Source organism: Paraplanobispora takensis (assembly GCF_016863195.1).
Taxonomy (GTDB): Bacteria; Actinomycetota; Actinomycetes; order Streptosporangiales; family Streptosporangiaceae; genus Planobispora; species Planobispora takensis.
Window position 1 is genome coordinate 1 of record NZ_BOOK01000016.1, and the last position, 114699, is coordinate 114699.

Genomic DNA, 114699 nt, shown 5'->3' on the forward strand with positions numbered 1-114699 from the left:
TCGTGGGGCATGTGTGCGGATACGGCCGTTCGGGGACGTGCTGTCGCCACTGCGCCTCGGCCAGACTGCGGATGAGCATGCCGCAGATGTGCTCGGCCGAGCGCCGAGGGTCGGTCTGCCACAGGATGACGGCCTGGTCGGCGCCGGCACCGGCCAGCGTGCGGCCGTCCGGACTGAAGGCGATGGCCTGTACCGGCTGAGTGTGGCCGCTCAGGCGGGCCAGGAGCCGCCGGCCCCGCAGGTCCCACAGGGTGACGGTGTGGTCGCCGCTGGTGAAGGCGAGGGTGCGTCCGTCCGGGCTGAAGGCCACCCCGGTGGTGATGGCGTCGGCGTGGTCGGACAAGGTGGCCAGCCGGGTGCGCCGAGCCACATCCCACAGCATGACGGTGCGGTCGGCGCCGGCGGTGGCGAGCGTGCGGCCGTCCGGGCTGAAGGCGACGGTGCGCACCCAGCCGTTATGGCCTGCCAGCGGAGCGGCCAGCGGTTTGCGTGTGGCCACATCCCACAGCATGACGGCGGGGTCGTGCCCCGCGCTGGCCAGGATGCGGCCGTCCGGGCTGAAGGCCAGTCCGTTGACGGCCAGGCTGTGGCCGGTGAGCGTGGCCAGGCGTGTACCGCGGGCGGCATCCCACAAGATGACGGTGTGGTCGACGCCGCCGGTGGCCAGCAGCCGGCCGTCCGGGCTGAAGGCGGCATCGAGCACCGGGCCGGTGTGGCCGTCGAGCCGGGCGGCGACGCGTCCGTCGCGCCACAGGGTCACCGCGCTGCCGGCGATCACGGAGGGCAGTCCGACGGTGCCGCCGGCGGTGGCGAGCGTGCGCCCGTCCGGGCTGAACGCCAGGGCGTTGACCTGCGGTGAGGGATCGTCATAGACGGCCGCCAAGGTGCGGTCGGCGCTGTGCCACAGCATGGTGCGCCGGCCGCTCGCGCTGGCCAGGGTGCGGCCGTCCGGGCTGAAGGCGATATCGGCGACCGCGGTGGCGTGGCCCGCCAGGCTCGCCTGGGTCAGGTCCCACAGCAGGATCGTGCCGTCCTCACCGGCACTGGCCAGCGTGGGCGAGGACGGATCGAAGGCGATCGTGTAGACGCTGGCCTGGTGACCGAGGAGCCGGCCCCGCAGCGTCCGATGTGCCACGTCCCACAGCAGCACCGCCGGGTCGTGTCCGGAGCCGGCCAGGGTGCGTCCGTCCGGGCTGAAGGCGAGTGCGATGATCTGCCCGCCCCCGCCCCCGCCCCCGCCCCCGCCGGAGCCGGGGCCGAGCCGGGCCAGCCGGGTGCGCCGCGCCACATCCCACAGCTGGACGCTGGCCTGCCCGCCGGCACTGGCCAGGAGCCGGCCGTCCGGGCTGAAGGCCACGGCGGCGGCCGTCTCGGGGTGTTCGCCCAGCGGCACCGGTGGGACCTGCCGGGCCAGGTCCCACAACAGCACGGCCCGGTCGTCGCCGGCGGTGGCCAGGGTGCGGCCGTCCGGGCTGAAGGCCACTCCGCGCACCGCGGCCCGGTGACCGGTGAGGGTACGCAACCGCACGCGCCGGTCCGCATCCCACACCACCACGTTGTGATCGTCGCCGGCGGTGGCCAGGGTGCGGCCGTCCGAGCTGAAGGCGATCTCCCGGATCTGCCGGTCGTGCCCGGGCAGCGCGGCGATGCGGGCACGGCCGGGCACATCCCACAGCACCAGGACACCGTCCTCGCCGCCGGTGGCCAGGGTGCGCCCGTCCGGGCTGAGCGCCGCGGCCTTCAGCCAGGTGTCGTGGCCCATCAGGCGGGCCAGCAGGGTGCCGCTGCGGACGTCCCACAGCCGCACGCTCCTGTCGCGGCCGGCACTGATGAGAGTGCGGCCGTCGGGAGTGATCAGCACCTGGGAGACCGCGCCCGCGTGGCCGGTGAGCGTGCCACGGCGCGCCAGGTGCGGCGTCATGCTGAGCAGGGCGCTGCGGGCCTCGGCGGTCGGCGCCAGGGCGTGTGCCTCGACCGCGAGCGGCATGGCCGCATCGGGCTGGGAGTCGGCCAAGTACAGCGCCTGCGTGGCGAGCTGGCGCGACAGCGCCACCCGGTGTGCCTGGGTGGCCTCGCGCCACTTCACGGTCGCGAACACTCCCGTGGCCGTGGAGACGACCAGCAGCAGCGCCAATCCGACGGCGAGCACGCGCAGCTGGCGTCTGCGGCGCACCGCCTTGGTGTGCTCGGTGTCCTCCTGCGCGATGGAGGCGTCCAAAAAGGCCCGTTCCAGCGTGTTGAGCACGCTGCGACGCGCACCGGCGCCCTGACCGCGCTGGCCGTCGGCCTCCCGGCGATTCACCCATTCTCGGGCGATCACCAGCCGGGCGCCCCGGTACAGCGCCCCGGGATCGCGCCCGAGCTCCGTCCACGCCTGGGCCGCCTGGGTGAGCTCGCGATGCACGCACAAGTCCTCCCGGTCGGTGGTCAGCCACTGATGCAACCGGGGCCAGGCTCTGATCAGCGCCTCGTGTGCGATCTGCACCGTGTCCGCGCCGAGCGTGATCAGGCGGACCCGGGTGAAGTGGTCCAGGACGGTACGGATGTCGGCGTCGAGGGGGTCCAGCTCGGCGGGGGAGATCGGGCGGCCGGTGTCGCCCGTGCCCTCGCCGAATGCGGTCAGCCGTACGAACACCTCGCGGGCGCGGGCCTGCTGGGCCGGGGTGAGGGCGGCGTACACCGTCTCGGCGGTCTTGGCCAGGGCGCCGTGGATGCCGCCCGCCGCCTGATAACCGGCCAGGGTCAGGGTGTTGCCGCGGCGGCGGCGCCAGGTCTCGGCCAACGCGTGCGAGATGAGCGGCAGTGCACCGATCTGACCGGTCGAATCGGCCATGATCGCAGCCAGCAGGGAACCCTCGACGACGCAGCCGGCCTCCTGGGCGGGCCGGGTGACGGCCTGCCGGAGTTCCTCGGTGGTCATCGGCCCGACCGGCACCTGGGCACCGGTCAGCGCCGCGGCCAGTTCGGGATGGTCGGTGCAGTGGGCGTAGAAGTCGGCCCGCACCCCCAGAACGACACGCCCCGCGCCGGCCCCGTCGGCCAAGGCGGGCAGCGCCGCGATGAAGGCCGCCCGCTCCCGCCGGTCCCGGCAGAGGGTGAAGACCTCCTCGAACTGATCCACGATCAGCAGCAGCCCGGGCACCGCTGCGAGCCCCGCCGGATCATCTCGCAGCGCGGCATGGAGCTCGTCCGCCGAGGCGCCGCTCGCCTCGGCCAGGCCCTGCGCGCACGCCAGCAGCGGGTGCGCACCCGGGGTCATCAGCACCGGGCGCCACCCCCGCGCGCACGCGCGGGGCAGCAGACCCGCACGCAGCAGCGATGACTTGCCCGTTCCGGAGGCGCCGCACACCGCCAGCAGGCGTCGCCGGCTCAAGCGCTCCATCAGGTCGTCGATCAGGCCCTCCCGGCCGTGGAAGCGGGCGGCGTCCTCGGGTTGGTAGGCCGCCAGGCCGACATACGGCGCCCGGTCGTCGCGGCGGTCGCCGGCCGGTGCGGCGGCGCCGGCCTCCTCGGCCACGCATCGCCAGCGCTTCTCCCAGTGCCCGGCATCCCCGTCGCAGGCCCGGACATAGGCCAGCACCACCGCCAGGCTGGGCAGCGTCTCTCCGCGTGCCGCCTGGGCCAACGTGGTCGGCGCGTAGTGGGCCCGCCGTGACAGCTCCCGATAGCCCGGATTGCCGGCCTGCCGCCGCAGTTCGCGCAGCTCCCATGCGAATCGCTGGATGATCCCAGCCTCCGGATCGACCGGACGCTCGGGACGCGGCATCTCCCACCTCCGGGGCTACCAAGGCGACTCGCGCGGCTGTGCAGTTGTGCGGTGTTGATTGTGCACTGGCTACCCCGAAACCGCACAACCCGACAAGCACTACACATATCGCTACACGGGCAAGTCGGGCGGAAGATCACGCTTGCCCGGAAGGTAACACGGCCACCACACCTCTGCAGGGAGGGCTCTTTTGAGCATCGGACGAAAGCTCTGCGCAACCGGCCTCGCCATGGTGAGCGCCGCTGTTCTACTGGCGGTGGGCACGGCGAGTCCGGCCTCCGCAGCTTCCAGCGAGTGCACTGTTCCTTGGGGCTGGACCACTTGCACCACAGGCGAGGTCGCGGCCGATCCGAACGGTAACTTCCTGGAGATCAGCACCTGGGAATCCCCGAAACCGCTCAACAATCCCATCTGCAGCGAAAGCGAGATCAGGTGGAAGATCGTGGACGTGAAAAACAGTCACGTCATCCGTCGTGGGTCGGGCAAGGTCACCGACCTGAGGATCGAGAACGTCTACAGCCGGTACGTCGCCCGGCTCGACAACTGCCCCCGCATGACCGTGCAGCTGTCCGGCTGATCGAAGAAGCCTGCTGCCCGGTTCACCCGGCCGGGCAGCAGGGCACCGTACCGGCCGCCCATAGAACTCAGAGCGTTCATCGAAATCGCGCCGGGTCGGCCAGGCAGGGCACACGGCCTGAAAGCGTTCCCGCAGACGGGCCTCTCTGATCGCGGTGCATGTCGTCGCCGACCCGCCCGAGGCATTCGGTGGCTCCATGTCTCAGGGCCTGACGGCGTCGCTATCTCAAAATCGTCGTGGGCGGATCCTCGCGGTGCCGGTTAAGGGTGCTCGTTGTCGATCCAGCCGAAGGCTGAGGATCCGCAGTTGAACAGCTCCAGCCGGTAGTAGCCGAAGAGGCCGGGGATGGATCCGCTGGCGTGCCGGAATGCCCCTATCCGTCCTGACCCGACGACTACCCTGGTGTTGACGTCGAGAACACGCCAGCTGCAGCCGTACCCCGAGACGCTGGAATCGAGATGCCAGTCGATGAAGTGCCGGGGAGCCGCGATGATATTCGTTTCGCAGTGGTTGGTGGCGACGACGCACCTGGCCGACGCGGCGGCCGCCGGCGACGCCGCGGCCACACCTGCCCCTGATATCAGGGCGAGGGCGGCTGCGGTGCCGGCCATCCTCTTCAACGGTCTGCTCATGTGGTTCCTCCTGAACGTTCTGATCTCTGATTTCTCAGAGGTTTTCCGAACGGCGGGACTCCGCCGGCATGGGACTGCCTGGATCGGGCGATAGTTCCCAGTGCCGCCTGGTAACGGCCCGTGCATGAGCCTTTGTAGCTTCTTGCGGGGTTGTGCGGCTTCGGTGCGATTGATGCACAAACAACCCCGCATAACTCATGAGCATGTCCTGGAGCCCTCGGGCGGAGCAGGAGGCGGTCGGGGACGGCCTCCGGGTGCCGGCGTGTGGCGGCGGGGTCAGCTCTTTCCGGTGAGGGCGAGCAGCCTGTCCACCAGCGTCAACGTGTGATCGGTGCCGGCCGGGCGGCCGAAGAAGATGGCGTGGAAGTACAGCGGGGCCTGCACGATCTCCATCAGTTCCAGCAGGGTGGGGGGATTCTCGCCGCGGTCGCGGGCCCGGTCGAGCATGGCCTGCAGTTGCACGGCCCGTTCGAGGAGATAGATCTGGCGGGGCGTCGTCTCCTCTCCGTCGCGCGTGCCGATCATGGCGGCGCGCACGAAGACGGGGCCCAGGGGGCCGGAGACGTCGTCGGCGACCTGGAGCGCGTAGGCCTCGAGATCGCCCCGGAGCGTCCCGGTGTCGGGGACCGGTGACGAGCGCGTCAGCCGCTCGGTGACCACATCGTCGATCAACCCCGCGAGAGTGCCCCAGCGGCGGTAGATCGTCGTCTGGTGCACGCCGGACCGCTCGGCCACCAGTGCGACGTTCAGGTCGTCCCAGCCTTCCTCGTGCAGCAGGTCGATGACGGCCTGGTGCACCGCCGCGCGGACGCGGGCGGTACGGCCTCCGGGGCGGCGGGCGGGGTGTTCTGCTGTCACGGCCCACACACTAACGCAAAAAGTATTGCTTTAACTTCCGGGGCGCCCTACTCTCTCCTTGACGCAAGAAAACTTGCATTAAGGGATGGGCATGGATGCACTGATCTTCGACAGGGATGTCACCTTCTGGTACGAGACGTTGCGTTCCCTGGGCCACATCGCCTATGGGGGCGCGGACTTCGGCGAGGTCATGGCGACCGCGCAGCGGATCGTCGAAGGCGACTACGACAGCTGGCACGACGAGTGGCGGGCCACCGCCGACCGGGTCGCCGCCCACGCCGAGCGCAGCCTGGCGGCCGGCCACCGGGTCAGCGCCCGGGACGGGTTCCTGCGGGCGTGCACCTACTACCGCTCGGCGGAGTTCTTCCTGCACGCGAACCCGTCCGACCCGCGCGTCACCGACGCCTACCGGCGCGGCGTGCGGTGCTTCCGCACGGCGGCCGAGCTGTCGGAGAGTCGCATCGAGCCGGTGGCGATCCCGTACGGGGACACCGTCCTGCCGGGCTACTTCTACAGCGCGGGCGACGGCCGTACCCCGCGGCCGGTGGTCGTGATGCACAACGGCTTCGACGGCGGCGCCGAGGAGATGCACTTCTTCGGCGCGGCGGCTCTGGCCGAGCGGGGCTATCACGTCCTGACCTTCGACGGCCCCGGGCAGCCGGGGGCGATACACGGTCAGGGGCTGACGTTCCGGCCGGACTGGGAGAACGTGATCGGCCCGGTGCTCGACCACCTGCTCGCGATCCCGGGGATCGATCCGGAACGGGTGGCGCTGCTGGGCGCCAGCATGGGCGGGTTGCTGGCACCCCGGGCGGCGGCCTTCGAGCCCCGGATCAAGGCGCTCGTCGCCTTCGACGGCGTCTACGACATGGGAGCGGCCGTCGCCGGTCACTTCGGCGGTGACCGCGACGCGGCACGCGCCGCGCTGAGCGCCGAGTCGGCGCCCGAGATCGACGAGGTCCTCCGGGAGCTCATGGCGGGCGACCCCGTCATGCGGTGGGCCTTCACCCACGGCGCCTGGGTGACCGGGGCCCGGTCACCGCGGGAGTACGCGGCCAGGCTGCTCGACTATCACCTCCGCGACGGCATCGCCGAGCGGATCGCCTGCCCCACACTGGTCTGCTCGGCGGCCGAGGACTTCGCCTTCGCCGGACAGCCCGAGGCCCTCTACGCCCACCTCACCTGCCCGAAGACCTTCCTGGAGTTCACCGCCGGGGAGGGGGGCGGCGCCCACTGTCAGTCGGGCGCCCAGCGGCTGGCGATGGCCCGCATCGGCGACTGGCTGGACGAGACCTTCGGCGAGACCTGCACCGCCTCCGCAGACTCGGGGGCCTCGCCGGCCTTCACGGCCCTCGCGACCTCTTGACGCCGCCGGCCCTTTCCGCTCTTCCCTCATCCACGATCCTCAGGAGTACGAAATGAACCGCTCCGGCAACGACGGAATCATGTCAGTGGTGCTCTGGGACGTCGTTCCCGTGATCGGCACCTACTACGGCTGCCGCGCCCTGGGCGTGAGCGAATACCTCTCCCTGCTCGCGGCGTCGGGCGTCGGGTTCCTCCGCGTCGCCTACGTCGCACTCAGGCAGCGCCGGTTCGACGGCTTCGCCGCCTTCATGGGCCTGCTGTTCGGTGTGGGGCTCGGCCTGGCCTTCCTGACCGGGGACGAGAGGTTCCTGCTGGCCGTCAAGTCCGTCACCACCTCGATCGCCGGGCTGGTCTTCCTCGGCACCTGCCTGCTGGGCCGTCCCGCGGCGTTCGCCGTGGCCAAGCGGTTCGGCGCCGAGGACGCGGACACGGCACGGCGCTGGGACGCCCTGTACGCGGCGGAACCGGCGTTCCGCCGCGTCTACCTGGTGATGACCCTGGTGTGGGCCCTGGTTCTCCTGGCCGAGTCGGCCCTGCGCGTCCCGCTGGTCTATCTGCTGCCGACCGACGTCATGGCCGGTCTGTCGTCCCTTCTCCTCATCGGGACCATCGGGCTGCTGGCTCTGTGGAGCGGCTGGTACGGCAAGCGCGGTGAGCAGGCGGCCCTGCGTGCCCGCTCCGCCGCGGGGCCGGCCGGCGCCCTGTGAGACCAGGTCACGTGTGACGCGTTCGTGATCAAGGCGCGGCAGGATTTCCCTTCCCACATCGGGCTGAAAGGACATCACTGTGAAGCGAGTGATCGCGGGCGCCGTCGCGGCCGTGGCCATCACCTCCGTGGCGGCGGCACCTGCTCAGGCGGCTTCCGCGGATCCGGTCAAGGCGTTGAAGAGCCAGTTGATCGCGGGCAAGGGGGTGAAGTTCACCGACGTCACCACCCTCGTCGAGTTTCAGGACAAGAAGACGCCTTTCCTCCGGCGCACCGGCTCCTTCCAGTTCGGCAAGGGCACGATCGTCGCCTCCGAGGTCAGCACCAAGCGCACCGACGAGGCGACTCCCGATGAGTGGTTCAGCTATCTCCCGCAGCCTGAGGACAAGCCGGAACGGACGATCAAGATCGGCACCACCAGCTACTACTCCGGCGGTCGCTGGCGGCCGTCGAAGGGCAAGACCTGGCTCAAGCACCCCGATGGCATGAGCGCCGGACTCAGCGGCGAGTACAGCCAGCAGGTGAACGCGGCCGAACCGGCGACGCTGAAGGTCCTGATCACGAAGGGGAAGCGGACGGGGCGCACCTACTCCGGAAAGATCACCTTCGGTGCGTTGGACAAGGTCTCCCCGTGGGCGCGGAACAGCGGACAGTACGGACGCCTGAGGGGGGAGGCGTCCGAGGTGCTGCACTTCACCCTCACCCTGGGATCCGACCGGCTCCCCGAGCGGCTGGTCGTCCTCTATCCGTGGCCCGCCCGCGACAACGCGGCGGAGTGGGAGAAGAACAAGATCAGCGTCGAGACCCGTTATACCGGGTGGGGCAGCCGGGTGAGCGTCAAGGCGCCTCCGGCCGCCAAGACCATGAGCGCGATCGCGAAGCGGCGCTAGCCGGTCGCGGAGGGGGCCGGGCGGTGGACCTCGACGGTCCCCGCCCGGCCCTCGCCGTACCTGCCCGGCCTACGGCCGCCGCGGACGTCGGTGCCCGCGGCGGAAGACGGCCGGCAGAAGGCGGCCGTCAGAAGGCGGGCTGGATGTGGTGGACCCCGCCCCCGGTGCCGGTGTAGTCGGCTCCGGTGGACCAGACGCGGTCGTTGAGCAGCACCTTGTAGGCGAAGCGCTGCCCGCCGGGGATGCCGGTGACCGTGCACTCCCACAGGTCGGCGGCCCTGTTGACGCACGGCAGGCCGGAGTGCCAGCTCAGCGGCGGCACGTCACCGCGGATGGTGACCGCGTTGCCGAAGCCGGTGTCGTAGTGGACGAACACGGTGCTGTCGTCGGCGCACAGTTCCAGGTGGTCGACGTGGCCGTGCGGCCCGGCGTATCCGGAGCCGACGGTGGAGGTCCGGCCGGGCGCCAGGGACACGCAGGTCCCCCGCTCGCCGTCCCGGTAGACGACCCTGAAGGTCAGGCTCTCGGTGCAGCCGTTGGTGGCGGTGGTGTAGCGCCAGTCCTGCCCGTAGGCCAGGCAGGCGGGGGCGGGTGTGCCGGAGGCGGAGCGGGCACCGGCGGGACCGGCGGTGCCCAGCAGGGCGGTGAGGACGAGGGCGGCGACGGCCGCCATGGTGAAGCGTGATTTCATCTGCTGTCCCATCAATGGTCGGGCGCGGGCCGGTGATATTCGGGCCGCGCGATTCTTCGGAAACGACGGGGAAGCCTCCTGGCGGCGTTCGGGATTTCGGAGAACGCCTCCCGATCGGCTTGCGGGAACGGTGTCCGCCGGGCCTCCCGAGGCGGCGGCGGACGGGGACTCCCGGGGACGCCGTCGCTGCGGTGACGGGTCCCCGGGACGCGCGGAGCTCCTTGCGATCTTGGATTCTGCTGAGGTCACCGCCCTCTTGCAAGTCATTGTGGAAACTTTCTGAAAGCTTGCAAGGGACGGTTCGTCGCTATGGGAGTGCAGGGAGTGCGGGCGCGTCCTTGAAGTGCCTTTTCGCGCGAATCCCGAGCAGAACCTTTATCTGTGAGAAGACTCACACTGTCATTTTGCGGACACTCGCAATTCGGCGGTCATCGGCATTTCCGAATCGAGGTGGAATTGAATTCGGGAGGAGCGGGGAGGGGGATCCGGGTGGCCAATGTTCGGCAGAGTGGTGACAGCGGTGAGATATCGGCCTAACTTGATGGCGGGATGATCCGTCCGTCGAGGAGTGCCGATGCGCAATCAGGGGCTCGGCTCGTGGCCGGCACGCAGGGCGAGGATGACACCGGACCGGGTGGCGCTGAGCCACGGCGGCGGCCGGGCGACCTACCGGGAACTGCACGCGAGGGTGAACAGGCTCGCCTCGGCCCTGCGTGATCTGGGGGTACGGCGCGGCGACCGCGTCGCCTACCTCGGGGTGAACCATCCGGCGCTGGTGGAGACCTTCTTCGCCGCCGGGACGCTGGGCGCGATCTTCGTGCCGCTCAACACCCGCCTGGCCGCTCCCGAGCTCGACCGCATCCTGCGGGACGCCGGGCCCGCCGTACTGCTGGCCGGCGCCGAGCACGCCGAGCTCGCCGCGAGCCTGCCCGCCCGTCCGGCGGACCACGGGGAGCTGACGGCCGCGGGCGACCCCGCGCCGATCGACGAGCCCGTGGACCGGGACGAGGTGTGCCTGATCATGTACACCTCGGGCACCACGGGCACCCCCAAGGGCGCGATGCTCACCCACGCCAACCTGACGTGGAACACCTTCAACCTGCTGGTCGACGTCCCGCTGGCGCACGACGAGGTCACCCTGATCAGCGCCCCGCTCTTCCACATCGCCGCGCTGGCCCAGACGCTGGTCCCCACCGTGCTCAAGGGCGGCACGGCCGTACTGGAACCGGCGTTCGACGTGGAGCGGACCTTCGACCTGATCGAGGCCGAGCGGGTCACGGTCATGTTCGGCGTCCCGGCGATGTTCGCCTTCCTGTCCCGGTCGCCGCGCTGGCCGGAGGCGGACCTGTCCAGCCTGCGCTATCTGCTGTGCGGGGGAGCGCCGGTCCCCGAACCGCTGATCCGGGCCTACCAGGATCGCGGCCTGACGTTCCTGCAGGGGTACGGGATGACCGAGACGTCGCCGGGGGCGCTGTTCCTGGCGGCCGAGCACTCCGTCGCCAAAGCGGGTACGGCCGGCGTGCCGTGCTTCTTCTCCGACGTGCGGCTGGTGGGGCCCGACGGCGCGCCCGCGGCCCCGGGGGAGCCGGGGGAGGTCCACGTGCGGGGGCCGAACGTGACGCCGGGTTATTGGCGCCGCCCGGAGGAGACCGCGAAGGTGCTGTCGCAGGACGGCTGGTTCCGTTCGGGCGACATCGGCGTCGCCGACGAGGACGGATACGTCCGCATCTCCGACCGGATCAACGACATGATCATCTCAGGCGGGGAGAACGTCTATCCCGCCGAAGTGGAGAGCGCGCTGTACGGGCACCCCGATGTGGCGGAGTGCGCGGTGATCGGCGTCCCCGACGACCGGTGGGGCGAGGTGGGCAAGGCCCTGGTCGTCCTGCGGCCGGACGCGAAGGGCGGGGGCGCCGACCTGCTGGCCTACCTGGACGGCCGGCTGGCCCGCTTCAAAATCCCGAAATATGTGGAATTCGTCCCGCAGTTGCCCAGGAACGCCGCGGGCAAGGTGCTGAAGGCACAGCTCAGAACGTCGCACGGAGCGCCGTGACCGCTCCCGGCGCGCCCGCCGGGACCACGGCCGTCCAACGTGGGAGAAGTGATGCAGATGCGTACCCGACCCCCCTTCCGCGCCGATCACGTCGGCAGCCTGCTGCGCCCGGAGCGGCTGCTGCGGGCCCGCGACGACGCCGCCGCCGGGAACATCTCCGCCGGGCGGCTGCGCGAGATCGAGGACGAGGCGATCCGCGAGGTGGTGCGCAGGCAGGAGGAGATCGGCCTGCGGTCGGCCACCGACGGCGAGTTCCGCCGCGCGTCCTGGCACATGGACTTCATCTACCGGCTGGGCGGCGTCGCCCCCGACCCCGGCGAGCGCATCACCGTGAAGTTCGCCGGCGCGCAGGGGCGGATCGAGTTCACCTCCGCCGCGCTGCGGGTCCGCGACCGGATCCGGCTCGACGAGACGATCTTCGCCGACGACTTCGCCTTCCTGCGTGACACGGTCACCACCGCCACTCCCAAGCTGACCGTCCCCTCGCCCAGCATGGTCCACTACCGCGGCGGCCCCGCCTCGATCGACCCCGGCGTCTATCCCGACATCGAGGAGTTCTGGTCCGACCTCAGCGCCGCCTACGCCGAGCAGGTCCGCCGGATCGGCGAGCTGGGCTGCACCTACCTGCAGTTCGACGACACCAGCCTGGCCTACCTCAACGACCCCGCGCAGCGGGCCGAGATGGCCGCGCGCGGTGACGACGCCGAGCACCTGCACCTGCGTTACATCAAGCAGATCAACGCCGCGCTGGCCGCCAAGCCGGAGGGCATGACGGTCACCACCCACATGTGCCGGGGCAACTTCCGGTCCTCCTGGGCCGCGGCGGGCGGCTACGACTTCGTCGCCGAGGCGCTCTTCGGCGAGCTGGCCGTGGACGGCTTCTTCCTGGAGTACGACGACGAGCGGTCCGGCGGGTTCGAGCCGCTGCGCTTCGTCCCGCCCGGCAAGACGGTGGTGCTCGGCCTGGTCACCACCAAGAGCGGCGCGCTGGAGTCCAAGGACGCCCTCAAGCGCCGCATCGAGGAGGCGGCCAAGTTCGTCGACGGCGACCGGCTGTGCCTGTCGCCGCAGTGCGGCTTCTCCTCCACGGTGGAGGGCAACGCGCTCAGCGCGGAGGAGCAGTTCGCCAAGCTTGCCCTCATCGCCGAGACCGCCCGGGAGGTCTGGGGCTGACCGGGAGACCGCCCGCAGCCGCCGGCGGGCGGTCTCCCGCCGTCAGGAGGCCGTCCGCGCCGCCGCCGGGTCCTCACTGAGATCGGCCCGGTGGCTCTCCCGCGTCACGAGGACGGAGACCACCGTCACCAGGCAGCACGCGGCCATCACCGCGGAGATGAGCACGGTCGAGCCGCCCGACTCCAGGATCGCGGCGAAGACGAGCGGCGCGAACCCGGCCCCGGTGGCCGCGATCTGATAGCCGAGCGAGGCGCCGGTGTAGCGGGTCCTGGTGGCGAACATCTCGGCGTACAGCGCGGCCAGCGGGCCGTACATGGCCGGGTGCGCGAGCGACTGGCCGAGCACGACCGCGACCGTGAGCAGGGCGGCCGACCCGGTGCCGATCAGGGGGAAGAGCACGAAGCTCAGCCCGGCCATGGCGACCGCGCCGCCGAGCACCACCGGGCGCCGGCCGACGCGGTCGGACAGGGCGGCGAAGGCCAGGATGGCGACCACCGCCAGGGCGGAGGACAGGGTGAGGGCGTTCAGCACCGTCGGCCGGGCGAACCCCGCCTCCTCGACCGCGTACGAGATGACGAAGGTGGTGATGGTGGCCTGCGTGACGAATGCCGCGAAGCCCACGCCGACCGCGAGCGCGAGGTTGCCGGGCTGGCGGCGGAACACCTCCACCACCGGCATGCGCTCGACCCCGCTCTGCCGGGCGCGGGCGAACACCGGGGTCTCCTCGACCTTCAGTCGCACGAACAGGCCCAGCGCCAGCAGCAGGATGCTGAGCAGGAAGGGCACCCGCCAGCCCCAGGCCAGGAACTGCTGCTCGGTGGTGAGCGCGGCCATCAGGGCCAGGACCAGGGAGGAGACCACCATCCCACTGGGCGCCCCGGCGTTGGTGAACCCGGCCCACAGGCCGCGCCGCGAGGTGGCGTGCTCGGCCGAGATCAGCACCGCGCCGCCCCACTCGCCGCCGATCGCGATGCCCTGCACGATCCTCAGGAGCACCAGGAGGACCGGCGCCAGGAGACCGACCTGGGCGTGGGTCGGCAGCAGGCCGATGAGCGTGCTGGCCACGCCCATCATGGTCATGGTGATCACCAGCATCCGCTTGCGGCCCAGCCGGTCGCCGAAGTGCCCGAACAGGACGCCGCCGATCGGCCTGGCCAGATAGCCCGTGGTGAAGGTGCCCAGCGCGGCCACGGTCCCCACGCGCGGATCGAGGTTGGAGAAGAAGATCTGGCGGAAGAAGGTCGCCGCCGCGGTGGCGTACAGCAGGAAGTCGTAGAACTCGATCAGGCTGCCGAGATAGCTGGACAGTACGGCGCGCCTGAGCTGGGTGGCCGGCGGCCGGGGTGCGTGAGTGTCTGACATGGCGGGGCCCTGTCTGTCAGGTGGCCGATGCCGGGCGGCCACACGTACGGCGCACATCACAACGTTGCCCAGAAGTTAAACAAATCTGTGACTGCCGTCAATGCAATGCCTAATGTCAGGCATCGCCATCCGGAGAACGGGGAGGGGGATCGGGGCGGCCGCGGGCGAGGCGGGCCGGACGGTGCAGAAGGTTCACCACTGGGTGACGGTGCGCGAGCGTCACCGAGCGGTTACGCTTCCCGGGTGACTGTCCGGGTCGTCATCGCCGAAGACTCCCTCCTGGTCCGCGAGGGGGTGCAGCGGGTGCTCTCCCGCCACCCCGACATCGACGTGGTCGCCGAGTGCGCCGACCTGCCCCAGCTGACGGGAGCGGTGGACGAGCACGATCCGGACGTCGTGGTGACGGACGTGCGGATGCCGCCCACCTCGACGGACGAGGGCATCCAGGCGGCGACCCGGTTGCGGCGCAGCCATCCGCGCACCGGCGTGGTGGTCCTGTCCCAGTACGCCGAGCCCGCCTACGCCGCGCCGCTGCTCGCCGAGGGCAGCGCAGGCCGGGCCTACCTGCTCAAGGAGCGGGTGGGGGAGCCCGGCCAGCTGGTGGAGGCGGTGCTGGCGGTGGCCAGGGGCGGCTCGGTGATCGACCCGGTCGTGGTGGACGCCATCCTGGCCGACTCGCTGCGGCGCAGGTCCTCGCCGCTGACCGCGCTCACCCAGCGCGAGCTGGAGGTGCTGACCCAGATCGCGCAGGGCAAGAGCAACGCCGCCGTCGGCCGGACGCTGTTCCTCAGCGAGAAGTCGGTGGAGAAGCACATCAACGTGCTGTTCGCCAAGCTCGGCCTGGAGGCCGCCCCCGAGGTGAACCGCCGCGTCCTGGCGGTCCTGCTGTATCTGTCGGAACAGCGGGCGCAGTAGGGGACGGCAGGGGAGGAATAGGGATAACACCCCTGGCGGGCCGGCGGCCGCCGGGAGACCCTGAGGGCGTGGTCGAGGTGCTCATCGTCGATGACCAGGGCCCGTTCCGCGCGGCGGCCAGGATGCTGGTGGGCCTGGTCGCGGGCTGGAACGTCGCCGGTGAGGCGGTGTCGGGGGAGGAGGCGGTCGCCCGGGTCGCCGAGGTCCGGCCGGAGATGGTCCTGATGGACATCAACCTGCCCGGCATCAACGGCATCGAGGCGACCAGGAGGATCGTGGACGCGCATCCCGGGATCGCGGTCGTGCTGGTGTCCACCTACGCGGCCGAGGACCTACCGCCGGAGGCGCGCACCTGCGGCGCCGCCGGATACATCCGCAAGGACCACCTGACGCCGTCCCGGCTGCGCGAACTGCTCCCCGCCGCATAGGACCCGGGCTCCGCGAATCCGCTCGGGCCGGAGCGTCGCCCCGGCCGCGTGAACCGCTCCGGCCCGGAACGCCGTCCCGGCCGCGCGAACCTGCTCCCGCCGTTCGGGACTGCCGCCCGGATCGTTCTCACGCCCGCCGTACCGGCCCGGTCAAGGGGATCTCCCCGCGGACCCGGGTGCCGGAGCCGGGGCCCGACTCCACGGTGAGCCCGCCGCCGACGGCCCCCAGCCGGTCCCGCATGTTGACGAACCCGTGCCCGTGCTCCCGCACGGTGAACCCGGCGCCGTCGTCGGCCACCTCGAAGCGCAGCGCGGAGTCCCCGGCCGACACCTCCACGGTGACGGCGGCGCCGTCGCCGGCGTACTTGCCCGCGTTCTGCATGGCCTCCAGGCAGCAGAAGTACACCGCGGCCTCGATCTCCTCGGAGTACCGGTCCGGCAGGTCCACCTCGACCGCGCACGGCAGCGGCGAACGCCTGGCCGCCGAGTTCAGCGCCTGACCGAGGCCGTGGTTGCGCAGCAGCGGCGGGTAGACGCCGTGGGCCAGCTCCCGTACCGCGGTGATGGTCTGCTGCACGTCCTCCCGCAGCTCCGCGAGGAGAGGCTTGACCAGGTCCGGGTCCTCCCCGGCCAGCTCGGCGGCCAGTCCCAGCTTCACCGACAGCGCCACCAGGTGCTGCTGGGCGCCGTCGTGCAGGTCCCGCTCGATGGAGCGGCGGGCCGCGTCGGCCGCGGTCACGATCCGCAGCCGGGAGGCCTGGAGCTCCTCGTTGCGCCGCCGCAGCTCCTCCAGGGACTCCTGGAGCGCCGAGTCCAGCCGCATGTTGTGCAGCGCCAGCCCGACCTGGCGGGCCAGCTCGACCAGGACCCGGTCGTCCTCCTCGGTGTACGGCAGGCCGTCACCGGGCCTGCGCACCACGATCAGCCCCAGCAGCTCGCCCAGATGGGACACCGGCGCCACCCTGACCGGCGCCTGCTGCGGGTGCTCCACCGGCAGCGCGGGCAGCCAGACCGCCAGCCAGCCGGCACCGGCCACCCGGGTCCTGCCCACCACCACCCGCTCCCGCTCGTCGAGCTCCAGCCGCTGCTGGGGCCGGTCCGGCACGCTCACCGTGCGGGTCAGGACGCCGCCGGCGCCCACCCACACCTCGGCTCCGGCCTGCCCCAGCGTCGCCCGCAGCGACTCCGCGAGCTGGAGCAGCAGCTCGTCGAACGGCACGGCGCGGCTCATCCGGGCGCCGAAGGTGGCCAGCAGCTCCTCGGGCGGCACCTCGGTCCGCCCGATCAGGGACTGCGCGGTGGCGGTCATCCGGGCCCGGAACGGCAGCGCGAGCACCGCCACCACCCCCGCGGCGGCCATGCCGGCCAGCAGCACGTCCCGCTCGCCGGCGTCCGGGACGCGGCCCAGCCCGATCACCGTCACCAGGTACACCGCGGCGACCATGACGGTGAACCCGGAGATCACGACCGCCTCGGTGAGCGCCCGATCCCCGGCCCGCGCGGTGGCCGGAAGACGGCCCAGCAGCACTCCCGCCGGGATCAGCGTCAGCGTCCCCAGCACCCACGGCAGCGGGTCGGCGGGCAGGCCCATCAGCACCTTCAGGGCGAGCACGACCGCGGTGGCCGCGCCCGCCAGCAGCGCGCAGGCCGCGGTCCACTGCAGCGCCGCGCGCTCCCGGGCGGAGGCGCGCGTGCAGCGCAGCGCCACCGCCAGGCCGGCCACGGCCGCGCAGCCCGCGAACGCCAGGCCGAACCGGAGCCCCGAGCCGGAGTCGCCGTCCCGCAGCGACAGCGCCGTCCAGACGGCGCCGCCCAGCAGCGCCGTACCCGCCGTCAGCCGCCGCCACGGCGTGCCCAGCCGTCCGTCGGGCAGCGCGAGCGCCAGGCAGAACCAGCCCCCGATCGCCACCGGGACCGCGGCGGTCCACACCGCCGTGGTCGCCTGGGCCGCCGCGAGCAGCCCCGCACCTCGCGCCGGGGCACGGTCACCGGGCCGCGGCGCCAGGACCAGCGCGACGACCGCCCAGGCCACGGCCAGCACGGCGGCCACCGCCGAGGCGGCGCTCATCACTCCGCCCCCGCCGTGCGGCCGGTCCCCGGATTCACGGTGCCCATCACTCCGCCTCCGTCGTGCGGCCGGTCCGCGAACTCACGGCTCATCACTCCGTTCTCAGCACGTCGCCGACCCTGAGCCGGGCCGCCGTGCGGCCGGGCCAGGCGGCGAGCAGGTTGGCCGTCGCGATCGCGGCCGGACCCACCAGCAGCAGCGCCCAGAAGGCCACCGGCGGCTGGTAGAACAGCGGCGCGTTGTCGGCGACGGTCCGCCACAGGGTGCGGCCGAGGGCCAGGCCGAGCGGGACGCCGAAGATCAGGCCGGTCAGGGCGATGAGGGTGGCCTGGACGACGACGATCCGGCGGGCCTGGCGGCGGGTCAGGCCCAGGGCGCGCATGACGGCCAGTTCACGGCGGCGGCGCCGTACGGCGGTGGCCAGGGCGTGGCCGACCGCGCCGACGGCCAGTGACGTCAGGAACCCGGCCAGCAGCACCGGCAGCACCTCCATCTCCCGGGCCTCGGCGAGTTCCTTCGGAGGTCGCACCGCCTCGAACGCGATCGGGAGCCCGAGCCGCGCGGCCTCCGCCCGGAACCGCGCGGTCACCGCCTCGGGATCGGCGCCCGGCCGCAGCGCGACCTGCGCCATGTGGAATTTGAAGGTGTCGAACAGGCCCTCCCACGCCCGGGCGGTCACGTACGCGCCCTCGTCGTAGTCGTTGTGCGAGCCGATCGGCACGAAGCCGATCCCGGTGACGGTGAACACGCGGGCTCTGCCGTCCTGGCCGGTGAGCGGCACCGTGCCGCCGACCTCGGCCCCCAGCAGGCGGGCCGTGCTCACCGCGAGCAGTACCTCGTGGTCGGCGGCCGGCATCCGGCCCTCGGTGAGGACCGTGCGGATCGACCGCCCCACCGGGGCGTAGGAGTACATGCCGACCGCGGTCCTCCCGGACTGCGCCACCGCGCTGCGGCCGTCGTTGACCCCGACGACGTCCCGGTCACCGGCGATCCGGGGCAGCACCCGGTCCGCGTCGACACCCCGGCCGCCGAACCCCAGGTAGGCGTTGACCTGGTGGGTCTGGCCGTAACGGGCCGGGTTGCGCCCGGCGTCGGAGACGCCGGCGGAGAAGGTGAGGGCGGCCAGCACGCCCAGCACGCCGACGACCGCGCCGAGCAGGGCGGGGCGGACCGGGACGGCACCGTGCCCGCGTTCCAGGGCGAAGCGGGCGCCGACCACGACCGGCACCGGCAGGCCGGCCCGGGTCGCCGCCGACGCCACCGCCGACGGCCGCGCCGCCGGACGCGAGCCGCGCAGGGCGATCCAGGCCGAGCCCACGGCGGCCAGGACGGCCAGGGCGACCACCACGAGCCACCCGGACGCCAGCACCGGCCAGTCGGCGTCCGGGCCCGGATGGGGTTCGCCGAGGGCGGCCATGCCGATCGGCATCCAGTTCGAGGCCGCGAACGCGCCCGCCAGGCCCAGCCCGGCGCCCGCGGCCGCGGCGATGACCGGGGCCGTCGCCGCGGTCGTCACAGCCTGCCGGGGGGTGAGCCCGGCCGCGCGCAGCACCCGCAGCTCGGCGACCGCGGCGGCGCAGTAGCGGGCGATCGACTGGCCGATCAGGATCATCGCCGCCGCCAGCGCGGCCAGCGCGAACGCCAGCAGCGACAGCGCCTCGAAGCCCAGCACCTGGTCGACGTGCTCCAGCTCCCGGTCCATGTCCCATACGTCGATGTCGTTGCGGCCGGTCGCCCGGGCGAGCTCCCGCTTGAACGCCGGGATGCCGTCCGTGCCGTCGTGCAGCCGGACCAGCGCGTTGACGTTCACGCTCTCCTCGGACCCCATGATGTTGGCGCGATACTTGGCGAACATGCCGTACGAGCCGAGGACGAAGCCCTCACCGCCCACCTGGTCGGAGAACCACGGGGACCGGACGACCCCGGTGATCACAGCCGGGAACCGGGGTCCGGCGGGCCGGACGGTCGCCGGGTTCTGCATGGGGTCGTCCGACTGTTGCGGGCCGGGCATCAGGACCGTCACCGTGTCGCCCACCTCCAGGCCCCACCGCTGCAGGAAGCGGGGTGAGGCGGCCAGCTCGTCGGCGCGGTCCACGCCGGGCAGGCGGCCCTGGAGCACCAGCGGCTTCTCGATGCTGTACCAGCTCTGGTCGTCGGCGATGGCCGGCAGCCAGTCGGTCACCGACCCGCCGGGGATGCCCTCTATGTAGAAACCCGACAGCGCGAACGTGGCCACCGCCTCCACCGTCGGCAGGGCGCGGACACGATCCCAGTCGAAGCCCGGCTGGTTGGGCAGCACCACGGCGTCGCCCGGCAGGGTCTCGGCGAGCAGCCGGTCCATCGAGGTCGCCCCGCGGCGGGCCCCCGCGACCGCCGCGAGCACGGTGGTGGTGGCCAGGGCGACCAGCAGGGCGAGCACGACCAGCGAGCGCCGGCGGCGGCGCAGTTCGAGACGGAGCCAGATCGCGGTCATCTCCTCGCTCCTCCGCGGGTCGGTGACGCGCGGCCGGATCGGGGACCGGGGCGCGCGGGGATCACGGGGTGTCGATCCTGCCGTCGCGCATCCGCAGGATGCGGGAGGCCCCCGAGGCCACCTCGGCCGAGTGGGTGACCATGACGATGGTCTGCCCGTCGTCGTGCAGCCGCCGGAACAGCTCCAGCACCTCCAGGCCGCCCTCGCTGTCCAGGGCGCCGGTGGGCTCGTCGGCCAGCAGCAGTGTCGGCCGGTTGACCAGGGCGCGGGCGATGGCGAGCCGCTGGCGCTGGCCCCCGGACAGCACCGCGGGCACCTGGTTGACGCGGTCGCCCAGGCCGAGCAGGTCCAGCAGGTCACGGGCCCTGGACTCGGCGGCCCGGCGGCGCATCCCGCCCAGCACGCCCGGCATGACCAGGTTGTCCAGTGCGGAGACCCCGTCCAGCAGGTTGAAGAACTGGAACACGAAGCCGATGTGGTGGCGGCGGAAGCGGGCAAGCCAGTCCTCGTCCCGGCCGTCCACCCGCTCCCCGGCCACCTCGACCTCGCCCTCGTCCACCCGGTCCAGCCCGGCGATGACGTTGAGCAGCGTCGACTTGCCGCAGCCGGAGGGACCGGTCACCGCGATGAACTCGCCCGCGGCCACCTCCAGGTCGAGCCCGCGCAGCGCGCGCACCGGCGCCAGTTCGGCGGTGAAGGTGCGCCGGACGCCGCGGACGCGGACCGTGGGGCCGGGCTCGGCCGGCTCAGCCGTCATCAGGTCCGGCCGGGTCGGTTCGGTGGTCATCGGGGGTCTCCGGAAGGTAGTAGGCGGTGACGGGGGTGGTGCGGCCCTTGACGAGACGGGAGCCGAGCGGTTCCCACGGCGGGGCGTCCCCGGCCGCCCGCCCCGCGCCGCCCACTCCCGGTTCAGCTCGCGCTGGCGCAGGTGCATGCCGGCGGCGGCCCGTACGGCGCGCGGGCCGTGGTCCTCCAGCGGGGCGGGGGCGCCGAACACGGCCATCACCGCGTCCCCGACGTACTGCATGACCGTGCCGCCGCAGCCGAGGATGGCCGCGTTCATGGCCCGCCGGTGCGCGTTGAGCTGACCGGCCAGCACGGCCGGGTCGGTGCGTTCGGCGACGGCCGAGTAGCCGCGCACGTCCGACATGAGCACGGTGACGACCGGCCGCTCGGTGTGCTCGCCCAGGCCGCTGCGGAGCCGTTCGGCCACGCCGCTGGGCAGCAGCCGGGACAGCTTCTCCCCGTGCTCCTCGCGCCGCAGGATCGCGGTGTGCAGCATGCGCAGCCGGCGCAGCGCGCTCTGCCGGCCCACGCCGGCGTCCCTGGCCAGGCCGGGGAAGAGCCGCTCGATCGCCGTGTTGACCGCCTCCGGCGGCTCGCCGCGGGCGGCGGCGATGCCCTCGTCCTGGAAGGTGGACGGCATCCGGATGTCGGTGACCAGGACCTGCGGGTGCAGCTCCACGGCCCGGGAGACCAGCTCGTCGTAGCCGGCCGCCACGCCGACCACGTCCAGGGCCGGGTCCCTGGACAGCAGCGCGCGCACCCCTTCGCGGACGACCAGGTTGTCGTCCGCGAGCAGCACCGTGATGCGTTCCACGGTCTGAATGTCCTCCCTCCGACATACCCGGCCAAGAGGGTCAGGCCCTACGGGCGAGGGGTGCTGGCACCCCCTGATCCGATGGGCAGCGCCCTTCGAGCCGGCCGGGCCGCGGCCTACCGTCGAGGCGAACCGAGCCGGAAAGGAGGCCGCGATGCGTATCGAATCCCGTGCGACGTCCCTGTCCTGGATTCCGTCCGAAGCGGTGAAGGGTTACACCCGGACGATGTCCGCCGCAGGAATCTCCCACTATGACTCCCCGCCGCCCGACGTGCTCGGCGATCTGGAGGAGATGCGCGACGCCGACGCCTTCCGGTTCGCCAACCGGATCCGCTCTGGTCCGGCGCTCCCGTCCGGCAGGGCGTTCCCGTCCGGCCCGGTGCGCGGGTGACCTCCCGGCGTTTGGATCTTGCCGGCCGGGGCAGCGGTCGGTTACCTCGGGACGGACGCTGCGGGAGGTCACCATGAAGAAGGGGCGAGGGAAGGTCGGCACGGTCGCGGTCGTCGCCCACCGGAAGAAGTCGCTCGGCGGCGGCCTGGACGAGCTGCGCAGGCTCGTGGCCGACCAGGGCGTCGAGGACCTGCTCTGGTACGAGGTCCCCAAGAGCAAGAAGGCGCCCAAGCAGGTGAGGAAGGCGCTCAAGGAGGGTGCCGACCTGGTCCTGGTGTGGGGCGGGGACGGCATGGTGCAGCGGTGCGTGGACGTGCTGGCGGGCTCGGGGACGCCGGTGGGGATCATCCCCGCCGGTACGGCCAACATGTTCGCCAGGAACCTCGGCATCCCCGAGGACCTGCCGGAGGCCGTGCGGATCGCCTTCCACGGCGAGGACCGCAGGCTCGACCTCGGCAGGGTCAACGGCGAGCACTTCGCGGTGATGGCCGGGATCGGGTTCGACGCGGAGATGATCAAGGACGCGGACCGGGGGCTGAAGGACCGGATGGGCCGGGCGGCCTACTTCTGGACCGGGCTGCGGCACGTCCGCGGCGAGCTCGTCACGACGAAGATCAAGGTCGACGGGACACCCTGGTTCGAAGGCGAGGCCAGCTGCGTGCTGTTCGGCAACGTCGGCACGATCACCGGCGGCATCGAGGCCTTCGACGACGCCCGCCCCGACGACGGCTGGCTGGAGGTCGGCGTCACCACGGCCAGCGGTCCCATCCAGTGGGCCCGCACGCTCGGCCGGATGAGCGTGAGCCGCTCCGACTCCTCGCCGTTCGTGCGGATGACCCGCGCCAGGAAGGTCACCGTCAAGCTGGGCAGGCCCATGTCCTACGAGCTGGACGGCGGCGCGAAGGGCACCGTCAGCAAGCTGACCGCCGAGGTCGTCCCCGGCGGCCTCATCCTGCGCGCCCCCGAGCCGGTCGCCTCCGGGCGCGAGGGGGAACCGGCGGCGGAGGGAGAGACCGCGGCGAACGGCAGGCGTGCCGGCGACCGGTCCGCCGACGGGGTGCCCGCCGGAAAGAACCGGTGAGTAGGGTGATCTCCACAAGCTTCGCCTGACCCGGGAAGTGGTGGACGCCATGGGCACGGACCGCTGGAGCGAGGACGACGTCCCCGAGCAGAAGGGGAGGATCGCGGTGGTCACCGGTGCCAACTCCGGCATCGGCCTGGAGACCGCCCGGGTGCTCGCCGCCAGGGGCGCCACGGTGGTCATCGCCTGCCGCGACACGGCCAGGGCCGAGCGCGCGGCCGATCTCATCGGCTACCCGGTCGAGGTGCTCCGGCTCGACCTGGCCTCACTCGACTCGGTACGGCAGGCGGCGCAGGAGCTGCGCGACCGCCATGACCGCCTCGACCTGCTGATCAACAACGCCGGGGTGATGGTGCCGCCCCTGACCCGCACCGCGGACGGCTTCGAGCTGCAGTTCGGCACCAACCACCTGGGCCACTTCGCCTTCACCGGGCTGCTGCTCGACCTGCTGCTGCCGGTGCCGGGCTCCCGGGTCGTCACCGTCGCCAGCATGGCCCACCACCGGGGCCGCATCGACTTCGACGACCTGCACTCCGAGCGGTCCTACGACCGGGTCGCCGCCTACGGCCGCTCGAAGCTGGCCAACCTGCTGTTCACCTACGAGCTCCAGCGCCGCCTGTCCGCCGCCGGGGCGCAGACGGCCGCGCTGGCCGCCCACCCCGGGGTGGCCCCGACCGAGCTGGCCCGCCACCTGCCCGGGGTGCTGCGCTTCCTCAACGACACCGCGGGCAGGCTCGTGCTCCAGCGCCCCGAGATGGGCGCCCTGGCGACCCTGCGGGCGGCCACCGACCCGCGGGCCGAGGGCGGCTCCTACTACGGCCCGTCCGGCCTGGGCGGGATGCGCGGCCACCCGGGCCGGGTCCGCTCCAACGCCCGTTCCCACGACGCCGCCGTCCAGGTCCGCCTGTGGGAGGAGTCCGAGCGCCTGACCGGGGTCGTCTATCCGGTGTGACGCGCTCAGCTCGCTAGCACGGTCGGCCCGCTCAGAGCTTCGTGACCGTCATCTGCAGCTCGGTGACCCAGTCCCGCGGGTTCTCGGGGCAGTCGAGATAGACCTCGCGGGCCAGGCCGACCGGGCGATAGCCGTTCTCCTCGATCCAGTGGGCCAGGACCTGGAAGGTCGGGCCGACCTCCTCCATCGGGCCGCGGTGGACGATCGTGGCGGCCGTCTCTATCGCGGGCAGGTCCACGATCTCGACGTCGAGCCCCTCCCCGGGCGCCGCGGCGACCTGCATGCCGGCGTGCACGACGACCTTGCCGTCGTCGCCGGGCTCGTAGCAGGCGACGCCCGGACCGGTGATCTCGATCCCGGCGCGCTCCAGCCGCGCGCACAGCTCCGGGTAGAGCGGTTGGATGACCGGGCCGATGTCCTCGCCGTCGTAGCTGGCCGCGACCGCGGTGAGCTCCGCGACGCGGACCGGGGCGACACGCTTGACCATGACCTCTTCCGTGCTCATGCGCCCTTCCCTCTCGATCGTCCGGAGCCTCGCCTCGACCCGGAGCAGCCGTGCGGCGTCGGCCGCGATCCGCTCCTCCAGCTCCGCGCGGCGCAGCCGTACCATGCCGTGCAACTCCTCGGCGCTCACCCTCTCGTCGAGGATCGAGGCCACCTGCCGCAGGGTGAAGCCGAGGTCCTTCAGAGCGATGATGCGGTTGAGCCGCGCGAGCTGGGCGGCCTGGTAGAACCGGTAGCCGCTGGCCGGGTCGACGTGGGCCGGCCGGAGCAACCCGAGCGCGTCATAGTGACGCAGCATCCGGATCGACACGCGGCCGAGCTGGGCGAAGTCTCCGATGCTGAACATGGTGCCTTCAGAGGTAGGGCCTCACACGGTGTCAGGGTCAACGCCGCCGGGGGACGGCTTCACGGCCGATCCTGCCGCAGGATCGGCCTCAGCGCAGGGCCCTGGCGTACAGGCGGGCGAAGGCGTGCTGCAGGAGCACCGGGGCGGGACCCGCGATCCGGGTGTACCACCGGCCGGGACGGCTGTAGGCGTGGACGGTGAACCACACCCGCCCGCCGGAGTCGCGCTCCAGCAGGAAGCCCTCCTCCCCGCTCTCCGGATGCCCGGACAGGGTGCCGTAGCCGAACCCGGCGCGGTCCTCCTCCTCCAGCGCCCACACCACCCGGCAGGGCGCGGCGATCCGCAGCGGTCCCAGGCCCATGCGCGAGACCACGGTCACCCCCTCGGCCGCCCTGGGCGCGGAGGCGACGGGGCGCAGGCCGCATGCGGCGTGCGCCCGCCACGTCAGCAGTGTCCCGGCGGCACGCTCCAGGCTCTCCCCGCGGCCGATGAGCCGCCGGTGGCGCAACCGCCGGTAGCCGGGCGGGACGACGCCGGTCCGGAACTCCTCGGTGTCCGGATGGGTGAGGCCGACGTCGGGATAGCTGAAGGCGGCGTCGTGATAGCGCTGCAGGAGGTCCATCGTGCTCCTCGTCGGTGAAGGGGGGAGTGCGGGGCCGGTCCCCGGCCGCGGTTCCCCGGATCCGGTCACAGCGGCTCGGGGCGGAGCCTGAGCCGGGCGGCGATCGCGCACAGGGCGAACCCGAGGGCGTTGGCCAGGCCGTGGGTGGCGATCATCCAGTTCAGCGGCGGATGGGGCAGGCCGGCCGCCTGGCCCAGCGCCCAGCTCATGGCCAGCAGCATCGAGATCACCAGGACCGCGGACGCCACGGTGAGCAGGACGGCGTTCAGCCGGTCGTGGCCGCCCCGCCGCACCTCGGCCATCGTCAGCAGGCTCACCAGCCACATACCCGTGGTGAGCACCGCCGCACCGGCCAGCTCGGCCCAGTCGCCCGCGAAGTAGCCGCCGAGCACCAGCAGCGTCCCGCCGGGCACGCTGAGCGCCGCCGCGCGCGAGAGCGGCCCGTCCCCGGCGGCGCGGCAGGTCAGCCCCGCGACGAGCGCGGCGGCGAAGCCGGCGAAGTGGAAGTGGGCGACGGTGAGCGCCAGGATCTTCAGCGAGAAGCCCCACAACGGGTGTCCCGCGCGCTCGGCGACCAGGGCGACGGCGCCGACGGCGGGGGTGACCATCGCGGTGAGGACGGCGACCTCCACGGGGGCGGGCAGGCGCCGCGCCGGAGCGTGCGGGGCGGGGGAGCGGGACGGGCCCGCGGAGCCGGGGCCGGAGACGGGGACGGGGAGGGAGGCGTGGCGGGTCCGCAGACGGATCGGGGCCTGTACGGCGAGGCACACGGTGGCGAGCGCGTAGACCGAGGCCGCGGCGGCCGCCAAGGGACCGCGCTCCAGCCACAGGGAGGCCGCGCCCGGCAGCGCGCCGGCCCACCACACCGGCGGCAGCCAAGGCGGAACGCGGAGCAGGCGCAGACCGGCCGGGACCACCACGAGCATCCCGATCGTCAGAACCGCGTCGAGCAGGGGACGCATGGCGCCCTCCAATTTTTGAACACGTTCAAATCCTGACTCCCCCACGGTAGCACCCGGCCGGAATAACCGGTTGGCGGGCGGGCGCGGCGGGGGGAGCATGGCGGGCATGTCACTGCGTTTCCATGAGATCGCCGAGAGCGGTCATCGCATCCTCAACCCGTTCACCGACGACAAGCTCGCCCTGCTCGGTGAGGTCGCCCGCCTCCGGTCCGGCATGCGGCTGCTCGACCTGGGCTGCGGTAAGGGGGAGATGCTCTGCCAGTGGTCGCGGGCCCACGGGATCGAGGGGGTCGGGATCGACATCAGCGAGGTCTTCCTCGACGGCGCCAGGGCCAGGGCCGCGGAGCTCGGGGTGAGCGGGCGGGTGCGCTTCGAGCACGGGGACGCCGGCGCCCACCGCGCCGAGCCGGGCTCCTTCGACGTGGTGTCCTGCCTCGGGGTGACGTGGATCGGCGGCGGCCTGGAGGGCACCGTCAAGCTGATGCTCCCCGCGCTCAAGGACGACGGGATCCTCCTCGTCGGCGAGCCGTACTGGATCTCCGAGCCCCCGGCGCAGGCCCACGAGGCCTTCGGCTTCGCGCCGGAGGAGTTCGTCTCGCTGGCCGGGACCTTCGACCGGTTCGAGGCGACCGGGACCGAGGTGCTGGAGATGGTCCTGGCCGACCGGGACAGCTGGGACCGCTACGCCGCCAGCCAGTGGTGGACCCTGAGCGACTGGCTGCGCGCCAACCCCGGCGATCCCGACGTCGCGGAGGTCCGCGCGTTCCTGGAGAGCTCGCGCCGCTTCCACGTGGAGTACGGCAGGCGGTATCTCGGCTGGGGCGTCTTCGTGGTGCGCCGTCGTTGACGGTTACCGGCGGCTAGAAATATGTTCTAGAAAGCCATTCTGGAACGACCGCCGACCTCCCGGAGGCATCATGACCGACGTCCAGCTCGCCAGGCAGGCCTGGCGCCGTCTGGAGCCCGTCCACGGGATGATCTACTTCGTTCCCGAGGCCACCGAGCGCTACGCCGCGCTGGGCCTCGACGTCCACGCGGGATACTTCGCCTCCCGCTCGGCGGCGTTCGGCACCGCCTCGCCGGAGCTGGTCATCGCGACCTTCTACAACTTCTGCCCCGCACTCGTACGGCGGGCGCTGCCGGCCGCCTGGGAGGTCGTGACCCCCGACAAGATCCTCCAGGCGCGCTACGACGCCGCCGGCGCGGCGCTGCGCCGGGGCGGGATCCACGAGGTGCCCGGCCTGGCCGAGACGGCCGCGCTGGCCCGCCGGGCGGCCGAGCGCGCCTGCGAACGCCCTCAGGGCCGCCCGCTGTTCGCGGCGCACGCCGCGCTGCCCTGGCCCGACGACCCGCTGCTGGAGCTGTGGCACGCCCAGACCCTGCTGCGCGAGTTCCGGGGCGACGGCCATATCGCGACCCTGCTCGCCGAGGGGGTCGGGCCGCTGGAGGCGCTGGTCCTGCACGGCGCGTCCGGGGGCGTGCCGACGGGCTTCCTGAAGTTCAGCCGGGCCTGGCCGGAGGAGGAGTGGGCGGCGGCCGAGGAGGCGCTGCGCGGGCGCGGACTGATGGCCGGTGACGAGCTCACCGAGCAGGGGCGGGTGCTGCGGCAGCGCATCGAGGACCGCACCGACGAGCTGTCCCTGCCCGCCTACGCCGCGCTCGAAGACGAGGAGCTCGCCCGCCTGGCCGAGCTGGCCCGGCCCTTCGGCCGCGCCGTGGTCGGCGCGGGCCTGCTGAACATCGGCGGCTGACCCCGCCCGGTTCGTCGGAGTCCGGCGCCCTCACGCGGGGCGCCGGGCCGGTCCTTCCCCCTCGGGCCGGTTCTTCTCCGCCGGACCGGCCCCTCCCCGTCGGGCCGGCCCTTCGCGGCCGGGTCAGTTCTTCGCGGTCGGGTCGGCGACCTGGCCGAGGAAGAGCGGGACCCGCGTCGGCAGGTGGACGATCGCGAAGGCGAACGGCCGGTCGGCGCGGACCTCGACCTCGGCGGGCGGCGGGGCCGAGACGGCGAAGGCCAGGCCGGTCACCGCGGCGGCCTCGGTGCCCCACTCGTCCACGGTCACGTTCGCCCGGTGGACCGCCTGCTGCAGGAAGAGCCCGTCGGCGATGCCGGAGTAACCGGTGCTCTTGAGCCCGAGGCCCGCCAGCGACTCGGCCAGGTCCAGCCCGGTGGAGAAGTCCCAGCGGGGCATGACGACCCGCACTCTGGTCTTCTTCAGCCCTTCGGCCGTCTGGGTGAGCGCCCCGGGGGCGAGCCGGTCGCCGGGGGAGCCGCCCGCCTCCGGCAGCAGGATCCACATGGCCAGCTCGCTCTCGGCGTAGGGCAGCTCGACGGCCTGCCAGCCCGGCCCGCTCGCGTAGCGGAACTCGTTCTCCTGCCGCATCAGGGCCGTGCGCACCACCGTGCCGTCGGCCCGGGTGAAGCTCCCGTCCTCCTGCGGCGGGTCGGTGAACGGCAGGGCCCAGTCGGCCTTGAGATAGAGGGCGTTGGCGATGACCAGCTTCGTGCGCGGGTCGAGCCGGTCGAACACCCGCTTGATCCGGCCCGCGGTCTGCTCATCGGCCCAGGCGTTGATCGCATCGGCGGCGTCCCCGGTGAAGTCCACCTGGCGCGCGCCCGTGCCGTACTTGGCGGCGAGCGTGCGCAGGAACTCCGGTTTGACCGCCAGCCCGTCCTGGACGAACAGGCCGCCCGCGAGGCCGACCACCGGCGGCTGCGGCCGGTCGTCCGGGTCCTGCGCGTCCCGCACCGCGTCCCGGTCGGGGACCGGCGGCGGCCCCTCGGTCGTGGTGATGACGCGGGAGAGCGTGTTGAACGCCGAGTGCGGTCCCTCGGACGGGAAGCCGAAGACCTCGTCCAGCTCGGCCCCGGTCGCCGGGTCCGCGCCGGCCCTGGCCATGCCGTACGCGTAGGCGATGCTCAGCGGGGACAGCACCGTGTTGGTCCCTGGCTCGGCGACCGCGCCGAACAGCCTGTGGCCGAAGGCGGCCAGGGCGGGCTGGAGGTTCCTGACCGGAGCCCCCGCCGGGGTCTCCCGCTCGACCCCCTCGGCGGTGATCACGCGGGGTCCGGATACGCCGCCGCACGCGGCGAGGGCGGCGACGGCCAGCAGGCCGAGAGCGAACGCGCGACGAGTCATGCCCTTCAAACGTCCGCCGGCGCCGTACGGTTCACCGGCCGCTCAGATCGCGTACCCGGCGAAGACGGGGAAGGGCAGCAGGGCCCGTACCAGCGTGCGCCGCATCGGCCGCCCGGGGAAGCGCTCCTGTACGGCCGCCGCCAGCGTCCGGGTGGAGACGAATCGGAAGTCGTAGATCCACAGCTCGGCACCCGGCTTCAGCACCCGGGCGAACTCGGCCACGGCCCGGTCCACCCGGTCCCAGTGGTGCATGCTCAGCGTCGAGACGACGAGGTCGAAGCCGCCGTCGGGGTGGGGCAGGTCGGCGACGTCGGCCACCTCCAGGGAGATCCGGTCCTGCAGGGAGGCCTCGCGCACGTGGCGGCGGCCGATCCCGATCATGTCCTCCGACAGGTCCACGCCGCTCAGCCGCAGGTCGGGGCGGATCCGGGCGAGCTGCAGGAGCAGGTGACCCGAGCCGGTCCCGGCGTCGAGGACCGCGCCGCCCCGCGGCACCGCCCCGGCGACGTCGCGGCAGATCCGGCGGAACAGGCCGCGGTTGAGCCGGGCGGCCCGCCGGTCGTACCGCTCGCCGCTGCGGCCTTCGAAGTAAGACATCCCGATCGTTTCCTCTCTCGGATTGACTCTCGGCCTCACTGTGCAAGTTAATGTCAACATGAAGTCAACCACCGGAGAGCGGCTCTCCATCGGGGAGCTGGCCGGCCGTCACGGCCTGGCCACGCACGTCCTGCGCCACTGGGAGGCGATGGGCCTGCTCAGCCCGGCCCGCCAGGCCGGCGGGCAGCGCCGCTACGGACCGGAGGACGAGGCCAGGGTCGCGCTGATCGTGCGGGCGAAGGAGGCCGGAGCCTCGCTGGAGCAGATCCGCCTGCTGGTGACCGCGGGCGACGGGGCGCGCAGGCGCGAGATCCTCATCGAGCACCTGGCCGTGCTGGCCCGGCGGATGGAACGGCTCCGCGCGTCGGCGGAGCTGATCGAGCACGTCCTGGAGTGCCCGGAGGAGGACTTCTTCACCTGCCCGCGGTTCCAGCGGTTGCTGGCCGGAGAGGGCGAGGGCTAACGCGCCTCGCGCCCGGCGGTCACGTAGGCCTCGATGCCGTCCAGCACCCGCTGCAGGCCGAACTCGAAGCCGTCGTCGCCGGCGGACGGGTCCGCGCCGCTCACGTCGGCGAACACGCCCGCGTCGGCGACGCGCCGGAGCGTCGTGAAGCGCGCGTCGTCCAGCAGGCGCGTCATGAACGGCTCCTGCGCCTGCCAGAACTGCTCGTCGCTGACGCCGGTCTGCTTCGCGGCCTGGCCGGCCTCCACGATGATGCGGGCGGTGCCGGTCACGTAGCCGTCGACGAGGGTGATCATCTTCATCATCTCGAACTCGTCCAGGCCGATGCCGTCGAGCACGCGCAGGGCGATCTCCAGGCCCTTGATCGAGCTGGGGCCCAGCACCGGCCGCGCCTGGGAGACCTGCAGGATCCACGGGTGGCGCAGGTGCAGCGCCCACGACCCCCGGGCGATCTCCTCCAGCCCGGCCCGCCAGCCCTTCCCCCGCAGGGCCTCGGCCTCCTGCTCGGGGGTCCTGCCCGGTTCGAGGCCCTCGCCGTACGCCGCGTCGAGCATGAGGTCGACGAGCTCGTTCTTGCCCGGCACGTAGCGGTAGAGCGACATGGTGCCGACGCCCAGCTCGGTGGCGATGCGGCGCATCGACAGCGCGGCCAGCCCCTCCGAGTCGGCGACCCGGATCGCGGCCTCGACGATCCGCTCCACGCTGAGGCCGGGCCTGGGGCCGCGCGTGGGTTTCTCCCTGCCGCCCCACATCACCTTGAGGCTGAACGTCAGGTCGCCGCCACCGCTGTATTCCGTCGACATATTGCGTTCATCATAAAACTGCGTAGTCTGTACGCATAACTTCGTACACCGTACCCAGTAAGGGGGTCACAGGTGACTCCGAACGGATCGGCGATCGTCGCCGAGGGACTTCGGAAGCAATACCGGCAGACCAGGGCACTGGACGGGTTCGACCTGACCGTCCGCGAGGGCGCGGTCTGCGGGCTGCTCGGCCCCAACGGGGCCGGCAAGACCACGGCGGTGCGGATCCTGTCCACGCTGCTGGAGTTCGACGGGGGCCGCGCCGAGGTCGCCGGGTTCGACGTCGTACGACAGGCGGCCGAGGTGCGATACCGGATCGGGGTGACCGGGCAGAGCCCGGCGGTCGACGAGATCCTCAGCGGCCGGCAGAACCTGGAGATGTTCGGGCGGCTCTACCACCTCGGCGGGACCGAGGCCCGCCGTCGCGCGGACGCGCTGCTGGAGCGGTTCGGGCTGGCCGACACCGGCGGGAAGTCGGTCAAGCACTACTCCGGCGGCATGCGCCGCAGGCTCGACCTGGCGGCCGGCCTGATCATGGCGCCGCAGGTGCTCTTCCTCGACGAGCCGACCACGGGCCTGGACCCGCGCGGCCGCATCGAGGTCTGGGAGGCGATCCGCTCGCTGGTCGAAGGGGGCACCACGGTGCTGCTGACCACCCAGTACCTGGAGGAGGTCGACCGGCTCGCCGACCAGGTCGCGGTGATCGAGAACGGCCGGGTCATCGCCGAAGGGCCGCCGGAGCGGCTCAAATCCATGATCGGAGGCGACCAGCTGGACGTGGTGGTCGCCGACGGCGGCGAGCTGGCCGCGGCCACCGCGATCGTCGCGCGCGTCTGCGGGGCCGAGCCCGACGTCGGGCACGACACCCGCAGGGTCAGCGCCCCGGTACGGCACCGCGTCGCCACGCTCACCGAGGCGGTCCGCGCCCTCGACGACGCCGGCGTCGCGGTGGAGGACATCGCCCTGCGGCGGCCGACCCTGGACGAGGTGTTCATGCGGCTGACCGGGCACCGGGCCGAACAGGAGGAGAGCGCATGACGTCGACCACCTCGTCCCGGACGACGGCCGCCGGGGGACCGCCCGGCGGCCCGCCGCCGGGGACGCTCCCGATCTCCCTGCCGGCGCGGGCCCGATGGGCGGTCTCCGACAGCTGGACCGTCACCCGCCGCTATCTGATCCACTGGGTGCGCGAGCCCTCCTACATCGTGTGGGGGCTGATGTACCCGATGGTCTCGGTGCTGCTGTTCGGCTACGTGTTCGGCAGCGCCATGGTCGTTCCGGGCGGCGGGGACTACCGGGAGTTCCTGCTGCCGGGCATGTTCGGCATGACCATGATGTTCGGCATCGGCAACACGATGATGGGCGTCACCACCGACGCCGCCAAGGGCATCGCCGACCGGTTCCGGGCGATGCCGATGGCCCGGTCGGGGGTGGTGGTCGGGCGGAGCGCGGCCGACATGCTCAACTCCGTCATGGACCTCGTCGTGCTGGTCGGCTGCGGCCTCGTCGTGGGCTGGCGGGCGCACGGGAGCCCGGCGGAGACGCTGGCCGGGATCGGCCTGCTGCTGTTGCTCAGGTTCGCGTTCATCTGGGTCGGCATATACATGGGGTTGATCGCCAAGAGCCCGGAGACGGCGGGCAACCTCTACGCGCTGCTGTTCCCGCTGACGATGATCTCCAACGCCTTCGTGGCGCCGGAGATGATGCCGGGCTGGCTGGGCACCGTCGCCGCGTGGAACCCGCTGTCCTCCACGGTGGCGGCGATCCGCGAGCTGTTCGGCAACCCCGGGCTGGGCGGCGACTCCTGGATCGCCCAGAACGCGATGCTCATGGCCGTGGTCTGGCCCCTGGTGATCGTCGCGGTGTTCCTGCCGCTCTCCGTGCGCCGCTACCGCCTGGCGCGGCGCTGACCGGACCGCCCGGTGCGGCGCTGACCGGCGGCGACTCCCGGCCCGCCCCGACTATCACGCCGATCGGCGGGTAGCTGGTGGCGGGCACGAGGAGAGGTGGAGTGCATGGGGATCAGGGGCAGGTTCGGGTCGCGGGCGGGGCGGCTGCGCGCCAAGGCCCGCCAGGTGTTCGGCTGGCGCGAGCTGCGGCCCGGGCAGCTGGAGGCCATGACCCACCTGATGAAGGGCGGGGACGCCCTGGTGGTCATGCCGACCGGGGCCGGGAAGTCGGCCGTCTACCAGGTTCCCGCCCTGCTGCTCGACGGTCCGACGGTGGTCGTCTCGCCGCTCATCGCCCTGCAGCGCGACCAGGTCGCGGGACTGGCGGAGGCCGACGCGGGCGGCGCGGTGGCGATCAACTCCGCGCAGTCCGGCGGGAAGGACCTGCTGGAGGGGGTGCGGACGGGCCGTACCGAGTTCGTGTTCCTGGCCCCCGAGCAGCTGACCAAGCCCGAGACGGTGGAGCGGCTGCGCGCCGCCCGCCCCTCGCTGATCGCCATCGACGAGGCGCACTGCGTGTCGGCCTGGGGCCACGACTTCCGCCCCGACTATCTGCGGCTCGGCCAGGTCATCGAACGGCTGGGCCACCCGCCGGTGGTGGCGCTGACCGCCACGGCGACCCCGGCGGTGCGCGAGGAGATCGTCGCCGCCCTGGGACTGCGGGACGTCCGGCAGGTCGTGCGCGGGTTCGACCGGCCCAACCTGGAGCTCGCGGTCCGCCGCTTCGTCTCCGACGACGACCTGCGGCGGGAGCTGGTGCGCGAGGCCGCCGGCCGGTCCGGGGTGGGCCTGGTCTACGTCGCCACCCGCCGGGCCACCGAGGAGTACGCCGCCGAGCTGCGCGAGGCGGGCCGCCGGGCGGAGCCGTACCACGCGGGGATGAAGGCGGCCGACCGCCACCGCGTCCACGAGATGTTCCGCGACGGCGGGCTGGACGTCGTCGTGGCGACCTCGGCGTTCGGCATGGGCATCGACAAGCCCGACGTGCGCTTCGTCCTGCACGCCGCGCCGCCGGAGTCGCCGGACTCCTACTACCAGGAGATCGGCCGGGCCGGCAGGGACGGGGACCCGGCCGCCGCGGTGCTGTTCTACCGGCCCGAGGACCTGGGACTGCGCCGCTTCTTCGCCGCGGGACGGGCCGACGAGGAGCTGACGCTGCGGATCGCGACGCTGGTCGGCGAGCACGGCGGCACCGTCCCCGTCCGGGAGCTGCGCGAGCTGCTCGACGTCAGCGCCACCCGCCTGACCCGCGCGGTCAACCTCCTGGAACGCGCGGGCGCCCTCGAGGTCACCGCCAAGGGCGACCTGCGCCGGCCCGCAGGCGGGCCCGGCCCCGAGCGCGCCGTCGAGCGGGCCGTGGAGCTGGACGAGACCCGCCGCCGCATCGACGAGTCGCGCATCGAGATGATGCGCGCCTACGCCGAGACCACCGGGTGCCGGCGCCGCTTCCTGCTGGAGTACTTCGGCGAGCCGTACGAGCGGCTCTGCGGCACCTGCGACACCTGCCGGGCGGGCGAGGCCGAGGCGCCCGAGAGCGCGGGCCCCTTCGAGATGCACGCCCGGGTACGGCACAGCGCCTGGGGGCCGGGGACGGTGATGAGCCGGGAGTTCGACCGCGTCACGGTGCTGTTCGACGAGGTCGGCTACAAGACGCTCCTGCTGGAGGCCGTCGAGCGCGAGAACCTGCTGGTGGCCGGCTGAGCCCGCGCCGCCGTACGGCAGCCGCGGGGCCGTCTCGCCGTACGGCGCGCCGCGGGGCCGGCTCGCGGCACGGCGGCTGCGGGAACGGTCCGGCGGGCCGGGTGCCGGCCCGGGTCAGGGCTCGCGCTCCACACCGGCGGCCCGGTCCGGGCCGCCGGGATCACGCTCCCCGTTGAGGGCGTGCACCACCCACTCCAGCGAGCCGGTGCGCAGCACCTCCTCCGCCAGGCGCTTGGCGGTCTCCGTGGTCAGCTGGGCCAGGGAGCTGTCGATCCACGGCTGGACGTTGCGGTTGCCCTGCTCGCGGTACTCGACGGCCTGGATCAGGCACTCCAGCTTGTCGGCGTCGCGGGCGCAGACGGCCTCGCGGCTGGCCTTGGCCTCGTACTCCCGCACCGCGCCGCCCACCATGTCCGCCACCACCGCGGGCAGGCCGTGCGTCTGGTCGGCGGTGACCCGCTCGTTCGGCGCCGCCGTCAGATACCGCTTGCCGAGGTAGGGGATGTCGGTGATGCGCGTCTCCTGGGTGTCGTGGAACAGGCTCATGAACGCCGCGCGCTCCGGGTCACCGCCCTCCAGGGCGGCGATCACGCTCGCGATGATCGCCGTCCGGAACGAGTGGTCGGCGACGCTCTCCGGATCGCGCACCCCGGCGACCAGCCAGCCGGTGCGCCGATAGCGTTTGAGCAGGCCCATCTCGTAGAGCAGTCCGGCCAGGCCCGTCAGTTCCTCCGCCACGGAAAGTCCCCCTTCCCTTCTGGATCGTCCCTAGAGCGTAGATAACGCTTCCCCGCGGACGGGGCTTGAGCTTCCAGCCGGTGGAAGGCCCACACTCGGCTGTATGAGCGACGGCTTCATGGACGACGGCTGCACGGACGACGGCTTCATGGACGACGGCGGCTCGGAGACGTTCACCATCGGGGCGCTCTCCGCGCGCACCGGGATGCCGGTGCGCACCATCCGCTACTGGTCCGACATCGGCGCGCTGCCCCCGGCGGGCCGCAGCGAGGGCGGCTACCGCCTCTACGACGCCGGGTCCGCCGCCCGGCTCGAACTGATCCGCACGCTGCGGGAGCTGGGGCTCGGCCTGCGGGACGTGCGCCGGGTGCTGGAGCGCGAGGCCACGGTCGCGGCCGTCGCGGCCGTCCACATCAAGGCGCTGGACGCGCAGATGCGCACGCTGCGGCTACGGCGCGCGGTGCTCGGCACCGTGGTCAGGCGGCAGTCCGGCACGGAGGAGATGAAACTGTTGAACGATCTGGCACGCCTGTCGGCCGAGGAGCGCAGGCGGATCATCGAGGAGTTCGCGGCCGAGGTCTTCGGCGGCGTGGACGTCGATCCGGACATCGGCGCGCGGATGCGGCACACGGCCGTGGACCTGCCCGACGATCCCACCCCCGAGCAGGTGGAGGCGTGGGTGGAGCTGGCCGGGCTGGTCCGGGACCCGGATTTCCGGCGGCGGATGCGCGAGATGGTGGAGCACAACGCCCGGGGGCGCACAGGGGAGGGGCCGCAGCGGGAGTCCGGCGCATCCATGTGGTTCGCCAAGAAGGTCGTCTGGCTGGTGGGGGAGGCGCGGGAGCGCGGCGTGGCCCCGGACTCGCCCGAGGCCGCCGACGTCCTCGACCGGCTCCTGGGCGACATGGACGAGGCGGGGCGGGCCGGGGTCCTGCGGCGCCTGGAGGCGGGCATGTACTCCGAGGCCGAGCGCTACCGCCGGCTGGTGGCCGTCCTGCGGGGCCGGCCTCCCAAGCCGTTCCACGGCGAGGACTTCGCCTGGCTGGCGGCCGCCCTGCGCGCCGCCGGATGAGGGCCTCCGGCCGCGGAGCCCGGGTTCCGGGCGCCGTGCTTCAGGTGGAGCGGTTTTTCAGGTGGAGCGGTTTTTCAGGTGGAGCGGTGCTTCAGATGGAACGGTGCTTCAGATGGAACGGTGCTTCAGGCGGAGGGGCGGAAGGCCCGGCGGTAGGCCGACGGGGAGGTGCGCATCGCCCTGCCGAAGTGGTGGCGGAAGGTCGCCGGGCTGTCGAAGCCGACCGCGGCGGCGATCTCCTCGACCGGGGCGGCGGTGGACTCCAGCAGGGTGAGGCTGGCCGCGATCCGCTGGGAGACGACCCAGCGCAGCGGGCTGGTGCCGGTCTGCCGGCCGAAGTGGCGGATGAAGGTGCGCTGCGACATGCGGGCCGCCCCGGCCAGGTCGGCGACCGTCAGGGGCTCGGAGAGGTGCTCCAGGGCCCAGGCCATCGCGGCGGCCACCGCGTCGTCGTCCTCCACCGGCGCGACGGCCGCCTCGACGAACTGCGCCTGGCCGCCGTCCCGGTGCGGGGGGATGACCAGCCGGCGCGCGACCGTGTTGGCCACGCCCGGCCCGTGGTCCCTGCGCACGAGGTGGACCAGCAGGTCCAGCCCGGCCGCGCTGCCCGCGCTGGTCAGCACGTCGCCGTCGTCCACGTAGAGCACGTCGGGGTTCACCCGCACGCGCGGGAACCTGCGCTGGAGCAGCTCGGCGTAGCGCCAGTGGGTCGTCGCCTCCCGCCCGTCCAGCAGCCCCGCTGCGGCCAGCGCGAAGGCGCCCGAGCAGATCGACACGACCCTCGCGCCCCGCTCCCGCGCGGCCCGCAACGCGGCCGTCACCCCGGGGGAGACCTCGCCCCGCACGTCCGGGACGCCGGGGACGATCACCGTGTCCGCCGCGGCCAGCGTCTCGAGCCCGTGCCGGGCCCGCATGGTGAAGCCGCCCACGACCCGCAGGTCGGCGGGGGTCTCGGCGCAGACCGTGAGGTCGTACCAGGGCACGTCCAGCTCGGGCCGGGGGATGCCGAAGATCTCCACCACGCATCCCAGCTCGAAGGGGGCCATGCCGTCGAAGGCCAGTACGGAGACCGCGTGACGTGGGCGGAGCGGCGTGGGCGGGGGGAGCAGCATGGCGAAATCTTAGCGATAAGCGGCATTCGCGCCACTGGTGCCGGTCGGCCCGGTGCCAGCAGCATTTCCCTGTCGCCCTTCCCGCCGGGCACGGCGACCGACCCGACTGCCCCGATTGACTCGACCGAAAGGCCGGATGATGTCCGCCGCTTCCGTTCCCGCACCCGCCACCTCCGCGCAGGCCGTGCCCGCCACCTCCGCGCAGGCCGTGCCCGCCGCCCCTCCGCAGGCCGTGCCCGCCGCCCCTCCGCAGGCCGCGCCCCGCTCCGCCGTCACTGCCGTCCCGGCGGCCGGAAACGCCGCCGCGCTGGCCCACTTCGCCGCCCGCCTGGCGTTCGAGACCGACGTGTCCGACGTCGCCGCCGCGCTGGCCGCCGGGGCCGGCGACGTCATCGTGATCGACTCCCGCAGCCGGGAGAGCTGGGAGCAGGGCCGCATCGAGGGCGCCGTGCACCTGCCCACCGCCGAGATCGCCGCCCGCGCGGCCGAGACGGTCCCCGCCGGGGTGACCGTGGTGACCTACTGCTGGGGCCCCGGCTGCAACGGCGCCACCCGGGCCGCCCTGGAGTTCGCCCGGCTCGGCTACCCGGTCAAGGAGATGCTGGGCGGCTTCGAGTACTGGGCCCGCGAGGGCTTCCCGGTGGAGACCGCCGACGGTGTCTCCCGCCGACCGGCCGACCCTCTGACCGCCCCGGTCTCCGGCATCGCCTGCGCCTGCTGACCCGGCCGTCCCCGCGGCGCGAGACCGTCGATCTTCAGTTCCGATTCCCCGGGACAATCCGGGATTCTGAAGGAAGGATGGCCCCATGAACGAGATGTTGTCGCGTGCGGCCGCTCGCACGGTGAACGTGGTCCGCGGGATCCGGGAGGACCAGTACGGCCTGCCGACCCCCTGCGCCGAGTACGACGTCCGGACCCTGCTCGGCCACCTGTCCTGGGTGGCGCTGATGTTCGAGGCGCTGGCCGACAAGGAGCCCATGCCGCCGGAGGACAACGAGCCCGGCGCCCTCGAGAGCAGGGTCGAGGGGATGGTCGCGGGCTGGTCGAAGCAGGAGGCGTTCGAGGGCGAGAGCCCCGGGATGGGACTGCCGATGACCGTGGTCTTCCAGATGGGCCTGGGCGACCTGGTCTTCCACGGCTGGGACCTGGCCAGGGCCACCGGGCAGGACTACGAGGTGGACAAGGAGACCGGCGAGGCGATGTTCGTCTACGCCGAGCAGATGGCCCCGATGGCCAGGCAGAACGGGGTGTTCGGCGACGAGGTCGCCGTGCCGCAGGACGCCCCGCCCTTCGAGCGCGCCCTCGGGCTGACCGGCCGGGACCCCGGCTGGAAGCCCTGATCACGCGCCGAACACGGTTCGCACTCGCTTGGGTCAAGCACTCGGCCCGTACGCGGGATTCGCCGTCGTAGGAGTGACACGGATCCTACGGAGGCGATATGAGATCACGTCCGTTCGTCATCGCTTGTGCCGTCCTCGCCCTGCTGTCCGCCGCCGCCTGCGGAGCGGCGTCGGACGGCATGGGCGGCCAATCCGTCGGCATGCCCTCGACGGACGCCGCCCGGTCCGCGCCGCCCAAGGCGTCGGCCGGGGGGAACGACTCCGCCGCCGTGCGGGAGAGCCCCCGCGAGGAGAGCACCCGCGAGGAGAGCGAGAAGCCGGAAACCGGTGCCGAGCAGATCTCCACCTTCGCCCTCGACGTGGACACCGCCTCCTACGGTTACGCCCGGCGGACCATCCGGGAGGGCCGGCTGCCCGAGCCCGCCCAGGTCCGGCCCGAGGAGTTCGTCAACTCCTTCCGGCAGGACTACCCGGAGCCGGGTGACAACGGCTTCGCCGTACACGTCGACGGCGCCAGGACGCCCGAGGACGGCACCGCGCTGGTCCGGGTCGGCCTGCAGACCCGCGGGGCCGACCCGGAGGCGCGGCGCCCGGCGAACCTGACCTTCGTGGTGGACGTGTCCGGCTCGATGGGCGAGCCCGGACGGCTCGACCTGGTCAAGGAGGCCCTGCACAAGCTCGTCGACCAGCTCGGCCCGGGGGACCAGATCTCGATCGTGGCCTTCAGCGACCAGGCCGAGACGGTGGTCGCCATGACCCCGGCGACCGACAGGGACACGCTGCACTCGGCCGTCGCCGGCCTCGCCGTACGGGACTCCACGAACGTGGAGGCGGGCCTGACCAGCGGTTACACCGAGGCCTCCCGGACCTTCCGGCCCATGGCCACCAACCGGGTCATCCTGCTGTCGGACGGCCTGGCCAACACCGGCGACACGAGCTGGCAGGGCATCCTGGACCGGGTGAAGGAGTACGCCGGCAAGGAGATCACCCTGCTGTGCGTGGGCGTCGGCCGCGAGTACGGCGACGAGCTGATGGAGCAGCTCGCCGACAACGGCGACGGCGCCGCCGTCTACGTCAGCTCGGTCGACGACGCGCGCAAGGTCTTCGTCGAGCAACTCGCCACCACCCTCGACCTGCGGGCCCGCGACGCCAAGGCGCAGGTCGTCTTCAACCCCTCGGTGGTGGAGTCCTATCGTCTCGTCGGCTACGAGAACCGCGAGCTGGCGACCGAGGACTTCCGCGACGACACCAAGGACGGCGGCGAGATCGGCCCCGGCCACTCGGTGACGGCCCTGTACCGCGTACGGCTGCGCGAGGGCGCCTCGGGCCGGCTCGGCACGGCGACCGTACGCTGGCAGGACCCCGACACCCGCCGCCCCGCCGAGGCCGGCCGCTCCCTGGACGCGGCGGACCTGTCACCCTCCCTGTGGGAGTCGGCCTCGCCGAGATTTCAGGTCGACGTGGTGGCGGCGGCCTTCGCCGAGCACCTGCGCACCCGCGAGTCGCTGGCCGGAGTGGCGACCGCCGACCTGGCCGGCCACGCCACCCGCCTGGCCGGGACCACCGAGGACCCGATGGTGACCGAGCTGGCCGACCTGATCGGCAGGGCCGCGACGCTCGGCTGAGACCGGGTACGGCGGGCGCGGCGGGTGACGGGCCCGCCCGCGGGGGCGCGTCCGCTGCCCTGGGCCTCGCGGTTACGGGGTCCGGAGCGTTGTCCTATACACTGGCGGGGTGCCGCAGGGGTGAACGCCTCGGCGGACACCCAGGGGCTATGGCGCAGCTGGTAGCGCGCCTCCATGGCATGGAGGAGGTCTGGGGTTCGAATCCCCATAGCTCCACCCGAACGGTGTTGCTCGGACACCGCCCGTCGAAGGCGGTGTCCGAGCAACGTCGCGCTCCCCGATCGGCACCGGCTCGTGCCGTCTCATGGGTCGATCTTCTAGCCCCGGTTCCAGGTCCACTTCTGGTTGTTACCGCCCCAGCAGGAGTAGAGCTGGAGCTGGGCGCCGTTGCCGGTGCCGGCGGCGTCCAGGCACAACCCCGACTGCACGCCGACGATGGAGCCGTCGGAGTTGACGCGCCACTTCTGGTTGTCGCCACCCCAGCAGGAGTAGATCTGCACCTTGGTGCCGTTGCCGGTGCCGGCGGCGTCCAGGCACTTGCTGCCGTAGACGCGGATCTCCTGTGCGGAGGTGTAGGACCACTGCTGGTTGGAGTTGGAGTGGCAGTCCCACAGCTGGAGCTGGGTGCCGTCGGTCGTCGTGGCGTTCGGCACGTCCACACATCGCCCGGACGCCGCACCCCGGATCTGTCCCGCGCCGCCGGGGTTCTGCGTGGGTGTCACGGTCGGTGTGGGCGAGGGGTTCGGGTTCGCGTTGTTGAGCGCGTTCAGGACGGAGTTGTACGCGGCCTTCTTGTTGCCGTTGCCGTCGAAGAGCAGCGCGCTGGCGCCGGCGCCGAGCCAGGAGTCGCTGTCGCGAACCCCCCAGACCGTGATGCCGGTACAGCGCGGCACGGCCAGGCAGTCGTTGACGACGTTGGCGTAGGTGGTGGCCGAGCCGCCCTGGATGTCCAGCTCGGTGATCTGCACGTCGACACCCAGGGCCGCGAAGCTCTGGATGGTCGTGCGGTAGTTGCTGTTGTAGGGACTGTTGCCGTTGAAGTGCGACTGCAGGCCGACGCAGTCGATCGGCACGCCGCGCTGCTTGAAGTCGCGGACCATGTTGTAGACGCCCTGCGTCTTGGCCCAGCTCCAGTTGTCGATGTTGTAGTCGTTGTAGCACAACTTGGCGGACGGGTCGGCGGCCCGCGCGGTGCGGAAGGCCACCTCGATCCAGTCGTTGCCGGTCCGCTGGAGATTGGAGTCGCGCCGGCCGCCGGAGTTGCCGTCGGCGTAGGCCTCGTTGACGACGTCCCAGGCATAGATCTTGCCTCTGTAGTGCCCCACCACGCCGTTGATGTGGTCGATCATCGCCTGACGGAGGCTGCCGCCGGAGAGCGACTGCATCCACCCCGGCTGCTGGGAGTGCCAGGCGAGCGTGTGCCCGCGTACCCGCTTGCCGTTCTGCACCGCCCAGTTGTAGACCCGGTCGCCGGCGCTGAAGTTGAACTGCCCCCGGTTGGGTTCCGTGGCGTCGATCTTCATCTCGTTCTCGGCGGTGATCATGTCGAACTCGCGGTTCGCGATCGTCGTGTACGTCTGGTCGCCCAGCCTGCCGGAGGCGATGGCCGTACCGAAGTACCGGCCGCTCTGCTGGGCGGCGGCGGCCAGCGTGTTCGCCGCCGCGTCCGCGGGGACCGTCACCGTCAGTGCCGCGCCTACGACACCCACGACGCCTACGACGCCCGCGACCCTGCGCAGGACGCCGGAGCGTTCGTACGCGGACGAAGGTAAAGCCTTCATGCCCATGTCTGACTCCACGGTGAAATCACGGAAAGAGGGATGTGCGGGAACCCGGCAGACGACGCCGCACCCCGGATCGAAGGCGCACACCACGATGGCGTCATGACCGGCGGCCGTCGCCGATCACCACATCAGACGGGGCCGACCGCTTCGGAGATCAGTGTGGAAACACGACCGAAACATGTCAAGAGCCGATCGAAATTTTCGGAACGAACTGGCCCGTGACGAAGCTCGAAGATTGTCGGCATTGGGATGCGAGAGATCGGACGGGGAAGTGGTTGGCAAAAATCTGCCGATATCGGTTATGAAAGTTTCATGAGATGAACGCAAGTTGCGGATGCGGAGAACCGGCTGCACAGGCGGGCGATGCCTACCCGGCTCGGTCGCGCCCGAGACTTCTCCCCCTTGACGGCAGCCGGGCCCGGTGGGTTTACTCGCCGCCATCACCACCGAAGACGCCGGATTGTCGAAGGGGGTCCGCACCGCGAAATGTTAGCGCTAACATCAGCGCCCGCCCACGGGATGCGCAAGGTCGAGAAACCTGGGTGACGCCACCCGCCCAGGTCACTCCGCGTCTGCCGCTCTCGTGACTCCGTCACCCGCACCAACACCGATCGGATCGTGAGCCACGCGATCGGGCGTGGCGTGAACGTCCGCGGTCATGCCCTGCCGGGCGCAGGCCCCGTCCGGCGCGACTCGACGCTTTGAACCGGAGCCCATCGTGAAACCCAGATCCCTGGCCGTCATCGCGACGGTGACCGCCTTACTGGCGAGCCTGTTCGTCGCCATGCAGATCCAGCCCGCCAACGCGGCCACCATCGACACCAACGCCTGGTACGTCCTGGTCAACCGCAACAGCGGCAAGGCCCTGGACGTCTACAACCTCTCGACCGCCGACGGCGCCCGCATCACCCAGTGGACCCGCAACGACGGCAACCAGCAGCAGTGGCAGTTCGTCGACTCCGGCAACGGCTACTACCGCATCAAGTCCCGCCACTCCGGAAAGGTGCTGGACGTCTACAACTGGTCGACCGCCAACGGCGGATCGATCGTGCAATGGGCCGACCTCAACGGCACCAACCAGCAGTGGCGGCCGGCCGACAGCTCAGACGGCCACGTGAGGTTCATCTCGCGTCACAGCAACAAGGCCCTGGAAGTGCAGGGCGCCTCCACCGCCGACGGCGCCGGCGTCGTCCAGTACGACGACTGGGGCGGCGCCAACCAGCAGTGGCGGCTCGTCAAGGTGGACGGCGGCGACCCCGGTACGTGCGCTCTTCCGTCGACGTACCGCTGGACGTCGACGGGCCCGCTGGCGCAGCCGAAGTCGGGGTGGGTCTCGCTCAAGGACTTCACCGTCGCCCCCTACAACGGCAGGCATCTCGTCTATGCGACGACGCACGACACGGGGACGAGATGGGGTTCGATGAACTTCGGCCTGTTCACCAACTGGTCGGAGATGGCCTCGGCCGGTCAGAACACGATGTCCTCATCCGCCGTCGCGCCCACCCTTTTCTACTTCGCCCCGAGAAACATCTGGGTGCTCGCCTACCAGTGGGGCAGGACCGCCTTCTCCTATCGGACGTCGAGCGATCCCGCCAACCCCAACGGCTGGTCATCCGAACAGACGCTCTTCTCCGGAAGCATCTCCGGCTCCGGAACGGGCCCCATCGACCAGACGCTCATCGGTGACGGCACGAACATGTACCTGTTCTTCGCCGGCGACAACGGCAAGATCTACCGGGCCGGTATGCCGATCGGGAACTTCCCGGGAAGTTTCGGCACGACATCGACGGTGGTCATGAGCGACACGACGAACAACCTGTTCGAAGCCGTGCAGGTCTACAAGCTCCAGGGCCAGAACCGCTACCTCATGATCGTCGAGGCGATCGGCTCGCAGGGCCGCTACTTCCGCTCGTTCACGGCCACCAGCCTGAACGGTTCGTGGACGCCGCAGGCCGCGACCGAGGGCAACCCCTTCGCCGGCAAGGCCAACAGCGGCGCCACCTGGACCAACGACATCAGCCACGGCGAGCTGGTCCGCGCCAACGCCGATCAGACCATGACCGTCGACCCCTGCAACCTGCAGCTGCTCTACCAGGGACGCAGCCCTGGCTCCGGCGGCGACTACGGCCTCCTGCCCTACCGGCCAGGCCTGCTGACACTGCAGCGCTGACGGCGTGACGCGGATCCGCCCGGATGTTCCCGGCGAAGGCGTACACCGAATCGGGTGAGCGCCATCGCGGCACGGGATCAGGTCCGGGCGGATCCGGAGGGCGGGCCCGGCGCGAGGCCGGACCCGCCCGGGTCACGGGGAAACGTCAGCGCCCGTACGGCGACGGGGTGCGGGATCGGGCGGCCCTCCTCGGCCGTTCACCGATCGGACACGGGGGCGACGCGTTCCGCAGGCGCGTCACGAACGCTGTCGGTGATGTCCCACAGCTGCGCCCTGCCGTCCGAGCCGCCGGTGGCCAGCAGGTGCCCGTGGGGATGGAAGGCCACCGATCTGACGGGGCCGTCGTGGCCGCACAGGGGAGCCCCGACGGGACGGCCGGTGTCGACGTGCCACAACCGTGCCGTGCCGTCCGCGCCGCCGGTGGCCAGCAGGTGCCCGTCGGGGTGGAAGGCCACCGATCTGACGGAACCGTCGTGGGCGTGCAGGGGAGTTCCGGCCGGGCGGCCGGTGTCGACGTGCCACAACCGTGCCGTGCCGTACGGGTCGCCGGTGGCCAGCAGGTGCCCGTCGGGGTGGAAGGCCATCGACCAGGGCGAATCGGTGACGATGGTGCGGCTCCGGCCGGTGGCCGGGTCCCACAGCCGCACGGTGTCGTCCTCGCCGGCGGTCGCCAGCAGGTAGCCGCCGGGGTGGAAGGCCGCCGCGCAGATCTCCCCCGTATGGCCGGTGAACAGGGCGATGAGCCTGTTGGTGGCGACCTCCCACAGCCGCACTCCGTAGTCCCAGCCGCCGGTGGCCAGCAGGTGCCCGTGGGGATGGAAGGCCACCGCGTAAACGCTGCCGATGTGACCGGACAGGGGGATGCCGACCGGGTGGCCGGTGCCGGCGGCCCACAGCCGCGCCGTGCCGTCCGCGCCGCCGGTGGCCAGCAGATGTCCTTCGGGGTGGAAGGCCACCGACCAGATGGCGTCGGTGTGGCCCGACAGGGCGATCCCGGCCGGGGCGGCGGTGCCGGCGTCCCACAGCCGCGCCGTGCCGTCCGCGCCGCCGGTGGCCAGAAGACTCCCGTCCGGGTGGAAGGCGATCGCGGAGACCGACCGCGGAAGGTGATCGACGGAGCGGGCGGGACGCTGTACCGAGTCTTCCGGGGCGGCTTTCAACGCCAGGTGGAAGGCGGCGAGCCTCTCCTCGATCTCCTTGATCGTCTCGGTTTCGACGCCCTTGATCGCCAGTATGTGCCGCCTTCTGCGGAAGGCCAGCTCACCGAAGGTGTTGATGCCCGCGCGTTTGAGACAGTTGTATGCGCGGACTGTGAGGTTGAGCTCTTCGATCGGCAGAGCCAGATCATTCATCGAGTACGGCTGGCACAGCGACTCTTCGGGTACTTCCCATGACTGGCGGAGCATCATCCCGGGCCTTCCTCTGGATCGTGCTCTCTCGTCCGCCGCGGATGGTCTGCCACCCGAGGGCTCCTTCGTGCGGCAGTGCGCCGACGATTCGCCCAGTGTGCTCAAACCGGCTTGTGCCGTCCTTGGAAACGGCTGGTGAGATCACCTCGATCGGACAGGATCCGGGGAATCACCGGCTTGATGGTTCAACGTGTCCTGCGATAGCGGATCATCGGGCCCAGCAGGCCGGGCACCGTCGCGAACGGGGTCATGCCGAGCCGCTCGACGACCGCGATCGACGTGACGTTGCCCTCGTCGACCTCCGCCAGCACCTCGGACAGTCCGAGAGGACCGAGGGCGTGTTCCACCACCGCGCCGGCGGCCTCGGTGGCGTATCCCCTGCCCCACACGGCCGGCGCCAGGCTGTAGACGACCTCGAGCCCGAGCCGCTCCAGCGGCCGCAGCCCGGCCGTGCCGACCACGTCGGGTCTCTCCTTCTGCCGGATCAGCCACAGCCCGTGACCGGCTGCGGCGAAATCCCGCGTGCTGTCCTCGATGACCCTGGTGATCTCCGCGGAGGACAGGACCGCCCCGTCGAAGAGGAAGCGCCGCACCTCCTCGCCGTTCCAGTGGGCCGCCAGTTCGGCTCGGTCGTGCACGGTCGCCGGACGCAGGACCAGGCGTTCCGTCGTCAGGACGTGATTCATGACCGCCAAGCTACCGATCGCATCATCGAAACCGCCTCCGAGTTTTTGCGCCCCGGGTCTCCTGAGGCGCAGCCCGGGTGGGCGACGCCCGGCCTGTCACGGACGCGCTCCACGGGTGGGTTCACCGATCGATACGCGCCGCCGTACCCACTCTCAGCCTCAGGACTCAGTCGTCCAGGGGTTCGGCGCGGGGGTGCGGGGTGAGAGCCGTGCCAGGCCGGCGGCGTTCAGGGCTCTGCCCCAGAGCGTGAGGACGACGAGCCACTGCGCCCACATCACCGCGCTCATCTGGCCGGAGAGCAGGTTCTGCGCACTGGCGAACGGGGTGAGCCAGGCCTGGGCGGGGCTCAAGGCGTCCACGCGGCCCAGCGCGTACCACAGGCCCAGCGGCAGCGCGATGGTGGCCAGGCACGCGATCACGGGACGTCGCAGCAGCAGGCCCAGGCCGGTGCCGACCAGCTGGGCGAGGACCTGCACCAGCACGCCGCCCGCTGCGACGGCCACGGCGTGATCCCACGCGGCGGGGGCCGTGGAGGAGGCGAGCGCGAGGGCGGCGGCGCAGGCCAGGAATCCGAAGGCACCGATGACCGCGGCCAGCAGGACCGCTCCCAGCAGGGTGGGGGCGATCCGGGCCGTACGGGGTGCCCGCCGCAGGTCGTGGGCGAGCAGGACGCCGGAGAACGGCACCATGACGGACAGCAGGAGCTGCACCGCCTGCGCGAGCGTGGCGAGCGTCCGCTCGGCGGACGGCAGCCCGGCGGCCACCGCCGCGGCGGCGGTCAGGCCCAGCAGGAGGGTGATCGCGAGCAGCCACCGCCGGGACCGTGTGCCGACGGCGCGCCGGATCACGCCCGAGATCTCCTCGCCCAAGCCGATGGGCACTTCGCCGATGTCTGAGGTGTGCTGCCGCATGCTCGGCCTCCAGTCCGTCTTCCCTTTCATGATCTCTCATCCGGCCGGGGAAGTCATGAGCAGATCTCTGCGGGCGAACCGCCCCGGGGCCGGGTGATCTCTCAACTGGATCGTCTCCCTGCCGATGGGGCCGACGGGAACCGGCGGGAGACGGACCGGCGGCGGGATGGGCGTGCGGACGCCCGGATTCGGCAGGGGGCGTAGTGATGGACGAGCGGACGGCGGCCGAGGACCGGTTGCCGGTGCTCCCGCTCTCGTACGGCCCGCTGTACGCCCTGGAGGTGCGGGTCCACGAGCTGGCCAACGCCGGCCGGGCCCACGAGGCGCTGACGGCCGCGGACGAGTCCGAGCCGCTGGCCCGCGCGTTCGGCGACGACAGGACCGTCGGCTTCCTGATCCAGGGCCGGATCTACTCCTACCTCTACCTCGGGTACTACGCGGAGGCGTTCGCCGCCGGGCAGGAGCTGCTGGAACACCACCGGGCGGCCGGCAACATCCTGGGGGAGGCGAAGACCCTCGCGATCCTGGCCGAGGCGTGCTTCCAGGCGGATCGGATCGCCGAGGGCGTGCAGTACCTGGCCCGCTCCAGCCTGCTGCTGGACGACACCACCCGGCGCAACGACCGCTACATCTCGGCGCTCGGCTCCTACAGCGACGCCGCGGCGCGGGCGGGCCTGTACGAGATCGCGGGCTCGGCCCTCGAACGGGAGAGGGAGTACGTCGCGGCCCGCGGGGAGGCGGTGGGCGGCTATATGCAGGAGCGCTATCTGGACCTGCTGGTGTGCTGGGGGATGCGGCTGCGCCAGCTCGGCCACGAGACCGAGGCCGTCGGCCGGTTGCGCCGCGCCGCCGCGCTCGCCGCCGGATGGCTGGAGGCCGAGCGGCGGGAGGCCGGGGCCGATTCGCGCCGGGCGCTGGAGCTGGCCGCCTACCGCGCGCTCGCGCTGGCCGGTCTGGGAGAGACCGGGGAGCCGGTCGCGCTGGCCGCGCCCGTCGTCGTCCCGCTGCGCGACCAGGACCTGAGGGAGCCCGCCTGGGCCGCCCATCTGGCGTCCGGGATCGCCCTGGGCGCCCGCGGCGAGCCGGCCGCCGCCCGCCGGGAGCTGCTGGCCGCCCGGCAGCTCTGCCTCGACGGGTGGACCGAGAAGCGGTTGATCGTCCAGCACGAGCTGTCCGCGCTCGCCGCCCGGAACCTCGGCGCCGAGGACCGCCGGGACATGCTCGACACGATCCTGGATCAGGCGCGCCTGCTGTGGCGGCAGCGCCTGCAACGCCTCGCGATGCTGCGGCAGGCCCGCCGGCGTGAGGAACTGGAGGCCGCCCACGCCCGGGCCGAGGCGGCGTCGCTGCACGACCCGCTCACCGGGCTCGGCAACCGACGGCGGTTCGACCAGCTCATGGCCGCCCTCGACACCGGGGCGCCGTCCGCCCCGGCGAGCCTGCTGATCATCGACGTCGACATGTTCAAGAGGATCAACGACACCCATTCCCACGCCGCCGGTGACCAGGTGCTGCGCGAGATCGGCGGCATCCTGCGCGGCCACTGCCGGGCCCAGGACGTCCCGGTCCGCTACGCCGGGGACGAGTTCGCCGTCTTCCTCCGAGCCGACCTGACCGCCGCGGTCGAGATCGCCGAGCGGATCCGCGCGGCCGTGGCGGCGACCGGCTTCGACCACGTCACGCCCGGCACCGTGATCAGCATCAGCACCGGAGCCGCCCAGCTGGAGCCGCACATGAGCGCCGCCGACCTGTTCCACGCCGCGGACGCCAACCTGTACCAGGCCAAACGGGGCGGTCGTAACCGCGTCGCCGCCTGACCGCCTGACCATATGGCCTTCTGGCCGGCGGGGGCGGCGACGCGGGGTCTGACGGGGGCGGAGCGTCAGTTGGCGCAGTCCTGGTTCTTGAGGGCCAGCGCCACCTGGTAGATCTCGCCGTGGGACAGCAGGAAGCGGTACGTGGCCTTCGGGTTGCCCGGAACGGTGACGGTGGCGTATCCGCTGTTGCTCTGCTTCAGCCTGGGATAGGCCTTGATCATCTGTCCGGCGGTGGAGCCGATCTTGATCCCCTGCGGGGTCCTGACGCCCTTGGGCGCGTAGATGATGGCCACGCCGCGCCTGTCGGAGATGAGCATGCCCACGTTGTCGCGGCCGGCCGGGTACGCCTTCAGGTCCCAGCCGGTGCACGGGCTGTAGCCGGACCTGCGCACGATCTTCTTCGTCGCCCTGGCCTGCTTGGCGCTCATCCCGAGCCGCACCCCGCCGAACCCGAACGGCCCCAGCGTGGCGGGCTTGCCGACGGTGGCCTCGCTGACGGCGGCGGACGCCGTGGACCCGGCGGCCGTCGCGGGCGCGGCACCGCCCAGCAGCCCTCCTCCCACCAGCGCCGCCACCAGTGCCGTACGGCCCGGCCGTCGGGTATTGGTACGTTCCATTTCGATCTCCTCCGTCATGGTCGTCGGTCGTACGATCATCTGACGGAAGATCCACCGTGAAGGTTCACGACTCCGCCGACGCATCCACCTCTGCCCGGCGTGAGCGCCGGTGCGGCGGGTCCGGGCAGAGGCTCAGGACGTCCCGGTCACCGGTCCCGCCGGGCGAACCGCGCGGCGGCCTCGCCGCTGAGGCGGCCCGGCGGGAGACGGCGGCCGCACAGCACGAGCAGCAGGTCCTGGGCCGGGCCCCGGACGGGGGCTCCCGTGCCGTGGCTCCAGTCGAGGTCGGTGGCCTCCAGCGTCACTCCCGTGAGGTCGGCCCCGAAGAAGGAGATGTTCTTCGGCCGCATCCCGGACAGCACCATGGCGATCCGGCCGGTGGGGACGCGGCGATCGAGTCCCAGGCCCACCGTGATGTCGAGTCCGTGGATGACGTCGTGCGAGAGCGCCCCGTGGGCGCCCCCGCCGGGCGGGGTCCACGGATGGGCGGCGTTGTCCCGAAGTGACGCGACCAGCTCCGCGGGGGACAGCTCGGCGGCGTCGCGGCGCGCGCACCGGTCGGCCATGCGGTTGATGTCCCCGCGGGCCCTGACCAGCTCCGCAAGTGTCCGCCGGAGCGAGGTACGGAAGGGCATCGTCGTGTGGGCGACCACCTCGCGTACCCGCCAGCCGTCGCACAACGTGGGCGCGTCCCACTGCTCCGGCCGGAGGGCGGCCAGCAGGTCCGCCTGCTCGCGGCGTTCGGCCACCACGGCGTCCCGAAGGCGATCTTCAGTCATCACATGTCCCCTGTTCCGGCGCACCCGCTGTGCGCCTCCTCCGGGGTACGGAGGCGGAGGCGGAAACTCATCGGCCGACGCCGAAACTCGCCGGCACCGGAACGCACCGGCGTCGAGACGTGTCGGCGGCGGGGCCTATGGTCGGGGCGTGACGGGAATCGCGGTGGGAATTCACGGGGCGACGGGATCGCAGGTCGGAGAGGTCTCCCGGCTGGAGCCGTACCGGACCGAGCTGACCGGTTACTGCTACCGGGTGCTCGGCTCCGGATTCGAGGCCGAGGACGCCGTGCAGGAGACGTTCCTGCGGGCCTGGCGGTCGTTCGACCGTTACGACGAACGGCGGGCCTCCCTGCGGACGTGGCTCTACAGCATCGCCACCAACGTCTGCCTCGACATGCTGCGCAGCACGCAACGCCGGGCCCTGGCCGTGGACCTCGGCCCCGCGGCGGAGGCCGGGGCGGACATCGGCCGGCCGCTGCCCGAGCGGGTCTGGGTCCAGCCGGTCCCGGACTCCCTGGTGCTGCCGGCGGAGGGCGATCCGGAAGGCGATCCGGAGGGCGCGGCCGTGCGGCGCGAGACGATCCGCCTGGCGTTCGTCGCCGCGCTGCAGCATCTGCCGCCCCGGCAGCGGGTCGTGCTGATCCTGCGCGACGTGCTGGCCTTCAGGGCCGAGGAGGTCGCGCACCTCCTGGAGACCACCGTCGCGTCGGTGAACAGCGCGTTGCAGCGGGCACGGGCGAGGCTCAGGACGACCGGTGTCACGCCGGGCGAGCCGTCGCGGCCGTCCGATCCCGCCCAGCGCGAGCTGCTCACCCGTTACTGCACCGCGTTCGAGCGCCACGACGTCGCCGCGCTCGTGGCCCTGCTCCACGAGGACGCCACGATGTCGATGCCGCCCTTCGGCTGGTGGCTCCGCGGCCGAGACCGGATCAGGCAGGCGCTGCTGGACCCCGGGGCGTCCTGCGCGGGCGCCCGCCTCGTCCCGGTCGCGGCCTGCGGCTCGCCGGCGTTCTGGCAGCTGCGGCCCGGTCCGGACGGCCCCTGCACGCCCTTCGGGCTGGTCCTTCTCGACATCTCGGAGGGACTGATCACCGGCATCACCACCCACCTCGACGCCGACCGGCTGATCCCCCTGTTCGGCCCCCCGGACGCCCCGGCCGCCGGAGCCCTCACATGAAGTAACGCAGCCACACGTAGACCCAGGCCATCAGCGAGCTGAGGACCGTGACGAGGAGGCCGTACCTGGTGAACTGCCAGAAGGAGATGGGATGCCCGGAGCGGGCGGCGATGCCGATGGCCACCACGTTGGCGCTGGCCGCCACCGCGGTGCCGTTCCCGCCGAAGTCGGCTCCCAGGGCGAAGGCCCACCACAGGGACTGGCCGGTGGCCGGGTCGGGGGCCTGCGCCACGATCCCCTCGACGACGGGCGCCATGGTGGCGACGTAGGGGATGTTGTCGAAGAAGGCGCCCAGGGCGGCGGAGCCGAACAGCAGCGCGGTCGCCGCGCCGAAGTAGTTGTCGCCCACCGCGCCGATCGCCCAGTCGCCCACGGTGGAGATGACGCCGGTGTGCACCAGCCCGGCGACCATGACGAACAGGCCGACGAAGAACACCAGGGTCGGCCACTCGACCTCGCGCAGGGTCTCGGAGACGTCGGCGCCCGAGACCAGGATCATCACGCCGGCGCCCACCAGGGCGATGATCGACGGATCGACGTGCACGACGGCGTGCAGCCCGAAGCCGACGATGACGAGGGTGAGGACGGCCAGGCAGCGGGCCAGCAGGCGCGGATCGGTGATGGCGCGCCGTTCCTGCAGGACCATCACCGCGGCCACGCGATCGGGGTTGTAGCGGAACGACCTGCGGAACAGCACGCGGGTCAGCAGCACGAACGCGGCGAAGGTCACCACGACGATCGGCGCCATGTGGATGATGAAGTCGTTGAAGGTCAGGCCGGCCCGGCTGCCGATGATGATGTTGGGCGGGTCGCCGATGAGGGTGGCCGCACCGCCGATGTTGGAGGCCAGGACCTCGGCGATGAGATAGGGCTGGGCCGGGATGTCCAGCCGGTTGCACACGACGACGGTGACCGGCGCGACGAGCATGATCGTGGTGACGTTGTCCAGGAACGGCGAGGCGACGGCGGTGATGGCCATCAACATGACCATCAGCCGGTACGGCCGGCCCCGGGACTTCTTGGCGGCCCAGATGGCCAGATAGTCGAAGATCCCGGTCTGCTTGAGGATCCCGACGATGATCATCATGCCCAGCAGCAGGAAGATCACATTCCAGTCGACGCCCTCGTGTTCGGAGAAGAACACCTCGGAGCCGGGGACCAGGCCGAGCACCGCCATGACCGCGGCGGCGACGAGCACCACCTTGACCTTGTTCGCCTTCTCCGTGGCGATGAAGAAGAACGCCACCACGAAGACGGCCAGCGCGACGAGGGCGCTCATCGCGCCCGCCCCGGCGGTCCGCTGCGGGCCGTGGTCGTCGCAGCCGAGGTGACGGGACGTCCCGGGTGCGACGCTGTGGAGAACCGGGGCACGCCGAAGAGAGCTCGCCGGAACTGGTGCATGAGAAGGCCTCCGAACGGTGCGCGCGCCTGTGGAACCTCAGCGCGGGAGAGCAGGACCTGGTGATGTACGGCGCGCGGGAAGGCACGACCTGGCGACGTGCGGCGCGCGGGAAGGCAGGACCCGGTGGTGTACGGCGGGCGGAACGCCGGGCGTCCCGGCCGCGGTGGTCCGGGACGCCCGGCCCGGCCCCGGGGGTCCCGGACCGGCCCGCCCGGGGTCAGTCGTCGGGGGCGGCGAGGGCCATGCTGGTGAGCAGGCGGTCCAGAGTGATCGTCCCGAACAGGATCCCGGTCCGGTCGACCACCGCCACCAGAGGGCTGCGCAGCCGGGCCATGAGGGCGGCCACTTCCAGGAGCGTCGCGTCCAGGGCCACCGTGGCGGGTTTGATGGGCTGGTGCGGCAGGCAGTCGCCCACCGTCAGCTCGCCCCGCTCCTGCCAGAACAGGTCGGCGTGGGCCTCATCGATGGCCCGGGTGAGCGCCGGGTCCTCCTGGTAGGCGCCCGGGACCGTCATGCGCAGCACCTGCGTGCCCGGGAGCACCACACGGGGCCGCGAGTCGTCGTCGACGACGATCAGTCCCGGCAGCCGGGCCAGCGTCATCACCCGCACCGCCCTGGTGACCGGGTCGTGGATCGTCACCGTCGGCAACTTCACCGCGATATCGCGTGCCTGCATGACACCGTCCCTTCGGGCCGTGCGGGTGCGGCCCGATTTCGAGCAATGGCTTCTCACGTCCGGAGAGTGCGCGGGCGGCACGCGCATGGATCTGTGCCGCGCGTTCGGGAGGGGCGGTCCGGTCCTGCCCGGGCCCGTCACGGCACCGCTCCGGTGAGCTCGGTGAGCCGGTGTTCGAGGTCGGCGATCCGGTCGGCCAGGGGCCGGACCTGGAGGATCTCGGCGAGCTGACCGGCCTCGTCGCGTTCCATGACGATGCACTGCGCGGGCGTGTCGGGATCGGTGAGGCCGTAGACCAGCAGGCAGAGCTGATCGGCGGCGTCGTCGACCAGCACGCCGAACCGGTGCCCGCTGCGGGCGGTGAGGTGGTGCACGGTGCCGGTGCCCGGGATGGTGGTTCGGATGATTTCCACGTTGTTCCTCCGTTCGCGAGAATGGGACGACGGGCGGGGGTCGTGGGCGGCGCGCTGGTTCGGCGGGCGGGGATCGTGGGCCGCGCACCGGTTCGACGGGTTCGGCAGGCAGGGGTCGTGGGCCGCGCACCGGTTCGGCGGGCACCCCGCCGTGGCGGGTCCGGCCTGGTGCGGGCGGCGGGCGACCGTGGCGGGCCCGTCCTGACGCGGGTGTGGGGTGAAGGCCTCCGCCCACTGGATCAGGCCCGCACTGAGCGGGACCTCGATCCGGTGGATCTCGACGCCGGTGACCTCGACCCCCCATTGCCGGGTTCCGGCGGTGACGTCGGAGGGCAGGTTCCGCCTCCTGTCGCCGGGCGGCGCGGCCAGTTCCGCCAGCTCGCATCCGGCGACGTACCGGCGTACCTCGGCCTCCACCGCGGCGGTCAGGGCCGATCGCACGGAGTCGCCGGCCGCGCCGTAGCGGACCGGGTCGCGCACCGAGGCCAGGGCGGCGCCGCTGACCGTCACCGCCACGCCGTCCCTGGTCTCGGCCTCCAGCCAGAGCAGGTCGAGACAGATCGGGCGGAGTGAGACCCGTACGCCCCGCTCCAGGACCGGCAGCGTGAACACGACCCCCGGTCCGCCGACCCGGGCCGGACGCCCGCGCCTGAGCAGGACGAGGCGCTCGTCGGAGGCGAGGAGGCGGACCGAGGAGAGGGCGACGACCGCAACTCCGGCCAGCGCCACCGTGCCGGCGACGATCCAGGCGGGCAGGGCTTCGACGGAGAGCCCCGCCTGCGGGCCGGTCCCGAGCACGATCATGTTTCCACCCCTCCTACCTGCGCCTTTCCTGTCTCTTCCAGTCTCGGTAAGAACGGGTCGTCGCACCATCGGGGCCGGTACCCATCTACGGCGGGGGGCATCATGTAGAAGGGACGCATGGGGACGGGGCGGTGCACGGCTCAATGGGGAGCGCTGCGCATGGACAGGGGAGTCCCGTCACGGTGAGGCTGGGAACATGAACGATCGCACCGGGTGGGACCCGGATCGGACCGGCGCCTCGGATGCGGCGCCGTCCGCACCGGAGGCGGCCCCCCGCTCCCGCAGGGCACCGGTGCAGTCCCTGTTCTGGCGGCTCTTCGCGATCAACGGCCTGGTCTTCACCGCCGGCACGCTCGTCCTGGCGCTCTCCCCGGCCACGGTGTCCTCACCGGTCCTGCTCACCGAGGTCCCGGTCCTGACGGTCGGGCTGGCTCTGATCCTGGCCGCCAACGCGCTGCTGCTGCGCAGGAGCCTGGCCCCGCTCGGCGCCCTCACCGCGCTCATGCGGCGCGTGGACCTGCTCCGTCCCGGCAACCGGCTGGCCGACAGCGGCAACGGGGACCTCACCCACGTGATCGGAGCCTTCAACGAGATGGTGGACCGCCTGGAAGCCGAACGCAGCATGGCCAGCGCGCACGCGCTGGCCGCGCAGGAGGGCGAACGGCAGCGCATCGCCCGCGAACTGCACGACGAGATCGGCCAGAGCCTCACCGTGGTGCTGCTCGGCCTCAAACGCACGACGGACCGCGCCCCGGACGACCTGCGTGAGGAACTGCACGCCATCACCGAGACCGTCCGCGCCAGCCTGGACGAGGTCCGCCAGGTCGCCCGCAGGCTCCGGCCCGGGGTGCTGGAGGACCTCGGGCTGATCAGCGCCATGAACGCCCTGGCCGCCGACTTCTCCGAGATGAGCGGCGTCCCGGTGACCCGCCGCCTCGACCCGCGGCTGCCCGCCCTGGGCAACGACGTCGAGCTGGTGCTGTACCGCATCGCGCAGGAGGGCCTGACCAACGTGGCCCGGCACGCCGGCGCCTCGCGCGTCGAGCTCGCGCTGAGCGGCGAGCCCGGCGCCGTGGTGCTGTCGATCACCGACGACGGCCGCGGCGGGCCGATCCGGGAGGGGGCGGGCATCCGCGGCATGTGCGAGCGCGCCCTGCTCATCGGCGCCCGGCTGACCGTCCGCCACCCGCCGGAGGGCGGGACGCGGGTGCGCCTGGCCGTACCGGACGGAGGAGAACCGAAGTGACCATGGGGGAACGGCGTCCGACCCGCATCCTGCTGGCCGACGACCACGCGCTGGTCCGCCAGGGGCTGCGGCTGATCCTGGACGCGGAACCCGACCTGACCGTCGTCGCCGAGGCGGGCAACGGCGCCGAGGCCGTCGACCTGGCCGACGGCCGCGAGGTCGATCTGGCCATCCTGGACATCGCCATGCCCCGGATGACCGGCATCCAGGCCGCGCGCGAGATCTCCCGGCGCGCGCCGGAGATCCGGCTCCTCATGCTGTCGATGTACGACAACGAGCAGTACCTCTTCGAGTCCCTGCGCGCCGGCGCCTGCGGCTACGTGCTCAAGTCCGTCGCCGACCGGGACCTGCTGGAGGCCTGCCGGGCGGCCATGCGCGGGGAGCCCTTCCTCTATCCCGGCGCGGTCACCACCCTCATCCGCGACTACCTGCGACGCGACGACGCCGCCGAACGGCAGCCCGCCGACGTGCTCACCCCGCGGGAGGAGGAGGTCCTCAAGCTCGTCGCCGAGGGGCACTCCTCCAAGGACATCGCCGACATGCTGGTGATCAGCGTGAAGACCGTCGACCGGCACCGCGCCAACATCCTGGGCAAGCTCGGCATGCGCGACCGGCTGGAGCTGACCCGCTACGCCATCCGCGCGGGCCTGATCGAGCCGTGACCGGAGGCCGGCCGGGCTCTCACCGCCGAGCGGGGGCCGGCTGAGGCCTACCGCCGTGCGGAGGGAGGCTGGGCTCTCGCCGGGCGGAGAGCGGCCGAGCCCCTCACCGTCGTCCGGCGGTCCCGCCGGTCAGCTCCTCGCCCAGGGGGCTGAGGCGGTACAGCACCCGCCGCCCGTCACGGGCCCGGCTGACCAGGCCCGTGGCGTGCAGCACACGCAGGTGCTGGGACACCGCGCTCGGCGTCACCCTCAGGCGGCGGGCGAGCTCGACCGTGGGCGTCGGCTCCGCCAGGAGGCCGAGCAGCCGCGCCCTGGGGGCGCCGAGCAGCGACACGAGGGCCGCAGCGTCGGCGACCGGCGCCGGTTCCCACAGCGTCGCCACCCCGCGGCCGGGATAGACCAGCAGCGGAGCCTCCTGCGGGCTGAGCGGCGGAGCGGGCTTGTGGGCGAACACCGACGGCACCAGCAGCAGCCCCCGCCCGTCCGCCGCGACGCGGTGCCTGCTGATCATTTTGTCGATGCGCAGGGTGCCGTCGTGCCAGCGCAGGTTGGGATGCATGTCGGCGAACAGCAGACGCGCGCCGCCCACGGCCAGCTGCCGCGCGCGGTAGGTCATGTCGGCCTCCAGCACGAGCCGCATCCGCGGCCACGCCGGTTCGACGGCGATCCGCCAGTAGTCCCGCAGGAGCTCGCACACGGCGTCGCGCAGCCCGGCGACGGCCGCGTCGTCGCCGACGGCGGCCACGCTCAGCGCCTCGGGAAGCGGGTCCGGCGCGTGCGCGGCCGACAGGTCGCGGCGGACGAGCTCCGGAGGCGTCCGCCGTACGACGGCCAGCTCCTCCTCGAAGCCCGCGGCGAAGGAGACCGGCCGCGGGGTCAGGAAGTCGGGGAGGGGGAGGCGCCGTCCGACCAGGGACGTCAGCAGCTCGGTGTCGAGCCCGCCGAGGCTGTCGAGGACGGACCTGCGCCAGGGGAGGTGCAGCGCGTGCAGGCCCGGATCGCGCAGGATCCGCAGGCTGAAGACCGTCTCGTGCAGCGGGGAGATCGCGAACCGGGTGTCCGCGAGGTCCTCGACACCGAGCACGAATTCGATCATTAAGCGCCAGGCTACATCAATTGGCGCCGGAGCCGCGGTGGCGTGGACTTCGACGCATGGAACCCGCGGCTCACAGACAATCGGCAGGTCACGGACGACGCCCGCCCCGAGGACGCCGAGAGACCCGAGAACACCAACCCCTCCGAGTACACGGGACGGCTCAGGGGGAACACCCGGCTCACGAAGAACGCACAGTTTGCGGAGAACGCGCGGTTCGAAGGGAACGCGCGGTTCAGGAGGAACACCTGGTTCAGGGAGAACGCGCGGCGATCGTCCTCGGTACGGTACGGGACCCCGGCGGATCCGGCGCGGGCGGGACGCCGCGCTCCCGGCCGGCAGAACGGGACGCCGGCGGGGCCGCGACCGGTTCTCCGTGCCCGCCGCCCCACCTGAGCCGCCGGGTGATCCTGCTGCTGGCCGTCACCTGCGGGGTGGCCGTGGGCAACGTCTACTTCCCCCAGGCCGTCAACCCGTCGGTCGCCTCCGGCCTGTCCGTGTCCCCCGACGTCGCCACGCTGGTGGTGACCGCGGCGCAGCTCGGCTACGCGGCCGGGATCTTCCTGCTGGTGCCGCTCGGCGACCGGTTTCCGCACCGCCGGCTGATCGTCACCCTGCTCGTCCTCACCGGCCTGGGACTGCTCGCCGCGAGTGCCTCCCCCGCACTCGCCCCGCTCGCCGGTGCGAGCGCCCTCGTCGGCCTCACGACCGTGGTGGCGCCGATCATCGGCCCGATGGCGGCGGGGCTGGTGGCCGGCGACCGCCGCGGGGAGATCAGCGGCATCCTGCTGAGCGGATCCCTCGGCGGCATGCTGCTGTCGCGCACCGCCGGCGGAGCCGTCGGCCAGTGGCTGGGCTGGCGGGCCCCCTATCTGCTGGCCGCGGCGCTGACCCTGCTCACGGCGGCGTTCCTGGCCCGCGCACTGCCCGCCACGACCCCGCCGGTAGGGCAGCGGCCTCCGGCCCCGCCGGTACGGCGACGCCGCCCGGCCTCGCCGGAGACGGATCCGCCGCGGGAGCGCCATCCGGTCCCGTCGGCGGGGGAGCGTTATCCGGAGCTCCTCGCCGGGTCGCTCCGCCTGCTGCGCATCGAGCCGGACCTGCGCCGTTCCTGCTTCTACCAGGCCATGCTCTTCGCCGGCTTCTCGGCGCTCTGGACCGGCGTCGCGCTGCTGCTGACCGGACCGGCCTACGGCCTGGGAACATCGGCGGTCGGCGCGCTCGCCCTGGTCAACGCGGGGACGATGCTGTGCACGCCGCTCGCGGGACGGCAGGTGGACCGCCGGGGACCCGACGCGGTCAACCTCGTCTGCATGTTCGGGGCCGTCGCCGCAGCCCTCGTCCTGCTGCCCGGCGGCCTCGGCGGGGCGGCGGGCCTGGCGGCGCTCGTACTGGGGTCGCTGCTGCTCGACGTCGCGATGCAGTCGGGGATGGTCGCCAACCAGGTGCGGATCTACGCCCTGCGCCCCGAGGTCCTCAGCAGGCTCAACACCGCCTACATGACCTGCTCCTACGTCGGCGGCGCCATGGGCTCCTGGCTCGGGGCGCGCGCCTACGCCCACGCCGGATGGTGGAGCGTGTGCGCGCTGGTGGCCGCGCTCGCCGCCCTCGCCCTGGTCTGTCATCTCCTGTTCCTGTACGGCCGGCGCGGGCGGCGCGCTTGAAGGCGGCCCGCGAGCTGTTCAAACTCCGAAGAAAACGCGTCAGAGGAGGCTGCCCGTGTTGTACGTCTTCGGCTTCGAACGGATCGGCGTGGCGGTGAGCGACATCTTCTTCGTCGACCCGAACCCGGACAGGGGGCAGGAGGGCGCCGAGCACGGCGTCCGCCTGGAGGTGCGGGTGCTGGAGCAGGCAGAGCTGAAGGGCTCGATCTACTCGGCGCGGCCCATCCGGGTCGACCGGCCGATCTGGCGGCTGGACCTGCTGGAGGCGGTCGCCGGGGAGTCCGGCAGTTTCGACCGGACTCACCACCACCCGGCCTTCACCGGCTGGGAGCCGGGCCCGCGGGTGTTCGACAAGGAGCTGTCGGCCGACCCCCTCGGCTGGCTGGAGGGCAGGCTCGGTGACCTGGACGGGGTGCTGAGGGAGGCGGGCGTCGAGCCCGACGACGCCACCGCCGCCGACGCGGCCCGGCTCAGGGAGCGCGCCCCGGAGATCGTCGACAGCGTGCGCGGGCTGCTGGCCGGGGTGCGGGCCGGAGAACTCGCCCGGCCTCCCGAGGAGGGGCCGGGCGACAACGTCCGCGCGAGCTGGCTGTGACCCGGCTCCGGTGAACACCGCGGGCGTCCGGCCCGGTGGCGGGCCGGACGCCCCGGAGCGGGTCAGCCGGCGGCCACCACCTCGATCTCCACCAGCCAGTCGCTGACCAGTGTCTGCACGACGATCGCCGTGGTGGGGACGGTCCGGCCGCCCAGCGCCTTCACCCGGGCCGCGGCGTTCGGCTCGGCGTAGGAGGCGTCGCGCAGATAGCTGGTGAGCCGGACGATGTTGTCCACGGTCATGCCGGCCGAGGCCAGGATCGCGCGCAGGTTGGTCCAGACGAGGTCGAGTTGTCCGTCGAGCGTGGCTCCGGCCGCGCCCGAGGGGTCCAGTCCCATCGTTCCGGAGACGAACAGCAGCCGCTGCGCGTTGCGGACCTCCACCGCGTGGACGTAGTCGTCGGTGGTGGCGTACACCCCGTCCGCCGGGTCGTGTGTGATGATCTCCATCTGCGGGTTCGTGGTCATGATCTGGATCATGGCAGTCCCCGTCCCGGGGTTCGCCCCGTTTTCTGTCGGAGTGCTTCGCTACGTTCCCGCTCATGATTGACGGATCACCCGACGGCGCAGCCGTGTGGGAACGACACAGCAGGGTGCGGGTGGTGCCGCCCGTCCGGCCGCGCAAGCTGGCGAAGGTCCCCTTCGTCGAGCTGGCGGACGGCCGGCTGCAGGGGGTGGTGTCGAGCGGCTCGGACATCGGCCGGGTCTACGTCTCCTCCATCGCCGCGGGCACCCACGCCTACAACTGCAGCACCAACAACAACCGCCCGTGCGGCGGCCTGTACGGCGCGCCGTGCAAGCATCTGCAGGCCCTGGCCGCCGAGGCCGTGCTGCAGTACGGCCTCGACCGCGTGGCCCGCTATCTGCGGGTCGAGGTCCCCGAGGGCGCCGGCCTGATCGGCTGCCTGGACGGCTCGCACGAGCCCGCCCCCGCCGCCATGGTGTTCAGCCGCTTCCTGCGCCACCTGGCCTACCTGGAGGTGCCCGACACCACCATGCCGATCCCGGAACTGCACTGGTTCCCGGCCGAGGGGACGGTGGGCTGATGCTGGCCGTACAGCTGACCGCGTTGCTCGGTGGCGAACCGCAGGGCACCGCGGAGGCGCTCGCCCTCGTGCACGGCTTCGACGAGGCCCTGGTGCACGGCCTGGGCCGGCTCGCCGAGGAGCGCGCCGAGGCGCTGGACGCCCTGGCCGGAGCCTTCGCGGCCACCCCGATCGGCGAGCGGCTGGCGGAGGCCGCGGCCAAGGTCGCCTCCGGCTCGATCGCCGAGGAGCACCTGACGGCGCTGGCCGGCGGCCGGGCCGCGCTGCTCGGCGCCGTGCACGACGCCCTGCTCGCCGGGCTGGACGCGGCGCTGGAACGCGAGCGCGCCCCCTGGCAGGCCGCGCCCGCACCGGAGGCGGACGGCGCAGGCAACCCGATGACCGATGCCGGCAACCCGGCGGCCGGAGCCCGCTCCTGGCTGCGCGAGCTGGCCATCGCCGGCTGGCGCGGCGTCGACCACGACCTCGTCTCGGCCGTCGACCAGACCGTCGAGGGGCTGCTGGCCGTACCGGAGCAGCGCCGGCTGGCGGTGCTGCTGGACGGCCTGGCGGCCGAGCTGCGCGCCTGCTGCCCGGTCGGCACGATGGACCGGCTGCCGGTACGGCGCTGGGCCGACCTGTGGACCCGGGCCCTGCTGCTGGCGCAGGGCGGCGCGGCCGGAGCCCCGCAGAGCGCGGGAACGGTGTCGGGGCGGCTGCTGATCCTCGGCGTCGACGTGCACGAGCACGGCACCGCGGTCCAGTTCCAGGTCCACGGCGTGCTGGAGCCCGCCGACGGCGGCCGGGCCCGGCTGGTGCGCGCCGCCGTCACCGTCGCCAAGGTGGACACCATCACCGGTCCCGCCACGTGGAAGCTGCCGAACCGGCACCGGATGCTGCTGGCCGCGCTGGCGGACCGCCGCAGCCTCGACCTCACCGACATGCCCCTGCTCGACAGCGGCGACCTGGTCTGGCACGACGACCGGGCCGTGGTGGGCGGGCCCGCCGACCCGTTCACCACCGCCCGGCTGACGCTCACCGGCGCGCTCGCCCCGGCGGCGCCGCCGCTGGACCGCCACCCGGTGGGGATCGCCGAGCCCGTGCTGGTGGAGGGTTACCGGGTCACCGGGGACGGCTCGTTCGACCTGGGTGGCGCCGTGCTCGACGTGGACGCCGGACGGCTGCCGGCCTGCGGCCCGCTCACGCCCCAGCTGGTGGCCGGCTCCTCGGCCTGCGTCGGGCTGGTCCGCTGGGACGGCGGCCGCTGGCTGCTGCAGCCGCTCGCCGTACAGGCCACGGTCAAGAGGCAGACGGTCGAGGCCGGGACCGGTGACTGGGCGCTGGGCCCCACCGACCCCAAGGTGGTCAAGGCCGAGGCGCGGGCCGGGGACGCGGTCGCGGTCCTGCGCGAGCGAGCCGGACGGTTGCTGAGGCGATGAGCGACGACATTCCGAACGAGGAGGCCGCTCCGGTGAGCCACGGCGCCCCGACGAGCCACGGCGCCCCGGAGGGCTCCGGCGTCGTGACCGGCGGAGACGAGACGGCGGACGCCGCGCGCAACCGGCGCCAGGTGCTCTACTGGCGGCTGCTCGCCCGCCTGTTCGACCACGACGAGCAGCCCGCGCTGGAGACCGCGAGCATGGGCGTCGTCGGCGACCTCGGCCTGCCCGCGGCGCTGCTCGACCCCTCGGTGTCGGTCGACACCCTGGTGCAGCGCTTCCCCGATCTGGCCGGCGAGTTCCGGAACCTGCTCGCGCAGGGGGACCGGGCGGCCGGTGACGAGGTGCGCACGGCCGCCCTGATGTCGAAGCTGCTGCTCAACGTCTTCGCCACCGGGACGGGCGACGTCACCGCCGGGCAGCTCGCGGCCTGGCAGCAGGACGCCGGCTGGTTCAGGCAGGCCATGTGCTCCGGGCCGGGTACCGGTCCCGGCACGGGCCCGGGCGTCGACCTCGACGCTCAGCTCGCCGCGACGCTGGCCGACCTGGAGGCCGACCTGGTCCGCCGGATGCGGCTGCGCGAGGTGCTGGCCGATCCGGCCCTGGCCCGGAGGCTCACGCCCAGCATGTCGCTCGTCGAGCAGCTGCTGCGCGACAAGTCCAACCTGTCGGGAGTGGCGCTGGCCAACGCCAAGGCGCTGATCCGCAGGTTCGTCGACGAGGTCGCCCAGGTGCTGCGCACCCAGGTCGAGAAGGCCGGCGTGGGCGAGATCGACCGCTCGGTGCCGCCCAAGCGGGTGTTCCGCAACCTCGACCTCGAACGGACCATCTGGAAGAACCTCGTCAACTACAACCCCGAGGACCAGCGGCTCTACGTCGACCGGCTGTACTACCGGCGCACCGCCCGGCGCACCACGCCGGCCCGGATGATCGTGGTCGTCGACCAGTCAGGCTCGATGGTCGACGCCATGGTGAACTGCACCATCCTGGCCTCGATCTTCACCGGGCTGCCCAAGGTGGACGTGCACCTGATCGCCTACGACACCCGGGCCCTCGACCTCACCCCGTGGGTGCACGACCCCTTCGAGGTGCTGCTGCGCACCCAGCTCGGCGGCGGCACCGACGGCACGGCCGCCCTCACCCTGGCCCGGCCGAAGGTCGCCGACCCGCGCAACACCGTGGTCGTGTGGATCTCGGACTTCTACGAGTGGAACTGCGAAGGCGTCTTCGCCGGGCTGGAGTCGCTGCACCGTTCCGGTGTCCGGGTCATCCCGGTCGGCTCGGTCGGCAGCGGCGGTCAGCAGAGCGTCAACCCCTGGTTCCGCCAGAAGCTCAAGGACATGGGCGCGCCGGTCATCTCCGGCCACATCCGCAAGCTCGTGCTCGAACTCAAGAACTTCCTCGCTTAGGAGACCCCCGCAAATGACCAACGAAATGCTGCGCGCGCCCGCCGAGGTGAAGTACGCCGAGGAGCTCGACTGGCTGGAGTCGATCGACGACGGCCCCAAGCCGTTCTCCTGGCGGCTCAGCCCCCGCATGGTCCGGCTGTTCGTCCTGGGCTCCGAGCGCTCGGACGGCCTGGACCGGGAGATCCCGCAGAAGTGGTTCGGCGACCGCGGCTTCGTCGAGCGCAGCATCGTGACGCTCGCCTCCGACCGCGGCCTGCTGCTGATCGGCGACCCCGGCACCGGCAAGAGCTGGCTGGCCGAGCTGCTGTCAGCCGCGATCTGCCGCAACTCCACCCTGGTGGTCCAGGGGACGGCCGGCACCACCGAGGACCACATCAAGTACTCGTGGAACGTCTCCACCGTGATCGCCAAGGGGCAGTCCCGCGAGTCGATGATCCCCTCGCCGATCATGACCGCGATGGAGCAGGGCGTGATCGGCCGGTTCGAGGAGCTGACGCGCTCGACCAGCGACGTCCAGGACGCGCTGATCTCGATCCTGTCCGAGAAGTACGTCTCCATCCCCGAGCTCGACACCGACAACACCGTGTTCGCCAAGCCCGGGTTCTCGATCATCGCCACGGCCAACAGCCGCGACCGGGGCGTGAACGACCTGTCCTCGGCGCTGAAGCGGCGCTTCAACTTCGTGCGGATCCCGGTCGTGACGAGCAAGGCCAGCGAGGCGGAGATCGTGCGTTTCCGCACCACGGAGCTGCTGCGCCGGCACCGCATCGAGCTGGACCTGCCGCCCACGCTGCTGGACATCCTGCTGCAGAGCTTCGCCGACCTGCGCGCCGCGGCGGCCTCGGCCACCAGCGAGGACGAGAAGCTGGAGTCGGCGCTGTCCACCGCCGAGCAGATCGGCGTGCTGGAGGACGCCATCCTGCACAGCCACTTCTTCGGCGACCGCGCGCTGCGCGCCGAGACGCTGGCCGGAGCCCTGGTGGGCTCGCTGGCCAGGCGCGCCCCCGAGGACCTGGCCATCCTGAACAAGTACTGGCACGGGGTCGTCGAGCCGCGCAGCAAGAAGGACGGCGGGGAGTGGACGGACTTCCTCGAGGGCGGCCGTCAAGCGATCTCCACGCTGTCATGAGCACCTTCGAGGCCCTGCGCGGGCAGCTCCTCGACGCGGCCGAGGCCTTCTCCGGCGGCCGGGACGCCCTGTCGGAGATCCTGGCGGGCATGGTCGACGACGTCGACCGGATGCTGCGCGAGGAGCTTGAGATCTTCCCGGTGTGCCACCACTCGCCCGCCTCCGCGCTGGCCATGACGCGGCGGCTGCGCGAGCGGCGGCCCAAGGTCGTCTACCTGGAGCTGTGCGAGGACATGCGGCCGCTCCTGGACGAGCTGCGCAACTGCCGGCTGCCGGTGGCGCTGCAGGCGTTCGCCACCCGGCTCGACGGCTTCCCGCCCGGTTCGGGGCCGCTCAGCGTCGTGGCGCCGGTCACCGAGGCCTCGGCGGAGTACCAGGCCATCGCCTACGCGCTCGACACCCCCGGCGTCGAGCTGGTGCTGGTCGACCGCTCGGTGGACCACGTCTTCCAGTGGCTGCCGCGGGAGCAGGCCGGGCCCGCGGCCGCCGGGGAGAGTGCGGACGAGCCGGAGCAGGAGGAGGAGGCCGCCCTGCACGGCGACGCCGTGGGCGTCGAGATCGGCGACCTGCGGCCCCGGTTCGCCGAGCTCGAGGCGCACCTGCTGCACCACGGCAAGGTCCGGCACTGGTCCGAGTGGTGGGACCAGTACGTCGAGCAGCCGCTGACCGGGGCGGACTACGACACCTACCGTCAGGCCATGGCGCTGATCGGCAGCCTGTTCCGGCGCCTGCGCCCCTCCTCGGACGACCGGCCGGCCGTCGACGAGGAGCGCGAGCGCTACATGTGGACCCGGATCCGCGAGCACCTGGCGGAGTCCGGCGCCGACCCGGCGGACTGCCTGTACGTGTGCGGCGCCTTCCACGCCGTCAGCCGGGTCGCCGAGTCCGGCCTGGCCGCCGGCGCCGCGTCCTACGCCGTCACCCCCCGTACGGCCACCCGCTGGCTGTACGGCCTCATCCCCTCCAGCCACTCGGCCGTCGAGGCCCAGTTCGGCCTGGCCCAGGGATCGGTGTCGATCGCCGCGGCGACCTGGGCCAAGGCGGCGGAGCGCGGGGGCCTGAAGCCGTACCGGCTACAGGGGCAGAAGGGAGGCCGCACCCGCTCGAAGGCCGCGAAACCCGCACCGCCCGCCGCCCGGGAACCGGCCGCCGACCGGCTGTCGGGCTTCCTGGCCACCCCGCCGGAGCTGGACGGCCTGGACGAGGACGAGCTGCGCGGGTGGTGCGTCGACATCGTGCGGCTGGCCCGCCGCAACGGCTACCTGGCCAGCACGGCCGACGCCATCGCGGTGTTCGAGACGTCGATCCTGCTGGCCGGGCTGCGCGGCCGGGCCAGGCCGACGCCGTACGACTTCCAGGACGCCGCGGTCACCTGCATCGAGAAGGACGTCGTGCCGGGCCGCCGCGACGTCCGCCGCCTGTGCGAGATCCTCCTGGGCGGCGACCGGATCGGCCAGGTCGGCTACGACGCGCTCCCGCCGCTGGCCCGCGACGTCTACGACCGGCTGGAGCCGCTCGAGATCGACCCGGGCAGGCGCACCCAGCAGCGGGTGCTGCTCGACCTCGTCGCCGACCCCGGTCTGGTGCCGTGCTCGGACCTGCTGTGGAGGCTGCGCTACCTGCTGCCCGACGGCGCGGTCCGGCCCATCATGGGGACGCGCCGCCTGGGCGAGCGGCCCATCCAGGAGAGCTGGGACCTGGCGATCGGCCGCCACCAGCGGTCGATCATCGAGCTCGGCTACGAGGGCGTCACCGTCGAGCAGGTGCTGGAGCAGCGGCTGCGGCGCAAGGTCCGGGAGCCGCGCGCCACCGCGGGGGACGCGCTGGCCGCGGTGGAGGACGCCGTCGTCTACCTGGGCGGCCGCCGCCTCGCCGACGAGCTGGGCGAGCGCGCGGTGGAGCTGCTGGCCGCCGAACGCACCGTCGACGACGCCCCCGAGGTGCTGCGGCGGATCCGCCGGCTGCTGGCCCACTACCGGGCCGCCGGGCCGGACCTGCCGGCCTGGTGCGAGGCGTTCGTCACGGCCGGGTACGCCCACTACTGCACGCTGCTGCCGACCGCCCTCACCGACGACGACACCGGCGTCCGCCAGGTCGGGGCCATGCTCGGCTTCCTGTTCTCCATGGAGAGCCTGGCGCTGTCGCTGGGCTGCGAGCGGGCCCAGCTGGAGCTGGCCGTACGGCAGTCGCATCCGGAGGCGCCGGCCAAGGTGGCGCTGCTGTGGGCGGCCGAGACGCAGCTGGGCCTGCTGCCCAGGCAGGAACTGCGCGCCCGGTGCGAGGAGCTGCTGGGCAACCCGCTCGTCGTCCCGGCCTTCCCGCTCTACCTGAGCGGGTTCGTCCAGGCGCTCGAACCCGTCCCCGGTCTCGCGCCGTTCGTGGTCGAGGTGCTGTCCAAGGCCTTCGCGCGGCTGCCCGACCCCGTCCTGCTGCCGTGGCTGCCGACACTGATCACGACGCTGCGCCGGCAGGTGCCGGAGCTGGTGCCCGTGCTCGTCAGGGAGGCGGGGCGGACCTTCCCCGGCGGGCTGACCGAGCTGGACGCGTGGGTCCCGCCGTGGGAGCGGCCGGCCGCCCCCGCCCGCCCGGCCCGCGGGGCCCCCGCGCCCGGCGGGCCGGTGACCGGGCTGCTGGTCCGGCACCCGCAGGCGTGCGACGCCGTGGCGGCGCTGCTGGGCTGTAGCGGCGGGTGGGCCGCCGGGGACGGCCCGGAACCGCGGGACACGCAGGTGAAGGAGCTGCTGGCCCGGCACCCCGCGACGGCGGGTGCGGTGGCGGCGCTGCCGGCAGGCCTCTGAGCTCCCTGGGCCCGCCCCGCGGGGGAGCGGACCCCGGGAAGGGGATGCCGCCCGATCAGGTGATCGGGCGGCATCCCGCTGTCCGCGGCGGTCTCTTCCGCGGCTGAGTCTCTCCCGCGCTCGGGGCGCTCAGGCGTGGCTGAGCTCGGTGACGTCGTCGGAGATCTCCTTCGGCACGCCGCGCAGCGCGTAGAGCGCGACCGCCGCGAGGACCAGGAGGATGCCCGCGCCGGTCAGCACGGTCGTCTGCATGCCCTCGACGAACGCCTCCCGCGCGGCCCCGGTGACGGAGGAGGCGAGATCGGCCGGGAGCGTCGCGGCGGTGCGCAGGGCGTCGCCCAGGGTGTCGCCGACCTGTGCGCCGGCCTCGGCGGGCAGGTCGGCGGGAAGGACCAGGTTGGCGGTGTAGGCGCTGTTCAGCACGGTGCCCAGGACGGCGATGCCCAGGGCGCCGCCCATCTCGGTGGCGGTCTCGGAGATCGCGGCGGCCGCTCCGGCGCGCTCCCGGGGCGCGCTGGCGACGATGGTGTCGTTGACCACGGCGAAGGTCAGGCCGATGCCCGTGCTGGCGACGATCATCGCGACGACCAGGTAGGGGTAGGAGAGCTCGGTGCCCACCCGGCTGTAGAGGCCGAAGCCCACGGCGGCCAGGACCATGCCGAGCGCGACGACCCCGGCCCGGCCCAGCCGGGAGATCAGCGGGCCCGCGGCCGCCCCGCCGATGCCCGCCCCCACCCCGCCGGGCAGTCCGGCCAGCCCCGCCACCAGCGGGGACCAGCCCAGGACGAGCTGGAAGTACTGGGCGAAGATGAGGGACATCGCGAGCATCGCGAACATGGCGATCATCGCGGAGCCGACCGAGGCGGAGAAGGCGCGGTTGCGGAACAGCCGGACGTCGATGAGCGGCTCGGCCAGCCGGGTCTGCCGCAGGGCGAAGGCGGCGAGCGTGACGACGCCGAGCACGGCCGCGACGATCACCGAGGCCTGACCCGCGCCCCCGTGGGCGGCCTCCTTCAGCGCGTAGATGACCGCGATCACGCCGACGATGGACATCGGCACGCTCACCAGGTCGATCCGGCCGGGGTTCGGGTTGCGCGACTCGGGCAGGACGGCCAGACCGGCGATGATGATCCCCGCCACCACCGGCACGTTGACCAGGAAGACCGACCCCCACCAGAACTCGTTCAGCAGCGCCCCGCCCACCAGCGGGCCCAGGGCGAAGCCGGCCGCGCCGACACTGCTCCAGATGCCGACCGCGGTGGTCCGCTCCTTGGAGTCGGTGAACACGTTGCGGACCAGCGAGAGGGTCGAGGGCATGATCGTGGCGCCCGCCACGCCGAGCAGCGCGCGGGCCGCGATGAGCAGTTCGGGGGTGGGCGCGTAGGCCGTCAGCAGGGAGGCGCCCCCGAAGGCGGCGGTGCCGATCAGCAGCAGCCGCCGGCGGCCGACCCGGTCGCCCAGGTTGCCCATGGTCACCAGCAGCCCGGCCAGTACGAAGCCGTAAACGTCGGCGATCCACAGCAGCTGCGGCGCCGACGGGTTCAGGTCCTCGGTCAGCATGGGCGTGGCCAGGTGCAGCACGGTCAGGTCGATGGAGAGCATCAGCATGGCCAGGCACGCGATGACCAGCGTGCCCCACTTGCGGGAGTCGTTTCTCATGGCGCCCAGCCTCGGCGGCGGCGCTGACGAATCACTCACCGAGCGCTGACAGCTGCTCCCCGATGACGGTCAGCGCCGGCCGGGGCCGGCCGCCGAGGGCGGGCGCGCCGTGGTGGGCGAGCCCGGCGCCGCGGGCGTGGGCGGCCCGGTAGGCGTCCTCGCCGATCCGGGCGCGGCACCACGCGGTGACCCGCTCCACCTCGGGGTCGCCGCCGGAGGCGCCGCGCAGCGCCGACCCCACGCCGAGCAGCAGGGCGGCGCGCTCGCCGTCCTCCTCCAGCATCGCGACCCCCGCCAGCCCCTCGGCGACGCGGGCCGCCAGCCAGCGGTCGCGTTCGTTGAACCCGGTGGCCAGGATGCGGCGGTGCAGGTCGAGGGCCTCGGCGGCGTCGCCCTCCGCCACGGCGATCCACGCCAGCGCCAGGTGGACGCGGACCCGCGTGTGCTCGGCGTCGAACCACCCCGCCGAGCACTCCGCCAGCGCCGCCTCGTACAGGCGCCGCGCCCGCGCCAGGTCGCCCCGGAAGCGGGCGAGGTCGCCGAACCCGAGCCGGGCGGCGGCCACCGCCTCCCACGCGCCCGCCCGGCGCCCGAGCTCGGCCGTGCGCTCGTAGTCGGCCCGCGCCCCCTCCAGGTCACCGTCACGTGCCCTGCCGTCGGCACGCCGGCGCAGCAACTCGGCCACGTCGACGTCCGCGCCGATCTCCTCGACCAGGCGCAGGGCCTCGTCCGTCAGCGCGGCGGATCCGGCGCGGTCCCCCCGCCAGTCGGCGAGGTCGGCCATTCCGGACAGCGTCTGCGCCAGGCCCCAGCGCTCACCGAGCGCCCGGAAGCCGGCGAGCGCGACGGCGAAGTCGCGCTCGGCCTCGGCGGGGTCGCCCTCGAACAACCGCAGGTAACCCGCGCCGAAGCGGATGATGGCCCGTGTCCAGGAATCGATGCTCTCGGACATCTCCCACCGGTCGCGCAGCTCCTTGGCGAGGTCCGCGTCGGGCGGGCCGGTGATCATCGCCCACATGACGCTGATGAACGGCTGCCGCGGGACGGACTCCCGCTCCTCCATGATCTTCCGGGTGGTCCGCAGGTGCGCGTCCATCCCGGGGTGGGAGCCGCCGCCGGAGGCCACGAGCATCACGCACAGCGCGTACTCGTCGGCGAAGCCGGCGGGCGGGCCGGAGCCGATCCGCTCCAGGAGCTCGCGGGCCAGTGCGACCGCCTCACCGCGCAGGCCGCGCAGCCACCAGTAACAGGTCAGGGCCGCCAGCAGCCGCAGCGCCGCCCCGGTGTCGCCGGCCGCGCTCGCCCGGTGCAGCGCGGCGTGCAGGTCGTCGTGCTCGGCGTCCAGCCGGGCCAGCCAGCGCAGCTGGTCGGCCCCGCGCAGATGGGGGTCGGCGGTCTCGGCGAGGCCGAGGAAGCAGTCGAAGTGGGCCCGCCGCATCCGCTCTCCTTCGCCCGCCTCGGTCAGCCGCTCGGCGCAGAACGCGCGGATCGTCTCCAGCATGCGGTAGCGGTCGCCGGCCGCCTCGACCAGCGACTTGTCGACCAGGGAGGCCAGGACGCCGTCGGTGTCGTCCACGCCGCAGACCCGTTCGGCCGCCTCCAGGGTGGCTCCGGCGGTGAAGACGGTCAGCCGCCTGGCCAGGACGCGCTCGTCCTCCTCCAGCAGGTCCCAGCTCCACTCCACCACCGCGCGCAGCGTGCGGTGCCGGGGCTGGGCGGTACGGCTGCCGCGAGACAGCAGCCGGAAGCGGTCGTCCAGCCGGGAGACGATCTCCGCCGCGCTGAGCGAGCGCAGCCGGGCCGCGGCCAGCTCGATCGCCAGGGGCAGGCCGTCCAGCGCCCGGCAGATCCGCACCACGGCCTCGGCGGTGGTCTCGTCCAGTGTGAAGTCCGGCCGTACGGCGCGGGCCCGGTCGGCGAACAGCCGCACCGCGGGCGCCCGGTCGGCGGGGACGCCGGGGGAGGGCAGCGCCAGGGGCGGCACGGGGTGCAGGACCTCCCCGGTGATGCCGAGCGCCTCGCGGCTGGTGGCCAGCACCCGCAGCCCCGGGCAGGAGGACAGCAGCCGGTCGGCGAGGCGCGCCACCGCCTCGACGACGTGCTCGCAGTTGTCCAGGACGAGCAGGAGCTCCCGGCCGGCGAGCGCCGCGACCAGCCTGCCCGCGGGATCGGGGACGGCCGCGTGCCCGCCCCGCCCCGTCAGCACGGCGGTCTCGCGCAGCCCGAGGGCGCCGAGCACCGCCTGCGCGATCTCCGGCCCCCCGCCCAGCGGCGCCAGCTCCACGAAGCACACCTCGCCGGGGTGGCGCTCCGCGGCCTCGGCGGCCAGGCGGGTCTTGCCGGTTCCGCCGGGCCCGGTCAGGGTGACCAGGCGGGCCTCGGCCAGCAGGGCGGCGATCCGCGCCAGCTCGCCGTCGCGGCCGATCAGCGGGGTGAGCTGGGCGGGCAGGCCGTGCCTGACGGCCGCAGAGGGGGCCGCGGAGGAGACCGCCGCGGGCGCCGGGACCTCCAGGGACGGGTCGGCCCGCAGGATCGCCAGGTGGAGCGCGGCCAGCTCGGCCGACGGGTCGGTGCCCAGCTCCCCGGCCAGCCGCCGCCGGCACTCCTCGAAGACGGCCAGCGCGTCGGCCTGCCTGCCGGAGCCGTACAGCGCCCGCATGAGCAGCCCCACCGGCCGCTCTCGCAGGGGATGGGCCCGCAGCAGCTCCTGCAGGCCCGGCACGAGGTCGCGGTGCAGGCCGAGCGCCAGCCCCGCCTCCGCGCGGTCCTCGGCGGCGGTGACGCGCAGCTCCTCCAGCCGTACGGCCTGCGCCGCGGCGAAGGGCGCCTCGCCCACGTCGGCCAGGGCCGGGCCGCGCCAGAGCCCGAGCGCCTCGTCCAGGACTGCGGCGGCCCGCCGGTGCCCGCCCGCGGCCAGGGCCGCGCGGCCCTCGGCGGCCAGGCGCTCGAAGCGGTGGACGTCGACGTCGCCGGGGTCGACGTCGATCAGATAGCCCGCGGGATGGCGGGTGAGGAGACCTCCATCGCCCGCGTCGCCGAGGAGGGCGCGCAGCCGGGAGACCTGCGCCTGGAGCGCGTTGGCGGGGTCGCCGGGCGGGGCGGCGCCGTACAGGCCGTCGATCAGCCGTTCGGCGGTGACCGGCCGGCCCGCCTCCAGCAGCAGCAGGACCAGCAGGGCGCGCAGCCGCGGCCCGCCGACGGCGACCGGCCGCCCGTCGCCGAGCCGGGCCTCGGTGGACCCCAGGACGCCGAACCGCATGGGTGGATTGTCTCTCAGATGCCGGGCGCCGCGGACCGGCGCCGGGCGGGAGCGGGGCGGGCCGTACGAGACCCCGTACGGCCCGCCGGCGCTCAGCGGGAGGTGACCTCGGCGAAGTGGCAGGCCACGGGGTGGCCGTTGCCGCGGTCGACGAGGGCGGGCTCCTCGACGGCGCAGATCTCCTGGGCCTTCCAGCAGCGGGTGCGGAAGCGGCAGCCGCTGGGCGGGTTCAGGGGGCTGGGCACGTCGCCGGTCAGGATGACGCGCTCGCGGGCGCGCTCCTCCTTCGGGTTGGCCATGGGAGCGGCCGACAGCAGCGCCTGCGTGTACGGGTGGGCGGGGCGGTCGTAGAGATCGTCGCGGGGGCCGGTCTCGACGATCTTGCCGAGGTACATCACCGCCACCCGGTCGGAGATGTGGCGGACCACCGACAGGTCGTGGGCGATGAAGATGTAGGCCAGCCCCAGCCGGTCCTGCAGATCCTCCAGCAGGTTCACCACGCCGGCCTGGACCGACACGTCCAGCGCCGAGACCGGCTCGTCCAGGATCAGCAGCCTGGGCTCCAGCGCCAGTGCGCGGGCGATGCCGACGCGCTGGCGCTGGCCGCCGGAGAACTCGTGCGGGTAGCGGTTGCCGTGCTCGGGGCTGAGCCCGACCAGGCGCAGCAGCTCGGCCACCCGGTCGGGACCGCCGTCCTTCCACAGGTCGTGGACCTTCAGCGGCTCGGCGACGATGTCGTTGACCGGCAGCTTCGGGTTGAGCGAGGCGTAGGGGTCCTGGAAGACGATCTGCATGTCACGCCGGACCGGCCGCAGCTCCTTGGCCGACTTGCCGATCAGCTCCCGGCCCTGGAAGCGCACCGAGCCCGAGGTGGGCTTGTGCAGCTGCAGGATGGCCCGGCCCGTGGTGGACTTGCCGCAGCCGGACTCGCCCACCACGCCCAGGGTCTCGCCGCCGTCCACGTGGAGGGAGACGCCGCTGACGGCCTGCACGTGGGCCACCACCCGGCGCAGGAAACCGCTGCCCCGGACCGGGAAGTTCATCACCAGGTCCTTGACCTCGAGCAGGTGGTCGCCGGTGTCCGGCTCGCGCTGGGGCGCGGGCGTCTCCTGGGTCTGCACGCTCATGCCACGGTCTCGCTCTCGGTACGGAAGAACACGGTCGGGTCCTCGACCGCTGCCAGCTTGTCCCAGTGGTGACAGGCCGCGTAGTGCCCGCCGCTGTCGGTCTCGGCCAGCGGGGGCTCCTGCTCACGGCAGACGTCCGTGGCCAGCGGGCAGCGCGGCGAGAACGGACAGCCGGTCGGCAGGTTGATCAACGACGGGGGGGTGCCCTTGATCGGGCGCAGCCGGGACGAGCCGCCGCCCTCCAGCGAGGGGATCGAGCCGAGCAGACCCGCGGTGTACGGCATGCGGGGCTCCTCGAACACCGGGTCGGTGTCGCCGAGCTCGACGGGACGCCCGGCGTACATGACCAGCACCCGGTGGGCCATGCCCGCGATCACGCCCAGGTCGTGCGTGATGAGCACGATGGCGGCGTTGACCGCGTCCTTGACCTCCAGGAGCTTCTCCAGGATCTGCGCCTGGACGGTCACGTCGAGGGCCGTGGTGGGCTCGTCGGCGATGATGACGTCCGGGTTGTTGATGACCGCCATGGCGATCATCGCGCGCTGGCGCATGCCGCCGGAGAACTCGTGCGGGTAGCTGCGCAGCCGCGCCTCGGCCTGGGGGATGCCGACGAGGTCGAGCATCTCCTTGGCCCGGGCCAGCGCCGTCTTGCGCGGCATCAGCTCGTGCGCGAGCACCGCCTCGGCGAGCTGGTCGCCGATCGAGTGCACCGGGTTCAGGGCCGTCATCGGGTCCTGGAAGATCATCGCGATCTTGCGGCCGCGCAGGCCCCGCTGCTTGCGGGCCGACATCTTCAGCATGTCGTCGCCGCGGAAGAGGATCCGGCCCTTGACCCGGGCGTTCTTGGGCAGCAGCCCCATGACCGCCAGGGACGAGACCGACTTGCCCGAGCCGGACTCGCCGACGATGCCCAGCACCTCACGCTCGCGCAGGCCGTAGGAGACGCCCCGCACCGCGTGCACCACGCCGTCCTCGGTGGGGAACTCCACGGTGAGGTTCTCCACCCGGAGGATCTCCTCCTGCGAGGGCGGGCGGGCGTCCTGCAGGGTGCGGCCGACGTGCACCTCCTCGGCGGAGTCGAGCAGGTGGGCGGCGTCTTCGTAGGCGTGCGGATCGATCGTCTGCGGGTCGAGCGCCTGCGGGTCGAGCGGCACGTTCGGAGGAGTCGTCATTAGGCACGCACCCGGGTCTGTCGGGGATCGAAGGCGTCGCGGAGACCGTCGCCGATGAAGTTGATGGACAGCGCGATGGCGATGATGAAGATACCCGGCCACCAGAACAGCCACGGCCGGGTCACCATCGCGGTGCGGTACTCGTTGATCAACTGTCCGAGCGAGGTGTCCGGCGCCTGGACGCCGAGACCGAGGAAGGACAGGGCCGACTCCAGCAGCACCGCGTTGGCCACCGTCAGGGTGGCGGAGACGATGATGACGCCGACGGTGTTCGGCAGGATGTGGCGGAAGATGATCCGCCGCGCGGAGGTGCCGAGCGCGCGGGCCGCCTCCACGAACTCCTTCTCCCGCAGCGACAGGAACTCGCCGCGGAGCAGGCGGGCCATGCTCGGCCAGATCACCAGACCGATGAAGACGCCGAGCACCACGACGCCGCTGGCGCCGAAGCGGCGGCCGACGACGGCGGCGATCACCAGCACCGGGATGGTGATCATCACGTCGGTGAAGCGCATCAGCACGGCCTCGGTCTTGCCCCGGTAGTAACCGGAGACGGCGCCGACGAGGGTGCCCACGGTGGTGGCCACGATCGCGACCAGGAAGGCGACGATGATCGACTGCTGGGTGCCGCGCATGGTCTTGGCGAAGTAGTCGACGCCGATGTCGTCCTGGCCGAACGGGTGCTCGCCGAGGTGGATGCCCGACCCGCCGAGGAACTCGGGGACCACGCTGAGCGTGGGCTTGCCCTGGTTCACCAGGGCGCCGGTGGTCAGATAGCTCTTGTCCCACCAGCCGGGGACCCCCATGAAGCCGATGGAGCTGAACGACAGCACGACGACGAACCCGAACAGGATCATGCCGGCCAGCGCGGCCCGGTGCCGGAAGAAGCGGCGGCGGATCATCTGCCCCTGGGTGCGGGCGACGATCGTCATCCCCTGGGCCGCGCCGGTGTCGGGCCCGGATGCCTGCGCACTGAGTGTCATAGGTGGTTCTCCGATGCTTTCACGACAGCCGGATGCGCGGGTCGAGATACGCGTAGAGGATGTCCGCGATCATGTTGAAGATGACGATCGCGGTCCCGGTGACCAGGAAGAACGCCATGACCGGCGCCGGGTCGACCTCCTCCAGCCCTTTGGTGAACATGAAGCCCATGCCGCGCCAGCCGAAGACGGTCTCGGTGACCACGGCGCCGCCGATCACGCCCGCGAAGTCGAAGGCCATCAGCGTGGTGATCGGGATGAGCCCGTTGCGGAAGGCGTGCTTGACCACGACCGTGCGCTCGGGCAGTCCCTTGGCCCGGCCGGTGCGGACGTAGTCCTGGTTCATGACCTCCAGCATGCTCGCCCGGCTGTAGCGGGTGTAGGTCGCCAGAGAGATCAGGATGAGCGCCATGCTCGGCAGCAGCAGGTGGCCGGCCGAGTCGAGGTTCAGCTGCCAGAAGTCGCCGGTGTAGTTGGGGGTGCGGGCGCCGATCGTGGAGATGGGGCGGCCGCGCACGGAGGCGCTGTAGGAGGCGAACGCCTGCAGCATCCGGTCGAGGAAGACCATCCCGCCGGTGAACAGGCCGGTCAGCACCGTGGCGATGATCGCCTGCCGGCGCTGGAGGCCGCCCAGGCCGTAGCCGAGACCGACGCAGACCGCGACGGTCAGCAGGACCAGGCCGCCGATCTCCAGCCAGGTGGGGTCGATCAGCAGGGGGTTCAGCAGCTCCGAGCACATGGCGCCGATCACGGCGGCGGCCAGGGCCGCGTACAGCGGGCCGCGGTACTGCAGGCCCGCGGACAGGGCCGTGAAGCCGACCGCGGAGGCCAGGCCGAAGGCGAGGATGAGGGGCAGGCCCAGGCCGGGGTCGGCGAACCAGCGGGTCGACGACAGGACGGTGAACAGCGCGCCGCTGATCACGAAGCCGACGGCGAAGGCCATCAGGCGCCGCTTGCGGTCACCCGTGGTGAGCGCGCCGAAGATCAGGCCGCCGAGCAGTGCGAGCAGGCCGATGACCGGGAACGGGATGACCGGATTCTTCAGCCAGTTGTTGAACTCGATGGCCATGTACTGCTTGAGCATGACCGCCACCCAGAAGAGCGGCAGCGAGAAGCAGACGAAGGCCGCGAAGGTCACGGTGTAGTCGAACCCGCTGTACTGGCGGAGCGCGGAGACGATGCCGATGATGACGCCGACGGTGATCGCCAGCACGGTGGCCGCGAGCACGAGCTGGAGCGTCGCCGACAGGGCGTCGCCGAGGATGGTCGCGATGTCCTGGCCGTCCCGGTTCACCCCGAGGTCGCCGCGGACGGTCCTGCCCAGCCAGTCGAGATAGCGCACCGGGATGGGGAGGTCGAGTTGCATCCGTTCGCTGCGGTCAGCGATCTTCTGCGCTTTCTGAGGGCTGTTGTCCTGGCGGAGGTCCTCCAGCGGGTCACCCGAGAGCGCCGTGAGGACGTAGATGATGAAGGTCGCCGCCAGGAGGACGAAGAACGAGATGACCAGTCTCCGCGCGATGAAGACGATCACTTCGCCACCTCCCGTTCGTGGAAGAGGGACTGCGTGGATCAGGGCCGGGACCGAGAGGGCTTGTGGCCTTCCCGGTCTCGACCCTGTGGTGGATGATGCTCCGTCAACCGCCTGGACGGCTAGCGGTTGAGCGGATGGACTAGCTCATGCTCCACTTGTCCATGTTCCAGGCGATACCGGCCTGGGTCGGGTTCGGAACCACGCCGTTGATGCCCTCCGACCACGCGGTCAGGTTCGGGTTCTCGTAGAGCGGGATGGTGGCCAGGTCCTGCCACATGATCTTCTCGGCCTCGGCGAGCAGCGGCGTCTGGGCGGCCTTGTCGGTCGTGGCGTTGACCTTCTTCAGCAGCTCGTCCACCTTCTTGTTGGAGTAGCAGCCGTTGTTGTTGCCCTTGTTCTCGCTGTCGCACTTCTTGGCGGTGGTGTAGGTCGAGGTGGTGCCGCTGACCAGGTCGGAGCCGATCCAGCCGAACAGGGCGACGTCGTAGGTGTTGTTGGCGAGGCCGTTGCCGAAGAAGTCGTCGGCGCCGTTGTCAACGATCTTGAAGCCGGCCTGGCCGCAGGAGTCGGCGATCAGCTGGACGACCGAGGTGCGGCGGGGGTTCGGCTTCTGGTAGCCGATCTTGACCTCGAGGTTGGTCTTGCCGGCCTTCTCCAGCAGGGCCTTGGCACCCGCGATGTCGACCTGGTCGTACTTCTTCTCCTCGCCGCCGATGCCGGCAACGATCTCGGGGTAGCTGGCCTGGGTGCTGGCGGTGATGCGGGCCTGCAGGATCTTCGCGTTCGGGTTGATCGGCTTGATCAGGTTGTCCACGATCAGCTGCCTGGGCACGCACTTGGCGAAGGCCTCACGCAGGTCGCGGTCCTTGAACGGGCTGGAGTCGAAGTTGAAGTCCAGGTGGTCGTAGAAGAACTGGTCACCGCTCTTGACCGTGACGCCCTCCAGGGCGTTCAGCTGGTTGAGCACGTCCGGACCCGGCTGCGGGTAGACGATGTTGACCTCGCCGTTCTGCAGCGCCTGGGCCTGCTGGTCCAGGGCGATGAAGCGCTCGACGATCGTCGGGGTGGCGGCCTTGTTGGCGCCCCAGTACTTGTCGTTGGCGGCGAAGGTCAGCGACTGACCGGCGTCCCACTTGGAGAGCTTGTACGGGCCGGACGACGGGATCAGGTCCTCGCTGAGCAGCGTGCCCTTCATGACCCAGCCGTCGTTGTAGAACTTGATCGCCTCGGCGAGCTTCTTGGCGTCGCCGTCCTTGACGGCGGCGATGAGCTCGTCCTCCGAGATGTTGCCCTTCTTCTCCACCACGTGGGCGGGCATGATCTGGCCCACGGAGTAGAGGGCGCCGTGCCAGTCGGCGAACGGCTCGGAGTAGGTGTGGGTGACCTCCTTGCCGCCCTTCTCGCAGTCGGGGGTGGAGGTGAGCTCCCAGCCGGTGGTGCCGGCGCTGGAGAAGCCCTTGATCTTGCCCGAGTTCGCGGCCCAGGCGAGCATCAGGTCGTCACAGTCGATCGGCGTGCCGTCCGACCACACCGCGTTCGGGTTGATCGTGTACTTGACGGTCAGCGGGTCGTCGGAGGTCTTCTCGTAGGTGCCGAAGTCCTTGTCCGGGGTGACCGCGCCGTCGCCGCCGAAGTACCAGAAGCCGCTGAGCACGCGCTGCAGCGGGCCGTTGTTGCGGGAGGCGTTCTCCGCGCCGGTGTTGCCGTTGTAGGAGCTGAACTCCTGGTCGAAGGCGTAGGTGATGGTCTGCGCCCCGGCAGGAGCCGATGCCGAGCCCGACGCGCTGGGGTTAGCCGCCTGGTTGTCGTTGCCCGCGCAAGCGGTCAGCAGGAGCGCACCTCCCGCGACTGCTGCTAGAAACTTGCCAGATGTCCGCGTGTGGAACACGGCAGCACTCCTTAGATATCCGGTTTGAGGTCAGCCGCCAGCTATGTCGAACAAAGCTGAGCACCGTGACTCTGTTCTGGACAAGTAGGACGACAGGGGTGTTGCAGACCTGAGACCGGCAGCGCCCCAACCTGTAACAAACTCGGGCGGCAAGCCCGAAACACCGCAATAGGTGAGGATCAGGAAAAACGTTACGTTTGCCCGAATCGTCCCAGTATTTGAGATGACAGAGAGTAGTCTAGCAGCGCCAACAAGAGGCGGTTTTCGGGGTTTGTGTGGATTTTTTGCCATCTGCGGGCCGTTTCCAGACTCGGGTGTTTCCTTACGCTCCGTGTCTGTCCTTCCCTCTGTCCATCCCGGCGACGAACCTGCCTGTCACGGCGTCCGTTTGGGGCATGTGGGACGTGAGAGTCAAGCGGGGACAACGGTGAAGCGGTTTCCCGCTGTCTGTCTGATGTGAGATTGGATAGTCGAATCATCCCACCTATGGCATTTTCAGGAGAACTTGGCTATTAATAGCAACTTTGTCCATTGGGCCTCACCGGTGCCTCCTGTGCGGTCACGTAGGTCCCGCCCCGCGGAGCCGTACCCGTGGATCCTTGTGAGGAACCTGCCCGGCGGTGTCCCCGGCGGCGGTCGCCGCGTCCGGGAGGGCATCCTTGAAGGCGTGACAGACCGGTTCGAAGAGGCGACAGAGCAGAGAGTGCTCCCCCTGGTGGTCCGCATCGAGCGGGCCGCGCCGCCCGAGCGGAGCGACGCGCTGGAGGCCGCGGCGCAGGCCGTGCTGGAGCTCCTGGACGACCCGCGCGTGCGCGACGGCGGCGAGTGGGCCGAGGCCGTGCGGAGCTGGGAGGGCATCGGGATCAGGAAGGTGGTACGGCGGGCGCGCGGGGCCGAGTGGCGGCGGGTGCTGGACCTGCCCGGCATCACCGTCACGCACCGCACCGCCGAGGTCCGCGTGCATCCGCCCGTCCCCCTGGACGCCTGGCCCAGGGATCTGTCCAGGCTGCAGGTCTCCGGGACCGAGCTGACGGACTCCGCGGAGCCGGAGCCGGGGTCGGGGTCGGAGGCCGCCGGGCGGGAGGGCGTGGTGCTCTGGCTCAACCCGGCGCTGTCGATGTCGGCGGGCAAGGCGATGGCCCAGGTGGGTCACGCGGCCCAGCTCGCCTGGTGGGGGAGCGGCGACGACGCCCGGGTGTGGTGGCGTGAGCGCGGGCTGGCGGCCGCCGTACGGACCGCGACCCCGGACGGATGGGCCGAGCTGGCCGGCGCGGGACTGCCGATGGTGCGCGACGCCGGGTTCACCGAGATCGAGCCGGGCTCGTGCACGGTGGTGGCGGACGCGCCGTGGTTGCGCCGGGGAGGGTTCCGGCCGGCCGGATGGGGACCGCTGAGGTCGTCCTGACGCGTGGGGGCTCCAGGGTCCCGTCCCGTCCCGGAGGAGGGCCTGAGCGGCGCAAATCCCCGAAGGGGAAAGCACTCGTTCCCGAAGTGTGATGGGGATTGCAAGCAAGAAAAGGGGATTTGTCGTACGCTCCCGATCGTGCTCGATGGGTTGGGCGGTACCGAAGGGACTCCAGGGACGGGTGTCAGTCCGTCGTATGTCGCCGCGGAGGCGGCCACATCCGAGATGCCCAAGGTCACGGCGAGCCCTCCCGTCACCGCGCCCTCCACGCCGCCCCCGAGGCGCTCCCGCATCGGCGATCTGCAGATGCGGGTGGTCTACCGCATCCTGGCCGCGGCCGTCGCGGTGATCGTGGCCGCGGTCGCGGCCGTGGTCGGATTCCTGTCGTCCGGCTCCTCCGATCGGCCGGGCGAGGGAGAACCGGGGCAGATCGCCGCGCCATCTGCCGCGGGCCCCTCGCCCGGTTCCACCCCGTCCTCCACCCCCACGGCGCAGCCGACGCCCTCTCCCAGCGCCGAGCCCACCCCGGACGGCAGCGCGGTGACCGCGGCCCTGGCCGACCCCCGGGTGCCCGACCTGCCCGGAGACAAGCGGCTCGCCCGGCTCCCCGGCAAGTCCTACGCCTCCAAGCGCCGGATCCAGGATGAGAAGTCGGGTGTGTCGCTGATCCGGTTCGGCGAGCCCTGGAAGCCGTTCGGCGCCTCGCCGTTCGCGACCAAGCAGGTGCTCCCCGCGGTGAAGGGCGCGGGCCACCGGGCCATGCTCGTCAGCTGCCCGGTCCCGATCGAGGTCCAGGCCACCGTGAAGGACACCGCTCTCCTGGCGGCCCGCTGGACGCTCAACCACCACCCCGAGGGCTCCCGGATCACCTGGGCCGCCTCACAGCCGATCGACGAGGGCTGGCTGCTCGCCTACCAGGTGAAGTACGAGGTGAAGGGCAAGAACCGCTCCTCCATGGCCGCCGTCGCCCTGACCGAGGTCCCCGGCGCCAAGCCCGCCATGGTGTTCGTCACGATCCCCGACTCCCAGCGCAAGCGCTGGCGGGACATCAACACCGCCATGGCCTCGATCCGCCGGAGCTGACCCCGGCGGGCGGCGACCGGCGCGGGAGCGGGACTCCGGTCACCGGTGCGGGTTCCCGGGGCGGGCGGCGACGGCCGGTAGGCTCGGGCGTCGTGACCCAGATCGTGCTCGCCTCCGCCTCGCCCGCCCGTCTCGCCCTCCTGCGCAGCGCAGGACTCGATCCCAAGGTGATCGTCAGCGGTGTGGACGAGGAGGCCGTCACCGCCGGCACCCCCGCGGAGCTCGCCCTGACCCTGGCCAAGGCGAAGGCCGCGGTCGTGGCGCGCGACCTCACCGGCGCCCTGGTCATCGGCTGCGACTCGGTGCTCGAACTCGACGGCAGGGCGTACGGCAAGCCGTCCTCGCCGGAGGAGGCCGTGGCCCGCTGGCAGGACATGCGCGGCCGGAGCGGCAGGCTGCTCACCGGGCACTGCGTGGTGGACACCGCCACCGGCCGCGAGGCCGCCGAGGTGGGCTCCACGGTCGTGCGGTTCGGCACACCCTCTGATGAGGAGATCGCCGCCTACGTCGCCACCGGAGAGCCGCTGCGCGTCGCCGGAGCCTTCACCCTGGACGGCCACGGCGGCTGGTTCGTCGACGGCATCGACGGCGACCACGGCAACGTCCTGGGCCTCTCCCTGCCCCTCCTGCGCCGCCTCCTGGCCACCCTCGGCGTCTCCGTCCCCACCCTCTGGCCCCGCCCCTGACCCACCCCTGTGGACCTCGGAACGGTCACCCCCGCTTTGCCGCACCGACGTCTCTCCGGCCCCGGCACGGGTCACCCCCACTCCGCCGTACCGGCGCCTCTTCGACCTCGGAATGGTCGCCCTCGCTCCGCCGTACGACGCCCTGACCGCCCTGCGCCGAGTGCCGGTCTCCACACTCTGCGGCGCCGGTACGGCGGGGCGGGGATCGGCGCCGTCACGCGGTGATCAGCCGATCCCGATAATCTCGGAACATGGGTGTAATCCGCTCCTTCATGGACGGCATGAAATTCTTCCTCCGAGGGCTGAGCTGGGTCGCGCGGCATCCTCGATGGTGGCTGTTCGGGCTGGTCCCGGCACTGATCGTCTTCGTGCTCTACGCCGTCGGGCTCTACTTCCTCGGCACCTACGCGGGGGACGCGGCCGAATGGGCGACCCCGTTCGCCGACGGATGGAGTGAAGGGGTCAGGAACACCTTCCGCTTCCTCATCGGCATAGTGATCTTCGGCGGCGGACTGGTGCTCGCCGCGGTGACCTTCGCGGCGGTGACCCTGGTCGTCGGTGAGCCGTTCTACGAGAAGCTCTCCGAGAAGGTGGAGGAGTCGTACGGCGAGGTGCCCCGCGGCCACGAGGTGCCGCTGTGGAAGTCGATCCCCAGGTCGATCAAGGACAGCCTGATCACCCTCGCATACGTGCTGCTGTTCACGATCCCGCTGTTCTTCCTCGGGTTCGTCCCGGTGATCGGGCAGACGGTGGTCCCCGTGCTGGGCGCCATGGTCTCCGGCTTCTTCCTCACGGTGGAGCTCACCACCCTCGCCATGGAGCGCAGGGGCCTGGCCCGCAAACGCCGCTTCGCCGTACTGCGCGCGAACAAGTCCACGGCCCTCGGCTTCGGCGTCCTGCTCTTCCTGCTCTTCCTCATCCCGTTCGGCGCGGTGATCGCGATGCCCGCCGCCGTCGCGGGTGCCGCCGTCATGGTCCGGGTACGGCTGACGCCCTCCCTGCCCCCGTCCGGCGCCGTCCGGCCCGGTGCGCAGCCGCCGGGCAGCTTCCCCCCGGCCCAGCCTCCGGGCCGTTTCCCCCAGGGCCAGTTCCCCCAGGGCCAGTTCCCGCCGCACCAGGCACCTCCGCACCAGGCCCCGCCGGGGCAGGTCCCGCCGCACCAGGCCCCGCCACGCCAGACCCCGCCGGGGCAGGTCCCGCCCGGAGCTTTTCCACAGGGACACTGAGCGGCCGGCGGCCGTCCACAGAACGACGTTCGGGGAAAACGCCGTCGCCGGGGCCGGGCGAGACTCCCGGCTATGACAACCGACACCACCGACCCCCACCTCCCGGCCGGGCAGCCCCACTTCCTGCTCGGCTCCGCGGAGGACGTCCTCGGCGCGGTGCCCTATCTCCTGGGGTTCCACCCCGACGACAGCCTCGTCATCATCGGGCTGAAGGGCGGCCCGCCCCGCGGACGCGTGCATCTCACAGTCCGCTGGGACCTGCCGCTGTCCGACCCGGGCCTCGGCAGGACCCTCCCCATGCTCCATGAGGAAGGGATCACCCAGGTCATCGCCATCGGATACGGCCCGGGCCCGCTGGTGACCCCGGCCGCCGACGCGGTCATGGCGCTGTTCCACGAGAGCGGGGTCGCCCTCCTCGACATGCTCCGGGCCGAGGAGGGCCGCTACTGGTCCTACATCTGCTCGCGGACCGACTGCTGTCCCCCCTCCGGCACGCCCTACGACCGGGAGGCCGGCACGATCGCGGCCCAGGCCATCGTGCACGGCCTGGTCGCCCTGCCCGACCGGGAGGCCCTGGAGCGCTCACTCGATCCCGTCGACGGGCCCGAGCGGGCGGCGATGCGCCGCGCCACCGCCCGCGTCGTGGAGGGGATGCGACGCAGGCTGAGAGAGTGCGACGACGTCGACGGGCTCGCGGCGGAGATCGTCGCGGACGGCGTGGCACGGGTGCACGGGACCATCGGCGTCTACGCGTCGGGCGGGCGGATCGACGACGAGCAGGCGGCCAGGCTCGGGCTCGACCTGGCGGTGATCCGGATCCGTGACGAGGCCTGGACCCTCATCACCGACGAGACCCATGAGATCCATCTCCGCCTCTGGTGTGACCTCACCCGCCGCCTGGAGCCGAGATTCGTCTCTCCGGTCGCCTCCCTGCTCGGCATGGCCGCCTGGCGCAGCGGTGACTCCGCCCTGGCGGGCATCGCCCTCGCCCGGGCCCGCCGAGCCGATCCCGGTTACTCCATGGCCAATCTGCTCCTGCAGGCACTGCACCACCTGCTCCCACCCCAGGCGCTCCAGGACAGGATGCCCAGCCCCGACGAGCTGGACCAGGAGATGGGCAGCCCCGGAGCCACCTGGCTGCTCCCGCTGGCCGCCTTACTCGACGAAGGCCCCTGCCCGCCTGTCCCGGCCCCGAGAAGATGACGGGGAGGGCGGGAGACGACGAGGGAGACCGCGGTGCGTCCACGCGGCCGGTGATCGTGGGGTGGCGCCGATCAGCCGTCTTCCAGCTTGCGCCGCTCGTTGTAGGCACGCATCCGCGGCGGATATCCCGTGAGCTGCACGTCATAGACCGGAAGGGCGAGACCGCGGGCGACCTTGCCGATCACCGCGGGGGAGCCGACCCGGCGACGGGTCCACTCACCGTCGTCGGCCACGGCCACCGCGGTGGTGTCCGTCGCGAAGGTCTCCGGCTCGACGTAGAACTCCACACCGCGACGTGACTTGGCGAAGGCGATGAGCGCCTCGATGTCGGCGTCGTTCGCATCGCGGTCGAACCGCGAGATCTTCGGCCCGCGCCGACGCCTCAACCCATAGCGATCCCGCCATCTCATGTTCCTTTTTATACATCCCTGAGCCGTTCCATGGTGCGTCTCGGGTGGACTCTAGGGGACAGCTCGGGGACAACCCGGATGTGCCGGACCCCTGCCCTGGACAAACATGGAGGTCATCACACCAACGAAAGGGATAACGGTTCGATGGCAGGCACAGCTACACCGTCGGTGAATCCGTGGCACGGGGGCGTGCCGGCCGCAGGGCCCCGCCACGCCTACGCCCACCTCCGCGTCAGCAACCAGGACCGCGAGCACGTGGTCGAGCACGTCAAGGCCGCGTACGCGCAGGGCCGGCTCGACGAGACCGAGTTCGACGACCGGTTGGAGCGGGCGATGACGGCCAAGGTCCACGGAGACCTCATGCCGATCATGCATGAGCTGTACGGCTCCCGCCCCTCCATGCCGGCGCCGTACCCGTTCGGGCAGACCGGGGGCGTCGCGGTCCCCGGCCACCATGGTGCGAGGGCCGACAGCTCCGGAGACCGCGTGGGCGCCTCCGCGGCGCACCTGCTCCCGCTCACCGGCCTTGTGGTGCTCGGTCCCCTGGTCATGCTCCTGGCCGCCGGCAACACCTCCCCCTACATCCGCAGGCACGCGGTGGAGGCGCTCAACTTCCACCTGACGCTGATCGGGGCCTCGATCCTGCTGGCGATCACGGTCGTGGGAGTCGTCCTGCTGCCCGTGATGTGGATCGCGGGCGTGGTGCTGTCGATCGTCGGCGGCGTGGCGGCCCTGGGCGGAGGCGACTTCCGCTATCCGCTCACCCTGCGCCTGGTGAAATGACCACCCGCCGCGGCGGCCCTTCGGGGACAGGTGCTCGTCGAGGGGGCGAGCACCTGACAGGGCCGGGCGGGGCGGCCCTTCGGGGGGTCGGAGCGTCGAGGCCTCAGATCATCAAGGCGCGGACGGTGTCGACGGTGTCGGCCTGGTCGGGGGTCTTGTCGGGGCGATAGCGCAGGACCCTGGCGAAGCGCAGGGCCATGCCGCCGGGATAGCGGCTGGACCGCTGGACGCCGTCGAAGGCGATCTCGACGACGAGCTCGGGGCGGACGGTGACCGTCCAGCTGTCGGTGGGGCCGTCGGCGAGTGCGAGGAAGCGCTCGGTCTGCCAGGTGAGCAGCTCGTCGGTCAGGCCCTTGAAGGTCTTGCCGAGCATGACGAAGCCGCCGGTCTCCGGGTCTCGGGCGCCCAGGTGGAGGTTGGAGAGCCACCCTTCACGGCGACCGCTGCCCCACTCGGCGGCGAGGACGACCAGGTCGAGGGTGTGCCGCGGCTTGACCTTGATCCAGCCCGCGCCTCGGCGGCCCGCGGCGTAGGGGCTGTGCAGCGACTTCACCACCACACCCTCGTGGCCGCTCCGGAGGGCGTCGGCGAAGAAGGTCTCACCCGCCGTGGCGTCGTCGGTCACCAGGCGCGGGGTGACGAGTTCCGCCGGCACGTTCGCGGCCAGCGCCGCCTGGCGCTCCGCACCGGGCAGGTCGAGCAGGTCGGCGCCGTCCGCCCGCAACGCGTCGAAGAAGAACATGCTCAGCGGGGTCGTACGGCGGGCCGAGTCCACGTCGGTCCGGCTGGCCACGCGGCCCGAGGTGACCTGGAAGGGCGCGGGCCGGCCGTCCTCGCGCAGGGCGATGACCTCGCCGTCCAGGACGAGGTCCCGCGCCGGCAGCGCGCCGATCGCCTCGACGACCTCGGGGACCTGGCGGGTGATGTCGTCGAGGGTCCGGGTGAAGACGGACACGGTGTCGCCGGAGCGGTGAACCTGGATCCGGACCCCGTCGATCTTCCATTCGATCGCGGCCGGTCCGTCGAGCCGTTCCAGGGCGGCGGTGACCGAAGTGGCGCTCTGCGCCAGCATCGGCGACACGGGACGGCCCACTTCGAGGCGGAAGGCCCGCAGCGCGTCGACGCCGTCGCCCAGCGCGGCCGCGCCCACGGCGGGCAGCCAGCCCCGGAGCGTCAGCGCCCGTCTGACCTCGGCGGACGGCACACCGGACGCCTTCGCGATGGCCTCGATCATCACCCCGTCGAGGGCGCCCTGCCGCAGCTCCCCTCGCAACAGCCGGGACAGGAAGGTCTGCTCGGGCCCGGTGAGCGAGGCGAACAGCTCGGCGACCATGGCCTTGCGCGCGCTCTGGGACCCTGGACCGGCCTGGGCCTTGATGCGGCTGAGAAGGTCGTCGACCTGGTGCAGGGTCGCGGTGGCGGCCAGCCGGGGCTGGGGGAGGTCCTGCAGGCTCGCCCAGCCGACGCCGATCTGCCGCTGGGGCAGCTCGCCGGAGAGGTAGGCGATGGCGATCTCCGCCTCGTCGGGTTTGACCCGGCTGAGCAGCTCCGCGAGATGGCCGATCTTCGCCAGCCGGGCGGAGTCGGCGGCCACGGCCGCGGAGGTACGCGCGAGATCGATCAGCAGCACAGTGTTCAGCCTATGAGCTCACCCCGACAATCCGTGAGGGCGACTCCCGGGATTCCCGATCGCTTCACACCGTACGACGGCGCCGCACCCCTCCGTCCGGCCTCTCGCCGTCCCGGCGCCATCGGGAGAACCAGGCGGGGTTCGGGCGGTGAGGGGGGACGGGGCCGGTCCGGGGGCGTTCGGCGCGCCGTACCGGCGTCGTCGGGGGGGTCCGGCGGTGACCGGGGGCGGGATCAGCCTGAGGAAAAGGGTGGGGGAGGGGGTGGGTGCCCGGCCGGGTGGGGCCGGGCACCCGTTGAAGGGGTCAGCGGACGCCGAGCAGGTCCACGACGAAGATGAGGGTCTCGCCGGGCTTGATGACGCGGCCGGCACCGCGGTTGCCGTAGCCGAGGTGGGCGGGGATGGTCAGGCGGCGGCGGCCGCCGACCTTCATGCCCGCGACGCCCTGGTCCCAGCCCGCGATGACCTGGCCCGCGCCGAGCGAGAACTCGAAGGTCTCGCCGCGGTTCCAGGAAGCGTCGAACTCCTCGCCGGTGGAGAAGGCGACGCCGACGTAGTGGACGCTCACCTGGTGGCCGGGCTTGGCCTCCGGGCCGTCTCCCTCGACGATATCGACGATCTGCAGCTCCGAGGGCGGGTTGCCCTCCGGGAAGTCGATCTCCGGCTTCTCCAGTGCCACGTGGTCTCTCCTTGGTCGGATGCGTGCCGGCCGGGTTCCGGCCGACCGGACGACTCTACGGGGTTCGGAGAGCGCGTGAGGGAGAAGGGGACGTGACGGCTCCGGCGTCGTACCCTCGGAAGATCACGTGGAGGTGGCATGCGCAAGCCGTACGTGCCGGAGGAGATCCTGCTCACCGGGAAGGTCGCCGTCGTCACCGGGGCGGCCCGGGGGCTGGGACGGGCGGTCGCGGAGACGCTGCGGGTCTTCGGCGCGCAGGTGGCGCTGTGCGACCGTGACCCGATCGGCGGGTTCGACGACGCGTTCACCATGACCACGGACGTGCGCGACCCGATGGCGCTGGAGGTGTTCACCCAGGGGGTGCGCGAGCGCTTCGGGCGGGTGGACGTCCTGGTCAACAACGCCGGGGGGACGTTCCACGCGGCCTTCGCCGATGTCTCCCCGCGCGGTGAGAGCGTCCTGATCGCGGAGAACTTCACCCAGGTCACCGATGTGATCCGCCGCTTCCTGCCGCTGATGCCGCCCGGCTCCTCGATCGTCAACGTGACCTCCAGCGAGGCGCACCAGGCGGCCCCGGGATTCGCCGTGTACGCGGCCATGAAGGCGGCGGTGGAGAGCCTGACCCGCTCGCTGGCGCTCGAACTGGCTCCGCGGGGGATCCGGGTGAACGCCATCGCCCCCGACGCGCTGCCGACCGGAGGGGAGGAGGCCGTCCGCGAACGCATGCTGGCCGACCCGCTGCCCTTCGAGCCGGTACGGCTGCCGCCGTTGGGCCGCCTCGGCGACCCGGTGGAGGCCGCCGGGGCGGTGGTGTTCCTGGCCAGCGCCATGGCCGGGTTCGTCACCGGCACGACCCTGCACGTCGACGGCGGCATCCACGCCGCGGGCGGCTGGCGCAGGGTCTGACCGCGGCCCGCCCTCCCTCTCCGCGGGAACCGCCGCCGCTCTCCGCGGGGGCCTACGCCGATTCGCGGACGATCAGTTCCGTGGGCAGGACCACCGGGGTGTCCACGCTCTCGCCAGAGGCCAGCGACAGGACGAGCCTGGCCAGCTCCCGGCCCATGTCGTGGATGGGGTGGCGCACGGTGGTGAGCGGCGGTTCGGCGTAGGCGGCGGCGGGGACGTCGTCGAAGCCGACCAGGGCGACGTCGTCGGGCACCCGCCGGCCGGACTGGCGCAGCACCTGCAGGGCTCCCAGGGCCATCATGTCGGAGGCGGCGAAGACGGCGTCGAGCGCGGGGTCGTCGCGCAGCAGCTGGCGCATCGCCGCGGCGCCGGAGTCCCGGGTGAAGTCGCCGACCGCGACGATGGAGCGCCGGTCGGAGTCGCGCAGCACGTTGCGGTAGCCGGTGAGCCGGTCGATTCCGGCGATCATGTCCTGCGGCCCGGCGATCGTGGCGATCCTGCGCCGGCCGGAGGTGACGAGGTGCCCTACGGCCTGCTCGGCGCCGCCGACGTTCTCCATGTCCACCGAGGGGGGTCCGCCGCCGGTGATGGGCCGGCCCCCGCACACCACCGGCACGCCCCTGCGGGCCAGCGTCGCGGGCAGCGGGTCGGCGCCGTGCAGGGAGGCGAGGATCACGCCGTCCACGTGCCGGGAGGTGGTGTAGCGCTCGACCCGCTCCTGGCCGCGCGGCGAGCCGGAGAGCATGAGGACGAGCTGCTTGTCGGCGAGGTCCATCTCCTGGCTGACGCCGCGGATGATGCTCGCGAACATCGGGTCGTCGGAGAAGACGCGGGAGGGGGGCTCGGGGAAGACCAGGGCGATGGAGTCGGCGCGCTGGGTCACCAGGCTGCGCGCCGCGAGGTTGGGCACGTAGCCCAGCTCCTCCACGGCGCGCATCACCACTTCGCGGATCTCCGGCTTGACCTGGGTCGAGCCGTTGACCACCCGGGAGACGGTGGCCCGGGACACCCCCGCCCTGGCTGCCACCTTCTCCAGCGTGGGCCGGACGGCGTTCACCGGCCCACGCCCGCGTCCGGTCCGCGCCGGCCCACGCCCGCGTCCGGCTCGCGGAGGCTCACGTCCGCGGCCGGTTCACGACTGGATCCCGTTGCGCCGCACGACCTCGCGGTACCACAGGGCGCTGTCCTTGGGCACCCGGTTCTGGGAGGCGTAGTCGACGTGGACCAGGCCGAAGCGCTTGCCGTACCCCTCGGCCCACTCGAAGTTGTCCATCAGGGACCACACCAGATAGCCCCGCAGGTCGGCGCCGGCCTCGATCGCGGCGTGCGCGGCGCGGAAGTGGCCGTCGAGGAAGGCGATCCGCCGCTCGTCGGCGACGCGGCCGTCGACGAGCACGTCGTCGAAGGCGGCGCCGTTCTCGGTGATGATCAGCGGCGTGCCCGGATAGTCGCGGGAGAGCCTGACCAGCAGGTCGGTCAGCGCGGAGGGCACGACCGACCAGCCCATGGCGGTCCGCTCCTCCTCGCCCTGGACGAACGCGATGCCCTCGCTGCCCGGGTGCACCGGGTTGGCGGGCTGGCCCGCGCGCAGCTCGACGGTGGTCGGGCTGTAGTAGTTGACGCCGAGCAGGTCGATGGGCGCGCCGATGAGGTCGAGGTCGCCGTCGCGGACGAAGGACCAGTCGGTGAACCGGCGGGCGCGCTCGACGACGTCGGCCGGGTACTCCTTGCGCAGGACCGGGTCGAGGAAGATGCGGTTCTGCAGGCCGTCGATGTGCGCCACGGCCAGCGGGTCGTTCCCGCTGATCGGCGCCAGGTTGAGGGTGATGCCGACCTGCTTGGCCCCGGCGGCGCGCAGCTCGGCGGTCGCCAGCCCGTGGCCCAGCAGCAGGTGGTGGACGGCGGCGAAGGCGGCGCCCGGCTCGGTGCGGCCCGGGGCGTGGATGCCCGCGCCGTAGCCGAGGAAGGACGAGCACCACGGCTCGTTGAGGGTGGTCCAGGTCTCGACCCGGTCGCCGAGCCTGCCGTGGACGATCGCGGCGTACTCGGCGAAGCGCTCGGCGGTCTCCCTGCTGGTCCAGCCGCCGCGGTCCTCCAGGGCCTGCGGCAGGTCCCAGTGGTAGAGCGTCACGATGGGCGTGATGCCGTGCCCGTGCAGCTCGTCCACCAGCCGCTCGTAGAAGTCCAGGCCGCGGGGGTTGACCGGGCCGGAGCCGTCCGGCTGGATCCGCGGCCAGGCGATGGAGAAGCGGTAGGCCTGCATCCCCAGGTCGGCCATCACGGCCACGTCGTCGCGGTAGCGGTGGTAGTGGTCGCAGGCCACGTCACCGGTGTGGCCGCCGACGACCTTGCCGGGGGTGCGGGAGAAGGTGTCCCAGATCGACGGCCCCCGCCCGTCCTCGCTCACGGCCCCCTCGATCTGGTAGGAGGCGGTCGCCGTCCCCCAGACGAATCCCTTCGGGAAGGTGATGTCGCCCTTGCCCGCGGTCTCCTCGGAGATCCCCACGGACGTTCCTGTGGACAGGCTCATGCCCCACAGCCCCTTTCGCCTCGCCGTCAACCCCGCCTCGCCCCGAACGGCAGAGAGCGCTCTCACACAGCATTGTGGCAGCCGGACGCGCATGTCAAGGAGAGGTGTCCGGCAGTTGGGAGGGAACGGCGGTGAGGATTCGTTGACGTGAGGTCCATGCATCGTTACGGTCCTGCAACAGAGAGCGCTCTCTGCACCACTGTCCCTCTCCGGCGACTCCGTGCCGCCGGCAGCCCGGTACCCGAGGAGGTATCCGTGGGCTTCTCACCCCCCTTACGCAAAGTAATCGCCGCGGTGGCCGTCGTCGCGACGGCGGTGACCGCCCCCGTCGCCCTGGCCGGCCCGGCCCTGGCGGTGGACGTCGGTTCGGGCAGCTACGCCTCCGCCCGCCCGGCCGGCGCCGCGGGCCCGTCCGACTCCGACGGCGCCGCCGTCAGCCCGAAGGTCACCGGCCGGATGGCCGGGCGCGCCGTGCCCACCAACGACTGGTGGTCCTCCCTGGTCTTCCAGCGCTACGCGGGCAACCCGTACTCCGAGAACATGTACGCCCACCCGATGTCCTTCCACGCCAACGCCTCGGGCATCAGCGTCGGATACCCCGGCAACCCGGGGATCTCCTCCGACGGGCGCATGTACGAGCACATCCACCAGAGCGACCTCAACGTGGGCGTGGCGGGTCTGAACGCGCCGAGGACCGAGGTCGACGGCTGGGGCGACTGGACGGTCACCCCGCGCTGGAGTGACGGGACCCGCACGCTGCGGACCACGATCGGTCACGGCTCGCCGTACGTCTTCGCCGAGGTCACCGGCGGGAACGCGCTGGTGAACTTCACCGGCTCCACCACCGTCTGGCAGAACAGCGGGAATGTACTCGGAGTAACCGTCAACGGCCACGACTACGCGCTGTTCGCCCCCTCTGGCGTCACCTGGTCGCTGACCGGTACGGCCTCCGCCGGCGCCCCCGCGTCCTTCTTCTCGGTGGCAGCGCTGCCCGCCCGGGGAGCGCTTTCTCTATTTCAGAAGTACGCCTACTCGTTCGTCACCGACAGCCGGGTCAGCTGGTCCTACGATGCGGCGACGGCCCAGCTGAGAGCCACCTACACGGCTTCCACGGCCGCTCGGCAGGGCACTCAGACGGGAACTCTGCAAGCGCTCTATCGGCACCAGTGGGCGAACTCCGCCGACACGGTCACGGCGTACCGCTACGCCTCGCCGCGCGGTGAGATGCGCCTGCGCGAGGGCGCGTCGTTCACCACCACGGCGAAGTTCAACGGCGTGCTGCCCGCTCTGCCGATCGCGCCCGGCGCCGACCGGGCCAGGCTGCGGGCCGGCATCGACGCCGAGCTCAACGCGGCCGACCCCTACAAGGGCGCCACCGACACCTACTGGACGGGCAAGGCCCTGTGGCGGCTGGCGGCGCTGATCCCGGTCGCCAACCAGATCGGCTACACCGCGGGCAGGGACAAGGCGATCCAGCTGGTCAAGACGCGGCTGGCCGACTGGCTCACGGCGGGCTCGGGGGAGAGCTCGCGGCTGTTCGCCTACGACTCCGCCTGGAAGACGCTGATCGGCTATCCGGCGGGCTACGGCACCGACAGGGAGCTCAACGACCACCACTTCCACTACGGCTACTACGTGCTGGCCGGCGCCATGATCGCCCAGCACGACCCCGCCTGGGCCTCCGACTCCCAGTACGGCGGCATGCTGAAGCTGCTGGTCAAGGACGCGGCCAACTACGACAGGTCCGACACCCGCTTCCCGTTCCTGCGCAACTTCGACCCCTACGCCGGGCACGCCTGGGCCTCGGGCCACGCGGGCTTCGGGCACGGCAACAACCAGGAGTCGTCGTCGGAGGCGATGATGTTCAACGCCGCCGCCGTCCTGTTCGGCCAGGCCACGGGCGACACGGCGCTGCGCGACATGGGCATCTACCAGTACACCACCGAGCGCGAGGCGATCGGCCAGTACTGGTTCGACGCCTCCAACGCGGTCTTCCCCTCCTCCTACGGCCACGACACGGTGGGCATGGTGTGGGGTGCGGGCGCCAGCTACTCCACCTGGTGGACCGCGAACGCCGAGGAGATCCACGGCATCAACATGCTGCCGATCACCGGCGGCTCGCTGTACAACGGCGCCTGGAAGGCCGACATCCAGCAGAACGTCAACGAGCTGCGCGCCTCCAACGGGGGCCAGGAGACCGAGTGGCGCGACGTCATCTGGCAGTTCCTGGCGATGGCCGACCCGGCCACCGCGCAGTCGCTGTGGCTGGGCGCCGACCCCGCTCCCGAGGACGGCGACTCCAAGGCCCACGCCTACCACTGGATCTCCGCGCTGAACGCCTGGGGCACGCCCGACCACTCGGTCACGGCCGACGTCCCGACGTACGCGGTGCTCACCAGGAGCACGGGCAAGACGTACGTGGCCTACAACGTCTCCGGCAGCGCCGTCACGGTGCGCTTCTCCGACGGGCAGACGCTCTCGGTCCCGGCCAGGGCGATGGCCTGGCGCGGGCCGGCGGGCAGCGGGACGGAGCCGGGCAACGGCGGCGGCCCCAGCCCGAGCCCCACGCCCAGCCCCACCCCGACCGTCACTCCGACTCCGACCCCGACCCCGACTCCGACTCCGACTCCGACGCCCACCCAGCCCGGCGGGGTCGACGCCCGCTCCACCATCCAGGCGGAGAAGTACCAGGCGCAGTCGGGCACCATCGTGGAGACCACCACCGACACCGGCGGCGGGCAGAACATCGGCGCCATCGCCAACGGCGACTGGCTGCGCTTCGACGGCGTGAACTTCGGCGGCACCGCGGCCACCCAGTTCAGGGCCCGCGTCGCCTCCGGGGCCGGGGCCGGGATCAGCGGACTGGTCCAGGTGCGCCTGGACAGCCCCACGGCGGCCCCGATCGGCGACTTCGCCATCGCCGGCACCGGAGGCTGGCAGAGCTGGCGCACGGTCTCGGCGAACATCGCCGGCGTCACGGGCACCCACACCGTCTACGTAACCTTCAGCAGCGGGCAGCCCGCCGACTTCGTCAACCTCAACTGGTTCACCTTCGCGACGAGCTGACGCGGGTCGTGGCGCGGCACCCGCGACGGACTGACCGGGCCGTGCCACGACGCCGGACGACGGGCTGACCGGGTCGCGTCACAACGCTGCGCGACAGGCTGAGCCGGTCGCGCGGCACCCGCCGGGCGGGGGCCTTGCGGGCCCCCGCCCGATCGTTTTCGAGAGCGCTCTCATCCCTTTGGAGCGGCCTTTGGAACGTTGTTGAAATATCGAATTAGCAACTGCGTAACCGTAGGATCACAATCATTGACATCCCGCCCCCGGCCCACAAAGCTGCAGAGAGCGCTCTCACATCGGTGAGGGCGGCGGCCATCAAGGCAGATAACGCGGTCACGCGGTGGCCTCACGCGGACGTCGCGAGGTGGCCCGCCCGGCCCCCAGGCGGGGCCGGCCCGGCAAAGTAATGGAGGAAGGGTCCATGTCGCTCCTCTCTCATCCCGCACGCGTCGCCCTGATCGCGGGCAGCGTGGGCCTGGCGCTCGTCGCCGGCGGATGCGGCTCGTCCGAGCCGACCAGCACGGCGGGCGGCGACGGCGGCACGTCCGCCGAGTGCGCTCCGTACGCGGAGTACGGCAAGCACGAGGGTAAGAAGGTCTCGATCTACTCCCCGATCCGGGACGTCGAGGCCGACCTGTTCCAGCAGACCTGGGCGCCCTTCGAGAAGTGCACCGGGATGAAGATCAACTATGAGGGCACCGGCGAGTTCGAGGCCCAGATCCAGGTGCGCGCCGACGGCGGCAACCCGCCGGACATCGCCTTCTTCCCGCAGCCCGGCCTGCTGGAGCGCTTCGCCAAGGCCGGCAAGCTCAAGCCCGCCTCCGCCAAGGTCAAGGAGCTGGCCGACAAGAACTGGTCGGCTGACTGGACCAAGTACAGCACGATCGACGACGTCTTCTACGGGGCCCCGCTGGGCGCCAGCGTGAAGTCCTTCGTGTGGTACTCGCCGAGCATGTTCAAGGAGAGGGGCTGGGCGATCCCCAAGACCTGGGACGAGCTCATGACCCTCTCCGAGACGATCGCCGCCGGCGGTGTCAAGCCCTGGTGCGCGGGCATCGAGTCCGGCGACGCCACCGGCTGGCCCGCCACGGACTGGATCGAGGACGTCCTCCTGCGCGAGATCGGCCCCGAGGGCTACGACGAGTGGGTCGGCCACAAGCTGGCCTTCAACGACCCGAAGGTCGTCGCCGCGGTGGACAAGGTCGGCGCGATCCTGAAGAACGACAAGTTCGTCAACGGCGGCTACGGCCCGGTCAAGAGCATCGCCAGCACCGCCTTCCAGGAGGGCGGCGTGCCCATCACCGCGGGCAAGTGCGCGCTGCACCGCCAGGCCTCCTTCTACGCCAACTTCTGGCCCGAGGGCACCAAGGTGGCCGAGGACGGCGACGTGTTCGCCTTCTACCTGCCCGGCAACGACCCGGCCAAGAAGCCGGTGCTCGGCGCGGGCGAGTTCGTCGCGGCCTTCGCCGACCGGCCCGAGGTCCAGGCCGTGCAGGCCTACCTGGCCACCGCCGACTACGCCAACGCCCGGATGAAGCTGGGCACGTACGTCTCGGCCAACAAGGGCGTCGACATCGCCAACGCGCAGAACCCGATCGACAAGCTCTCCATCGAGATGCTCCAGGACCCGAACACGGTCTTCCGCTTCGACGGCTCGGACCTGATGCCGGCCGCGGTCGGCGCCGGCACCTTCTGGAAGGGCATGACCGACTGGATCAACGGTAAGGACACCAAGACGGTCCTCGACTTCATCGAGAACTCCTGGCCGAAGTCCTGATCCCGGACCTCTCCAGGCGTCCGGCTCCGCGCGCGGCACGGCGACCCCGCCGCTCCCGCCGCGGAGCCGGACGTCCCCTCACCGGCACGATCCCTCCCGGAGTTCTCCGATGAACCTGGATTTCGACTTCGCGGCGGAACAGCCGAAGCTCGTGCAGCTGCTGCTCGGCATCGTCGCGTTCTGCGCGGTGGTCGCGCTGCTGCTGCTCCTGCTCGACCGCGCGCCGATGCGGCAGCGGGCGCGGCTGCACGCGGCCATCCTGCTCGCCCCGGCGCTCATCCTGCTGGCGATCGGACTGGTCGTGCCGGCGGTGCGCACCACCATGCTGTCGTTCATGAGCGGCGACGGCGCCGCGTGGGTGGGGCTGGACAACTACATCTGGATGTTCACCCAGCCCGAAGCGGTGACGGTGCTGCGCAACACGCTCATCTGGCTCGCGCTCGTCCCCATCCTGGTGACGTCCGTCGGCCTGCTGTACGCCGTGGTGGTCGACCGCACCCGGTTCGAGTCGATCGCCAAGTCACTGGTCTTCCTGCCGATGGCGATCTCCTTCGTCGGGGCGGGCATCATCTGGAAGTTCGTCTACGCCTACCGGCCCGAGGAGAGCGACCAGATCGGGTTGCTCAACCAGATCGTGGTGGCCCTGGGCGGCACGCCCCAGCAGTGGCTGCTGGAGCCGCCGCTCAACACGCTGTTCCTCATCGTGGTGATGGTGTGGATCCAGGCGGGCTTCGCCACGGTGGTGCTCTCTGCCGCCATCAAGGGCATCCCCGCCGAGATCATCGAGGCGGCCAAACTCGACGGCGCCTCCCCGGTCCAGATGTTCTTCCGGGTGACGCTGCCGAGCATCCGCTCGGCCGTGGTCGTGGTGCTGGTCACCCAGTCGATCGGCACCCTCAAGCTGTTCGACATCGTCCGGACCATGACCGGCGGCCAGTTCGACACCAGCGTCATCGCCAACGAGATGTACAACCAGGCGTTCCGGTACGGCGAGACCGGCAAGGGCGCGGCGCTGGCCGTCTTCCTGTTCGTCCTCGTCACGCCGATCGTCGTCTACCAGATCCGCCAGCGCCGGGAGGCCGTCCGATGACGACCGTTTCGAGCACCGTCACGGTGACGCAGTCCGGAGCCAGGGGCGCCGCCCAGCGCGTCCGCCAGAGCCTGACGAGCAGGACCGCCGGCATCGTGGCGATCGTCATCGCGCTCCTGTGGACCACCCCGACCTTCGGGCTGTTCCTGTCGTCGCTGCGGCCCGAGGACCAGATCAAGACCACCGGCTGGTGGACGTTCTTCGCCGACCCGCAGCTGACCCTGGAGAACTACCGGCAGGTGCTGTTCAGCACCTCCTCGTCCTCCGGGCAGATGGCCAGCTTCCTGATCAACTCGATCGTCATCACGATCCCGTCGGTGCTGTTCCCGCTGGCCTTCGCCGCCTTCGCGGCCTACGCGCTGGCCTGGGTGCCCTTCCGCGGGCGCAACCTGATCTACATCGGCATCTTCGCCCTGCAGGTGGTCCCGCTGCAGATGGCGCTGGTGCCGCTGCTGTCGTTCTTCTCCGAGGGCGTCTCGGTGTTCGGAACGCAGATCATGCCCGCCTGGGAGCTGGAGGGCGCCTCCCGCTTCGCGCAGGTGTGGTTCGCCCACACCTGCTTCGCCCTGCCGCTGGGCGTCTTCCTGCTGCACAACTTCATGTCGGAGCTGCCCGGCGAGCTGATCGAGGCGGCCCGGGTGGACGGCGCCACCCACGGCGTGATCTTCCGGAGGCTGATCCTGCCGCTGGTCGCGCCCGCCCTGGCGGCTTTCGGCATCTTCCAGTTCCTGTGGGTCTGGAACGACCTGCTGGTCGGCCTGATCTTCGCCGGAGGCACGGCCGAGACCGCCCCCATGACGGTCCGGCTGGCCCAGATGGCCGGGACGAAGGGCAACGAGTGGCAGCGCCTGACCGCCGGGGCGTTCGTCTCGGTGATCGTCCCGCTGATCGTCTTCCTGTCGATGCAGCGTTACTTCGTCCGCGGACTGCTTGCGGGCAGTGTCAAGGGCTGATGCCGCCGCGGGCGCCCGGGCATGGGACCGGGCTCCCGTGAAGATCCACGACGTGTCCTCCGATGGACTATCGTCGTGCCAACCGAAGGTCTATCGGAGGCCCGCATGAAGCGCCCCACCCTGGAGGCGGTCGCCGCCCGCGCGGGAGTGTCCCGGGCCACCGTCTCCCGGGTGGTCAACGGCCACCCGACCGTCGCCCCCGACATCCGCGACGTGGTGATGCGAGCGGTGGAGGAGCTGGGCTACGTCCCCAACGCCGCCGCCCGCACGCTGGTCAACCAGCGCACCGACTCCATCGCCCTGGTCGTCTCCGAGTCGCCCACCCGGGTGTTCTCCGACGACCCGATGTTCTCCACCGTGATCCGCTCGGCCAGCGCCGAGCTGGAGGCGGCCGACAAGCAGGTCGTCCTGATGCTGACGGGGTCGGCCAGGAGCCACGCCCGGGTGGAGCGCTACATCGCCGGGGGCCACGTGGACGGCGTAATGATCATTTCGATGCACGGCGCCGACCCGCTGCCCGTCGCGGTCACCCGCATGCGCATCCCCGCCGTCTCCTACGGCCGGCCCGCCGTACCGGTGGACCTGCCCTACGTCGACAACGACAACGTGGGCGGCGCCGAGACGGCCGTGCGTCACCTGATCGAGGCCGGGCGGCGCCGCATCGCCACCGTCGCCGGGCCCCAGGACATGATCGGGGGCCAGGACCGCCTGGCCGGCTACCGCAACGTCATGCGCGGCTCCGACCACCGCTCGATCGTCGCGGTCGGCGACTTCACCCGCGAGTCCGGCGCCATCGCGATGCGCCAGCTCCTGGAGGACGACCCGAAGCTCGACGCCGTCTTCGTCGCCAACGACCTGATGGCGATCGGCGCGCTGCAGGCGCTGCGCCAGGCCGGCCGGCGGGTCCCGGACGACGTGGCCGTGGTGGGCTTCGACGACATCGAGGCGGCCCGCTACACCGAGCCGCCCCTGACCACGATGCGCCAGCCCGTCGTCGAGCAGGCCGCCGCCATGGTCCGTCTGCTGCTCGGCCTGACCACCGGCGGCCCGGCCGACCCGATCATGCTCCCCACCGAACTCGTCGTCCGCGAATCCGCCTGAGACCCGATCCCCGCACCCGGGCGGGTTGAAGCCGTCCGCGGCCGGATGGATCATTCAGTGCGGAGGTGATCGTGGCCGGGGTCGGATGGGACAGGATGACTGACGCCGATTTCGAGAACATCGGCGATCCCGCCGTGCAGGCCGAGATCCTGGCCGTCGGCGAGGAACTGCGCTTCCCCCCGCGCCGCAACCGCCGCAGGGACGAGGGGTGGGTCAGGGGCAGGGAGGGGAAGATCGCCTGGCGGCGCGGGTTGTCGGACCGGGCCGCCGCCCTGGCCGACGACCTGCCGGCCGGGCCGGACTACGCCGATCTCCCCGATGACGACGACCTCGTGGGCGAGCGGTGGTGGGAGGACCGCAGGCGGGCGTGGGACTACTACCTGATCTATCGCGACCCGACCCCGGCGGAGTACGAGGCCGCGCTCCGGCAGGGGGAGGCGATCAGCCGGTGGGTGGTGCGGATCCTGCACGTCTCCGACATGGTGCGCCTGCTCTGACGCCCGCCGTGTGCCGGTTACGGCAGGTCGAGGCCGAGCCGCTTGGCCACCTCGGCGCTCGACCAGCCCTGCGGCTCCGTGCCGGCCCGGTCGCGTTCGCCGAGGAGGGCGCCGTGCTCCTCCAGCAGGCGGGCGACGAGTTCCCCTTCGAGCCCCTTGCCCATCAGGGGGGTGATGAGGGCCACGAACCGCCCGTGGCGCGTGATGACCGCCGGTTTCCCCGAGTCGTTGATCTCCTGGATGACCTCGGCGGTCCTCTGGTTCAGGTCGCGCATCTTGTAGATCTGCATGTCCGCCCGGCCGATCCGTCGCTTCTTCGCCGTCATGGGCACCCCTGCGGGAGCGGGTGTAGTACATTTGTACTACAACTGCCCTCTCATCACGAGCTGATGCGCCGGCGGCGCGAGAGGACCGGGTGATGCACGCGTCCGGGATCGAGTTCTCCCCGTCGGTCGCCAATGACGTCTCCCACGCCTCCGACCTGCGCGCGGCCGCCCGCTGGCTGGTGGGGGCCAGCGCCACCGTCGTCGCCGCCCTGGTGGCGGGCCTGCAGCTGCGCGACCTGGACGGCCTGGACGACGTCGGCCCCTGGGCGGTGACCGTGGCCCTGACGGCCGTCCTGGGGACGCTGGCGAGCGTGGTCTGGACGCTCTACCGGGCGGCCGAGGTCCTGTCGGTGCCCCAGCGCAGCATCGACGAGCTGTCCGAGCTCGACCGCGAGGACCAGGGCGACTATCCGAACCCCCGCCTCGTCGCCCCGGCCACGGGCCTGATCCGCTATCTGGTGGTGGAGCGCCGCGCCGACCTGCTGGGCGCCTCCCGCGACGCGATCTGGCAGCTGACCCAGGACCACAACAAAGCCCATCGGGCGCTGCTGGCCAGTCAGCCGGTGGAGGCGGTGGAGATCGGCGGCCGCGTCTACGACCTGCGCTCGGCCGCCGACAGCGCCGCGCTGTCCAGTCTCGCGACGGACCTCGAACGGCGGGTCCAGCGCGTCGTCGACGCGGCCTCGGCCTATGAGACCCAGCGGCGCTACGAGCGCCTCGCCAGGGGCCTGCGGTGGGCCGGGGTGCCCTTCGTCGCCAGCCTCCTGGTCCTCACCTGGCTGACGACCCTGCCCCCGCGCCTGGCGCAGGTCACGACGCCCACCCCGATCGAGGTCCTGATGCCCGCCGGCATGCCCTGCGGCGGACGGACGCTGCAGGGCATGGCGGTGGGAGGGACGATGGACGCCCCGATCGTGGTGCTGCCCGCCCAGCAGGGGTGCCCCCCGCGCAAGCTGAGCGACACACGGGACCTCGTCGTCATCCCGCGGCCGGTGGAGGCGATCCCGCAGCCGACCGGATAGGCCCGGCCGGCGGCGGGACCGCGGCGCTTCCACTTACGGGGACTCCTCCCCGTGCCGCCTTGAGCACCCCGTCTCAGTGGCGTCGCTGCTCAGAGGTGAGGGGACGGTCCTCGGCGGGGTCGTGCCGGCGGGCCTGGGGGACGGGCGGGGCGGAGGGGTCCTGCGCCCCGGTGGCGGGCGGCGTCACGGACTGGTCGTACGGCTGCGCGACGGGAGGCGTCACGGACTGGTCGTACGGCTGCGCGGCGGGACGCCCGGTCGCCGGGTCGTACACGCCCGCCGACGCCGGGGGCTCGACCACCACGGTGTCGGCCGCGGCCGGGCGGTGGCCGCCCTCCAGGACCGCGCGGGCGTGGTCGAGGTGGGAGGCGGCGACCAGCACGTCGTAGCGGCCCGCGACGATGGCGCTGCGCGAGGCGAAGTCGCGCTTGCCGCCGGTGAAGAAGTGGTTGATGAACCCGAACGCGGCGCCCATCACCGCGCCCCACAGTCCCGCCCACAGCACGAGCACGATGAACGACATCGTGGTCGAGGTGAACAGGCCGAGGAACGCCCCGACCACGAGGCCGAAGACCAGGCCGCTCCCGGCTCCGGCGAGCGCCGCCCGGCCGTTGGTCATCCTGCCGGTGACGGTCTCCTCCAGCCGGAGGTCGCTGCCGACGATCGCCGTGTTCTCGACGGGGAAGCCCGCGTCCGAGAGGGCGTCGACGGCCCGCTGCGCGGCAAGGTAGTTGTCGTATCCGACCAGGGTCCTGCGGTCGACGACGACCGGTGTGTCCAGACCCACGGGTAGCTGTGCCATGTCCTTTCGCCCTTCCGAGTGAGAGTGACTCGGGGAAGCGGGCTACCCGGGGCGCCGGTGAGGATGCATGCCCCGCCGGGTTTTCCCGTCACCGGAGCCCCCGGCGCCCGCGCCCCGGGCCGTGCGAGGGTCCGGGACGCGGGGGCGCGGGGGCGCGGTGCGGGGAGCGGGAAGGGCGGCCGGGGACTACCAGCTCTGGTGGAGCGGCATGCCCTCGGTGTAGCCGGAGGAGCTCTGCACGCCGATCACCGCGCGCTCGTGGAACTCCTCCAGGGTGGAGGCCCCCGCGTAGGTGCACGAGGAGCGCAGGCCCGCCACGATCGCGTCGATCTGGTCCTCGACGCTGGGCCGGACCGGGTCGAGGTACATCCGCGAGGTGGAGATGCCCTCCTCGAACAGGGCCTTGCGGGCCCGCTCGAAGGGGGAGTCCTCGGCGGTGCGCAGCTTCACCGCCCGGGCCGAGGCCATGCCGTAGTTCTCCTTGTACCGGCGGCCGTCGGCGGCGGTGCGGGCGTCGCCGGGGGACTCGTACGTGCCGGCGAACCAGGAGCCGATCATCACGTTGGCGGCTCCGGCGGCCAGGGCCAGGGCCACGTCGCGGGGGTGGCGGACGCCGCCGTCGGCCCAGACGTGGCGGCCCAGGCGGCGGGCCTCGGCGGAGCACTCCAGCACGGCGGAGAACTGCGGGCGGCCGACGCCGGTCATCATCCGGGTGGTGCACATGGCGCCCGGCCCGACGCCGACCTTGAGGATGTCCGCGCCGGCCTCGACCAGGTCGCGCACTCCGCCGGCGGTGACGACGTTGCCCGCCGCGACCGGCACCCCGGGGTCGAGCGCGCGGACCGCCTTCAGGGCGGAGATCATCTTCTCCTGGTGGCCGTGCGCGGTGTCCACGACCAGGCAGTCGATCCCGGCCTCCAGCAGCTCCTTGGCCTTGGCGGCCACGTCGCCGTTGATGCCGACGGCGGCGGCGACGCGCAGCCTGCCCCGGTCGTCCACGGCGGGCGTGTAGAGGGTGGCGCGCAGCGCCCCGGTCCTGGTCAGGATGCCGACCAGGCGGCCGTCGCCGTCGACCACGGGGGCCAGGCGGTGGCGGCCCTCGTGGAGCCGGTCGAAGGCCTCGCGGGGGTCGAGCCCGGCGGGCAGGGCGAGCAGGTGGTCGGACATGACGTTGGACAGCTGGGTGTACATGTCCACGCCCTGGCAGTCGGCCTCGGTGACGACGCCGATCGGGCGGCTCTCTCCGTCGACGATGATGACCGCTCCGTGGGCCCGCTTGGGCAGCAGGCTCAGTGCCGCGCCCACGGTGTCGTGGGCGGTGAGGGTGAGCGGGGTGTCGTGGACCAGGTCGCGCCGCTTGACCCAGTCGACGACGTCGGCGACGACGTCGATCGGGATGTCCTGCGGGATCACGGCGATGCCGCCGCGCCGGGCGACGGTCTCGGCCATGCGGCGGCCCGCGACCGCGGTCATGTTGGCCACGACGATGGGGACGGTGGTGCCGGTGCCGTCGGAGGTGGACAGATCGACGGCGAGGCGCGACCCGATGGATGATCTCGAAGGGACCATGAACACGTCGCTGTAGGTCAGGTCGTAGGCCGGGGCCGTCTCATTCAGGAATCTCACGTGCAGCTACCTTATGCGGTGAATGGATATGGGGCTTCATTCCCCGTTTGCCCACCTCCCATGGGGGACAACTCGGTCCGCGCGGGGGTTAAGATCCGATTCGCGTGTTTTATCGGGGTGGCCATCAGGAGGCGCTGTGATCATTGTTGATCGACCGGAGACGCTCGTCGTGGGCCATGCCGTACGGACCTCCAACGCCGAGGAGATGGACCCCGCGCGGGCGAAGCTGCCGGCGCTGTGGCAGCGGGCGGGGGCTCCCGGAGCCTTCGCGTACGTGCCGGGCCGGGTGGACGAGAACCTGTACGCGGTCCTGACGGACTACGAGAGCGACCACCACGGTGCCTACACCCAGATCGTCGGGGTGGCCGTGCGCGCCTTCGCCGCGCTGCCCGAGGGCATGGTCGCGGTCCGGGTGCCCGCCGTCCCGGCGCTGAAGCTGGAGGCCCGCGGGCCGATGCCGGGCGCCCTCATCGACTCCTGGCAGCAGCTGTGGAAGCACACCGAGTCCGGCGGCACCCCGGCCCGCGCCTTCACCACCGACCTGGAGATCCACCACCCCGGAGGCGTGGACCTCCACATCGCGATCTTCCCGCCGATGCGCTGAGCGGCCCCGGGTCTCAGTCGTCGTCGTCCGGCGGCGGGTCGGGCAGCCGCCAGCAGGAGACGATCAGCGGAAGCACGAAGTGGGTCAGGGCCAGCGCCAGGAACAGATAGAGCATCGCCGACCCGGGCACGGTGTGCCCGCGTCCCTGGAACATGCCGTTGACCAGGAACACGACGGCCAGGGCGGCGAGGATCGTGGTCGTCGCCCGCTGGGCCAGCGCGACGGCGCGCAGCCGCTCGCCCAGCTGGCGCTCGTCCAGCTGTTGCTCGGCGAGCGCGGTGACGCCGCGGGTGGCGACGTTCATCAGCGTCACGGCCGGGAGATAGACCAGCCCCATGACCACCAGCAGGGTCAGGACGATCCAGCGCTGGGCCTCGGTCGGGCCCATCACCCATGCCACCACGGCGTTCACCCAGCTCAGCGCCAGAGCGAGCGCGGCGCCCGCGGCGAGCAGCCGCCGGCGCTCCCGCGTGGCGTACCAGGCGGGCAGCATGTCACGCTGCATCACCTCGGCCTGTGAGCGCTGCCAGCGCTCCTTCCAGCCGGTCATCACTTCACCTCGCTGCCCAGCCGGGGGAACGGCTTGAGGGAGAACACGACTTCCATGGGAACCTCGAAATACTCGGCGATGCGCAGGGCGAGGTACAGGCTCGGGCTGTACTCGCCGCGCTCCAGATAACCGACCGTCTGATAGTGCACACCCAGCGCCGCCGCCAGGTCCTTGCGTGAGATCCCGCGCTCGGCCCTGAGCATCGGGATGCGGTTGTACACCTCTTCCGCGGACATCGCAGCAGTCTCCCAGCCCGGGGGCCGCAGTCACGCGGCCTGCGTGGCGAGCTGCCGCTCGGCGAGCCGCGAGCCGGACTCCCGCCGGGTCATCCGGCGGATCAGGCCCGGCGCGAGCAGCATCCCGGCCACCGTCCAGGCGCCCAGCACGGCCGCGACGTACGGCAGGCGCCAGCTCCCGGCGATCTCGGCGACGAGCATCGAGTCGGGCAGGAACGCCGCGCGCAGGCCGAGCCCCTGCCAGTAGAGCGGGAACGCCTGCGCGACCCACTGGATCGCCTCCGGCATGGCCGTCACCGGGAACATGACGCCGGAGGGGACGAGCAGGAGCATCATCGGCAGGGCCACCATCCCGGCCCCGGACTTCGAGCTGGGCAGCAGGCAGCCGATCGCGGCGCCCAGCGGCACGACGGCGACGGTGCCCAGCACCAGCACCCACGCCAGCGTCAGCCAGTCCCGGGGAGGCGCGACGCCGCCCACGAGCACGGCCGTGGCCACCAGCAGCGCGCTCTGCAGGGCGATCTGGCACAGCACGGTCACCGCCCGCCCGGTGAGGTAGGCGGGGATCCCGCCGGGGACGGCGCGCAGCCGCAGCAGCGCCCCCTCCTCCCGGTCGGTGACCAGCGACAGCGGGAGGGTCATCAGCCCGTTGGAGAAGACGGTGAAGGCCAGGAACCCGGCCGTCATGAACGTCGCGTTGGAGACGTCGGTCCCCTTCACGGGCCGGTCTCCCATCCACAGCAGCATCAGGGCGAAGAAGCCCACGGCGCCGATCAGCGTGCCGATCAGCTCCCTGCGGTTCCTGAGCAGGTGCATGTGCTCGGCCCAGCCCCGCCGCATCCCGATACGCAGTGCCCTCATGTTCACGCCGCCCTCCCGATCAGCTCCAGATAGCTCTCCTCCAGCGACGGCCGGCGGATCTCCAGTCCCGGCACCGGCCCGTCGAACCTCCTGTGCAGCTCCCACGCCGACCGCGAGGGGTCCGGGGTGGACAGCACCCGCTCCCGCCCGTCCTCGATCCAGCGCACGCTCGACTGCGCCTGCACCTCCCGCGCCAGCTCGCCGGGGGTGCCGCAGACGGCGATGCGCCCGCCGACCAGGATCGCGGTCCGGTGCGCCAGCTTCTCGGCCTCGGCCAGGTCGTGCGTGGTGAGCACCACGGTCATGCCGTCGTCGGCCGCCAGGCGGGTGAGCAGCAGGTGGAACTCGTGCCGGGCCTGCGGGTCGAAGCCCGTCGTCGGCTCGTCCAGGAACAGCAGCTCGGGCCGGCCGATGATGCCCAGCGCGACGTCCAGCCGGCGGCGCTGCCCGCCGGACAGGCGGCCGACCTGCTGCCCGGCCTGCTCCGTCAGCCCGACGGAGGCCAGCAGCTCGCCGGGGTCGCGCGGCGCGTCGTAGAAGCGGCTCAGGTGGACGACGAGCTCCCGCACGCCCCACCGGGTGTGGTCGCGCCAGTTCTGCAGCACGATCCCCAGCCGGGCCCGCCAGTCGTCGCCCCCCTTCTCGGGGTCCGTCCCGAGCACGCTCACCTCACCCGCCGACCGCCTCCTGAAGCCCTCCAGGATCTCGATCGTGGTGGTCTTGCCCGCCCCGTTGGGGCCGAGGAGCGTGAAGATCTCCCCTCGCCGGATCTCCAGATCGACTCCGCGCAACACGTCGGCCGCGCCGTACCGCATCCGCAGGCCGCGCACACTCACCGCAGTACTCATGCGGATGAATGTAGTAGACCTACTACATTCGAATCAACTCCTATGACAGGAGAAGGCACATCTAAGACAGGGGTGCGGTACGGCCGGCGGGCGTGAACGACGAGACCGGGGCGTCCCCGGGCAGGTCAGCGGGGCGTCAGGACGATCGGGAAGGAGGTCACTCCGCGCACGAAGGCGTTGGGCAGGATGCGCGGGCCGCGGTCGTCGGCCCAGGCGGCCGAGCCGATCCGGCGCACGAACTCCTCGAAGAAGATCCGCAGCTCCAGCCGGGCCAGCGCCGCGCCGAGGCAGAAGTGGGTGCCCAGGCCGAAGGCGATGTGCCCGCCGGGGACGCGGGTGACGTCGAAGACGTCGGGGTCGGTGAAGACGGCGGGGTCGCGGTTGGCGGAGCCGTACATCATCAGGACCTGCTGGCCCTCGGAGATCTTCTGACCGGCCAGGACCGTGTCGCGGGTGGCGGTCCGGCACATGTTGAGGACGGGGGTGGTCCAGCGGATGAACTCCTCGACCGCCTCCCCGATCAGCCCCGGGTCCTCTCTCAGCAACGCCCACTGCTCCGGGTGCCGGATCAGCGCGTCGATCGCGGTGGCGATCACGGTCCTGGTGGTCTCCGCGCCGCCGTCCAGCAGCAGCAGCGCCTCGTTGGCCAGGTGCTCGTCGTCGTAGTCGGACCGCCCGGCCCACAGCGTGGTCAGATCGTCGTGCGGGCACCTGCGCCGCTCGGCGGCCAGTTCCAGCACGGCCGTGGCGAACTCGCCGGCCGCCACGGCCGCGTCGTGGGTGACGTAGCGCAGGCCGCCCCCGGCCACGATGGTCGTCTCCGACCAGTGGACCAGCTCCGGCCAGCGCTCGTCGGGGAAGCCCAGCAGCCAGCCGATCATCCGGCCGGGCAGCGGCGCGGCCAGCGCCGGCACGGCGTCCACGGTGCCCTTCTCCAGCGCCTCGTCGATCAGCTCGGTCACCACGGACCTGATCCGCTCGGTGTACTTCTCCGTGACGTAGCGCGGGGTGAAGCGCCGGTAGACCAGGCGGCGGCGCTCGGCGTGCTCGGGGTCGTCCATCCCGATCATCGACGGGTCGCTGGGCAGCTGCGGCCGGTAGCCGCCCGTGCTGGACCACAGCCTGCCGTCCCGCTCGACCGCCGAGATGTCGGCGTGCCGGGACAGGCCCCACAGACCGTTGCCCTCGTCGAAGTAGGCCGGGGCGTTCTCACGCAGCCAGGCGTAGAGCGGGCCGGGGTCCCCGGCGTACATGTCTCCGTCGAGCAGGTCGATCCTGGCCGCGTGGTCCATCGTGACTTCCTCTCAGGCGAGTACTCCCGACGCCCGTAGCCCGGCGGCGGTCTCCTCCGGCAGGCCCCATGCCGACAGGTCGGCCAGCCGGGTGGCGGGGGAGAGGTCCTGCTCGGGAACGCCCAGCAGCCGGGGCGCGGGCACGGGCTGCCGCACCCCGCCGACCTCGACGAAGGCGCCGCGCGCCTTGTTGTGCGGGTGGTCGCCCGCCTCGGACATCTCCAGCACGGGGGAGACGCACGCGTCCGAGCCGTCGAACACCGCCTCCCACTCGGCGCGGGTGCGGGACCTGAACGCCTCGGCCAGCCGTTCGCGCAGCGCGGGCCAGCCGGCCCGGTCGTTGCGGTCGGGCAGGTCGGAAAGGCCCATCAGGGAGACCATCTCGGCCCAGAACTGCGGCTCCAGCGCGCCCACCGCCATGAACTTGCCGTCGGCGGTCTCGTAGGTGTCGTACATGGGGGCGCCGGTGTCGAGCAGGTTGGTGCCGCGCGGGCCCCAGAAGCCGCTCTGCACGCCGTGGTAGAACATCGCGAACAGCGTCGCGGCCCCGTCCACCATGGCGGCGTCGATCACCCGGCCCTCCCCGGTCCGCTCCCGCTCCAGCAGGGCCAGCAGCACGCCGTAGGCCAGCATCAGGCCGCCGCCGGCGAAGTCGCCGAGGATGTTGATCGGCGGGGTGGGCTTGCCGCCCTCGCGGCCGAGCATGGACAGGATCCCGGAGATCGCGATGTAGTCGATGTCGTGCCCGGCCGTCGGCGCCAGCGGGCCGTCCTGGCCCCAGCCGGTCATCCGCCCGTAGATCAGGCGGGGGTTGACCCCGTGCAGGTCCGCCGGGCCGATGCCCAGCCGCTCGGCGACCCCCGGCCGGAAGACCTCGATGACCACGTCCGCGTTCGCGGCCAGGCTCTTGAACGCGGCGACCCCCTCGGGGGACTTCAGGTCCAGGCCGACGGTCCGCTTGCCGCGGTCCATGACGTCGGAGCGCGGCTTGTCCCCGGCGGCGGTCACGGCGGAGACCCGGTCGACGCGCAGCACCTCCGCGCCGTGGTCGGCCAGCATCATCCCGGCGAACGGCCCGGGGGCCAGACCGGCCAGCTCCAGTACGCGGATCCCAGCCAGCGGGCCCTTCCTGCTCACGTGATCCATGGCGTTCCCTCCGGGGTGCGCTCTCGAACTCTAACCGGGCACCCGGTAAACAAGCAATCGCTTGGTAGTGCGCGGCTCATCCTGCGAGGCCAGTAGAACAACATTCCACTCTCCCTGGCAAGACGCTCGGCGGGACGGGCGGGGCGTGTGGGAAACTTGCGGCTCGACGGATCGGGAGCTGGGGACCTGGGGGACGGGGCATGGCACATCCGCACGGGGGACGCGCGGTCGCCGGACGATACACACTCGTGCGCGAGCTCGGCCGGGGTGGCATGGGAGTGGTGTGGGAGGGCTACGACACGGTCCTCGACCGCCCGGTCGCGGTCAAGGAGGTCCTGCTCCCGCCGCACCTGTCACCGGCCGAGCACGAACGCCAGCTGACCCGCACCTCCCGGGAGGCCAGGACCGCGGCCCGGCTCAACCACCCGGGCATCGTGGCGGTCTACGACGTGGCCGAGGAGGACGGCCGTCCCTGGATCATCATGGAGCTGGTCAGGGCCCGCGGGCTCGACGAGGTCGGCTCACTGCCGACGCGCCAGGTCGCCCACATCGGCCGCCAGGTGCTGTCGGCGCTGCACATGGCCCACCAGGCCGGGATCATGCACCGCGACGTCAAGCCGAGCAACATCCTGCTCACCTCCGAGGGCCGGGCGGTGCTGACCGACTTCGGCATCGCCACCGTGGAGGGCGACGTCTCGCTGACCCAGACCGGCATGGTCACCGGCTCACCCAGCTTCCTGCCGCCCGAGCGCGCCACGGGCACGCCCGCCGGTCCCTGGTCGGACCTGTGGGCGCTGGGCGCGACGCTCTACGCGATGCTGGTGGGCCGGGCGCCCTTCGAGCGCAAGGACGCCATCTCCACGCTGGGGGCGCTGCTCACCGAGGAGGCCGACTTCAGCCGGGTGCCTGCGGAGATGTACGAGGTCCTGTACGGCCTGATGCAGCGTGAACCCGCGCACCGCCTCACCGCCGAGCAGGCCGACGCGCTGCTGGCCGAGGTGAGCGGGGACACGGTCACGACGGCCCGGCGGTCCGGGGTCCACCCCTCCGTCCTCACCGCCGCCGTCCCCGGGGCGGACGCGGCGGCCGGGCCGTCCCCGGCCGGGCGGTTCTCGACGGGGCAGCGGCTCCCGGCCGGGGACCTCCAGACCCGGCATCTTCCGGACGGCCCTCCCCGGACCGGGGACTCGATCGGGCCCTCCCCCCTCCGGCAGCCCACCGCGCCGGCCCACCCCGTCCGGGGCCGCGGCGCGGGACGGGCCGCGGCGCCCCGGCGCGGGCGCGGCCCGATCGCCGTGGTCGTGGCGCTGGCGGTGGTCCTGCTGGGCGCCGGCGCCGCGGGATGGATCATGTCGGCCGAGGACGGGCGGGTGGCCGCCGAGGCGGCTCCGGCCGCGGACGAGCCCGCCGCGGCCTCCGCCGAGGACGACGAGCCCGCCGCCGAGGAGCCGGAGGAGCCCGCCTCCCCCACGCCCGAGCCCAAGCCCACCAAGAGCAGCCGCCCGGCCGCCGCCAAGCCGGACCTGGCCGTCACGGAGAAGGACGACTGGTCCATCAAGCACCCCGCCGGCTGGCGGGCCCAGGCCCTGCCCGGCGGGGAGGGCGTGCGCTGGACGCGGCCCGACGGGGGCGCCTCCATGTCGGTGGAGGTCGTGCGCTCGATCGGCGACCTGGAGTCGGTGTGGTCGAACGCCAGGGCGGACACCGCGCGGAACAGCCAGATCATCACCCAGGAGTGGAACCGGGTCACCACCGCCTACGGCAGCGGGCTCGACTGGCGGCTCACCTGGCGCCCGCGGGAGGACGGCGAGACGGGTGAGAGCGGCGAGGTCGGCGAGGTCGGTGAGATCGACGCGGGCGGCGAGGCAGACGAGGCCGACGGGAGCGACGAGTACGGCGAGGACGCGGACTACGGCGGGAAAGCGGATTACGGCGGGGACGCCGGGTCGCAGGAGGACTCCTCCGGGCGGAGCTTCCGGGAGACGCGGCGCTTCATCGAGGTCGGCGACATCGCGGTGGTCCTGACCTGGGTGGTTCCCGCCGAGGAGGGGCCGGCCTCGGACGGCACGATGCGCTCGGTGTTCGACAGCTTCCAGGTGTGGCGCCGGGTGACCTGACGGGGATGCGGACATTACCTCCTCAAAGAGTTTTCAGGGGTTTAACCCACCCCTCCTGGCTTATGGGATATCGGGGATATAACGTTCTATGGACGATCTTTCCGGTCGAGAGTCCTGGGGGTGATGTTCTGTGACACGTACGACACAGATGTCGGAGCACCGGAGGGCAGTCGAGCGGATCAGGGAGTCCTACTCGGCGATCCCGCAGGACGCGCCGCCCCGGCTGGCCAAGGCCACCACCAACCTGTTCAGGTTCCGCAAGGGCGGCCAGGGGGCCGCGCTCTCCGCCAAGGACCTCGACCGGGTCATCGAGGTCGACCCGGTCACCATGACCGCCGAGGTCCAGGGCATGACGACCTACGAGCACCTGGTGGACGCCACGCTCCCGCACGGGCTGATGCCGTACGTCGTCCCGCAGCTCAAGACCATCACGCTCGGCGGCGCCGTCACCGGGCTCGGCATCGAGTCCACCAGCTTCCGCGACGGGCTGCCGCACGAGTCGGTCGAGGAGATGGAGATCCTCACCGGCGACGGCCGCATCGTCGTGGCGCGTGACGACAACGAGCACCGCGACCTGTTCCGGGCCTTCCCCAACTCCTACGGCACGCTCGGTTACGCCCTGCGCATCCGGATCAGGCTCAAGCCCGTGCAGCCGTACGTCCGGCTGACGCACATCAAGTTCACCGACGCGCACAAGTGCATGCTCGCCATGCAGGAGATCTGCGAGAGCCGCGAGCACGACGGGGAGCCGGTCGACTTCGTCGACGGCACGTTCTTCGAGCCGGGCGAGCTCTACATCACCGTGGGCCGCTTCGCCGAGCGCGCGCCGTACGTCTCCGACTACACGGGGATGCGGATCTACTACCAGTCGATCCAGAGCAGGACCCGCGACTGGCTGACGGTCCGCGACTATCTGTGGCGCTGGGACACCGACTGGTTCTGGTGCTCGCGGGCCTTCGGCGTGCAGGGGCCGCTGGTGCGCTCGCTGATGCCGCGCCGGTGGATGCGCTCCGACGTCTACCGCAGGCTCGTCGGCCTCGACCGCAGGTACGGCCTGATCGCCCGGGTGGACCGGTGGCGCAACCAGCCCATGCAGGAGTCGGTCATCCAGGACATCGAGGTGCCCGTCGAGCACGGGGCGGACTTCCTGGAGTTCTTCCACGCCAAGGTCGGCATGACGCCGGTGTGGATGTGCCCGCTCACCGCGGGCGGCCGCTGGCCCCTCTATCCGCTGGAGCCCGGGCGGCTGTATGTGAACTTCGGTTTCTGGGGGACCGTCCCGCTGCCCCGGGGGCAGTTCGACGGCTACCACAACCGCCTCATCGAGCGCGAGGTGCACGGTCTCGAGGGGCACAAGTCGCTGTACTCAACGTCGTTCTACCCCCGGGACGAATTCTGGCGTCTGTACAACGGTGACGCCTACTGGCCGGTCAAACGGGCCTACGACCCGGGCGGCCGGTTGCTCGACCTCTACGACAAGTGTGTGCGGGGGCGTTAAGGAGGTTCCTGCTGTGAAGCTCGCGGAAATATTCGACAAGGTCGTGGGATCGGGGACGGGCGTCCGTCTCGTCGCCTACGACGGCAGCAAGGCGGGCCAGGACGACGCGGACGTCACCCTCGAGGTGAGGTCCCCGGCCGCGGTGGCCTACCTGGCGCAGGCCCCGGGCGAACTGGGTCTGGCCCGCGCTTATGTCTCCGGGCACCTCGACGTACACGGGGACATGTACACCCTGCTGTCACGCATGTGGTCGCTCACCATCAACGACATCCCGATGAACGAGAAGGTCGCGGCGATCCGCGCGCTCGGGATCAAGCCGCTGCTGACGCGGATGCCGCCCCCGCCGCAGGAGATGCGGCGCAGCATGATGGCCAAGCTGGGCAGCAGGCACGCCAAGAAGCGCGACGCCGAGGTCATCCACCACCACTACGACGTCTCCAACACCTTCTACGAGTGGGTGCTCGGCCCCTCCATGGCCT

General features: G+C 72.1%; 100 protein-coding genes, 1 tRNA gene and 1 pseudogene (1 of these 102 only partly in view). 53 read left to right on the plus strand and 49 right to left on the minus strand.

The features are described from left to right. Positions 1-3766, minus strand: a 3766-nt coding sequence (locus Pta02_RS11650) for an nSTAND1 domain-containing NTPase (protein WP_203874778.1), incomplete at its 3' end; no start/stop codon positions are given. Positions 3767-3956: 190 nt separating this feature from the next. Here Pta02_RS11650 and Pta02_RS11655 point away from each other — a divergent pair. Then, positions 3957-4343, plus strand: coding sequence for a hypothetical protein (locus tag Pta02_RS11655; RefSeq protein ID WP_203874779.1), 387 nt, complete (start codon positions 3957-3959; stop codon positions 4341-4343). Positions 4344-4603: 260 nt separating this feature from the next. Here the strand turns inward: Pta02_RS11655 and Pta02_RS11660 are convergent, their stop codons facing one another. Continuing rightward, positions 4604-4975 carry a hypothetical protein gene (locus Pta02_RS11660; RefSeq protein WP_203874780.1) on the minus strand — a complete coding sequence of 124 codons (372 nt, stop codon included), beginning with the start codon at positions 4973-4975 and terminating at the stop codon, positions 4604-4606. A gap of 276 nt (positions 4976-5251) precedes the next feature. Further along, positions 5252-5833, minus strand: a complete 582-nt coding sequence (locus tag Pta02_RS11665) for a TetR/AcrR family transcriptional regulator (protein WP_203874781.1) — start codon at positions 5831-5833, stop codon at positions 5252-5254. Positions 5834-5924: 91 nt separating this feature from the next. On the opposite strand from Pta02_RS11665, the gene Pta02_RS11670 reads away from it, so the two are divergent. The 3 genes from Pta02_RS11670 to Pta02_RS11680 all read left to right on the plus strand — a co-directional run bounded on the left by Pta02_RS11670 (position 5925) and on the right by Pta02_RS11680 (position 8794). Further along, complete coding sequence (locus Pta02_RS11670) at positions 5925-7199, plus strand: alpha/beta hydrolase family protein (protein ID WP_203874782.1); 1275 nt, start codon at positions 5925-5927, stop codon at positions 7197-7199. 79 nt (positions 7200-7278) lie between these two features. Beyond that, positions 7279-7905, plus strand: a complete 627-nt coding sequence (locus Pta02_RS11675) for a VC0807 family protein (RefSeq protein ID WP_203874783.1) — start codon at positions 7279-7281, stop codon at positions 7903-7905. A 79-nt stretch (positions 7906-7984) separates the two neighbouring features. After that, positions 7985-8794: a hypothetical protein gene (locus Pta02_RS11680; protein ID WP_203874784.1), complete on the plus strand. Its 810-nt coding sequence runs from the start codon at positions 7985-7987 to the stop codon at positions 8792-8794. A gap of 127 nt (positions 8795-8921) precedes the next feature. Here the strand turns inward: Pta02_RS11680 and Pta02_RS11685 are convergent, their stop codons facing one another. Further along, positions 8922-9485: an alpha-amylase inhibitor gene (locus tag Pta02_RS11685; protein ID WP_203874785.1), complete on the minus strand. Its 564-nt coding sequence runs from the start codon at positions 9483-9485 to the stop codon at positions 8922-8924. A 574-nt stretch (positions 9486-10059) separates the two neighbouring features. On the opposite strand from Pta02_RS11685, the gene Pta02_RS11690 reads away from it, so the two are divergent. Together Pta02_RS11690 and Pta02_RS11695 are read left to right on the plus strand one after the other, a co-directional pair. Continuing rightward, entirely contained in the window at positions 10060-11538 is a 1479-nt protein-coding gene (locus tag Pta02_RS11690) for an acyl-CoA synthetase (RefSeq protein ID WP_203874786.1), read from the plus strand. Positions 11539-11595: 57 nt separating this feature from the next. Next, positions 11596-12711, plus strand: coding sequence for a 5-methyltetrahydropteroyltriglutamate--homocysteine S-methyltransferase (locus Pta02_RS11695; protein ID WP_239130287.1), 1116 nt, complete (start codon positions 11596-11598; stop codon positions 12709-12711). A 42-nt stretch (positions 12712-12753) separates the two neighbouring features. Here Pta02_RS11695 and Pta02_RS11700 read toward each other — a convergent pair whose 3' ends face one another. Then, a complete protein-coding gene (locus Pta02_RS11700; RefSeq protein ID WP_373872363.1) occupies positions 12754-14130 on the minus strand; it encodes an MFS transporter in 1377 nt (458 codons plus the stop codon). A 186-nt stretch (positions 14131-14316) separates the two neighbouring features. Here Pta02_RS11700 and Pta02_RS11705 point away from each other — a divergent pair, with 186 nt between their 5' ends. Continuing rightward, positions 14317-14988, plus strand: a complete 672-nt coding sequence (locus Pta02_RS11705; protein WP_239130290.1) for a response regulator transcription factor — start codon at positions 14317-14319, stop codon at positions 14986-14988. 68 nt (positions 14989-15056) lie between these two features. Beyond that, positions 15057-15416, plus strand: a complete 360-nt coding sequence (locus Pta02_RS11710; RefSeq protein ID WP_203874790.1) for a response regulator — start codon at positions 15057-15059, stop codon at positions 15414-15416. A 127-nt stretch (positions 15417-15543) separates the two neighbouring features. On the opposite strand, the gene Pta02_RS11715 is transcribed toward Pta02_RS11710, so the two are convergent. The 3 genes from Pta02_RS11715 to Pta02_RS11725 all read right to left on the minus strand — a co-directional run bounded on the left by Pta02_RS11715 (position 15544) and on the right by Pta02_RS11725 (position 21557). Beyond that, positions 15544-17484 carry a sensor histidine kinase gene (locus tag Pta02_RS11715; RefSeq protein ID WP_203874791.1) on the minus strand — a complete coding sequence of 647 codons (1941 nt, stop codon included), beginning with the start codon at positions 17482-17484 and terminating at the stop codon, positions 15544-15546. Positions 17485-17575: 91 nt separating this feature from the next. Next, a complete protein-coding gene (locus Pta02_RS11720) occupies positions 17576-19957 on the minus strand; it encodes an ABC transporter permease (protein ID WP_203874792.1) in 2382 nt (793 codons plus the stop codon). A 61-nt stretch (positions 19958-20018) separates the two neighbouring features. Then, entirely contained in the window at positions 20019-21557 is a 1539-nt protein-coding gene (locus tag Pta02_RS11725) for an ATP-binding cassette domain-containing protein (protein ID WP_203874793.1), read from the minus strand. A 154-nt stretch (positions 21558-21711) separates the two neighbouring features. On the opposite strand from Pta02_RS11725, the gene Pta02_RS11730 reads away from it, so the two are divergent. The 3 genes from Pta02_RS11730 to Pta02_RS11740 all read left to right on the plus strand — a co-directional run bounded on the left by Pta02_RS11730 (position 21712) and on the right by Pta02_RS11740 (position 23981). Further along, positions 21712-21948 (plus strand): hypothetical protein, encoded by a 237-nt coding sequence (locus Pta02_RS11730; protein ID WP_203874794.1) that lies wholly within the window; start codon positions 21712-21714, stop codon positions 21946-21948. Between the two features lie 73 nt (positions 21949-22021). Next, on the plus strand, positions 22022-23029 hold the full coding sequence (locus tag Pta02_RS11735; RefSeq protein ID WP_203874795.1) for a diacylglycerol/lipid kinase family protein: 1008 nt from the start codon (positions 22022-22024) through the stop codon (positions 23027-23029). A 49-nt stretch (positions 23030-23078) separates the two neighbouring features. Next, positions 23079-23981, plus strand: coding sequence for an oxidoreductase (locus Pta02_RS11740; RefSeq protein WP_203874796.1), 903 nt, complete (start codon positions 23079-23081; stop codon positions 23979-23981). 31 nt (positions 23982-24012) lie between these two features. On the opposite strand, the gene Pta02_RS11745 is transcribed toward Pta02_RS11740, so the two are convergent. From Pta02_RS11745 to Pta02_RS11755, 3 genes are all read right to left on the minus strand, one after another. Further along, entirely contained in the window at positions 24013-24831 is an 819-nt protein-coding gene (locus tag Pta02_RS11745; RefSeq protein ID WP_203874797.1) for a MerR family transcriptional regulator, read from the minus strand. A gap of 88 nt (positions 24832-24919) precedes the next feature. Beyond that, positions 24920-25453 (minus strand): DUF1990 domain-containing protein, encoded by a 534-nt coding sequence (locus Pta02_RS11750; RefSeq protein WP_203874798.1) that lies wholly within the window; start codon positions 25451-25453, stop codon positions 24920-24922. Positions 25454-25518: 65 nt separating this feature from the next. Further along, positions 25519-26415, minus strand: coding sequence for a YndJ family protein (locus tag Pta02_RS11755; RefSeq protein WP_203874799.1), 897 nt, complete (start codon positions 26413-26415; stop codon positions 25519-25521). Positions 26416-26521: 106 nt separating this feature from the next. Between Pta02_RS11755 and Pta02_RS11760 the strand changes: the two genes are divergently transcribed. Next, positions 26522-27262 (plus strand): SAM-dependent methyltransferase, encoded by a 741-nt coding sequence (locus Pta02_RS11760; RefSeq protein WP_239130293.1) that lies wholly within the window; start codon positions 26522-26524, stop codon positions 27260-27262. A gap of 70 nt (positions 27263-27332) precedes the next feature. Continuing rightward, on the plus strand, positions 27333-28166 hold the full coding sequence (locus Pta02_RS11765) for an SCO6745 family protein (protein ID WP_203874801.1): 834 nt from the start codon (positions 27333-27335) through the stop codon (positions 28164-28166). 123 nt (positions 28167-28289) lie between these two features. Here Pta02_RS11765 and Pta02_RS11770 read toward each other — a convergent pair whose 3' ends face one another. Together Pta02_RS11770 and Pta02_RS11775 are read right to left on the minus strand one after the other, a co-directional pair. Beyond that, a complete protein-coding gene (locus Pta02_RS11770; protein WP_203874802.1) occupies positions 28290-29552 on the minus strand; it encodes a serpin family protein in 1263 nt (420 codons plus the stop codon). A 42-nt stretch (positions 29553-29594) separates the two neighbouring features. Beyond that, positions 29595-30149 carry a class I SAM-dependent methyltransferase gene (locus Pta02_RS11775; protein WP_203874803.1) on the minus strand — a complete coding sequence of 185 codons (555 nt, stop codon included), beginning with the start codon at positions 30147-30149 and terminating at the stop codon, positions 29595-29597. A 58-nt stretch (positions 30150-30207) separates the two neighbouring features. On the opposite strand from Pta02_RS11775, the gene Pta02_RS11780 reads away from it, so the two are divergent. Further along, complete coding sequence (locus Pta02_RS11780) at positions 30208-30612, plus strand: MerR family transcriptional regulator (protein WP_203874804.1); 405 nt, start codon at positions 30208-30210, stop codon at positions 30610-30612. Here the strand turns inward: Pta02_RS11780 and Pta02_RS11785 are convergent. Continuing rightward, entirely contained in the window at positions 30609-31415 is an 807-nt protein-coding gene (locus Pta02_RS11785; RefSeq protein ID WP_203874805.1) for a TetR/AcrR family transcriptional regulator, read from the minus strand. The genes Pta02_RS11780 and Pta02_RS11785 overlap by 4 nt on opposite strands. A 72-nt stretch (positions 31416-31487) precedes the next feature. Here Pta02_RS11785 and Pta02_RS11790 point away from each other — a divergent pair, with 72 nt between their 5' ends. The 3 genes from Pta02_RS11790 to Pta02_RS11800 all read left to right on the plus strand — a co-directional run bounded on the left by Pta02_RS11790 (position 31488) and on the right by Pta02_RS11800 (position 35065). After that, positions 31488-32453 carry an ATP-binding cassette domain-containing protein gene (locus tag Pta02_RS11790; RefSeq protein WP_203874806.1) on the plus strand — a complete coding sequence of 322 codons (966 nt, stop codon included), beginning with the start codon at positions 31488-31490 and terminating at the stop codon, positions 32451-32453. Then, positions 32450-33325, plus strand: coding sequence for an ABC transporter permease (locus Pta02_RS11795; RefSeq protein WP_203874807.1), 876 nt, complete (start codon positions 32450-32452; stop codon positions 33323-33325). Before Pta02_RS11790 ends, Pta02_RS11795 begins: the two co-directional genes overlap by 4 nt. 105 nt (positions 33326-33430) lie before the next feature. Beyond that, the gene (locus Pta02_RS11800) at positions 33431-35065 is read left to right on the plus strand and encodes a RecQ family ATP-dependent DNA helicase (protein ID WP_203874808.1); all 1635 of its coding nucleotides are present in this window, start codon (positions 33431-33433) and stop codon (positions 35063-35065) included. Positions 35066-35179: 114 nt separating this feature from the next. Here Pta02_RS11800 and Pta02_RS11805 read toward each other — a convergent pair whose 3' ends face one another. Beyond that, positions 35180-35803, minus strand: a complete 624-nt coding sequence (locus Pta02_RS11805) for an HD domain-containing protein (protein ID WP_239130296.1) — start codon at positions 35801-35803, stop codon at positions 35180-35182. Positions 35804-35906: 103 nt separating this feature from the next. Between Pta02_RS11805 and Pta02_RS11810 the strand changes: the two genes are divergently transcribed. Next, positions 35907-36875 (plus strand): helix-turn-helix domain-containing protein, encoded by a 969-nt coding sequence (locus tag Pta02_RS11810; protein ID WP_239130299.1) that lies wholly within the window; start codon positions 35907-35909, stop codon positions 36873-36875. 125 nt (positions 36876-37000) lie between these two features. Here the strand turns inward: Pta02_RS11810 and Pta02_RS11815 are convergent, their stop codons facing one another. After that, positions 37001-37987, minus strand: a complete 987-nt coding sequence (locus Pta02_RS11815; protein WP_203874809.1) for a helix-turn-helix domain-containing protein — start codon at positions 37985-37987, stop codon at positions 37001-37003. 139 nt (positions 37988-38126) lie between these two features. Between Pta02_RS11815 and Pta02_RS11820 the strand changes: the two genes are divergently transcribed. From Pta02_RS11820 to Pta02_RS11835, 4 genes are all read left to right on the plus strand, one after another. Beyond that, positions 38127-38708, plus strand: a complete 582-nt coding sequence (locus Pta02_RS11820; protein ID WP_203874810.1) for a rhodanese-like domain-containing protein — start codon at positions 38127-38129, stop codon at positions 38706-38708. Positions 38709-38793: 85 nt separating this feature from the next. Continuing rightward, complete coding sequence (locus tag Pta02_RS11825) at positions 38794-39327, plus strand: TIGR03086 family metal-binding protein (protein ID WP_203874811.1); 534 nt, start codon at positions 38794-38796, stop codon at positions 39325-39327. A gap of 98 nt (positions 39328-39425) precedes the next feature. Beyond that, positions 39426-40952 (plus strand): vWA domain-containing protein, encoded by a 1527-nt coding sequence (locus Pta02_RS11830; protein WP_203874812.1) that lies wholly within the window; start codon positions 39426-39428, stop codon positions 40950-40952. A 143-nt stretch (positions 40953-41095) separates the two neighbouring features. After that, positions 41096-41168: transfer RNA gene (locus Pta02_RS11835), tRNA-Ala, on the plus strand. Between the two features lie 101 nt (positions 41169-41269). Here Pta02_RS11835 and Pta02_RS11840 read toward each other — a convergent pair. Beyond that, on the minus strand, positions 41270-42733 hold the full coding sequence (locus Pta02_RS11840) for an endo-1,4-beta-xylanase (RefSeq protein ID WP_239130302.1): 1464 nt from the start codon (positions 42731-42733) through the stop codon (positions 41270-41272). A 787-nt stretch (positions 42734-43520) separates the two neighbouring features. Here Pta02_RS11840 and Pta02_RS11845 point away from each other — a divergent pair. Beyond that, positions 43521-44906: a non-reducing end alpha-L-arabinofuranosidase family hydrolase gene (locus tag Pta02_RS11845; RefSeq protein ID WP_203875015.1), complete on the plus strand. Its 1386-nt coding sequence runs from the start codon at positions 43521-43523 to the stop codon at positions 44904-44906. A 197-nt stretch (positions 44907-45103) separates the two neighbouring features. On the opposite strand, the gene Pta02_RS11850 is transcribed toward Pta02_RS11845, so the two are convergent. From Pta02_RS11850 to Pta02_RS11860, 4 genes and pseudogenes are all read right to left on the minus strand, one after another. Further along, a complete protein-coding gene (locus tag Pta02_RS11850; protein WP_373872367.1) occupies positions 45104-46066 on the minus strand; it encodes a WD40 repeat domain-containing protein in 963 nt (320 codons plus the stop codon). A gap of 75 nt (positions 46067-46141) precedes the next feature. Beyond that, positions 46142-46252, minus strand: a pseudogene (locus Pta02_RS42300) (DNA-directed RNA polymerase subunit alpha C-terminal domain-containing protein); the annotation flags it as partial. 248 nt (positions 46253-46500) lie between these two features. Continuing rightward, positions 46501-47001: a GNAT family N-acetyltransferase gene (locus Pta02_RS11855; protein ID WP_203874815.1), complete on the minus strand. Its 501-nt coding sequence runs from the start codon at positions 46999-47001 to the stop codon at positions 46501-46503. Positions 47002-47160: 159 nt separating this feature from the next. Next, positions 47161-47943, minus strand: coding sequence for a hypothetical protein (locus Pta02_RS11860; RefSeq protein ID WP_203874816.1), 783 nt, complete (start codon positions 47941-47943; stop codon positions 47161-47163). 176 nt (positions 47944-48119) lie between these two features. On the opposite strand from Pta02_RS11860, the gene Pta02_RS11865 reads away from it, so the two are divergent. Continuing rightward, on the plus strand, positions 48120-49730 hold the full coding sequence (locus Pta02_RS11865; RefSeq protein WP_203874817.1) for a GGDEF domain-containing protein: 1611 nt from the start codon (positions 48120-48122) through the stop codon (positions 49728-49730). Positions 49731-49795: 65 nt separating this feature from the next. Here Pta02_RS11865 and Pta02_RS11870 read toward each other — a convergent pair whose 3' ends face one another. Then, positions 49796-50347, minus strand: a complete 552-nt coding sequence (locus tag Pta02_RS11870; protein WP_203874818.1) for a hypothetical protein — start codon at positions 50345-50347, stop codon at positions 49796-49798. Positions 50348-50493: 146 nt separating this feature from the next. Continuing rightward, positions 50494-51126, minus strand: coding sequence for a maleylpyruvate isomerase family mycothiol-dependent enzyme (locus Pta02_RS11875; RefSeq protein ID WP_203874819.1), 633 nt, complete (start codon positions 51124-51126; stop codon positions 50494-50496). A 148-nt stretch (positions 51127-51274) separates the two neighbouring features. Here Pta02_RS11875 and Pta02_RS11880 point away from each other — a divergent pair, with 148 nt between their 5' ends. Further along, on the plus strand, positions 51275-52303 hold the full coding sequence (locus Pta02_RS11880; protein ID WP_307837458.1) for a sigma-70 family RNA polymerase sigma factor: 1029 nt from the start codon (positions 51275-51277) through the stop codon (positions 52301-52303). Here the strand turns inward: Pta02_RS11880 and Pta02_RS11885 are convergent. The 3 genes from Pta02_RS11885 to Pta02_RS11895 all read right to left on the minus strand — a co-directional run bounded on the left by Pta02_RS11885 (position 52296) and on the right by Pta02_RS11895 (position 55598). Next, entirely contained in the window at positions 52296-53582 is a 1287-nt protein-coding gene (locus Pta02_RS11885) for an ArsB/NhaD family transporter (protein WP_203874820.1), read from the minus strand. The two genes, Pta02_RS11880 and Pta02_RS11885, sit on opposite strands and share 8 nt — an antisense overlap. Before the next feature lie 340 nt (positions 53583-53922). After that, on the minus strand, positions 53923-54381 hold the full coding sequence (locus Pta02_RS11890) for a CBS domain-containing protein (RefSeq protein ID WP_203874821.1): 459 nt from the start codon (positions 54379-54381) through the stop codon (positions 53923-53925). 137 nt (positions 54382-54518) lie between these two features. Continuing rightward, on the minus strand, positions 54519-55598 hold the full coding sequence (locus Pta02_RS11895; RefSeq protein ID WP_203874822.1) for an SPFH domain-containing protein: 1080 nt from the start codon (positions 55596-55598) through the stop codon (positions 54519-54521). 196 nt (positions 55599-55794) lie between these two features. Here Pta02_RS11895 and Pta02_RS11900 point away from each other — a divergent pair, with 196 nt between their 5' ends. Further along, a complete protein-coding gene (locus tag Pta02_RS11900) occupies positions 55795-56844 on the plus strand; it encodes a HAMP domain-containing sensor histidine kinase (RefSeq protein WP_203874823.1) in 1050 nt (349 codons plus the stop codon). A gap of 2 nt (positions 56845-56846) precedes the next feature. Beyond that, positions 56847-57506, plus strand: a complete 660-nt coding sequence (locus Pta02_RS11905; protein WP_203875017.1) for a response regulator — start codon at positions 56847-56849, stop codon at positions 57504-57506. 103 nt (positions 57507-57609) lie between these two features. On the opposite strand, the gene Pta02_RS11910 is transcribed toward Pta02_RS11905, so the two are convergent. Continuing rightward, on the minus strand, positions 57610-58602 hold the full coding sequence (locus Pta02_RS11910; protein WP_203874824.1) for an ArsR/SmtB family transcription factor: 993 nt from the start codon (positions 58600-58602) through the stop codon (positions 57610-57612). Positions 58603-58644: 42 nt separating this feature from the next. On the opposite strand from Pta02_RS11910, the gene Pta02_RS41140 reads away from it, so the two are divergent. From Pta02_RS41140 to Pta02_RS11920, 3 genes are read left to right on the plus strand one after another with little or no spacing between them, the layout of a single operon-like run. Further along, the gene (locus tag Pta02_RS41140; RefSeq protein WP_239130308.1) at positions 58645-58995 is read left to right on the plus strand and encodes a hypothetical protein; all 351 of its coding nucleotides are present in this window, start codon (positions 58645-58647) and stop codon (positions 58993-58995) included. An 8-nt stretch (positions 58996-59003) separates the two neighbouring features. Further along, positions 59004-60263, plus strand: a complete 1260-nt coding sequence (locus Pta02_RS11915; protein WP_239130311.1) for an MFS transporter — start codon at positions 59004-59006, stop codon at positions 60261-60263. A 55-nt stretch (positions 60264-60318) separates the two neighbouring features. Continuing rightward, positions 60319-60858, plus strand: a complete 540-nt coding sequence (locus Pta02_RS11920; protein WP_203874826.1) for a hypothetical protein — start codon at positions 60319-60321, stop codon at positions 60856-60858. A 62-nt stretch (positions 60859-60920) separates the two neighbouring features. Here Pta02_RS11920 and Pta02_RS11925 read toward each other — a convergent pair whose 3' ends face one another. After that, on the minus strand, positions 60921-61325 hold the full coding sequence (locus tag Pta02_RS11925; RefSeq protein ID WP_203874827.1) for a RidA family protein: 405 nt from the start codon (positions 61323-61325) through the stop codon (positions 60921-60923). A 74-nt stretch (positions 61326-61399) separates the two neighbouring features. On the opposite strand from Pta02_RS11925, the gene Pta02_RS11930 reads away from it, so the two are divergent. Genes Pta02_RS11930 through Pta02_RS11950 form a run of 5 tightly spaced genes read left to right on the plus strand, consistent with a single transcriptional unit; the run spans position 61400 to position 68657 of the window. Next, complete coding sequence (locus tag Pta02_RS11930) at positions 61400-61903, plus strand: hypothetical protein (RefSeq protein WP_203874828.1); 504 nt, start codon at positions 61400-61402, stop codon at positions 61901-61903. Next, on the plus strand, positions 61903-63321 hold the full coding sequence (locus Pta02_RS11935) for a hypothetical protein (RefSeq protein ID WP_203874829.1): 1419 nt from the start codon (positions 61903-61905) through the stop codon (positions 63319-63321). Before Pta02_RS11930 ends, Pta02_RS11935 begins: the two co-directional genes overlap by 1 nt. Beyond that, positions 63318-64730, plus strand: a complete 1413-nt coding sequence (locus tag Pta02_RS11940; RefSeq protein WP_203874830.1) for a vWA domain-containing protein — start codon at positions 63318-63320, stop codon at positions 64728-64730. The genes Pta02_RS11935 and Pta02_RS11940 overlap by 4 nt, the downstream gene beginning before the upstream one ends. A gap of 13 nt (positions 64731-64743) precedes the next feature. Next, positions 64744-65859 carry an ATP-binding protein gene (locus tag Pta02_RS11945; protein ID WP_203874831.1) on the plus strand — a complete coding sequence of 372 codons (1116 nt, stop codon included), beginning with the start codon at positions 64744-64746 and terminating at the stop codon, positions 65857-65859. Beyond that, positions 65856-68657, plus strand: a complete 2802-nt coding sequence (locus Pta02_RS11950; RefSeq protein WP_203874832.1) for a DUF5682 family protein — start codon at positions 65856-65858, stop codon at positions 68655-68657. The genes Pta02_RS11945 and Pta02_RS11950 overlap by 4 nt, the downstream gene beginning before the upstream one ends. 129 nt (positions 68658-68786) lie before the next feature. Here the strand turns inward: Pta02_RS11950 and Pta02_RS11955 are convergent, their stop codons facing one another. The 7 genes from Pta02_RS11955 to Pta02_RS11985 form a co-directional block, all read right to left on the minus strand. Beyond that, positions 68787-70316, minus strand: coding sequence for an MFS transporter (locus Pta02_RS11955; protein ID WP_203874833.1), 1530 nt, complete (start codon positions 70314-70316; stop codon positions 68787-68789). A 31-nt stretch (positions 70317-70347) separates the two neighbouring features. Further along, the gene (locus Pta02_RS11960) at positions 70348-73575 is read right to left on the minus strand and encodes an AfsR/SARP family transcriptional regulator (protein WP_203874834.1); all 3228 of its coding nucleotides are present in this window, start codon (positions 73573-73575) and stop codon (positions 70348-70350) included. 92 nt (positions 73576-73667) lie between these two features. Continuing rightward, positions 73668-74702 carry an ABC transporter ATP-binding protein gene (locus tag Pta02_RS11965; protein WP_203874835.1) on the minus strand — a complete coding sequence of 345 codons (1035 nt, stop codon included), beginning with the start codon at positions 74700-74702 and terminating at the stop codon, positions 73668-73670. After that, positions 74699-75874, minus strand: a complete 1176-nt coding sequence (locus Pta02_RS11970; protein WP_203874836.1) for an ABC transporter ATP-binding protein — start codon at positions 75872-75874, stop codon at positions 74699-74701. The genes Pta02_RS11965 and Pta02_RS11970 overlap by 4 nt, the downstream gene beginning before the upstream one ends. Beyond that, entirely contained in the window at positions 75874-76854 is a 981-nt protein-coding gene (locus tag Pta02_RS11975) for an ABC transporter permease (RefSeq protein ID WP_203874837.1), read from the minus strand. The genes Pta02_RS11970 and Pta02_RS11975 overlap by 1 nt, the downstream gene beginning before the upstream one ends. Before the next feature lie 19 nt (positions 76855-76873). Continuing rightward, entirely contained in the window at positions 76874-78382 is a 1509-nt protein-coding gene (locus Pta02_RS11980; RefSeq protein ID WP_203874838.1) for an ABC transporter permease, read from the minus strand. A gap of 139 nt (positions 78383-78521) precedes the next feature. Next, on the minus strand, positions 78522-80270 hold the full coding sequence (locus tag Pta02_RS11985; RefSeq protein WP_203874839.1) for an ABC transporter family substrate-binding protein: 1749 nt from the start codon (positions 80268-80270) through the stop codon (positions 78522-78524). Between the two features lie 667 nt (positions 80271-80937). Between Pta02_RS11985 and Pta02_RS11990 the strand changes: the two genes are divergently transcribed. The 5 genes from Pta02_RS11990 (at position 80938) to Pta02_RS12010 (ending at position 85873) form a co-directional block, all read left to right on the plus strand. After that, entirely contained in the window at positions 80938-81675 is a 738-nt protein-coding gene (locus Pta02_RS11990) for a peptidyl-tRNA hydrolase (protein ID WP_203874840.1), read from the plus strand. A gap of 225 nt (positions 81676-81900) precedes the next feature. Then, complete coding sequence (locus Pta02_RS11995; protein ID WP_203874841.1) at positions 81901-82758, plus strand: hypothetical protein; 858 nt, start codon at positions 81901-81903, stop codon at positions 82756-82758. Positions 82759-82850: 92 nt separating this feature from the next. After that, positions 82851-83444 carry a nucleoside triphosphate pyrophosphatase gene (locus Pta02_RS12000; protein ID WP_203874842.1) on the plus strand — a complete coding sequence of 198 codons (594 nt, stop codon included), beginning with the start codon at positions 82851-82853 and terminating at the stop codon, positions 83442-83444. Between the two features lie 251 nt (positions 83445-83695). Further along, entirely contained in the window at positions 83696-84670 is a 975-nt protein-coding gene (locus Pta02_RS12005) for an EI24 domain-containing protein (protein ID WP_203874843.1), read from the plus strand. 72 nt (positions 84671-84742) lie between these two features. Further along, positions 84743-85873 carry a DUF4192 domain-containing protein gene (locus tag Pta02_RS12010; protein ID WP_203874844.1) on the plus strand — a complete coding sequence of 377 codons (1131 nt, stop codon included), beginning with the start codon at positions 84743-84745 and terminating at the stop codon, positions 85871-85873. 71 nt (positions 85874-85944) lie between these two features. Here the strand turns inward: Pta02_RS12010 and Pta02_RS12015 are convergent, their stop codons facing one another. Beyond that, positions 85945-86283 (minus strand): hypothetical protein, encoded by a 339-nt coding sequence (locus Pta02_RS12015; RefSeq protein WP_203874845.1) that lies wholly within the window; start codon positions 86281-86283, stop codon positions 85945-85947. A gap of 189 nt (positions 86284-86472) precedes the next feature. On the opposite strand from Pta02_RS12015, the gene Pta02_RS12020 reads away from it, so the two are divergent. Continuing rightward, the gene (locus Pta02_RS12020) at positions 86473-87066 is read left to right on the plus strand and encodes a DUF1707 and DUF4870 domain-containing protein (protein WP_203874846.1); all 594 of its coding nucleotides are present in this window, start codon (positions 86473-86475) and stop codon (positions 87064-87066) included. Positions 87067-87169: 103 nt separating this feature from the next. Here Pta02_RS12020 and Pta02_RS12025 read toward each other — a convergent pair whose 3' ends face one another. Together Pta02_RS12025 and Pta02_RS12030 are read right to left on the minus strand one after the other, a co-directional pair. After that, a complete protein-coding gene (locus Pta02_RS12025) occupies positions 87170-88696 on the minus strand; it encodes an ATP-dependent DNA ligase (RefSeq protein ID WP_203874847.1) in 1527 nt (508 codons plus the stop codon). Between the two features lie 304 nt (positions 88697-89000). Continuing rightward, on the minus strand, positions 89001-89375 hold the full coding sequence (locus Pta02_RS12030) for an FKBP-type peptidyl-prolyl cis-trans isomerase (RefSeq protein ID WP_275423573.1): 375 nt from the start codon (positions 89373-89375) through the stop codon (positions 89001-89003). Between the two features lie 138 nt (positions 89376-89513). Between Pta02_RS12030 and Pta02_RS12035 the strand changes: the two genes are divergently transcribed. Continuing rightward, positions 89514-90281: an SDR family NAD(P)-dependent oxidoreductase gene (locus Pta02_RS12035; RefSeq protein ID WP_203874848.1), complete on the plus strand. Its 768-nt coding sequence runs from the start codon at positions 89514-89516 to the stop codon at positions 90279-90281. A gap of 52 nt (positions 90282-90333) precedes the next feature. Here the strand turns inward: Pta02_RS12035 and Pta02_RS12040 are convergent, their stop codons facing one another. Together Pta02_RS12040 and Pta02_RS12045 are read right to left on the minus strand one after the other, a co-directional pair. Further along, positions 90334-91308, minus strand: coding sequence for a LacI family DNA-binding transcriptional regulator (locus Pta02_RS12040; RefSeq protein WP_239130313.1), 975 nt, complete (start codon positions 91306-91308; stop codon positions 90334-90336). A 105-nt stretch (positions 91309-91413) separates the two neighbouring features. Further along, positions 91414-92811: a GH1 family beta-glucosidase gene (locus Pta02_RS12045; RefSeq protein WP_203874850.1), complete on the minus strand. Its 1398-nt coding sequence runs from the start codon at positions 92809-92811 to the stop codon at positions 91414-91416. 294 nt (positions 92812-93105) lie between these two features. On the opposite strand from Pta02_RS12045, the gene Pta02_RS12050 reads away from it, so the two are divergent. The 6 genes from Pta02_RS12050 (at position 93106) to Pta02_RS12075 (ending at position 101292) form a co-directional block, all read left to right on the plus strand. Continuing rightward, a complete protein-coding gene (locus Pta02_RS12050) occupies positions 93106-95877 on the plus strand; it encodes a glycosyl hydrolase (protein WP_203874851.1) in 2772 nt (923 codons plus the stop codon). A 418-nt stretch (positions 95878-96295) separates the two neighbouring features. Beyond that, complete coding sequence (locus tag Pta02_RS12055) at positions 96296-97651, plus strand: ABC transporter substrate-binding protein (RefSeq protein WP_203874852.1); 1356 nt, start codon at positions 96296-96298, stop codon at positions 97649-97651. Positions 97652-97766: 115 nt separating this feature from the next. After that, positions 97767-98741, plus strand: a complete 975-nt coding sequence (locus tag Pta02_RS12060) for a carbohydrate ABC transporter permease (protein WP_203875019.1) — start codon at positions 97767-97769, stop codon at positions 98739-98741. Beyond that, entirely contained in the window at positions 98738-99694 is a 957-nt protein-coding gene (locus tag Pta02_RS12065) for a carbohydrate ABC transporter permease (RefSeq protein ID WP_203874853.1), read from the plus strand. The genes Pta02_RS12060 and Pta02_RS12065 overlap by 4 nt, the downstream gene beginning before the upstream one ends. A 105-nt stretch (positions 99695-99799) precedes the next feature. Continuing rightward, entirely contained in the window at positions 99800-100795 is a 996-nt protein-coding gene (locus Pta02_RS12070) for a LacI family DNA-binding transcriptional regulator (RefSeq protein WP_203874854.1), read from the plus strand. Positions 100796-100890: 95 nt separating this feature from the next. Next, positions 100891-101292, plus strand: coding sequence for a hypothetical protein (locus tag Pta02_RS12075; RefSeq protein ID WP_203874855.1), 402 nt, complete (start codon positions 100891-100893; stop codon positions 101290-101292). 17 nt (positions 101293-101309) lie between these two features. On the opposite strand, the gene Pta02_RS12080 is transcribed toward Pta02_RS12075, so the two are convergent. Then, positions 101310-101618 (minus strand): type II toxin-antitoxin system Phd/YefM family antitoxin, encoded by a 309-nt coding sequence (locus Pta02_RS12080; RefSeq protein WP_203874856.1) that lies wholly within the window; start codon positions 101616-101618, stop codon positions 101310-101312. 92 nt (positions 101619-101710) lie between these two features. On the opposite strand from Pta02_RS12080, the gene Pta02_RS12085 reads away from it, so the two are divergent. Next, positions 101711-102640, plus strand: a complete 930-nt coding sequence (locus Pta02_RS12085; RefSeq protein WP_203874857.1) for a hypothetical protein — start codon at positions 101711-101713, stop codon at positions 102638-102640. A 73-nt stretch (positions 102641-102713) separates the two neighbouring features. Here Pta02_RS12085 and Pta02_RS12090 read toward each other — a convergent pair whose 3' ends face one another. Next, positions 102714-103442 carry a YflT domain-containing protein gene (locus Pta02_RS12090; protein ID WP_203874858.1) on the minus strand — a complete coding sequence of 243 codons (729 nt, stop codon included), beginning with the start codon at positions 103440-103442 and terminating at the stop codon, positions 102714-102716. 186 nt (positions 103443-103628) lie between these two features. Continuing rightward, on the minus strand, positions 103629-105068 hold the full coding sequence (locus tag Pta02_RS12095) for a GuaB1 family IMP dehydrogenase-related protein (RefSeq protein WP_203874859.1): 1440 nt from the start codon (positions 105066-105068) through the stop codon (positions 103629-103631). 136 nt (positions 105069-105204) lie between these two features. Between Pta02_RS12095 and Pta02_RS12100 the strand changes: the two genes are divergently transcribed. Beyond that, positions 105205-105672 (plus strand): GyrI-like domain-containing protein, encoded by a 468-nt coding sequence (locus Pta02_RS12100; protein WP_203874860.1) that lies wholly within the window; start codon positions 105205-105207, stop codon positions 105670-105672. Positions 105673-105685: 13 nt separating this feature from the next. On the opposite strand, the gene Pta02_RS12105 is transcribed toward Pta02_RS12100, so the two are convergent. The 6 genes from Pta02_RS12105 to Pta02_RS12130 form a co-directional block, all read right to left on the minus strand. Beyond that, on the minus strand, positions 105686-106222 hold the full coding sequence (locus Pta02_RS12105; RefSeq protein WP_203874861.1) for a hypothetical protein: 537 nt from the start codon (positions 106220-106222) through the stop codon (positions 105686-105688). Further along, positions 106222-106458: a helix-turn-helix transcriptional regulator gene (locus Pta02_RS12110; RefSeq protein ID WP_203874862.1), complete on the minus strand. Its 237-nt coding sequence runs from the start codon at positions 106456-106458 to the stop codon at positions 106222-106224. Before Pta02_RS12110 ends, Pta02_RS12105 begins: the two co-directional genes overlap by 1 nt. A gap of 30 nt (positions 106459-106488) precedes the next feature. Further along, on the minus strand, positions 106489-107319 hold the full coding sequence (locus Pta02_RS12115) for an ABC transporter permease (protein ID WP_203874863.1): 831 nt from the start codon (positions 107317-107319) through the stop codon (positions 106489-106491). Positions 107320-107321: 2 nt separating this feature from the next. Then, positions 107322-108167 carry an ABC transporter ATP-binding protein gene (locus Pta02_RS12120; protein WP_203874864.1) on the minus strand — a complete coding sequence of 282 codons (846 nt, stop codon included), beginning with the start codon at positions 108165-108167 and terminating at the stop codon, positions 107322-107324. A 125-nt stretch (positions 108168-108292) separates the two neighbouring features. After that, positions 108293-109459 carry a cytochrome P450 gene (locus Pta02_RS12125; RefSeq protein ID WP_203874865.1) on the minus strand — a complete coding sequence of 389 codons (1167 nt, stop codon included), beginning with the start codon at positions 109457-109459 and terminating at the stop codon, positions 108293-108295. A gap of 12 nt (positions 109460-109471) precedes the next feature. Beyond that, complete coding sequence (locus tag Pta02_RS12130; protein ID WP_203874866.1) at positions 109472-110605, minus strand: CaiB/BaiF CoA transferase family protein; 1134 nt, start codon at positions 110603-110605, stop codon at positions 109472-109474. Positions 110606-110805: 200 nt separating this feature from the next. Here Pta02_RS12130 and Pta02_RS12135 point away from each other — a divergent pair, with 200 nt between their 5' ends. From Pta02_RS12135 to Pta02_RS12145, 3 genes are all read left to right on the plus strand, one after another. Then, complete coding sequence (locus tag Pta02_RS12135) at positions 110806-112722, plus strand: serine/threonine-protein kinase (RefSeq protein ID WP_203874867.1); 1917 nt, start codon at positions 110806-110808, stop codon at positions 112720-112722. Positions 112723-112870: 148 nt separating this feature from the next. Beyond that, complete coding sequence (locus tag Pta02_RS12140; RefSeq protein WP_203875020.1) at positions 112871-114220, plus strand: FAD-binding oxidoreductase; 1350 nt, start codon at positions 112871-112873, stop codon at positions 114218-114220. A 13-nt stretch (positions 114221-114233) separates the two neighbouring features. After that, positions 114234-114699: the 5' end (the start) of an SAM-dependent methyltransferase gene (locus Pta02_RS12145; RefSeq protein WP_203874868.1), read on the plus strand. 794 nt of this gene lie beyond the right edge of the window; only the first 466 of its 1260 coding nucleotides appear in the window; it begins with the start codon at positions 114234-114236; the stop codon falls past the right edge of the window.

Bases quoted from the DNA above. Each gene is read 5' to 3' on its own strand.
- Pta02_RS11660 (WP_203874780.1), bottom strand. From the start codon at position 4,975: ATGAGCAGACCGTTGAAGAGGATGGCCGGCACCGCAGCCGCCCTCGCC.
- Pta02_RS11670 (WP_203874782.1), top strand. From the start codon at position 5,925: ATGGATGCACTGATCTTCGACAGGGATGTCACCTTCTGGTACGAGACG.
- Pta02_RS11675 (WP_203874783.1), top strand. From the start codon at position 7,279: ATGTCAGTGGTGCTCTGGGACGTCGTTCCCGTGATCGGCACCTACTAC.
- Pta02_RS11685 (WP_203874785.1), bottom strand. From the start codon at position 9,485: ATGAAATCACGCTTCACCATGGCGGCCGTCGCCGCCCTCGTCCTCACC.
- Pta02_RS11690 (WP_203874786.1), top strand. From the start codon at position 10,060: ATGCGCAATCAGGGGCTCGGCTCGTGGCCGGCACGCAGGGCGAGGATG.
- Pta02_RS11695 (WP_239130287.1), top strand. From the start codon at position 11,596: ATGCGTACCCGACCCCCCTTCCGCGCCGATCACGTCGGCAGCCTGCTG.
- Pta02_RS11700 (WP_373872363.1), bottom strand. From the start codon at position 14,130: ATGTGCGCCGTACGTGTGGCCGCCCGGCATCGGCCACCTGACAGACAG.
- Pta02_RS11715 (WP_203874791.1), bottom strand. From the start codon at position 17,484: ATGAGCGCCGCCTCGGCGGTGGCCGCCGTGCTGGCCGTGGCCTGGGCG.
- Pta02_RS11720 (WP_203874792.1), bottom strand. From the start codon at position 19,957: ATGACCGCGATCTGGCTCCGTCTCGAACTGCGCCGCCGCCGGCGCTCG.
- Pta02_RS11730 (WP_203874794.1), top strand. From the start codon at position 21,712: ATGCGTATCGAATCCCGTGCGACGTCCCTGTCCTGGATTCCGTCCGAA.
- Pta02_RS11735 (WP_203874795.1), top strand. From the start codon at position 22,022: ATGAAGAAGGGGCGAGGGAAGGTCGGCACGGTCGCGGTCGTCGCCCAC.
- Pta02_RS11740 (WP_203874796.1), top strand. From the start codon at position 23,079: ATGGGCACGGACCGCTGGAGCGAGGACGACGTCCCCGAGCAGAAGGGG.
- Pta02_RS11745 (WP_203874797.1), bottom strand. From the start codon at position 24,831: ATGTTCAGCATCGGAGACTTCGCCCAGCTCGGCCGCGTGTCGATCCGG.
- Pta02_RS11750 (WP_203874798.1), bottom strand. From the start codon at position 25,453: ATGGACCTCCTGCAGCGCTATCACGACGCCGCCTTCAGCTATCCCGAC.
- Pta02_RS11755 (WP_203874799.1), bottom strand. From the start codon at position 26,415: ATGCGTCCCCTGCTCGACGCGGTTCTGACGATCGGGATGCTCGTGGTG.
- Pta02_RS11760 (WP_239130293.1), top strand. From the start codon at position 26,522: ATGTCACTGCGTTTCCATGAGATCGCCGAGAGCGGTCATCGCATCCTC.
- Pta02_RS11765 (WP_203874801.1), top strand. From the start codon at position 27,333: ATGACCGACGTCCAGCTCGCCAGGCAGGCCTGGCGCCGTCTGGAGCCC.
- Pta02_RS11770 (WP_203874802.1), bottom strand. From the start codon at position 29,552: ATGACTCGTCGCGCGTTCGCTCTCGGCCTGCTGGCCGTCGCCGCCCTC.
- Pta02_RS11775 (WP_203874803.1), bottom strand. From the start codon at position 30,149: ATGTCTTACTTCGAAGGCCGCAGCGGCGAGCGGTACGACCGGCGGGCC.
- Pta02_RS11780 (WP_203874804.1), top strand. From the start codon at position 30,208: ATGAAGTCAACCACCGGAGAGCGGCTCTCCATCGGGGAGCTGGCCGGC.
- Pta02_RS11785 (WP_203874805.1), bottom strand. From the start codon at position 31,415: ATGTCGACGGAATACAGCGGTGGCGGCGACCTGACGTTCAGCCTCAAG.
- Pta02_RS11795 (WP_203874807.1), top strand. From the start codon at position 32,450: ATGACGTCGACCACCTCGTCCCGGACGACGGCCGCCGGGGGACCGCCC.
- Pta02_RS11800 (WP_203874808.1), top strand. From the start codon at position 33,431: ATGGGGATCAGGGGCAGGTTCGGGTCGCGGGCGGGGCGGCTGCGCGCC.
- Pta02_RS11810 (WP_239130299.1), top strand. From the start codon at position 35,907: ATGAGCGACGGCTTCATGGACGACGGCTGCACGGACGACGGCTTCATG.
- Pta02_RS11815 (WP_203874809.1), bottom strand. From the start codon at position 37,987: ATGCTGCTCCCCCCGCCCACGCCGCTCCGCCCACGTCACGCGGTCTCC.
- Pta02_RS11820 (WP_203874810.1), top strand. From the start codon at position 38,127: ATGTCCGCCGCTTCCGTTCCCGCACCCGCCACCTCCGCGCAGGCCGTG.
- Pta02_RS11825 (WP_203874811.1), top strand. From the start codon at position 38,794: ATGAACGAGATGTTGTCGCGTGCGGCCGCTCGCACGGTGAACGTGGTC.
- Pta02_RS11830 (WP_203874812.1), top strand. From the start codon at position 39,426: ATGAGATCACGTCCGTTCGTCATCGCTTGTGCCGTCCTCGCCCTGCTG.
- Pta02_RS11840 (WP_239130302.1), bottom strand. From the start codon at position 42,733: ATGAAGGCTTTACCTTCGTCCGCGTACGAACGCTCCGGCGTCCTGCGC.
- Pta02_RS11845 (WP_203875015.1), top strand. From the start codon at position 43,521: ATGCAGATCCAGCCCGCCAACGCGGCCACCATCGACACCAACGCCTGG.
- Pta02_RS11855 (WP_203874815.1), bottom strand. From the start codon at position 47,001: ATGAATCACGTCCTGACGACGGAACGCCTGGTCCTGCGTCCGGCGACC.
- Pta02_RS11860 (WP_203874816.1), bottom strand. From the start codon at position 47,943: ATGAAAGGGAAGACGGACTGGAGGCCGAGCATGCGGCAGCACACCTCA.
- Pta02_RS11865 (WP_203874817.1), top strand. From the start codon at position 48,120: ATGGACGAGCGGACGGCGGCCGAGGACCGGTTGCCGGTGCTCCCGCTC.
- Pta02_RS11870 (WP_203874818.1), bottom strand. From the start codon at position 50,347: ATGGAACGTACCAATACCCGACGGCCGGGCCGTACGGCACTGGTGGCG.
- Pta02_RS11875 (WP_203874819.1), bottom strand. From the start codon at position 51,126: ATGACTGAAGATCGCCTTCGGGACGCCGTGGTGGCCGAACGCCGCGAG.
- Pta02_RS11885 (WP_203874820.1), bottom strand. From the start codon at position 53,582: ATGAGCGCCCTCGTCGCGCTGGCCGTCTTCGTGGTGGCGTTCTTCTTC.
- Pta02_RS11890 (WP_203874821.1), bottom strand. From the start codon at position 54,381: ATGCAGGCACGCGATATCGCGGTGAAGTTGCCGACGGTGACGATCCAC.
- Pta02_RS11895 (WP_203874822.1), bottom strand. From the start codon at position 55,598: ATGATCGTGCTCGGGACCGGCCCGCAGGCGGGGCTCTCCGTCGAAGCC.
- Pta02_RS11900 (WP_203874823.1), top strand. From the start codon at position 55,795: ATGAACGATCGCACCGGGTGGGACCCGGATCGGACCGGCGCCTCGGAT.
- Pta02_RS11905 (WP_203875017.1), top strand. From the start codon at position 56,847: ATGGGGGAACGGCGTCCGACCCGCATCCTGCTGGCCGACGACCACGCG.
- Pta02_RS11910 (WP_203874824.1), bottom strand. From the start codon at position 58,602: ATGATCGAATTCGTGCTCGGTGTCGAGGACCTCGCGGACACCCGGTTC.
- Pta02_RS11925 (WP_203874827.1), bottom strand. From the start codon at position 61,325: ATGACCACGAACCCGCAGATGGAGATCATCACACACGACCCGGCGGAC.
- Pta02_RS11930 (WP_203874828.1), top strand. From the start codon at position 61,400: ATGATTGACGGATCACCCGACGGCGCAGCCGTGTGGGAACGACACAGC.
- Pta02_RS11935 (WP_203874829.1), top strand. From the start codon at position 61,903: ATGCTGGCCGTACAGCTGACCGCGTTGCTCGGTGGCGAACCGCAGGGC.
- Pta02_RS11940 (WP_203874830.1), top strand. From the start codon at position 63,318: ATGAGCGACGACATTCCGAACGAGGAGGCCGCTCCGGTGAGCCACGGC.
- Pta02_RS11945 (WP_203874831.1), top strand. From the start codon at position 64,744: ATGACCAACGAAATGCTGCGCGCGCCCGCCGAGGTGAAGTACGCCGAG.
- Pta02_RS11950 (WP_203874832.1), top strand. From the start codon at position 65,856: ATGAGCACCTTCGAGGCCCTGCGCGGGCAGCTCCTCGACGCGGCCGAG.
- Pta02_RS11955 (WP_203874833.1), bottom strand. From the start codon at position 70,316: ATGAGAAACGACTCCCGCAAGTGGGGCACGCTGGTCATCGCGTGCCTG.
- Pta02_RS11960 (WP_203874834.1), bottom strand. From the start codon at position 73,575: ATGCGGTTCGGCGTCCTGGGGTCCACCGAGGCCCGGCTCGGCGACGGG.
- Pta02_RS11965 (WP_203874835.1), bottom strand. From the start codon at position 74,702: ATGAGCGTGCAGACCCAGGAGACGCCCGCGCCCCAGCGCGAGCCGGAC.
- Pta02_RS11970 (WP_203874836.1), bottom strand. From the start codon at position 75,874: ATGACGACTCCTCCGAACGTGCCGCTCGACCCGCAGGCGCTCGACCCG.
- Pta02_RS11975 (WP_203874837.1), bottom strand. From the start codon at position 76,854: ATGACACTCAGTGCGCAGGCATCCGGGCCCGACACCGGCGCGGCCCAG.
- Pta02_RS11995 (WP_203874841.1), top strand. From the start codon at position 81,901: ATGCCCAAGGTCACGGCGAGCCCTCCCGTCACCGCGCCCTCCACGCCG.
- Pta02_RS12005 (WP_203874843.1), top strand. From the start codon at position 83,696: ATGGGTGTAATCCGCTCCTTCATGGACGGCATGAAATTCTTCCTCCGA.
- Pta02_RS12010 (WP_203874844.1), top strand. From the start codon at position 84,743: ATGACAACCGACACCACCGACCCCCACCTCCCGGCCGGGCAGCCCCAC.
- Pta02_RS12015 (WP_203874845.1), bottom strand. From the start codon at position 86,283: ATGAGATGGCGGGATCGCTATGGGTTGAGGCGTCGGCGCGGGCCGAAG.
- Pta02_RS12035 (WP_203874848.1), top strand. From the start codon at position 89,514: ATGCGCAAGCCGTACGTGCCGGAGGAGATCCTGCTCACCGGGAAGGTC.
- Pta02_RS12045 (WP_203874850.1), bottom strand. From the start codon at position 92,811: ATGAGCCTGTCCACAGGAACGTCCGTGGGGATCTCCGAGGAGACCGCG.
- Pta02_RS12055 (WP_203874852.1), top strand. From the start codon at position 96,296: ATGTCGCTCCTCTCTCATCCCGCACGCGTCGCCCTGATCGCGGGCAGC.
- Pta02_RS12065 (WP_203874853.1), top strand. From the start codon at position 98,738: ATGACGACCGTTTCGAGCACCGTCACGGTGACGCAGTCCGGAGCCAGG.
- Pta02_RS12070 (WP_203874854.1), top strand. From the start codon at position 99,800: ATGAAGCGCCCCACCCTGGAGGCGGTCGCCGCCCGCGCGGGAGTGTCC.
- Pta02_RS12075 (WP_203874855.1), top strand. From the start codon at position 100,891: ATGACTGACGCCGATTTCGAGAACATCGGCGATCCCGCCGTGCAGGCC.
- Pta02_RS12080 (WP_203874856.1), bottom strand. From the start codon at position 101,618: ATGACGGCGAAGAAGCGACGGATCGGCCGGGCGGACATGCAGATCTAC.
- Pta02_RS12085 (WP_203874857.1), top strand. From the start codon at position 101,711: ATGCACGCGTCCGGGATCGAGTTCTCCCCGTCGGTCGCCAATGACGTC.
- Pta02_RS12090 (WP_203874858.1), bottom strand. From the start codon at position 103,442: ATGGCACAGCTACCCGTGGGTCTGGACACACCGGTCGTCGTCGACCGC.
- Pta02_RS12105 (WP_203874861.1), bottom strand. From the start codon at position 106,222: ATGACCGGCTGGAAGGAGCGCTGGCAGCGCTCACAGGCCGAGGTGATG.
- Pta02_RS12110 (WP_203874862.1), bottom strand. From the start codon at position 106,458: ATGTCCGCGGAAGAGGTGTACAACCGCATCCCGATGCTCAGGGCCGAG.
- Pta02_RS12115 (WP_203874863.1), bottom strand. From the start codon at position 107,319: ATGAGGGCACTGCGTATCGGGATGCGGCGGGGCTGGGCCGAGCACATG.
- Pta02_RS12120 (WP_203874864.1), bottom strand. From the start codon at position 108,167: ATGAGTACTGCGGTGAGTGTGCGCGGCCTGCGGATGCGGTACGGCGCG.
- Pta02_RS12125 (WP_203874865.1), bottom strand. From the start codon at position 109,459: ATGGACCACGCGGCCAGGATCGACCTGCTCGACGGAGACATGTACGCC.
- Pta02_RS12130 (WP_203874866.1), bottom strand. From the start codon at position 110,605: ATGGATCACGTGAGCAGGAAGGGCCCGCTGGCTGGGATCCGCGTACTG.
- Pta02_RS12135 (WP_203874867.1), top strand. From the start codon at position 110,806: ATGGCACATCCGCACGGGGGACGCGCGGTCGCCGGACGATACACACTC.
- Pta02_RS12140 (WP_203875020.1), top strand. From the start codon at position 112,871: ATGTCGGAGCACCGGAGGGCAGTCGAGCGGATCAGGGAGTCCTACTCG.